Here is a 115,343-nt window from a genome sequence, read left to right as displayed (position 1 = left end):
CAGAGGGCGCTGCAGCAACAGGTGCTTTGGGGTCCTTGAGCGTGGGTGTAGGCGCGGCTTGAACCGAACTTGGTTGAGCACTTGGTGTGTCCAGCACTCCCCTGCGGTGAACCCGAATCCATTCGGCGATCGAGCCCAAGGGATTGGTCTTGACCTCTGGAACGGTGGCTTTAACCGCTGCCTCAGCATCCAGGATCCCGTAGCCATAAATAGGGTCCTTGCCTGGGGTTCCAGCATCTTTGGCCGTAGAGATGATCCGGTTGATGACTTGTTTCGCGCTCATGTCCGGGTACTTCGAGCGGATCAAAGCAGCTACACCAGAAACAATCGGGGCAGCCCCTGAGGTCCCGGCCCATTGAGCGTACTGCCCACCTGGCATACCACCGGCAAGGTCTTCGGCTGGGGCCGCAACACCAATGCTGATGCCTTGAGACGAAGAGTCAATGCTCGCAATTCGCTTCCGGTCCAAGCCCGCAACGGTTAGGACGCCGGGAATTGTTGCAGGAGCGCCTACCTGAACGTTGCCACCTTGCCGGTTGCCGGCTGCGGCAACCACCACAACATCCTTTTGCTCTGCATAAAGGAAGGCAGCATCCCAGCTCTGCGGCCATTCAGGCGAGGTGGAACCGAGCGAGATATTGATGACCTTAGCGCCATGGTCCACTGCCCAACGCACTGCGGCTGGAATCTGCTCCTGATCGCTAGGCCCACCGGGATTCGGTGACCCCAGCCAGGTAGACACCGAGAGTATTTCAGCCTCTGGAGCTACACCAATTATGCCGTCAAGGCCGTTGCCTACTGCGGGTTTGCTAGGGGTGGCCGACGGCGACGCGCTGGCACTTGCGCTGGGTGTTGGCGTTGAATGCCCTCGCCCTGCAAGCATGGTGGCCACAAGTGTTCCGTGCTCGGGTTTGGCGCCAATGGGCTTCTCCCCCTTGGAGTCGCCAGCGCCCGAGACATCAGTCCCGCCCACAACAGCACCCTTCAAATCCGGGTGTTTACCGTCTATACCGCTGTCAATCACCGCAACTTTAACGCCAGCGCCCTTGGAAGCATCCCACGCCTTGGTAATGCCGTATTCTCCGAGCCAATACTCTTTGTCCCGGATGCTGTCCGCAGCAGCGGGACCAGCAGAGATCATCGCTCCCACCAGAGTCAAGACTGCTATCGCCGAGCTCATCGCCAAAGACTTACAAGCTTTTGGTGACTCAACCGCAGCGGACCTGACGGCGGAAATCACGGACGCGCTCCAGCTGCAACACTCAAAGCAATGCCATCCAATATGTCGTGCTCACTGGTAACAGCGCTACTCAGGGTGCCATTACTGACCTCACGCAAGCGCTCAAGAATGGTCCGCCAAACGAGTGCTCCAGCACCAATCACATCAATACGGCCCGGGTGCATGTAGCCAAGCTGGGCACGAGCATCACGAGTCATTCCCAGCAGCTCGGTGCAGGCGGCAATGGCGTCATCGAAGCTCACGTCTTGGCCATGAATGGCGACCGAATCATAGGACTTCAATCCCAGAACGTGAGCTGTAATGGTGGTGATCGAACCGGCTACACCCACCACCGTGGCAGCCGATTCCAAGGGTACTACGGAGGCAGCCAGGTCGATGGCCGCATTGATGTCATGCTGAGCGGCCATAATCTCAGCCTCGGTGGGCGGGTCACTCTTGAGGTGCCGTTCGGTGATGCGCACGCAACCGATGTCTACCGAGCGTGCGGCGATCACGCCGTCGGAATTTCCTACAACAAACTCGGTGCTGCCACCGCCCAAATCCACTACCAGCACTGGCTTGGCGCCCAGGGCTGGCAGCACACTTGCCGCTCCAGCGAAGGACAGTGCTGCCTCTTCATCCCCGGAAATGACCTCGGGTTCAACTCCCAGCAGATCCTTAATTCCATCCACAAAAACTTTGCGGTTCCGAGCGTCTCGGCTGGCAGACGTTGCCACAAAACGTGTTCCCACAGCACTATGCTCGCGGATCAAGTCTGCATAGTCCTTCGCTGCAGCAAAGGTACGCTCCAGAGCTTCAGGCGCAAGCTCTCCCGTGGCATCCACGCCTTGGCCTAGACGCACCACTTTCATTTCACGCACCACATCGCTGAGCGCACCGGCATCGCTTCGGTCCGCAATCAGCAAGCGGATGGAGTTGGTGCCGCAGTCAATCGCAGCCACACGCTCACTTACCTTCACTGCGCTGGAACGCACAGGCGCTTCACGGCCCACCAAATCCGGACGGCCTTGAGGACCGTGACGGCTCAAGTCCTTTGAAGGTGCTTGCCCCTCAGTGTCCCAAGCCCCCTCGCAATAACAACGATCACGCGTCCACCACGGCTCGATCGCAGCGAGCGCACGGTCACCTAAAACGTTCACACCAGGACCAGCAGCCAAGGAATGGCCAACCAAAACGTGCAAGCACTTGACCCGTTCAGGCATACCGCCTGCGGAAATCCCATCGATCTCCGGTACAGCACCAATCCCACTACGCTCACCGATGAGCTCGCGCGCAGATAAGTATGCGTTATGGGCCGAGCGATGAGCGGCTGCAAGCTCGGGATCGCCAAGCAGCTCAGCGTTGAGCTCATTCATCATGCCGTTGGCCTCAAGACGAGAGACAGCCGAGGTGATCACCGGGTGGGTGAGGTAGAAAGTTGTGGGGAAAGGAGTTCCGTTACCCAAGCGCGGAGCCGTGGCCGCAACCAAGGGATTGCCACACACACAGCGCGCAGGAATCTCAACAACGTCACGTACCGGCCGGCCCAATTGACGGCTCAAAACGTCAAGATCGCGGGGTGTAGGTGTACGCTCTTGGACTTGTTCAGCGCCCATTGAATCGCTCACGACTTCTCTTCCTTCCCATTTACCTCCGGAAGGGAGGTCACAGCGGCGGGAACCGCGTCTAGTCTGTTGCCGAACGCTTAATGGACTGCCATAACTGCTCGGTCCAGGGCAGGTCCGTGGGTGTAGGCGTAGTGGAGGTTGTTGTGGGTGTTGTCTCGGTGGAACCGGGATCGGCTCCAAACACCCAGTAACTGGTCTCACCCGGCATCACCATGTTAATCCGGTCACGGGCCTGCTGCCGAACGAAGGCAGGGTCCTCCCACCGGGAAACTTGAGAATTGAGATCGTTCTGTTGCGCTTTTTTAGCTGCAATGTCCGCTTCGAGCGCTGAAATCTGGCTGCGTTGTTCCCACCAGATTTTGACCGTGGGTGCCAACAGCACGGTGATTGCAATCATCACCACAGCCAAGGCAAGGAGCCGTCCAGAGAACGCGCGTGCTGGAACCGGCGTAGCCGCCTCGGTGGACTTGTTGCCACCCTTGGAACTGCTGGTACCTGACTTGCTGCCGCTGGTCTTGTCAGCGCCAGCCTTGGGAGCGCCAGCCTTGTTGGTACCAATGGGCTTGCTCGTGCCGGTGAAATTTCCGGCGCTGTCAGAATGACTGCTGCCCTCTGAATGGCCGGAGTGTTTGGTGGCACTCACCCCAGCGATTCGTGTGCTTTTTGTTGCCCCTACAGGTGAAGAGGACGGGCGATCACCGAAGTTACCCTGAATGATCTGAGCTTCGGTTTCGCGCTTGGCGGTATCCAAATCGGCTTTTGTCGAATGACCAGAAGTTCCGGAAAAAGTTGGCTTACGCCCGGCCGAATGGCTTGCCGGGCCGGTACCAAGCACCGAGGCGCGTGGAACCTTAGGACGGCGGGTTGCCAATGCGTTCTCCTTAGGTCAAGCAGTGAATCTGAGCGCCAGTCTGCTGCGGCGGTTAAAAGCCAGCGGCGGCCATGGTCTGTTCCACCATAGCCACCGCTGGAGAAAAACTCTTGCTACTAGCCCTTGAAACGCGGGAAGGCGCTGCGACCGGCGTAGCGTGCGGCATCGTCGAGCTCTTCTTCGATGCGCAGGAGCTGGTTGTACTTGGCAACGCGTTCGGAGCGGGCCGGAGCGCCGGTCTTGATCTGGCCTGCGTTGGTGGCCACCGCAATGTCAGCGATGGTGGTGTCCTCGGTCTCGCCGGAGCGGTGGGAGGTGATGGTGGTGTAGCCAGCGCGCTGAGCGAGGGATACAGCATCCAAAGTCTCGGTCAAAGAACCGATCTGATTGACCTTAACCAAGAGGGAGTTAGCGGTCTTGGAATCCACGCCCTGCTGCAGACGCTCCGGGTTGGTAACAAAGAGATCATCGCCAACCAGCTGGACTTTGTCACCAATAGCATCGGTGAGTGTCTTCCAGCCGTCCCAGTCGTTCTCGTCCAACGGGTCTTCGATGGACACCAAGGGGTAGTCAGCAACGAGCTCAGCGTAGTAAGCGCTCATGTCTGCAGCCGTCAAAGCCTTGCCTTCGAACTGGTAGGCACCGTCCTTGAAGAACTCAGAGGAAGCAACGTCCAGAGCTAAACCGATGTCCTTGCCCGGGGTGTAGCCCGCGCGGGTGATGGCTTCCTGGATGAGGTCAAGGGCTGCACGGTTGGACGGCAGGTTCGGTGCGAAACCACCCTCGTCGCCAAGACCGGTAGCCAAGCCCTTTTCCTTGAGCACCGACTTCAAGGAGTGGTAAACCTCAACGCCCCAGCGCAAGCCTTCGGAGAAGGTCTCTGCGCCCAGGGGAACAACCATAAATTCCTGGATGTCTACGTCAGAATCAGCGTGTGAACCACCATTGAGGATATTCATCAGCGGAACCGGCAAAACGTGTGCGTTCGGGCCACCGAGGTACTTGTACAACGGCAGGTCAGCGGAAGCTGCTGCAGCGTTAGCAACGGCGAGTGAGACGCCCAAGATGGCGTTTGCGCCGAGCTTACCCTTGTTCGGGGTGCCATCGAGGTCGATCATGGCCTGATCGATGCTGCGCTGGTCGGTAGCGTCGAAACCTTCGAGCGCCGGGCCGATCTTCTCGAGAACGGCTTCTACTGCTTTCTGGACTCCCTTGCCCAGGTAACGGCCCTTGTCTTCGTCGCGGAGCTCCACGGCTTCGTGCTCGCCGGTGGATGCACCGGAGGGTACTGCTGCGCGGCCCATTGAGCCGTCCGAAAGCAGGACCTCAACTTCTACGGTGGGGTTGCCGCGGGAATCAAGGATCTCGCGGGCGTGAATGGCATCGATAAGCGCCATGAAGGTGCTCCTGTTCTGAGCGTACTGACGGAAATTGTGCGACGGCATTGTCCATCCACCAGCCTAGCGCTTAGACCGACGATGCGTGAGTGTATGTCCAGATGTATCTAGTTGTGGACAGCTCTAAAGCAGCAAGTGTTGACGCACCAGAACATAGCGATATATCGTTGGTATATCGACGCGACAACAGAAAGCCGGGTCAACTACTAAGAATCGAGCACACCATGCGTAAGCATCACCACAAAAAACATCACGAGTTTCACGAAATGGCACACGCCATGCACCACCACGACGGCGAACACGGCCATCGCGACGAAGCTGGCTTCCCGGAAAGCGAAGAACGCCCCAATCACGGCCGCGGCGGGCGCTTTGGCGGGCCCGGCTTCGGCGGCAAAGGTTTTGGCGGTCCAGGACCCTTCGGCGGACAAGGTTTTGCCGGACCTGGTTTTGCCGGACCTGGTTTTGGAGGTCCCGGCCCCTTCGGCGGCCGCTCCCCCTTCGGCCCCGGCGGACGAGTCCGCAAGGGAAACGTCCGCAACGCCATTTTGTCCCTCTTGAGCCAGTCCCCCGAGAACGGCTACGGGCTCATCAAATCCATCGCCGCCCACACGGACGGCGCTTGGCGGCCCAGCCCAGGATCCGTATACCCGGCATTGTCAGCGCTTCAGGCCGAAGGACTCATCGAGTCAGTTGGTGAAGGACGTCGCACGGAATTTGCGCTCACCGAGGACGGCAAAGCTCACACCGTTGAACACGCTTCAGAGCTTGCAGCCGTTTGGGAAGAAGTTAACCAAGAGGCCGGCGTGGGCCAAGACCTCAAACTGAGCATCGGAAAATTGATGGGCGCAGTGCACCAAATCGGCATCGATGGCACCGAGGAGAAACTCCAAGCCACCATCGAGGCACTCGACGAGGCTCGCCGAACTATCTACAAGTTGCTCGCTGACTAAGGAGCAAACTAAGAATCGGTAACGGGTTTTTGAAGAGCACCCAGCTTGCTCCGAGCTGAAGTCCGGAGGGCACGTTCTGCGTCAAAGCCAGTAGAGCTTGCTTGAGCCACAAGAGCAAAAAGGTACTCCCCTAGCTCAGCTTCGCTTTTAAACTGAGGAGCGGCTAACGGAACGGTGCTTAACTCGACGGTGTCGAACTCAATATCGTTCCGCTGGGCGCGGTCAAGTATTTTGGCTGCCAGTGCCAGAGCCGGCAATTGCGCCGGGATTCCTGCAAAGGGATCCCGACGCTCTGGCGTCTCGGCGTTTTTCACGCCGTCGTAGCTTTTCACCACTTGATCAAGACTCGTGGGGAACGTGCACTGCAGCGTTCCATCGGCCCGGAATACGTGTGGATTGCGTCGAACCATTTTCTGGTTGATCACCTCGGCCACATCCGAGAAGTCAAAGCTTCCACGCTCTTGGGCTAACCGTGCGTGAAGTACAACTTGGAGGAGGACGTCCCCGAGTTCACCGCGCAACTCATCATCCACCATCCCACCGGGCCCGGCTTCAATAGTTTCCACCACTTCGTAGGCTTCCTCGAGCAGATACTCCACAAGAGACTCGTGGCTCTGCCCTCGCATCCACGGGCAATGCTCGCGGAGGGCTGCAATGGTGTTGATGAGCCGCTCAATAGCGGGAACGTCCTCACTCATCAGCTATTACGCCAGGTTGTTGTAGGCCTCGTTGATGTATTCCACGAGTGCTTCCTTCTCTTCGAGAGGCAAGAAAGCTGCCTCGGCTGCGTTGAGCGTGAGCTCCAGCAGATCGTCAAGATCGTAGTCGAAGGTTTCCACCAACAGCTCAAACTCGTCCGTAAGTGTTACACCGGACATCAAACGGTTGTCAGTGTTGATGGTGACGTTGAAGCCAGTTTGGTACAGCATGTCGATGGGGTGGCTGGCAATGTCCCCGCCGAACTGAGCAACAGCTCCGGTCTGAAGGTTTGATGACGGGCAGATCTCCAGCGCGATGCCGCGGTCGCGGACCCAGCTCGCAAGACGACCAAGCGTCACCATTCCAACAGTTGCATCCTCGTCAAAGTCATTGACGTCGGCTGCGTCTTCTGCAACGTCCTCTTCTACCTCAGCCTCGACGACTACCTCGTCGTCGAACTCCACTGTAATGTCCTCAGCGATACGCACGCCGTGTCCCAAGCGCAGCGCGCGTCCGTCTACCAGCGCGGACTGGATACTTTCCAGCCCAGCTGCCTCGCCGGCATGCACCGTGGCAGGGAAGTTGTTTTCCGCCAAGTAGGTGAAGGCTTCCTTAAAGCGAGACGGCAAAAAGCCGTCTTCGGCACCAGCAATGTCAAAACCAACAGCGCCATGGTCGCGGTGGCGAACAGCCAACTCGGCGATCTCCTGGCCGCGGTCTGCATGGCGCATTGCTGTGATCAGCTGGCCAACTTGGATGTCGCGGCCAGTAGCCTCAACGGCTTCCATTCCGGCTTCGAGCCCTTCTTGGACTGCCTCAACAACTTCGTCCAAGGTAAGGCCCTTGGTGAGGTGCTGCTCAGGCGCCCAACGCACTTCGCCGTACACCACGCCGTCGTCCGCTAAATCTTCAACGAATTCGCGAGCGACGCGAGCCAAGCCCTCACGGGTCTGCATCACGGCAATGGTGTGGTCAAAAGTTTCCAGATAGCGCACCAAGGAACCGGAGTCTGCTGCCTCACGGAACCACTCGCCCAAAGCCACCGGATCGGTGGAAGGCAGGGTGTGTCCCACTTCAGCGGCCAGCTCGATGATGGTTGCAGGCCTCAGGCCGCCATCCAAGTGGTCGTGGAGGGAAACTTTGGGAAGGGACTTCAGATCGAAGTCAAGGGCAGGGGCGGCGTCAACAATAGGCTCAGTCACGCATCCCACTCTAGAGTCGCGGCGAGAACAACGCTACTTTCCGTGCTGCAGCTTTTCGGCGGCTGGCTCCGTTGTAGCGTCTACCACCGTTTCATGTGTGTGGGATCCGGGGGTACCAGCTGTCCGTGCAGCACGCTCAGCGTCTTTTTTATCCCGCCAGCGGTGGAGCAACGTTATGGCGTGGTCCACTACAAATCCCAAAATGATCGCGAAGACGATCGCTATGGCCACTCCCAAGAGCGGGTGATTGTGGACCCAGCGCCCAGCCAGCATTCCGATTCCGGCCGAGTACGCCACCCATGTCACCGAAGCCAAAATATCCAAAATCACAAAACGACGGCGCGGGTAGGCTGTGGTGCCAGCTATCCAGTTGACTGCCACGCGTCCCACTGGAATGTAACGGGCGGTGAAAATAAGCATGGCCCCGCGCTTGTCTAGCTCATAGCGGGCCCAGCCGAGGGCCTTTTGAATGCGTGGACGGCGCATCCAGGCAAAACGTTCGACACCAATTTTGCGGCCCAGCAAGTAGGCCATGTTGTCACCGGCAATGGCGCCCAGAGCCCCGGCTAGCATCACCAATAGCATGTTTGGTTCGCCACTCCCCACTGAAAGGGCACCGAGTGCAACGATGAGGGTTTCGCTCGGGAGAATGGGGAGGAATCCGTCAATAAAACAGAAGAACATCAGGACTGGATAAATCCACCACTGCCCGGCGGCGTGGAGGATTGCCTCATTGAATATTTCCACGCCGGGATGCTCCTGAAATGTGTTTAAGTTAACGGCTTTAGTGTCCCACGGCTTGAGCGTCGTTCGCTACGCTTTCAGCCGATGGGAGCACACTTCAAACACTAGTGACTTGGCCTGAGGAATCGCATCAACCCACAGAGCTATCTTGGGCCTGTTTGATCCTCATACCAGGGGCTGACACTATCCCTCTTTGAGCGGTCCACGGATCTTGCCGATCACCCGGTCAATGACAAGCCCCAGGACCACCGCTCCGATGATCGCCACCACCACACCAAGCAGGTGATTGCTGGCAAACCACTGGCCAAAAAACATTCCCAGAGCCACCGAATAGGTGGACCAAACCACCGCCGAAATCACGGTCAGTAGGACAAAGCGCTGGCGCTTGAACCCGGTAGCACCCGCCACCAAGTTCACAACCACTCTGCCGATCGGGATAAAGCGCGCCACCAGAATCAAGGAAGCGGGACGCCTGTTGAGCTCCCGTTGGGCCCAATGAAAACCGTTTTGAAGCCGGTGAGTGCGCATCCACCGCCACCGAGTGGTGCCAATGCTTTGCCCCAGTTGGTACGCAATATTGTCACCGGCAAAGGCACCGATGCCCGCCACCACCATCAACAACCACGGTGACGGGTACCCGGCGGAGGCAGCCACCGATGCCAGGCCAACCACAACGGATTCGCTAGGGACCGGAGGGAAAAACCCGTCGATCAGGCAGCACAATAAAACCAGCCACAACACCCATGGCTGCCCTGCGGCAGCCAGAATGAAGTCATTGATGGCTTGCATGGAGCTTTAGGCGATGCGGTCGATAATCAGTTGCTGGGCTGGACGTGCACCGTCAGCCGCAATAACAACGGCATCAGCCAGGGCCTCTTTGGCCCGCGCAAACTTTTCCGGTGTATCCGTCAGCAACGTCATCAGCGGCTCTCCAGCACGCACTGTTGCACCTGGCTTGGCGTGCATTCGGACACCGGCACCGGCCTGAACAATGTCTTCCTTGCGGGCCCTTCCTGCACCCAAGCGCCAAGCAGCAACGCCAACTGCCATTGCATCAAGTTCCACCAGCACACCGTCCGCTGGAGCGTAAACAACTTCAGACTCTTTCGCCACCGGCAGCTTGGCACGAGGATCCCCGCCTTGGGCTTCGATCATCCTGTTCCACACGTCCATGGCGCGTCCATCCTTGAGTGCCGCGCCCGGGTCAGCGTTGTGGACCCCAGCCGCCTGGAGCATCTCCTCGGCGAGGCGAACCGTTAGTTCTACTACGTCTTCCGGACCGCCACCGGCCAAGACTTCTACTGACTCTTCCACTTCAATGGCGTTGCCTGCAGTCAAGCCCAAGGGAGTGTTCATGTTGGTCAACAGGGCAACGGTATTTACACCGGCGTCCTTACCCAGCGCCACCATGGTTTCGGCGAGTTCGCGGGCACGGGCTTCATCCTTCATAAAGGCGCCGCTACCAACCTTGACGTCCAACACCAGCGAACCGGTGCCTTCGGCGATCTTTTTGCTCATAATCGAGGAGGCGATCAGCGGGATGGCTTCCACGGTTCCGGTGACGTCACGCAGGGCGTAAAGTTTCTTGTCCGCTGGAGCCAGCCCGGCGCCAGCTGCACAAATGACTGCTCCAACGTCTTGCAGCTGAGCGAGCATCTCTTCATTGCTCAGTGCAGCGCGCCACCCCGGGATGGATTCGAGCTTGTCCAAGGTTCCGCCAGTGTGCCCTAGGCCGCGACCGGAGAGCTGGGGGACTGCCACACCAAAAACGGCCACCAAGGGAGCTAGCGGCAGAGTGATCTTGTCACCAACACCACCGGTGGAGTGCTTGTCCGAAGTGGCTTTGACCCCACCGTCGGGGCGGCGCAGGCTCGAGAAGTCCATCCGCTCCCCCGAAGCGATCATCGCTGCAGTCCAACGGGAAATCTCAGCACGGTCCATTCCGTTGAGCAAAATAGCCATGTTCAACGCGGACATTTGTTCGTCAGCGATCACTCCACGCGTGTACGCGTCGATGGTCCAGTCGATTTGTTCGGGGCTCAGGGTTCCGCGATCGCGTTTGATCCGGATGATGTCCACTGCGTCGAACTGCTCGCTCATTGCTACTCCTGAAATGGTGTTAGACAAGATTTTCTGGGCCAAAGGCGTCTGGCAGCACTTGGTCCATGGTTTTAATTCCTTGCGTGGTCATCAAATGCATTCCGGGTGCACGGAATTCGTAGAGCAATTGACGGCAGCGACCGCACGGCATCAGCACATTGCCGGCTGCGTCCACACAATAGAACGCGGAGATCAGTCCTCCGCCGCCCAAATGCAATTGGCCAACAAGCGCACATTCGGCACACAGAGTGAGGCCATAGCTGGCATTTTCCACATTGCACCCGGTGATGATTCGGCCATCATCGGTTAACGCAGCGGCACCCACTTTGAACTTCGAATAGGGCGCATAGGCATGTTCCATTGCAGCCTGGGCAGCGCTTTTCAGCGCGTCCCAGTCCACCGGGTCACTGCTAGCCACAATTACGTGGTTGGCACTCAAGGCGTCCGACGCCGGAAGTTGAGTGCCGCCGTCGTGCTGGCTCACGCTACTCAACCTTTGACGTACGGTATGCCGCTAGCGGCCGGTGGCCGCGAACGGCCCACCAGTCCAGCAACCGCAAGGACCGTGACTAGGTAGGGCAGCATGGCCATAAATTGGCTGGGCACCGGGGTACCGATGATGGTCACGATGGACTGTAGGTTGTCAGCGAAGCCGAAGAGCAACGCCGCGAAGAACGCACCGATCGGGTTCCAACGGCCAAAGATCAGTGCTGCCAAGGCAATAAAGCCACGGCCACCAGAGATCTCCTTGGTGAAGGAGTCAATCGAAACGAGTGTGAAGTAGGCGCCACCAATACCGGCGATCGCACCGCCGAGGGTGACGTTCCAGAAACGGGTGACGTTGACCTTGATACCCATGGTGTCGGCTGCTTGCGGGTGCTCACCCACGGCACGCACGCGCAATCCCCACTTGGTTTTGAACAGGCCGATCCACACTGCAATCACGGCGATGTACATCAAGTAACCGATCACCGACTGTTTGAACAGGATAGGACCGATCAACGGGATGCTGGACAAGACGGGAATGTCAATGATGGGCAAGCGACCGGGGTGGTTGAAAAGGTCTGGGTTGGCCTGCATCACAGTGGAGAACAGGAAGCCGGTGATGCCGGAGACCAGCACGTTCAGAACCACACCCACAATGATCTGGTTGACCACATATTTGATGCTGAATAGTGCCAAAACCATGGATACAAGGGCGCCGGCTGCGGCAGCTGCAATCAAACCCATAAAAGGGTTTTTGGTCACCGAACCAACAATTGCTGCGGTGAAGGCACCACCCAGAAGCTGACCTTCGATGGCAATGTTGACTACACCAACACGTTCACACAGCACACCCGAAAGGGAGCCGAAAACCAGCGGCACGGCCAAGGTCACCGAACCGGCCAGCAGGCCCGCCAAGGAAATTTGGTGCTGCTCGGCACCGGCAACCATTGCCACCAACGCGGAAAACACAAAGAGGACACTGAATACTGCAATGGCCCAGAAGGGTGTCTCGCGGTGTTGACGCTTCAGTAGTACCGACCATACGGCCAACACCACCATCAAAAGGGCCATAGTCAGGAGGCCAGGTTTGCCGGGAACACTCAGTGGAGCCAACTGAATAAAGTCAGAATCGGCAGCGATGCCAAAAACCGCTGACTCACTGGGGCCAAAGATGCCAAAGAAAACCAGAGCAATCAGTGCAAGGGCGCTGAGGATCACCGGTGTTTTCCAGGCCACGGGTTTGAGGTTCACAGCCGCGCGCTTACCGTGCTCGGGCTTCTGGGTGGGCGCTACGGTTGTGGCGCTCATGCTGCACCTCCGGTGCTGGCGGTTGCGGTAGTTGCGGACTTTTTGGCCTTTTTAGGGGCTTTGGGTTTGCGTGGGTTCAGGCCAAATACGGCGCGGACCAGCGGCGGGGCGGCGATGAACAGCACAATGAGTGACTGGACCACCAAAACAATGTCAATAGGTGTTCCCGTTTGGATCTGCATTTGAACAGCTCCGGCACGGAAGGCACCAAATAGGAGACCGGCGAAGAACGTTCCCCACGGGGTAGAGCGTCCCAGCAAAGCAACGGTGATGGCATCAAAACCGTAGCTAGCTGCAACACCGTCCGTGAGCACTTTCTCAGTACCAGCAACCTGGGCCACACCGGCCATACCGGAGAGCGCACCGGCAATGGCCATCACCAGCACCGTGGCGCCGGGGACCTTGATACCTGCAGTTTGGGCCGCTTTGGGGTTTGCCCCAATGGCCCGGAACTCAAAGCCAATGGTGGAGCGGTTCAGCAGCCACCACACAAAAACGGTAGCGGCCACAGCCAGCACAAATCCCAAGTGCAACCGGAATTGGCTGCCCAAGATCTGCGGGTACAGGGCAGAAGAATCCAGGATCGGAGAAATCGGGTTGGTCTCCCCCGGACGTTGGAACGCCGGGGTGGTTAGCAGCCAGCGCAAGAAGAACAGCGCCACGTAGTTGAACATAATCGTCAGGATCACTTCGTGGGCACCAGTGCGGGCCTTGAGGAAACCGACCAGTCCGCCCCACAGGGCACCGGCGATGACACCGGCTACAAGAACCAAGAGCAAGTGCAATCCCACGGGCAAGTGAAGAGCGAAGCCAACCCAAGCGGCAACTATGCCGGACATAATGATCTGTCCTTGGCCACCAATGTTGAACAGGCCGGCACGGAACGCCAAGGCCACACCCAAACCAGCGGTGATCAGCGGAGTGGCGATGGTGAGGGTTTCCATCAGCGGGCCAAATTGGCCTGCGAAGCCTGCACCACGGGGGTTAAAGACAGAGCCCTGGAACAGCGCAACATAGGACTGCGTTGCGGCTTTCCACACAGCGGAGAGGAAGTCTCCTGGGCGGGCGAAGAGGTACGTTGCTGTCTGTGTCACGGTTTTGTCCGTGCTCGCGATCAACAGACCACCGAGGACCAGTGCCAAGAAAACAGCGAGGACGGAAACCATTCCTCCGCCGGTGAAGATTTTTCTCAGCACCGAGTCGGGACCACCAGGAAGATCACCGGATTGGGCGCTTACCGGAATGATCGAGGGCTCCATTTTGCCGCCAGCGGTGTCCAGAGAGGCTGCGGCCGCTGTCTCGCTAGCTGCAGTGTCAGTTACTGCACTGTCAGTTACTGCAGCTTGGGGCTCATGCGGTTGCGCGGCTTGTGGCTGCGAATCCTTAGACATGTGCGCCTCCTTCAACATCTGTGGCTGACTTTTCCGCTTCCTCGGCCGTAAGACCAGCCATCATCAGGCCCAGCACGTCGCGGCCGGTGCCAGCGGGAACAATGCCTACTAGCTTGCCCTTGTACAAAACTGCAATCCGGTCTGCCAGCTCAACTACTTCATCAAGCTCGGTGGAGACGATCATGACCGGAGTTCCTACGTCGCGTTCAGCCACAATACGACGGTGCAAAAATTCGATCGACCCTACGTCCACACCGCGTGTGGGTTGTGAGGCAATGAACAATCGCAGCGGGCGGGAAAGCTCACGCGCCATCACTACTTTTTGCTGGTTTCCACCGGAAAGCGTTCCGGCTGCAGCACCAGCTGAGGGGGTGCGAATATCAAATTCATCGATCTTAGCCTTGGCGTTTTCCAACACCTTTGCCGGGCTCATACCAATACCTTTAGCGAAAGGTTCACGGTCATAGAGGTCCAGAACCAGGTTTTCGGCCACCGAGAACGGACCCACTAGCCCATCCACTTTGCGGTCTTCCGGGACAAAGCCCACACCTGCGCGCAATACTTCTTTGACCGGACGGCCCAACAGTTCTTTACCGTCTAAGGTGACGGAGCCGGTGGCGCGCTCTTGAATTCCCAAGATCGCTTCGGTCAGTTCAGTCTGACCGTTACCTTGAACACCCGCGACGGCGAGAATCTCGCCTTGGGCAATATCAAAGCTCACCCCGTCAACAACGCGCTGCCCGTTAGGTGCAACGACCACTAGGTCCTTGACCTTAAACGTGGTTTCTTTAGGCTGAGCAGGCGCCTTGTCTAAGGTCAGGTTCACGGCACGGCCCACCATCAGCGAAGCGAGTTCAGTGGTGGAGGCTGAAGGGTCCGCCGTGCCAACCACCTTGCCGCGGCGGATCACTGTTATAACGTCTGAGACGGCTTTGACCTCGCGCAGCTTGTGGGAGATAAAGACGATCGAGGTGCCGTTTGCCTTCAGCTGGCGCATGATGTCCAGAAGCTCATCGGTTTCTTGAGGGGTGAGCACTGCGGTGGGCTCATCCAAGATCAGGACCTTGGCGTTGCGGACTAGTGCCTTGATGATTTCTACGCGCTGCTGTACACCCACGGGGAGGTCTTCAACCAAGGCATCGGGGTCCACGTCGAAGCCGTAGCGGTCTGAGATCTCAGTGATCTTTTTCCGGGTGGCATCTAGGTTGAGGAATCCACCCGCGCGCGTCGCTTCGGCACCGAGTGCAACGTTCTCTGCCACGGTGAATACGGGCACCAACATAAAGTGCTGGTGGACCATACCAATTCCTGCGGCCATGGCGTCGCCGGGGCCGCGGAAGGTCACCGGTTCGTCGTCAACAAGGATTTGTCCCTCGCTGGGCTCATACAGTCCGTAAAGGACATTCATAAGGGTGGATTTACCGGCACCATTTTCGCCAAGGAGGCAATGAATTTGTCCGGACTCAACCACCACGTCAATGTGATCGTTGGCCACCAAGGAGCCAAATCGCTTGGTAATGCCTTTGAGCTCAAGTTTCAAAACTCTGACCAATCTGCTTGCGCCCGAGGATTCTCCCGGGCCGAGATGTTCGGTTCCTGCACCAGCCTAGTGTCAAGATCTTCACCGTGGCACGTATGCCGCTGGATTCTCGCCTCTGACCGTCTCAAACAACAAAAGCGCCGCCGCCCGGCCAGTGAAGACCGGCCGGGCGGCGGCGTTTCTGCGAACTAACTTTACTGCTTGGGGCTTGCTGCAGACTCAACCTTCAGCGTGCCGTCAACAATGTCCTTCTTGATCTGGTCCAGCTCAGACTTGAGGTCTGCCGGAACAGAGGACTCGAAGTCGTGGAACGGAGCCAACTGGACACCATCGTTAGCCAGGGTGCCAACGTACGGGTCAGCAGTGAACTTACCGTCCTTGTCGTCCTTAACCACTGTTTCAACAGCCTGGCCCATCTGCTTCATCACGGAGGTGAGCATCAGGTCCTTGTAGTCAGGAGCAGTCAAGTAGCCGTCAGAGTCAACCCATACGAGCTTGACGTCCTTGCCAGCAGCCTTGGCTTCCTTCAACGCAGCGCCTGCACCCTTACCAACCGGGCCAGCCACAGGCATGATGATGTCGGCCTTCTGGTCAAGGAGGGTCTGGGTGATCTGCTTACCCTTGTCCTGCTTTTCGAAGTCACCGGTGAAGGAACCGTCCTGCTTGGCCTTGTCCCAGCCAACAACCTTGACGTCCTTGCTCTTCTTCTCGTTGTAGTACTTCACGCCGTCAGCGAAGCCATCCATAAAGATGGTGACAGTGGGGATCTTCATTCCACCGAAGGTGCCAACAACACCGGTCTTGGTAGCTGCAGCTGCGCTGTAACCAGCCAAGAATGCTGCCTGTGCTGTGTCGTAAATGATCGGCTTTACGTTAGCGATCGGCTTGTCGTAAGTGAAGTCGATGATCGCGAAGTGCTTGTCCGGGTTGGCAGTTGCCTGAGCCTTGGTGGCGTCACCAAGAAGGAAGCCAACAGTGACCGTCAAGTTGCAGCCGGCGGAAACCATGGCGCGCAGGTTGGGCTCGTAGTCGTTGTTGGACTTGGACTCAACTTGGTTGACCTTAATTCCCAGATCCTTCTCAGCCTTCTTCAAGCCCTCGTAGGAAGACTGGTTGAATGACTGGTCGTCAAATCCACCGGAGTCAGAGACGATGCAACCCGTGAAGTTGCTTGCACCAGCGGAGCTGCTGCTGCCAGCTTCCGGGGCAGCGCCACAGCCGCTGAGCATCAGGGCGGCAGCACCAACGGTGGCTACCGAGGCCATGGAACGGCGCATAAGCGTCGAGCGCAAAGAGTTCTTCAATGTTCCTCCAGGAAAAAGGGATAGCTACGACTTAGGGAGCCAATGAGTGTCCGTTTCCGATGCCCTGCATTGAAACTCTGTTATCACTGAACAAATCGCAACCGCGCGCCACAACGCGCATGATGTAAGGCAACTTTAGTGGCATGGAACACGTTCTGATAACACCTCGCGAGTGAATTCTGAAGATCGTTGAGAAGTTGTTACTTAAACCGTGATGGCCCCAGCAGATGCCGGGGCCATCACTACGCTTTCGCGTGGGAGAACTGCTGAGCTAGTCGCTGATCTTGACCAGCATCTTGCCGGTGTTGGCACCGTTGAGCAGATCCATAAAGGCCTGGGGTGCATTCTCTAGTCCGTCCACGATTGTCTCGTCATAGTGGATGGTGCCGTCAGCCAGCCAGGGCCCCATGCGGCCCGCGAATTCGGCGGCGTGCTCGCGCTGGTCCCCCACCAAGAAGCCTTCGAGGCGTAGGCGCTTGCCGATGGCGAGTGCCAAGTTCCGCGGGGCCTTGGGCGGTTCGGTGGAGTTGTACTGCTCAATAGCACCGCACATAGCGACGCGTCCGCGCAGGTTCATCACGGAGATGGCTGCTTCGAGGTGAGAGCCACCAACGTTGTCGAAGTAAACATCAACACCGCCGTCGCCGGCAGCTTCTTGCAAGAGTTCCGCTACCGGTCCGTCGTGGTAGTTGAACGCAGCGTCGAAGCCGAGTTCCAGCAGCTTGGCTACCTTTTCAGCCGAGCCAGCGCTACCAATAACGCGTGAAGCACCCATGGCTTTGGCAATCTGGCCAACCATGGAACCCACTGCACCGGCGGCGCCGGAGACGAATACGGCGTCGCCCTTTTTGAAGCCAGCCACCTTAAGAAGTCCTGAGTAAGCGGTCAGACCGGTCATACCCAGTGCGCCAAGGAACGCCGAGGCGGGTGCCAAGTCAGTGCGCGCCAGAGTGGTTTCCGCTGCGCTAACCACACCGTATTCACGCCAGCCCTGCGAATGTACGACGACGTCGCCCACCTTGCGTTCAGCGCTACGGGAGGCAATAACCTCACCTATTGCACCGCCGTCGAGCGCTTTGTCCAGCTCGAAAGGTGCAGAGTAGGACTTGACGTCATTCATCCGGCCGCGCATGTAGGGGTCAACGGAGATGAACTGGTTACGGACCAAGATCTGGCCGTCTTCGAGGGCCGGGAGGGCAGCCTCTGCAAGGCGGAAGTTCTCGGGGACGGGCTCGCCGTGCGGGCGTGAGGCCAGCTGGATTTCGCGACCTGTGGTGGGAAGTTCTTGGGTGGTGGTGCTCAAGCTACCGCCTCCATGAGTTCAAGATTGACAGTGATATTGCCACGGGTGGCGTTGGAGTACGGGCAGATCTGGTGCGCGCGCTCTACCAGATCGCGGGCTACCTCGTCCTCTAGCGCCGGCAGGGAAACCTGCATGTCAACAGCCAGGCCGTAGCCTTCGCGGTCTTCCAAAGTGCCGAGGTGCACCTTCGCGTTGATCTGGGAACCGCTGACGTCCAGGCGCATTTTGCGGCCGACCAAACGCAATGCCGAGTGGAAGCAGGCTGCGTAGCCTGCAGCGAAGAGCTGCTCAGGGTTGGTGCCAGCACCATTGCCACCGAGTTCCACGGGGGTTGCAAGTGTCACCTCAAGTTTGCCGTCAGAGGTGCGGGACGTGCCGTTGCGGCCGTCGCCCGAAGCGAGTGCTTGCGCGGTATAGAGAGTTTTCATAATGATTCCTTTGTTCCTTAGAGATTGCGGATTCAGGTTTGGGGGCGCTATTGGCTAGTGCCAAGCATTGTTAGGACGCAGTAGCCGAGAGCGAGGCTTGTAGCGAGGTATTGAGTTTGACGAGGGTGGAGTGCAATTGCTGCACTTCGGCTTCACTGAGCCCGGCAGCGGCAAAAAGGCTCGCGGGCACTGAGCAGGCTTGAGTGCTCAGCGCACGGCCAGCGTCAGTCAAGTGGATCTGAACGCGGCGCTCGTCCTCAGCGTCACGGATTCTCTCCACGCGTCCGGCAGCTTCGAGACGCTTGAGCAGCGGTGAAAGTGTTCCGGAATCTAGTCCCAACTCGTCGCCAATTTCTCGGACTGTCAACGGGGACTTTTCCCAGAGCACCATCATCACCAAGTACTGCGGGTAACTCAGATCAAGTTTTTCCAACATTGGGCGGTAAACAGCAGTAGATGCTTTGGAGGCCGAGTAGAGCTCAAAGCACAATTGCGAGCGCAATCGCGGTGCGGCAACTGTAGGCGCGGCAGAGTTTGTTGCCGCGTTTTCAATTGCAGGATCCACCGTGGCGCTTGATTCACCATTGCTTGGTGAGTTCGTTGAGGACATGAAATAAACATAGTGCACAATTGAATTGTGCACAACCAATGAGTGCAAAGTCCTCCCCGAAGCTGATGCCGTCAAGGAAGGCCTAGCCCTAGATTCGCTCTAGTTTTCGGCTAGTTTCGGCTAGTTTTCGCGGGCGGAGCGCAACGCGGCGGCAGCGAGGACCTTGATGCCACAAGCCAATGCTCGCTCATCCACAATGTAGTCACCACGGTGAAGATCGTATTCTTCACCGTCCGGTGTCCTGGTGCCCAGACGCATCATGGATCCTGGCAGTTCGGCCAAGAACCATGCGAAGTCCTCCCCGCCCATGGACTGGGGGGTCAATACAACTGCGTTATCGCCTAGCTCTGCACGGGCCGCAGCTTCTATCAACGCAGTTTCATGTTCAGAGTTGACCACCGGAGGTACCCCGCGGGTGTGCTCCAAATGAACGTCCACACCGTACGGGGCGGCCACCTGCTGGACAACCTCATCCAGCAACTCGCCGGCATCATGCCATGCGTCGCGGTCTAGGCAGCGCATGGTGCCAGCCATGTAGCCAGTTCCGGGGATGGCATTGGGTGCTGAACCCGCTGAAATCTGACCCCACACCACTGAGACGCCGCTGCGGACGTCCACCCGGCGTGAAAGTACAGCCGGAACGTTCACGGCGATCTCCGCCAAGGCGAAGACCAAATCTTCGGTCAAGTGCGGGCGGGACGTGTGGCCACCGCGGCCGGTCAGGGAAATTTTGATGGTGTCCGAGGCTGAGGTGATTGAGCCAATGCGGGTTCCAATTTGGCCCACGTTAATCCGCGGATCACAGTGCAGCGCCATAATGCGCGGAACGCCGTCAAGAACGCCCTGTTCAATGCAGCTCAGCGCACCGCCCGGCATGGTTTCCTCAGCGGGCTGGAAAATAATCCGCACGGTGGCGCCCAAGGGTTCGTTCTGGTGCATCGCGTTCAGAACCAGAGCCACCCCCAACATGGTGGTGGTGTGAACGTCGTGACCACAGGCGTGCGTTACCCCATGATTTTTGGAGGCAAACTCCAAGCCAGTCTCTTCGATAATCGGCAAGGCATCAATATCCCCGCGCAAGCCGGTGGCAATGGGCCCAGCACCCACATCGACTACAACACCTGTACCTTCCAGGCGCTTCGGCTTCAACCCGGCAGCCTCAAGACGCTCCACCAATTTGTCGGTGGTGCGGTACTCCTTGAAGGAGAGCTCGGGGTTGGCGTGCAGGTCTCGCCGGAACTCAATAAGTTCAGGCAAGAGCGGCTCAAGCCATGGCCCAGTCAAAGGGGTGGAGTCGTGTACAGCAGAGTAATTGAGCACCTGATTACTCTAGCCATGACGGAGGAATATTCGTTATAGCTGACGTTGGATGACGGAAAGTCGTCCGAATAACGCGCTTACAAAACGTCCGTGTCGCCGCTGGCCTTGAGCGAATCAACAGCACTCTTGACTTGCTGGGCGTGCTCTTTGGTAGTCACCAGTAGCGCGTCCGGGGTGTCAACAATAACCACGTCCTTGATGCCAATCAGTGCAATCACACGCTTGGTGTCAGAGACCACCACACCGCTGGCATCTTCGGTGAACACACGAGCGCCTTCGCCCAGAACAGTTACGTCGTCCACTTCGCGCGCGCTGTTGAGACGACCAATGGCGGCGAAGTCTCCAACATCATCCCAACCAAAGGTTCCGGGTACAACTGCAACGTCGCCCGCGGCAGCTGCCGGTTCGGCAACCGCATAGTCGATCGCAATTTTGGGCAGTGTGGGCCAGACACGCTTTTTGACGGCGTCGCGCTCCGGGGTGTCCCAGGCCGCGGCAATTTCCTGCAGCCCTGCATAGAGCTCTGGCTGGTTAGCTTCTAGGTGTTTGAGCATCAGGGCAACAGGGGCAACAAACATTCCCGCGTTCCACACGTAGTCGCCCTGCTTGAGGTACTGACGGGCAACGTCTTCGCTCGGCTTTTCCACAAACTCAACTACCGCTTGAGCGCTTGGCGCGCCTTCGACGTCGAGCGATTCACCGGCGCGAATGTAACCAAAGCCGGTGGAAGGGTGAGTGGGTTTAATCCCGATGGTTACGATCTTGCCAGCAGCTGCAGTGAAGATAGCCTCACGAACCGCAGCTTGAAAAGTCGCCACCGGGCTAATGACTTGATCGGCTGCAAAAGATCCCATGATGGTTTCGGGATCGCGGCGGTGCAGGATCGCTGCTGCCAAGCCAATGGCTGCGGCTGAATCTTTGGGTTCACTCTCTAGAACCAAGTTGGAGTCCTGGAGCTCCGGCAACTGCGCACAAACAGCCTTGCGGTGCGCCTCTCCGGTCACTACCAACACTTTTTTGCCAGCGAGTGGTTCAAGGCGATCGTAAGTGGCGCGGATGAGAGTGCTGCCTGATCCAGTCAGGTCATGCAAAAACTTCGGTGCGGCTGCACGTGATAGCGGCCACAAGCGCGTGCCAACACCGCCGGCTGGGATTACCGCAAAAAAGCGGTCTAGGGCCGAAGGCATAGGGGAAGACTGGTCTGTACTCATCGGCATTACTGTAACTGACCTATTAGCCAAATCGCTGTCAAAATGAGGCTAAATATGGTCACAAGTTCACGTCCGTTCCGCCAGAGGCCGCGCCTAGTGATGGGTAACACTCAAACTTCTTGTGCTCTTCGTCTCACTCATGGTCACCAAGGACCGCTTAAATTGAATAAGCTGTGAGCGAAGCCTAGATTTAGGTTGAGCTACGAGTGCTCTCGCAGCAGGCGTTCCCCCGCGTGGATCCCATGCCAGCGCCGCTGTGTCGCAGGGAGGTTTATTCAGTGCCGACGAAACCAGCTGGCACCTTGTACCGCGGCCGTGAGGGCATGTGGTCTTGGGTAGGACACCGTATTACCGGTGTAGTGATCTTTTTCTTTTTGTTGGTTCACGTGTTGGACACCTCACTTGTTCGGGTGTCACCAGAGACGTACACCGCCGTTATTGGTACGTACCAGAACCCCTTGATGGCCATCGGTGAAACCGGTCTAGTGGCAGCAATCGTTTTCCACGCCTTCAACGGTTTGCGCATCATCGCCGTTGACTTCTGGAAGAAGGGCCCCAAGTACCAGCGTCAAATGCTGTGGGCTGTTCTCATCCTGTGGGTAGTAGTCCTTGCGGCCTTTGCTATCCGCCACCTCTCCATCGCGTTCGGAGGACACTAAGCCATGAGCACCACAAACATTCAGGCACCACGCTCTGCCAGCACCGCTGGTGGACGCATCGCACCCCAGTACCGCCGAGGTGTAGGTTCCAAGGGAAACTTCGAGATGTTCGCATGGCTGTTTATGCGGCTCTCCGGCGTACTCCTAGTGGTTCTCATTTTTGGCCACCTCTTTGTCAACCTCATGGTGGGCGAAGGCATTCACGCCATCAACTTCGGTTTTGTGGCCGGCAAGTGGGCTGACCCGTTCTGGCAGTTCTGGGACTTGGCCATGCTCTGGCTCGCCATGCTTCACGGCACTAACGGTGTGCGCACCATCATCAATGACTACGCCGAGAAGGATGCAACACGCATCTGGCTCAAGACCATCGTGTTTGCTGCAGCAGCAATCATCATCATTCTGGGCACGCTGGTGATCTTCACCTTTGATCCCTGCCCCGTACTCAATGGTCAGTTGATGCAAGGCGCACCGGACTTCTGCCCAGCCCCGTAGCAACGGCAGCAAGCCAACCATGATTTTTTGTGAAAGTTGAGAGAAAGAGCATCTGGTATGCAGGTCCATAAGTACGACGTCGTCATCGTCGGCGCCGGTGGCGCTGGAATGCGCGCCGCGATCGAATCCGGCCAGCGCGCGCGCACAGCGGTACTGACCAAGCTCTACCCCACCCGCTCGCACACTGGTGCAGCTCAGGGTGGTATGTGTGCAGCATTGGCCAACGTCGAAGAAGACAACTGGGAATGGCACACCTTTGACACCGTCAAAGGTGGCGACTACCTAGTAGATCAGGACGCAGCCGAAGTCATGGCTAAAGAAGCCATCGACGCCGTGCTGGACCTGGAAAAAATGGGTTTGCCGTTCAACCGCACGCCCGAAGGCCGTATTGACCAGCGCCGCTTCGGTGGTCACACTCGTGACCACGGCAAGGCGCCAGTTCGCCGCGCATGCTACGCAGCAGACCGTACGGGCCACATGATTTTGCAGACCTTGTACCAAAACTGCGTCAAGCACAACGTTGAGTTCTACAACGAGTACTACGTTCTGGACCTGCTCACCGTTGACGAGGATGCTGTTCGCGAGGACGGAACGCCGTACAAGCAGAAGCGCGTTGCCGGTGTGGTCTCTTATGATCTCGCGTCCGGTGAACTGCACGTGTTCCAGGCCAAGTCGGTAGTGTTCGCTTCCGGTGGCGCTGGCAAGGTCTTTAAGACCACCTCCAACGCACACACTCTCACCGGTGACGGTATGGGTATCGCGTTCCGTCGAGGTATTCCGCTGGAGGATATGGAGTTCTTCCAGTTCCACCCGACAGGTCTTGCAGGTTTGGGTATTCTGCTTTCTGAGGCCGCACGTGGCGAAGGCGCAATTTTGCGTAACTCCGAAGGTGAGCGCTTTATGGAGCGTTACGCCCCCACTATCAAGGACTTGGCGCCACGTGACATCGTGGCCCGGTCGATGGCTAACGAAGTTCGTGAAGGCCGCGGCTGTGGTCCTAACAAGGATTACGTCCTCTTGGACCTCACCCACTTGGAGCCGGCTCACATCGATGCCAAGCTCCCGGACATCACCGAGTTTGCGCGCACTTACCTGGGCGTAGAGCCGTACACGGAGCCGGTTCCGGTATTCCCGACGGCTCACTACGCCATGGGTGGTATCCCCACAAACATTTCTGCCGAAGTTCTTCAGGACAACAACACTGTTATCCCGGGCCTTTATGCAGCCGGTGAAGTGGCCTGTGTTTCCGTTCACGGTTCCAACCGTTTGGGCACCAACTCTCTGCTGGACATCAACGTTTTTGGTAAGCGCGCCGGTATTGCCGCCGCCGAATACGCAAAGACCGCTGAGTACGTTGAGTTGCCGGAGGACCCTGAGAAGTACACGATTGACTTGTTGGATCACGTTCGCACCTCAGATGGAGGCGAGCGGGTTGCTGCAATCCGTAAGGATTTGCAGGAGACCATGGATGCCAACATGCAGGTGTTCCGCACGGCAGACACTTTGAACCAGGTCCTCAAGGACATCGAATCCTTCGAAGAGCGCTACCAGCGCATTTCGGTCCAAGACAAGGGCAAGCGCTTTAACTTGGACCTGCTGGAAGCCGTAGAGCTGGGCTTCTTGCTTGAACTGGCCAAAGTGATGACAGTTGCCGCGCTTCACCGCGAAGAGTCCCGTGGTGGCCACTTCCGCGAAGACTTCCCGGAGCGCAACGACGAAAAGTTCATGAAGCACTCCATGGCTTACAAAGACTCGGCAGTCACCACCGAATCCTCCGCCGAGTCCGTTGCTGGTATCCGTTTGGACACCAAGCCGGTTATCTTTACCCGTTACGAGCCGATGGAGCGTAAGTACTAATGACTACTGAACTTGCAGAGCCAGCTTCCAAAATTGAGCTGCCGGCTGGTGTTGGGGGCGGCGGAGAAATCCCCACCTTCAACATCACCTTGCGTGTTCGCCGCTACAACCCTGAGGTCTCGGAAGAGTCGCATTGGGACGACTATGAGCTGACCATGTACGGCACCGACCGTGTGCTGGATGCCTTGCACAAGGTCAAGTGGGAAATTGATGGTTCTGTTTCCTTCCGCCGCTCGTGCGCCCACGGTGTGTGTGGTTCTGACGCCATGCGCATCAATGGCCGGAACCGCCTTGCGTGCAAAACCCTTCTGAAAGACTTGGATACCTCCAAGCCCATCACCGTTGAGCCCATCAAAGGCCTGCCGGTGGAGAAGGACTTGATTGTGGACATGGAACCGTTCTTCCAGTCCTTCCGCGAAGTGATGCCGTTCTTGATCAACAAGGGTCACGAGCCAACCAAGGAACGTCTTCAGTCTGCTGAAGACCGTGAGCGCTTTGATGACACCACCAAGTGCATTCTCTGCGCTGCGTGCACGTCATCTTGCCCGGTCTTCTGGACCGACGGACAGTACTTTGGCCCGGCAGCGATTGTGAACGCCCACCGCTTCATCTTCGATTCCCGTGATGACGCAGGCGACATGCGTTTGGAAATCCTCAATGACAAAGAAGGTGTGTGGCGTTGCCGCACCACCTTCAACTGTTCAGAGGCGTGCCCTCGCGGCATCCAGATCACCCAGGCAATTTCTGAGGTCAAGCAGGCAATTCTGAGCCGCAAGATCTAGGTTTTTGTTCTAACGCTTTACCCGATGGGTAGCGGAGTGTGCTGAGAAATCTTCGGCCGATCCGCTACCCATCTGCTTGTCCGCTTCAATTCTTTTTGCAGAGTTCATACGCCCCACGAGGAAACTCCCCATGATTAAGTCCCAAAAGGTCACCTTCGAAGGTTCCTCGGGCCAGCAGCTCGCCGGAATTATTGATTCGCCGGAGGGACATGTACGCGGTTGGGGCGTTTTCTCCCACGGCTTTACGCTAGGCAAGGACAGCCCCGCAGCCGCCCGCATCTGCAAGGAACTCGCGGCGCAAGGTGTGGGAATGCTCCGCTTCGACAACATTGGTTTGGGAGGCTCTTCCGGCGACTGGTCTGAAGGATCCTTTACCCACAAAGTCGCTGACACCGTAAAAGCCGCAGAGTACATGGCTAGCCTCGGCAAGGCGGTGTCCTTGCTGGTGGGCCACTCCTTTGGTGGCGCTGCAGTCCTTGCCGCCGCGCGGCAAATACCAGGGCTCGACGCCGTAGCAACAGTTGGTGCCCCGTTCTCACCCAAACACGTGGAGCACGTTTTTGACTCGGCTTTAGACGCCATCCTGCGCGATGGTAGCGCCGAGGTTGATCTGGGCGGGAAGCGGGTTGAAATCCGCAGGCATTTCGTTGAAGACCTCGCCAACGCGGACCTCACTGACTGCATCCGCAGCTTGCACAAACCACTATTGGTGATGCACTCCCCCACTGACAACACCGTGGGCATTGAGAACGCGAGCACCATTTTCAGGACGGCACGCCACCCGCGGAACTTCATTTCCCTCGAAGGCAGCGATCACTTGCTGACCGGTAAGGGACAAGCAGCGCGGGCCGCGCGGATCATCTCCGCTTGGGCCGAACAGTACTTGGATGCTGCTCCGCAGCCCTAGCTTCTCCAAAGGCCTAGTTTCTCCATAGGCCGAACTTCTTTGTGGCCCTACCATCGACGCTGAGTGCTACTTCGGTAGGTGCTACTTCGCTAGGTGCTACTTCTTGCGCTTCCCTAGCGTGCCGAAAAACTCAGTCCACGTCCACCGGTCGCGATGCTCCGGCTGTGGCAGAGCCGCTGGGCGTTGCGTAATACGGGACTCCCGGGCCGCAGGAGCGCCACTGAGAGCCTTTTGATGCTCCAAGTGATGGTTGAGCCGCAACGCCTGAACGGGCCGCGAGCCGGCTACTGCCGAGATTTTCTCGCTCAATTCTCGTTGCGCTTGGGCGTCATTGTTGCGGATAGCCGCCCACGAGGCAGACAGCAAGTACACCTGGGAGACCAGATTGAACCAGATCATCAACCCAATAACAATCGCAAACGAGGCAAGAAGCGGGTTTTTGCCTGCTTGGGCCAACAATTGAGTGCTGAAAATTTGCAGGATGGTAGTCCCTACCGCTGCAATAGCTGTTCCTTCTAGGAACGCACGGCGGTCCAGCGGTAGTGAGCCTGCCAGACGGAACATAATTGCCGCCGTCGCCCAGGCCAGCAAAAGAGGCACGGCAATGCGCACTAGCCATGTGATGGGTTGAGCGATGGCTGGATCCAAGTGTAGGAAACCCATTACCCAACCGGCGGCGGTCCCAAAGACCAGTGAGACACCTGCACTCAACACCAAAACCACACCCAAGAGCACGAGTGTTCCGGCGTCCTTGAGTTTCATCACCACGGGATTGAGTTGGAGGGGCCGGAGCATATTCACGCCGCGCAGCCCGTCACGCAAACTGGCGATCCAGCCCAGAGACGTAAAGAGTGTGATGACTGCGGCAATCACAGCTGTCCATCCCAGCCCGGAGGGGTTCATCAAGTCTTGGGGATTCACCAAGCCATCCGAACCGTCCACCTTGAGCAAACCGGGGGCGCTAGAGGCCACTGACTTGACCACAGAGTTCAGCAGTTCCGGCTGCTGGGCCAACACCAGTCCCGCAATGGAGAACCCTGTGGTCAACAAGCCGGTGATGGAAAAGAACATGTTGTAGCCAATACCGGCTGACAACAGCGGCCCGTGCTGAAGGTTGTAGTGCTGCCATACGCGCATAGGCCGAAAGGCGTTGAGCTTGGCCATCAGCCATTGGACAAAGGCCAGAACTCGCTGAATCAGCCCACCACCGTTGCGGCGGGTCTCTCCCCACACAACGCGCTTGCGGCTGACAAGAAGTTTGAGCTCAGAGCGCTCGGTAGGTAGTGGCGGGTCCTGACCCATTTCAGCCCGGCGTCGTGCCTGACGTCGAACTGCTGCTTCGCTAGCTATCCTCGGTGCTGGTCTCGTTGTCGGTGCCAAAGTTCATTTCTTCCCGTAGCTGCCAGATTCCATTGCTGTCATGCTCGTAGACGCCCATGCTAGTCACTGGGAACTCTGCATGGTAATTCTCTAAGGCATTCTCTGCATCATCGAGACTAGCTTCTGCAACGTCATGCGCCACAGTCACATGGGGGTGATAGGGAAAAACGAGGTCACGGGCAAGAGGCCCGCTTTGCAGCTTCGAGTGCAATTGAACGCATTCCTCAAACCCGTCTACCACCCTGATGTAAACCACCGGAGAGAGCGGACGGAAAGAGCCTGTTCCGTGAATACTCAGCCGGAAAGGCTGAGTATTCTTTGCCACTTTGCGCGCGTGGCTGAGAGTCGTCTCCCAATCCCGCGCTGGGGTGGTGGTCACCAAGGTGATGTGTGCTGGAACAATCGAAGCCATGGGGTCCCCAAAGGAAGCACGCCAGAGTTGCAGCTCACGGGCAATACGTTCCGGGAATCCCAGAATGATTCCCACACAAATGCCGTCGGGGACAATCTCGGCCACCGCTTGAGGTGAGAGGTCACCAGGAGGTGTTTCCTCTCCCCCGCTTTGGGCACCAAGCGGGAGGCTAACCCCGGAACTGTGCGTCCCGGCGTCGGCCTCCTTCCGCTTGATGATGTTGCTCATGGCCTAAGCGTTACCCAACTGCACAGGCAGGTTAATACGTGCCGGCTTGAGGAATCCCATCCGGTCATAAACGCGGTCCAGCGTGGCAGATGCAACCTCACGGGCTTTGTAAGCCCCCTGGGCCAGCAAACGATCCAGCTCGGCAGGATCGGCCATTAACTCAGCTGTGCGATTACGTAGTGGAGTGATGAATTCAACCAGCTGCTCGGCCAAGTCCACCTTGAGGTGGCCGTACATTTTGTCAGCGTATTCGGCTTCCAGCTCGCTGATGGTTTTGCCCGAAATGGCCGAATAGATGGTGAGCAAGTTGGAGACGCCAGGCTTGTTTTCCTGGTCAAAACGAATCTCTGTTCCAGCATCCGTTACCGCCGACTTGATGCGCTTGGCGGTAATTTTGGGATCGTCAAGCAGTTGAATTACTCCGTTGGGCGATTCACCGGTCTTAGACATCTTGGCGCTGGGATTTTGAAGATCGTAAACCTTGGCGGAAGCTTTCAAAATGGCGGCCTCGGGGACCGTAAATGTCTCTCCAAAGCGGGTGTTGAAACGCTGAGCCAAGGTGCGAGTGAGCTCCAAGTGTTGACGCTGATCCTCACCGACGGGAACCAAGTCCGCCTGATACAACAAAATGTCAGCTGCCATCAACGTGGGGTAGGCAAACAACCCCAGAGTAGCGGCGTCAGCGCCTTGCTTGGCGCTCTTGTCCTTGAACTGGGTCATCCGTGAAGCTTCGCCAAACCCGGTGATGCAGTTCAGCGCCCATGCCAGTTCTGCATGCTCTGGTACATGAGACTGAACAAAAAACATACTCTGTTCCGGGTCAATACCAGCCGCAATGTACTGCGCTGCCACGGTGCGGGTTCGCTTGGCCAGCTCAGCCGGATCAAAATCAACGGTGACCGCGTGAAGATCCGGGATAAAAATGACCGCCTCGTAATCGGCCTGCATATCTACCCAGTTCTTCACCGCGCCCAAGTAGTTGCCTAGGTGAAGTGAGTCAGCCGTGGGCTTTGCACCGGAGAGGATGCGCTTGCGAGTTCCGTTTGCTTCGGGCGTAGAAATAGTACTCATCAGAAGAAAAAACCTTTGGGGCTAGAGCTGGTAGTCCACTACCAGCGGTGCGTGGTCAGAAAAACGGGTGTCCCACGACGGCTCCCGGTCCACAACCGCGGTGATGGCAGCAGCCGCGAACTCAGGAGTGGCCATGTGGTAGTCGATGCGCCAGCCTGCGTCATTGTCGAAGGCTTGACCGCGCTGAGACCACCAAGTGTAGGGGCCGGGGACATTGCCCGCCAGGCCCCTGTGAACATCCTTCCAACCAATTTCCTCACCAAAAAAGCGGTCAAAATACGCCCGCTCTTCCGGCAAGAAACCGGCACGTTTTACGTTGCCCTTCCAGTTCTTGATATCAAGTTCGGTGTGACCAACGTTGAGGTCTCCAGTAACCACGGCATGGTCAGACTGGGCGGCAAGTTGCGGCAGACGAGTAGTCATCACATCCATAAAACGGAACTTGTCATCTTGTTTGGGTGTACCCACTTCACCGGAGTGCACGTAGGCGCTCACCACCGTGAGTGACTTGCCATTGGGGAGCTGAAAGTCAGCCTCCACCCAACGGCCGGACGTGGCAAAGTAGTCTTCGCCAATACCAATACGAGTGTCTGTGGGCTTCATCCGGGAGGCGATAGCAACACCGGCACGGCCCTTTGCAGCGGCCTCAGCATGGAGAATGTGCCAGCCTTCGCCGATCAGCTCGTGAACAATGGCGTCAGGTGCCCGCACTTCTTGAAGGGTCAGAATGTCTACGTCACGGCCCGCCAACCATTCGGCCATACCTTTGCGGTAGGCGGCGCGAATGCCGTTGACGTTTACGGTTGCGATCCGTAGGAAGTCCTTTTGCTGAGCCAAGTCCACGCTTTCCACTTTAGTCGATCACTTCCCCGGTCACCGGCTCCTGACCTGCGCCTGATTCTTTGATCATGTCCCGGGCGTTGCTCGAGGTGATTTCAATAGTTTCCAAGGCCCGGCGAACAGTGTCTTGGTTAGCCGCGGCACCCTTGGCCATTTCCCCTTGGACCACTCGCAACTGAACCTGAACAATCTTGAAGGAGTGGTCAAGTTTAAGGTCCCGCACTTCGTCGCCCGCGGAGCGCTCAGCAACTAGGCGAGTGCCGCCGTCGTTCGCTGGGGCGCGGCCGGTGGCCGAGTTAAAGGCATTCCTGGCTTCGCCGATCTTGGCCGAAGCTCGCTGCGTTGCCTTACGGATACTCCAGACCACAAAAGCGGCGAGCGCCAACCAGCCAAAAGCGATCACAGCAACAACCCAACCGACGACGTCGTTCTGGTTGGCTGCGAAGATCACGGCCACTAAGAAGGCCAAGACCACAACGCTCATACCTAGCCCGCCAATGCGGAACGAGGCGGCGCGCGCGGCACCAAAACGGCCGGTACTTGAAGCTGAAGAATCGTTGCCTAGAGATTGCATATATCCATTGTCCCTTATGGCAATGGGCGTATGGGCACTCTTCACCGGGGGCGAAACTCAGCTAGCTCAAGAATAATTTTCGCAGGCGGCCAGTGGTCAGGACTAGGCCGAGCACAATCATGGCCACGTAGTAGAAAATGTGCAGCCAAGTCCCCGGTGTGAACATGCCCACGCTTAGCTCGCGCAACAACTCCACTCCATGCCACAGCGGCATGATCTGGATGAACCACTGAATCGCCGGCGGGTAGACACTCAGCGGATAAAACGTGGCCGAAAATAAGAACATTGGCATCATCACAAAGTTGATCCAGTCCATTTGCTGAAAGGTCTTCATAAAGGAGGTGATGCCCATGCCGAAACTTGCGAACCCGAAGGCAATCAGCACCGACGCCGGGACCATCAGCAGCCCCCACCACGAAGTGATCAGGCCCATGGCACCCATTACTGCGGTGAACCCGGTGGCGTACATAAATCCGCGCAGCAAGGCCAGGAAAATCTCGCCGAGTGCCACATCCAGCGGGCCTAGCGAGGTGTAGAGCATGCCTTGGTAGAGCTTGGCGAAGTTCATCTTGAAAAAGACGTTCCATGTGGAGTCGTACACCGCACCATTCATGGCCGAGGTCGCCAGCAGTGCCGGGGCAATAAACGCCGCGTAGCTCATCGGTTGCCCGTCCGGACCGGTTACCGTACCAACCAGCGCGCCCAGGCCCACACCCATCGAAAGCAAGTACAGGACCGGTTCAAAAAACCCGCTCAGCATCACCATCCAGTTGGTGCTTTTGGTGGCGAGGAGCCCGCGCGCAATAACGGTGTGGGCTTTACCCGAATAGAGAGCCGCGAACGGCCGGTTGCCAGGGACAAGTGCGACGGCGTCAGGCAGGGTTTCGCTGGCCGGTCCAGTGCCGAATGAGGTGCTCATTTGCCCATCCTGCGGTTGAAGAAGCGGCGTGTGAGGAACCAGCCGAGGGCGGCAGTGGCGAACATGTAGACCACGTGGATTACGCTCAACCAGCCCGGTTCGTTATAGCCGTAGCTCAGGACCCGCCCCAGTTCTGTGGCGTGCCACAACGGTGAGATCCAACCGATCCACTGCAAAAACCACGGCAAGGTGGTTAGTGGGAAGAAGGTGCCCGAGAACAAAAACAAGGGCGTGACAATAAAGCGCTGGACAATGGCGAACTGGCCCTTGTCCTGTTCGAGGGTGCTCACGTAGGCCATCAGGGGCAGGCCAAAGGAGAGCGAACACAAGGTGGCGGTGAAAATACTGACCCAGCCCCACGGCCCCGGAGCGGCGCCAAAGAGCACCACAATTAAGAAGTAGATGGCCGTTGGGCCCAAAATGCGCAGCGTGACAGCGATGATGTGCCCTTGTGCGATCTGCTCCGGAGTCAGCGGCGAGGCGTGCGGTCCGTAGAAATACCTACGCCATTTGAAGCCGCCCATCACAGGGAACATGTACTCCCCCGTGGCGGACATCAGCGCCGTTGAGGCCACCAATGCCGGCGCTAGGAACGTCAGGTAATCCACCCCGCCGAAGTCGCCGCGGCCGTTGGAATTGATCAGAGAGGCCATACCAACGCCCATGGCAAAGAGGTAAGCCAACGGGGAGCCCACACTGTAGGCGAGGATGGACCAGAAGTACCGGCCCATCACCTTTAACGCGTGTTCGGCGTAAAACCATGAGCCAAACTTGATGGCCTTCTCCGCTGATTCCGCCGGGGTCAGCGGGACCGGGAGGGAGGTGTTGTTAGTCAACGAGGCTCCTTCCGGTGAGCCGGAGGAAAACGTCCTCAAGGCTCGAACGGCGGATGAGCGAGGTGACGGGGCGCAATCCGCGAGCTGTGACCTGCTCAAGTGCGGTCTCGCCGTCGTTCGCGTAAATCAAAACCCGGTCCGGTAGCGTTTCCGTACGCTCGCCAATGCCAGCCAGCTCCGTGGCCACCGTGGCATTGCGATCGGAACCGAAGCGCAGCTCGAGGACCTCGCGAGTGGAGTAGTCCTTGATGAGCTGAGCGGGCGAACCCTCGGCCATAATCTGGCCCTTGTCCACCACAATGAGCCGGTCGCAAAGCTGCTCGGCCTCGTCCATGTAATGCGTGGTCAAAATGAGCGTGGTGCCAGCTTCCTTGAGCCGGAAAAGTCGGTCCCAGAGAATGTGGCGAGCCTGCGGATCCAAGCCGGTGGTGGGCTCATCCAACAAGAGAATCCGGGGGTTGTTGACCAGCGAGCGCGCAATAGTCAGGCGGCGCTTCATCCCGCCCGAAAGGTCATCCACGCGAGCATTGGCTTTGTCCGTTAGCTGGGCAAACTCGAGAAGCTCGTCCGCTTTGGGGCGTAGATAGCTCATGGGCAAACCAAAATAGCGGCCATAAACGATCAAGTTGTCCCGGACTTTGAGCTCCTCGTCCAGGTTGTCCTGCTGCGGGACCACACCGAGGTGCGCCCGCACCTGCGGGCCGTGCTGTTCCGGATCCAGACCCATGATGGTCAGCGTTCCGGAGGTGCGCTGCGAAACCCCACCGATCATCCGCATGGTGGTGGATTTTCCGGCACCATTGGGGCCCAAGAGGCCAAAAGACTCCCCCGCCGGGACGTCAAAAGAGATGCCATCCACGGCCGCGAAGTCGCCGTACTTTTTCACAAGGTTGTGGGCGGAGATCACAAAATTGTGGTGCGACGGCTCACGCAGTTTTGCTTCACGCTCTGATTCAGGGGTGGGGCGAGTGGTTTTGTTTTGCACCCTTAGCAGACTAGTTCAGTGATGGGATACGTGAAAGAGGTATTGCACAACGCAGAGTGGGATTTGGGTTGGTTTCAGACAAGTTCCCCCCAAAACACTTTCGTCGGAGACACAAGGGGCGCGGAAGCTCCTGTGGATCTTCCGCGCCCCTTGTGAGATGGCAAACCGTCTTGGTCAGTACGGGCTCTAAGCTCGCACGCTTCGTTCGGCCGCCTCAACTACGTTCATCATCAGCAGAGCAACCGTCATGGGTCCCACACCACCGGGGTTCGGTGAGAGGAAACCTGCAACGTTTGCCACGTCCGGGTGCACGTCGCCGTAGACCTTGGACTTGCCCGTTTCCGGATTGTCCTCGCGAGTGACACCAACATCGAGCACAGCAGCTCCGGGCTTAACGTCCTCGGCTTTGACAATGTGCTTTACGCCGGCGGCTGCAACAATCACGTCCGCTTGGCGCAAGAACTGCCCCAGGTCCTCAGTCCCAGTGTGGGTCAGCGTCACCGTGGCGTTGATTTCACGGCGGGTCAGCAACAACGGGATGGAACGTCCAATGGTCACACCGCGACCCACCACCACAACGTGCTTGCCTTTGAGGTCATAGTCGTTGCGCAAGAGCAGCTCAATGACACCGCGGGGTGTGCACGGAAGCGGTGTATCGATGGGACCGTTGATGTTCAGCACCAAGCGTCCAAGGTTGGTGGGGTGCAACCCATCAGCATCCTTGGCCGGATCAATACGTTCCAGAATGGCGTCAGTGTTCAAGTGCTTTGGAAGCGGCAACTGGACAATGTAACCGTGGCACGTGGGGTCAGAGTTGAGCTCATCTAGCAAAGCCTCAACGTCTTCTTGGGTGGCGTCAGCAGGCAGTTCGCGTTGAATCGAGTTCATCCCAATCGCCTCGGACTGCTTGTGCTTCATCCCCACGTACAACTGGGACGCCGGGTCGGCACCAACCAGCACAGTGGCGATGCCCGGCGTGATGCCCTGGGCTTTGAGCGCGCTGACACGTTCTGTCAGTTCTGTCTTGATGGCCGCGGCGGTGGCCCGGCCATCAAGGACGCGTGCGGTATTTGTTGTCACTGTAGTGACTCCTTCAATGTGGCTAATTCACTGTTGCTGGTTCACTCTGGCTAGCGGAGCTGAACGGTTACCACTGCTCGTGCTGCGGGTACAGCGGGAAGTCAGCAGCGAGCTTGTCTACGCGAGCCTGAAGCGCCTGGACATCGGCACCCTTGCCTGCCTTGAGAGCCGCAGCAATAATCTCGGCAACCTCAGTGAATTCCTTGGCACCGAAACCGCGAGTAGCCAGAGCCGGCGTACCAATACGCAGACCCGAGGTGACCATCGGCGGGCGAGGATCAAAGGGAACAGCGTTGCGGTTCACGGTGATGCCCACAGAGTGCAGGAGGTCCTCAGCTTGCTGGCCATCAAGCTGCGAGTTACGCAGGTCAACCAGAACCAAGTGAACGTCAGTGCCGCCGGTCAGAACCGAAACGCCAGCATCGGCAAGATCGGACTGGTTCAGGCGGTCTGCAATGATCTTGGCGCCCTCGAGGACACGCTCCTGACGCTCCTTGAATTCTTCGCCGGCTGCAATCTTGAACGCAACAGCCTTGGCCGCGATCACGTGCATGAGCGGGCCACCCTGCTGGCCGGGGAAAACGTTGGAGTTGATCTTCTTGCCGAACTGCTCCTTGGCAAGAATCACACCCGAACGAGGACCAGAAAGCGTCTTGTGAACGGTGGAGGTCACAATGTCAGAGTGCGGGACGGGGCTCGGGTGCAGACCTGCAGCAACCAGACCAGCGAAGTGCGCCATGTCCGTCCAGAGCAGTGCGCCAACTTCATCGGCGATGGACCGGAATGCCTCAAAGTCCAAGTGACGGGGGTAAGCGGACCAACCGGCAATGATGACCTGCGGCTTCTCAGCAATGGCCTGCTCGCGGAGTTTGTCCATGTCCACGCGGAAGGAATCTTCTTCCACCTGGTACGCGGCAACCTGGTACAGCTTCCCGGAGAAGTTCAGCTTCATGCCGTGGGTCAAGTGACCACCGTGAGCCAAGGACAGGCCCAAGAGCTTGTCGCCCGGGTTGATCATGGCGGAGAGCGCTGCAGCGTTGGCCTGGGCACCGGAGTGCGGCTGAACGTTGGCGTACTCGGCTCCAAAAAGGGACTTTACGCGGTCGATTGCGAGCTGCTCTGCAACGTCAACGTACTCGCAGCCACCGTAGTAGCGCTTGCCCGGGTAGCCCTCAGCGTACTTGTTGGTCAGGACCGAGCCCTGAGCTTCCATCACGGCGCGCGGTGCAAAGTTCTCCGAGGCGATCATTTCCAAGGTGCCACGCTGGCGACCAAGTTCTTGTTGGAGGACTGCGGCGATCTCGGGATCCAGTTCAGCGAGCGGCTGGTTGCTCACAAAGGCGGACGTGGGGGCACTGGCGGAATTTGTAGTCACAAAGAACTCCTGGCTAGGCGAAAAGGTACTGCTATAGGTCAGGCTACCGGCTGTTCACCAGCGTTAACCACGCCAAGTCGGCATAGTTACGCGCAGCAAATGCAACGGAATACATGACCCTCGGCCCAGGCGGACGATCCGTGGTCTTCAACGTTGCCGCTCCCTGGTGGTGACCCACCCAACGCCAGTCGCGACAAAGCAAGTCTACTGTACGGCGGTATTCTGGGGCAGTGAGTTTGCAGACAACCCTTTCGCCGAATACGGCCTCCGAGTCCTTTACCCTGAGCTTGTCCTGCCCGGATCAGCCCGGCATTGTGCATGCTGTCTCTGGAGCACTGCTCCAAGCCGGCTGCAATATTACGGACTCTCAGCAATACGGTAGCCCCACCACTGGAACCTTTTTTATGCGTGTGGAGGTAACGACGGCGGCTGGTGAAGCGGCGTTGCGCGCTGAACTAACGCCCGTGGCTGAGTCTTTCCAGATGCACTGGGGCTTGCACGTTGCCGGGGCGAAGGTGCCAACAGTGATCTTGGCGTCTAAAGCAGCACACTGCCTCAACGATCTGCTCTTTTTGCACCGCTCTGGAACTTTGCCCATCGACGTGGTGGCCATTGTTTCCAACCACCAAGACTTGGCACCGTTGGCCGACTTCTACGGGATCCCTTTCCACCATGTTCCGGTGACCGCTGAGACTAAGCCTGCCGCCGAAGACCGTTTGCGCGAGATCATCGCCCAGACCGGCGCGGAGCTCACTGTATTGGCCCGCTACATGCAGGTACTTTCGGACAGTTTGTGCCGGGACCTCGAGGGCCGGGCCATCAACATTCACCACTCATTCTTGCCCTCGTTTAAGGGCGCCAAGCCGTACCACCAGGCGCATGCTCGGGGCGTGAAGCTCATTGGGGCAACAGCACACTACGTCACAGCGAATTTGGATGAGGGTCCCATCATCGAGCAAGAAGTGATCCGTGTGGATCACTCCCGCACCGCCGAGCAGTTTGTTCAGCTGGGCCGTGACGTTGAAGGCCGCACCTTGGCGACTGCCGTGCAGTGGCATGCCGAACACCGTGTGTTGCTCGACGGCAACCGGACTGTGGTCTTTAACTAAAGTCTCGGCGTCGTACGTTCTTTTTCTGTTGCTCAAGCGAGCTCCTGCGTCCGTGTGAAGCCTTCCAGCCCAGTTGCTCGGAGAATTTCTGAAACGTGGGGCCAAAGTTCCGCGTGTTCTAGGGGGTTTGGCGAATCTCGGTGGGCAGGACGGCGAGCAACTGGGCTGGAAGGATGCTGCGCACGTTCAGTCACAACGGCCAGCTACTTGGGTAGGGTGAAGGCATGTCTCCGATCTACGATTTTGCCGGGCACTCCCCCGAAGTTCACGCTTCCGCTTTTGTTGCACCCACCGCCTCGATCATTGGTCAGGCGCGCCTCGCGGAAAACGCGAGCGCCTTTTATGGCGTGTCAGTCCGGGCCGATACCGCCCCCATTTCCGTAGGCGAGGGCACCAATCTCCAAGACAACGTAGTGCTCCACGCGGACCCCGGATACCCCTGCACTGTGGGTAACCGGGTATCCGTAGGCCACAGCGCGGTAGTTCATGGCTGCACGGTTGAGGACGATTGCCTGATTGGAATGAGCGCCACGATTATGAACGGCACAGTCATCGGCGCCGGCTCGCTGATCGCTGCGGGGGCCGTGGTTCTGGAGGGAACAATTGTTCCGCCACGATCCCTGGTGGCCGGCGTCCCGGCAAAGGTTCGCCGCCAACTCAGTGATGAAGAGTTCGACGGCGTACAACAGAATGCGGCACACTATCTGGAGCTTGCCGCAGGTCACAAACTAGTTCACGGCTAGTCGTCGCGTTGCGTTAACTTCTTGACTGCAATTGACAATTGAGGCAAGCTTCATTGCATGCCAGCCACTCCGCGCTCAACGACGAGCAGAACCAAGAACCCCGGCTCGCAGTCGGCGCTTCGCAAACAGAACCAACAGCGCATCATCCAAACGCTCACTTCCGGGCCCGCAACCCAAGCTGAGCTGGCCCGCCAAACCGGACTCTCCACGGCGACTGTTTCCAACATTGTGAAGGTGATGCAGGCCGGTGGCCTCGTTGCCACCGAGCCAGTCACTTCATCCGGCCGCCGGGCCCTGAACGTGCGCTTGAATTCCAACGGTGCCGTAGCCATGGGGATCGATTTTGGCCGCCGGCACATTCGCGTAGTACTGGCATCCTTGGGATATCACGTTGTGGCTGAAGAAGCAGTGGCACTCCCCCTAGGACACAGTGCCGACTTAGGCATCGAAGCAGCAGTGAAACTGCTGGACAAGCTTCTTGAGAAAACCGGCACCCAGCGCGAAAACGTGGTTGGAGTAGGTGTTGGCATTCCAGGTCCGATTGATCGGCGCACCGGGACCGTTGCCCAAGGCGCCATCTTGCCCGAATGGGTAGGGATCAACATCCTTCAGCACCTTGAAGAGACCCTCAAATTCCCCGTCATTGTTGATAATGACGCGAACCTGGGTGCACTCTCCGAGGTCACATGGGGCCCCCACACCGGGGTAGAAAACCTGATGTTTATCAAGATCGGTTCCGGTATTGGTGCCGGGCTGATTTTGAACGGATTCCCTTACTACGGCAACGTAGGAATCACTGGCGAAATTGGCCATGCCACCATCAATGAGCACGGAATTATTTGCCGCTGCGGCAATCGCGGTTGCCTTGAAACCATTGCCTCCACCACCATCATGATTGAGCTCTTGGGACGCGGGCACCATGGCCAAATTAGCCCTGAGGACATTGTGACAAAGGCTCTAGAACGCGACTCCGCAACATTGCGGGTGATCGATGATGCTGGCCTTGCCGTGGGGCGAGCTCTGGGCAATGTAGCCAACCTGATCAACCCCGAAGTGATTGTGGTGGGCGGTCCCTTGGCAGGCCTAGGCGACCTGCTTCTTGAACCAATTCGCCGCGGTTTGATCAGGCACGCAGTCCCGGTAGTGGGTGATTCGACCCGGGTCACCATGTCCTCGCTCGGTGAGCGGGCTGAGGCTTTGGGTGCTGCCGCTTTGGTGTTTCAAACCGCAGAAATCGCGCGGCCGTAACAGCGTTCTGGGCAAGCTTTCGGTCACACTTTTGACACGAAAAATCCCCGTACGACGGCGCCACAAAACATTCCGTGTCCATACCGTTACGTTCGTCTTGCGTTAAAGACTTGACGGCAAGGCATGTGAGCTAGTTTACTTTTTGAGCAGACAGCCTTGTGTTTCACTGACGATAAATCGGCAGTAGCCAGGGCGACAACGAAGTCACCCCGGAGGCGAAGACACCTATGAGTCCACGCGAGCACGAACCAGTCATCCTTCAGATGCGCTCCATCACCAAGGAGTTCCCGGGGGTAAAGGCTCTTGCCGATGTTTCACTGACCGTACGCGCAGGCGAGATTCACGCAATCTGTGGCGAAAACGGCGCCGGCAAATCAACCCTGATGAAAGTCCTCTCCGGCGTATACCCCTACGGTTCCTACGACGGCGACATCGTCTTCCAGAGCGAAGTTCAGCAGTTCCGCGACATTCGCGCCAGCGAACACGCTGGCATTGTGATCATCCACCAAGAACTCGCCCTGATCCCGGAACTCTCCATCATGGAGAACATCTTCCTCGGCAACGAACCCACCAAGTTCGGCATCATCGACTGGGTCGAGGCCCGGCGCCGCTCTTTGGACCTTTTGGCACGTGTTGGTTTGCGCGATGATCCTGACACCCCCATCAAGGAAATTGGCGTGGGCAAGCAGCAATTGGTTGAGATTGCCAAGGCCCTGAACAAGTCAGTTAAGTTGCTAATTCTTGACGAACCCACGGCTGCACTGAACGAATCTGACTCGCAGCACCTGCTTGACCTGATCTTGGGTTTGAAGGGTCGCGGCATCACCTCAATCATCATTTCCCACAAGCTCAACGAAATTGAGCAGATCGCCGATTCCATCACCATCATTCGTGACGGAAAGTCCATCGAGACGCTCGATGTGAAGGCAGACGGCGTTGACGAGGATCGCATCATCAAGGGCATGGTGGGCCGCACGCTCGAGTCTCGCTTCCCAGACCACACTCCCAAAATTGGTGAGGTGTTCTTTGAAGTGAAGAACTGGAACGTCCGCCACCCTCAAATCGCCGACCGGATGGTCTGCAAAGATGAAAGCTTCTTTGTCCGCCGGGGAGAGATTGTTGGTTTCGCCGGGCTGATGGGCGCAGGACGAACCGAACTTGCACGTTCGGTATTTGGCCGCTCATACGGTCACTTCGTCTCTGGACAGATTTACAAAAACGGCAAAGAACTGACGCTCAAAAACGTTCGCCAGGCCATCAATGCCGGTTTGGGTTATGTCACCGAAGACCGCAAAACCCTAGGATTGAACCTTCTCGATGACATCAAAACCACCACTGTGTCAGCGAATCTGAAGAAGATCACCCACGGCGTTGTGGTGAACGCTGATGAAGAGTTCACCGTTGCCGAGGACTACCGCAAGTCATTGCGCACCAAAACTCCTTCCGTTGAAGAAGGCGTTGCCAAACTCTCCGGTGGCAACCAGCAAAAAGTGGTTTTGGCCAAGTGGATGTTCACGGATCCTGAACTGCTGATCCTGGACGAGCCCACCCGCGGTATTGATGTTGGCGCCAAGTATGAGATCTACGGCATCATCCAGGCCCTCGCAGACCAAGGCAAAGGCGTGATTGTCATTTCCTCGGAACTGCCTGAACTACTGGGCCTCTCAGACCGGATTTACACGATCTTTGAAGGTGCCATTACCGGTGTGCTGAACAAAGACGAAGCAAGCCAAGAATCGCTCATGAAACTTATGACCTCCGCAACCCGAAAAGCCGCCTAATTCCTCTGGAACACTCCAGAACCTTCCAGAATCAAGGACAAAAAATGAACGCCCTCAAGAAGCTCTTTGGTGGTAATACCCGCCAATTCGGCATGATCTTCGCCCTCGTGGCTTTGATCGTTTTCTTCCAGATCTTCACCGACCAGCGCACGCTGACCTCGGGCAACGTCATCAACCTCTTAAACGGCAACTCCTATGTGCTGATCCTGGCCATTGGAATGGTGTTGGTTATTATTGCCGGGCACATTGACCTCTCCGTGGGTTCAGTAGCCGCCTTTGTTGGTGTGGCTGTGGCACTCGCCATGCGTGACTGGGGACTACCCGCCTGGGCCGGCATCATTTTCGGTCTTTTGCTAGGCGCCTTGATCGGTGCATGGCAAGGGTTCTGGACCGCCTACGTGGGCATCCCTGCGTTTATTGTCACGCTAGCCGGTATGTTGCTTTTCCGCGGTTTCAACCAATTCGTGGGTAAGTCCAACACCATCCCTGTGGACCAAAACTTCCAGTACATTGGCTCAGGCTACTTGCCTGAAATCGGCCCGGACACCGGGTACAACAACTTGACCCTGCTCATCGGTTTGGCCGGCGTTGCCTTTGTCATTGTCAGCGAATTGCGCCGTCGTCGCACGGCATTGGCACTGGGCGCTGAGGTCCCGGAGACGTGGGTAATGGTCACCAAACTGGTGCTCATCTCCGCCGCGGTCCTCTACGCCACCTACTTGTTCGCTACCGGCCGCCCCGGCACCTCCTTCCCGATCCCTGGCTTGATCTTGGCAATCCTGGTGGTCATCTACGGCTTTATCTCCTCCAAAACCGTTGTGGGCCGTCACATCTACGCCGTGGGTGGTAACCGCCATGCAGCCGAGCTTTCCGGTGTTCAGTCCAAGAAGGTCAACTTCTTGGTCATGATGAACATGTCCATCTTGGCTGGCCTGGCCGGCATGATCTTCGTGGCACGTTCCACCGCTTCGGGCCCGTTCGACGGCGTGGGCTGGGAATTGGACGCCATCGCAGCCGTGTTTATTGGTGGCGCAGCAGTGACCGGCGGTGTTGGAACTGTTATCGGCTCGATCATCGGTGGTTTGGTCATGGCAGTCCTCAACAACGGCCTCCAGCTCATGGGTGTTGGTGCTGACATGACCCAAATCATCAAGGGTCTGGTGCTCCTCGCAGCCGTTGCCTTCGACGTCTACAACAAGATGCAGGGCAAAAAGTCCCTGATCGGCATGATGATGAACGCTTTCAACCGTTCAAATCCTTCAACTGAGCCTACGGTCCCCGCGGCCGAGGCCAGCAGTACCAAAGAGACCATCTCCAAAGAAGCCTAAGAGCTACTCAACCCCGGGACTCGCTCCCACCCAACAAGAAAGTGATCCACCATGCGAATGATTGGAAAAGCAGGAAAGGCAGCGGCAATCGCCGCTATTGCAGCACTGGCGCTGACGGCCTGCGGTCGCGCCGAAACCGGCACCACCAACGGTTCCAGCAGCGCTGCTGCTGGCTTCGACAAAAACGCCTCGATCGGCGTCGCACTTCCACAGAAGACCAGTGAAAACTGGGTTCTGGCCGAGAAGCTGTTCAACGATGGTCTGACCAGCGCTGGCTTCAAAGCTGATGTTCAGTTCGCCAACGGTGGCGTATCTGAGCAGCAGAACCAGATCAGCGCCATGATCACCAAGGGCGCCAAGGTCATCATTGTTGGTGCTATTGACGGCGCTCAGCTGGGCACCCAGCTCAAGCAGGCTAAGGACGCCGGAGCAACCATCATTGCTTACGACCGTTTGCTCTTGAACACCGCTGACGTTGATTACTACGTGGCATACGACAACTTCAAGGTTGGTGAACTCCAGGGCCAGGCGCTTTTGGACGGGCTCAAGGCTAAGAAGGCATCCGGCCCGTACAACGTCGAGCTCTTCGCTGGCTCTCCCGATGACGCTAACGCCAAGGTCTTCTTTGACGGCGCCATGAAGGTTCTCCAGCCGAAGATCGACGACGGCACTTTGAAGGTGGCTTCAGGCCAGAAGACCTTCGAGCAGGCTGTAACCCAGGGCTGGAAGGCAGAGAACGCTCAGAAGCGTATGGACACCTTGATTTCCGGCACCTACGGTTCCGCTTCCTTGGACGGCGTACTGTCCCCGAACGACACCTTGGCACGCGCCGTCTTGACCTCTGTCAAGGCTGCCGGCAAGCCCTTGCCGGTTGTCACCGGTCAGGACTCCGAGGTTGAGTCCGTCAAGTCCATCATGGCTGGCGAGCAGTACTCCACCATCAACAAGGACACCAACAAGCTCGTTGAGCACGCCATCACCATGGTGAAGGACTTGCAGGCTGGCAAGACCCCTGAGATCAACGACGACAAGTCCTACAACAACAAGGTCAAGACCGTTCCGGCATTCCTCTTGGAGCCGGTCATCGTGACCAAGGAAAACGTCAAGACTGCTTACACCAACGATCCGGTTCTTGGCCCGATCACCAAGTAAGTAAGACGTTTCACAAGCAATAACTAGCAGTAACAGCACCCCGGTTCTTCGGAACCGGGGTGCTGTTTTTTCTTGGCCCGCCGCATTTGTCTCCGCTCTTTCACAGCTCTCTCATAGCTTCTCCCGGCCTACCCCACAGCACCGAGGACGAACCTAAGTTAGCGGCCGGCTCCAAAGCCCGGCCATGATCTGAGGAGAACTGTGAGCGTCCTTGCCCGAAGTGTAGGCAATGCCTTCCGAAATAAGATCCGGACGGCGGCCGTCGTCGCCGTTTTAGCCGTAGCGATTGGTTTGGCTTTGTCCATGCTGGTAGCCAACCAGGCGGTGGGCAGCAAGGTGGCTGACCTCAACGCCTCAGTTGGCACAGTCCTAACAGTTAATCCCGCCGGTGGGCAAGGATTTGAAGGCGGTGGCGAGCCGCTGACAGCCGCTCAGCTGAAAACCGCAGCGTCGGTTGAGAACGTAACCTCCGTCGTCGGAACCCAGTCCCTGCGTTTGCGAAACGCTACAGAGGCAGCTGCACAGACGTCAGCTCAGGGAACCAACCAGGGCGGCCCGGCTGGCCCGGGTGGGGACACCAGCACCCAATTGACCACGTCACTGACGGCTGCCGTTGATGCTGGCACCTTAGGCAACCGCAACAACAGCTCTTCCGGGAATTCGTCTACGAATTCCTCCAGCAGCACTCCGGCCCGGACGTTTAGCCTTCCCATCACCGCAACGGGTGTGGGCGCCGAAGTTGATAGCACTGGCAAAGCCCTAACCATCACCTCGGGCACCGGTCTAGGCGACTACTCAGTGGCATCTACCAAAGCAATTCTGGGTACCACTCTGGCTGAGAAGAACAACCTGAAGGTTGGCTCCACCTTTACCATTGGCACCAAAAAATACACGGTCGCTGGATTGTTCGACGCCGGAACCACCTTTGGTAACAACGCCCTGTACCTCACCCTTCCAGAAGCCCAAACGCTTAACAGCGCTACCGGCGAACTGTCATCGATGATCGTTACGGTCAACAGCATGGCAAACGTTGACTCAGCCAAGACTGCCCTTCAGTCGGCATTGGGTACCGATAAGGCCGATGTAACCCAGGGGCAACGGAACTTGGAAACAGCCGTTTCTTCCCTTGATTCGGTCAAAAATATCTCGCTGATTGCGTTTATTGCGTCCTTGGCCACGGCCGGCCTGATTGTTCTGCTGATTATGGTGATGCTGGTGCGCGAACGCCGCAAGGAGATTGGTGTGCTCAAGGCTATTGGTGCACCGAACCGCACCATCGGCATTCAGTTTGTGCTCGAATCCTTGGTCCTGGTGGCTATGGGATCAGTGCTGGGCGCGGTGATCGCGGCCTTGGCTAGTGGGCCGATTGCTTCGGCGTTGATTAGCTCCAACACTGCCACTTCAACCCAGACTGGTCCCGGCGGCCGTGGCGGGTTCGGTGGTGGCGCGGGCGGCCCCTTCGGTGGCGCCAACCAGTTGTTGACCTCGGTAACTGCGAGCGCTTCCCCCGGCGTCATTGCCGCCGGCATTTTGGCTGTGTTCGCTGTGGCAGTGATCGGTGCCCTTGTCCCTGCTCTGCTCACCGCACGTGTGCGCCCCATTGAAGTTCTGCGAGGAGAATAATCATGATTGAAGTCAAAGACCTGGTCCGTTCCTTCAAATCCGGGGACCACACCATCAAGCCTGTCAACGGCGTAAGTTTCAGCCTTGAACGCGGCCAGCTTGCCTCAATTGTGGGCAAAAGCGGTAGCGGCAAGTCAACCCTATTGTCCCTCCTCGGTGCGCTGGATAAGCCCACCTCAGGTGACGTGGTGGTGGACTCGGTTTCGCTCGCGAACATGCCAGATTCCAAACTCACGCAATACCGACGCCGGGACATTGGCTTTGTGTTCCAACAGTTCAACTTGGTACCGAACCTCAGCGCCCTGGACAACGTGATGCTGCCGATGGAGTTCGCCGGTGTCCCTAAAGCTACCCGCCGTGCCCGCGCTGCCGAGCTGTTGGAACGGGTCCAGTTGGATCCTGAAAAGCACGTCCGTAAAGCGAACCGGCTTTCTGGTGGCGAGCAGCAGCGTGTGGCAATTGCCCGGGCGCTGGCCAACGAACCGAAGCTCATTTTGGCCGATGAGCCCACCGGAAACTTGGATGAGCAGACCGGTGAGCACATCATTGAGTTGCTCCAGCAGTTGTGCCGGGAGAACAACACCACCATCTTGGTGGTCACTCACGACCGTGCCTTGGCTGCGAAAACGGAACGCCGTTTCCGTTTGCACCAGGGCCGTTTGACCGAGGAAGCCGGCGCTAAAACTTTGGCTGGCGTCAGAACCGAATAGCGTCAATAACTGTAACTCGGGCTGCTAGCAGTGCTGGGATGGCGCCAGCAATGGCGCCAACCAGCACTGCTGCAGCGAGCATCACGCCCACCATTGTGGCCACCGGAAAAACTACTCGCCGTTGACATCTCTTCCCAACTCCATCCGTTTTCTCCCCACAAACACGCTCCGTGCAGGACGTTGAAGTCAGCATGTACCTAGTATCAAAATATTCGGTATGCAGTTGAGCTGACGTGATGGGACACATCTTTGGCACCGGCTCGCCTAATGCGAAGATGTTCTTTATGACCGCCTACATTCAAAAACCATGGCTCTCCTCCGAACACGATCAGGACCCACGTACCGCCACGGGGCGGCCCCTGAAGTGGGGTGTTGTTGCCACCGGCGGCATCGCGCACTCCGTCACCAGCGATCTTGCTCTCTTAGCCGATGCTGTCTTGTACGCGGTGAGCTCGCGCAGCCAAGCCAGCGCAGATGCTTTTGCCACAGAGCTCGGTTTCCAGCGTGCTTACGGGGGCAACGCGGAGAGCACCGGTTTTGAACAAATGTTTGCGGACCCTGACGTGGACGTGGTGTACATCGCCACTCCGCATGCCCAGCACTTCCGGATTGCCCAAGCGGCCATCAAAGCTGGCAAACACGTGTTGGTGGAAAAAGCCATCACCATCAACGCAGACGAGGCCCAAGAGCTCATCACGCTAGCTCAAGAGCACAAGGTGTTCCTGATGGAAGCAATGTGGAGCCGGTTTTTGCCGTCCATCCAGCGCGCATTCGAGATTGTCCAATCCGGGGAACTCGGCGAGATCAAATGGATCTCGGCGGACTTGGGATTCCCGGCCCCGTATGATCCCGAGGCTCGCTTGTGGGCAAGGCGCGACGGCGGAGGCGCACTTTTGGATGTCAGCGTCTACCCACTCTTGTGGCCGCTGGGAATTCTGGGATTTCCGCAAGCTGTCAGCGCCGTTGGAACCCTCACTGATCAGGGCGTGGATGCTCAGAATGCGTTGACTCTTGAGTACTCCTCCGGCGCCATGGCCCAACTGACCTCGAGCTTGTTGGCTTATGGCCCGCGCTCAGCAACTGTTGCCGGCTCACTGGGTTCGATGCAAACACACGGTTCGGTGAACAACCCTCACGAGCTGACCGTGACCATTGGACGCGACGGCACTCGGGTTGAGAAATTCTCCCCCGTAGGCATCGGCTACAGCTACGAACTTCGCGAAGTCACTCGATGCATCCAACAAGGGCTCACCGAGTCCCCCGTGATGCCACTGGAAGATTCCCTCAACGTGATGCGCTTGTTCGACGGCGCCAGAGCCCAACTCGGCATCACCTACCCCAACGACACTCACTAGCGGCCGAGTCTCTTTTCTAGGGGCGGGGCGCCGAATTTTCACGCAATCCACTCTTTAATGCCGGCGATGGCCGTGCAAATGCGCAAAGAATGACTCAACTAAAAACAGCCCGTCTGCAGCACCCTGAGAAGAGTGCCGCAGACGGGCTGTTTTTGTCCGGTTGCCTTACCGGATTTATTGCTTACTTCAGCGTGGCGATGACCTCGTTGAACGTCGCTGAAGGACGCATTACAGCTTCAGTCTTAGCGTCGTCCGGACGGTAGTAGCCGCCCAAATCGACTGGGGAACCCTGAACTGCCAGCAGCTCGGAAACGATTGCCTCCTCCTTGGAGGTCAGAGACTCGGCCACGGCTGCGAAGGCTGCGGCAAGTTCGGCGTCCTCGGTCTGCTTGGCCAGTTCTTGGGCCCAGTACATGGCCAAGTAGAAGTGGCTGCCACGGTTGTCGATTTCACCAACGCTGCGGCGCGGGGACTTGTTCTCCATCAGGAACGTACCCGTGGCACGATCCAAGGTGTCTGCCAAGATCTGCGCACGTGCGTTGCCTGTGCTGGTGGCGAGGTGTTCGAAGCTGACTGCAAGGGCCAAGAACTCACCCAGGCTGTCCCAGCGAAGGTGGTTTTCCTTGATGAGCTGCTGGATGTGCTTGGGAGCGGAACCACCGGCACCCGTCTCAAACAAGCCACCGCCGGCGATTAGCGGAACTATGGAGAGCATCTTGGCGCTGGTACCCAATTCCATGATGGGGAACAGGTCCGTGAGGTAATCGCGGAGCACGTTACCGGTCACGGAGATGGTGTCTTCACCGTTACGGATGCGCTTGAGCGTAAATGCGGTGGCGTCCTCAGGGGACATGATCTCGATCTGCAGGCCTTCGGTGTCGAAGTCCTTCAGGTATTCCTTGACCTTCTTGATCAGCTGCGAGTCGTGCGCACGAGTCTCGTCCAGCCAGAACACGGCCGGGGTCTGCGATGCACGGGCGCGGGTGACGGCGAGCTTGACCCAGTCGCGGATCGGCACGTCTTTGGCCTGGCAAGCACGCCAAATGTCACCGGGGGCAACTTCGTGTTCGATCAGGACCGTGCCGGAGGAGTCGACGACCTGCATGGTGCCAGCTTCTTCAACTTCGAAGGTCTTGTCATGGCTACCGTATTCTTCGGCAGCCTGGGCCATAAGGCCGACGTTGGGAACCGTGCCCATAGTGGTGGGGTCGAAGGCACCATTGGCGCGGCAGTCGTCGATAACAACCTGGTAGACACCGGCGTAGCTGCTGTCCGGGATCACTGCCAGAGTGTCGTGTTCCTTGCCGTCCGGGCCCCACATGTGGCCGGAGGTTCGGATCATGGCGGGCATAGAGGCGTCAACGATCACGTCACTGGGGACGTGCAGGTTGGTGATGCCCTTGTCCGAATCAACCATGGCCAAAGCGGGGCCTTCTTCGAGGCCCTTCGTGATAGCAGCCTTGATGCCTTCGCGAACCTCGACCGGCAGCTCGTCCAGTCCGTTGAAGATGGAGGCGAGTCCGTTGTTGGCACTGAGGCCTGCAGCTGCGATTTGTTTGCCGTAGGTCTCAAAGAGCTCAGAGAAGTACGCCTTAACAACGTGGCCGAAGATGATCGGGTCGGAGACCTTCATCATGGTTGCCTTGAGGTGAGCGGAGAACAGCACACCTTCTTCCTTGGCACGGGCTACTTGGGCAGCTAGGAATTCGTCCAGAGCAGCGGCGCGCAGGACAGTTCCGTCAACGACTTCGCCAGTCAGTACCGGGAATGAGGGCTTGAGAACCTTGGTGGTGCCGTCTTCGCGGACAATCTGGATTTTGAGTGTGTCATCGGCCGGGATAACAACTGACTTCTCATTGGAGCGGAAGTCATTGCCGTCCATGGTGGCGACGTTAGTCTTGGAATCTGCGCTCCAAGAACCCATCGTGTGCGGGTTCTGGCGGGCGTAGTTCTTAACGGACAGCGGTGCCCGTCTGTCCGAGTTACCTTCACGCAGGACCGGGTTGACGGCCGAGCCTTTGATCTTGTCGTAGCGCGAGCGGATGTCAGTCTCTTCATCAGAGGAGGGGTTGTCCGGGTAGTCCGGCAATGCGTAGCCCTGGCTCTGGAGTTCGGCGATGGCCGCCTTCAGCTGCGGAACGGAGGCGCTAATGTTGGGGAGCTTGATGATGTTAGCTTCTGGGTTCTTCGCCAAGTGGCCGAGTTCGGCCAGTGCGTCACCGATGCGCTGTTCTTCCGTCAGGTAGTCGCCAAATACGGCGATGATGCGGCCAGCCAGCGAAATGTCGCGGGTTTCCACTTCAACGCCCGCAGTTGAAGCGAACGCTTCCACAATCGGCAGGAACGAGTATGTCGCCACCATCGGCGCTTCGTCAGTGTGGGTATAGATAATCTTTGCCATTGGCTGGGCATCTCCCTGAAAGTCTGCAGATTTCAACATGTCTAACTTACCCGAGTAGGTGCCGTAATTGCTCATCCCGCCGCGCTCCCCTCCGCCGAATGGGTAGATAACGTCGTTATTAATCACCTCAAAACGACGTTATCTACCCATTCGGCAGTGAAGCGTACGTGGGAGCAGTGGCAGGGGTGCGGCGAGCCGGGCTGTGGAGTGAGTTTCGCCGTCGGTGTTGCAAATTTTGACAACTCTATTTACAAGCTTGTCAAAGCACGGTAATTTTCAGTTATCGCTTGCGGCCGAACCACCCCAGCGCGGCCGCCCACCCAGAAAAGGTAGACAAACGATGAATCGAAGCAAACCCCTAGCCATCAGCCTTCTAGGACTTTCCGCGGCCGCCCTGTTTGCTGTTACCTCAGCCGGAGCAGCCACAGCATCACCCACAACACCGAACAACGGAGCCAGCCAGGTATCCAGTCACCAGACTGGTGCCACCGATGCCGCTGCCTATTGGACCGGGGATCGCATGAAGTCAGCTATGTCCGGCGACGTCATCGCAGCAAAGGCTCTTCAACGCGACAATCGTAGTGCAGCCGAGGACGTGGTCAAGGGAGCTCCCACCTCGGTACCGGGCACCGTTGTTCCCGGCGCGATCCCAGGTACCCTTCTGGACAAATCTGCGGACACAACAGCTTCAGCCACTGCCAAAAAGCCCGTTCTGCAAGCCGCCAGTGAAACCCCAGTCAAAACGATTGGGAAGGTATTTTTCACTCTCGCGGGCTCTAACTATGTTTGCTCCGGAAACTCCGTGTCGTCGTCGAACCGTAGCGTTGTTTCTACCGCAGGTCACTGCGTGAATGAAGGCCCCGGCGCCTTTGCTACCAACTGGGTTTTTGTTCCGGCCTATAACAACGGATCCGCCCCGTACGGCAAGTGGACGGCAAAAGCGCTCTACACACCTAGCCAGTGGAGCGGCTCTGGCAACATGCAGTACGACACCGGATTTGCCGTGATGAACACCCTTAAGGGGATGCGGACGGAATCTTGGAAGGTTTAGTCCATGAATGTCGCCTATACCCCTGAACAACGTCGCCATGCCCTGCGAACGTATAGCCGTATCCGTTCCGTATCCAAGACCGTCCGGTTGCTCGGCTACCCAGGTCGGTGGACCTTACATTCGTGGATCAAAGCCGGGAAATCTGGTGCTCGTAAGCCCCGGAAACAGGCCAAAGTACTGCGTAGCTATGCGGTGGAGTTCAAACTATCGGCAGTGCGCATGCTCAGCGAGGGCCGGCCGGTCAAGGACATCGCGGACACTCTTGGCATGGTCACTGGTGCGGTCGTTTATAGTTGGGCGCAAACCTACCGTGAGCGTGGCGAATGGGGTCTGATGAGCAAGAAGGAACGCAGAACTCAACGTGAGTTTCCGACGCAGGCTTCCCTAGAAGCGTCGTTGCCAGATGATGCCGGGCAGTTGAAAGCTCTGGCCGCCAAATTGATGGTGGAGAAGGCGGTGATGCAGCATGAGCTGGACTTGATAAAAAAAGACGTGAGCGTGACGCCCGGTCGACTGAGCAACCTGATAAAGGCTGAGATCGCCGACGCGCTGCGCAACAAACTCCCACTCCGCATGATCCTGAATGTTCTGAAGCTGAGTGCTTCAAGTTTCTACTACCAGAGGCACGTCGCAGCCCGGCCTGACAAGCATGCCGCCTTACGTGAGGCGATCCACGCACACGCTACAGAATCGCACTACACCTACGGTTATCGAAGGATCTGGTGGGCACTGCGTCACGATGGCGTCAAGGTCAGCGAGAAAGTGGTGCGCACGATCATCCGCGAGGACAAGATCCCGGTGCGTTACGCGAGGCGTAAACGGCGGTACTCCAGCTATCAAGGGGAAACATCCGCGGCACCGCCGAACTTGGTCAAGCGTAACTTTCACGCACCGTTACCCAGTCAGCTCTGGCTCACTGACATCACCGAGTTCTCGAGCGGTTCCGGGAAGGTATACCTCTCCGCGATCATCGATTGCTTTGACGGGCTCGTTGTTGGCTACAAAACGGGCCGCCATCCAACGCTGGAGATCGCTGACGAATCGTTGCAGCAAGCCTTCGCTGAGCACTACCAGTCACACGACGGCAATCTGATCATCCATTCGGACCGGGGCACGCACTACCGAAGCTCAAGCTGGATCACAGCGACCCGCGATGCAAAGGCACGACGATCAATGTCTAAGAAAGGATGCTCACCAGATAACTCGGCCTGCGAGGGATTCTTCGGCCGGATGAAAAACGAAATGTACTACCACCGGACCTGGAACCGAGCGGACGAACTCGAACGAGCCATCAACGACTACATAGACTTCTACAACAACCAGCGCATCAAGACCAGCCTAGGCGGCATCAGCATCAATAAACACCGGAAACGCCTAGCAGCCAGTGAACCCCGAACTGTCTAAAAAACAGTCCGCATCCCCTAACGGCAAAAAATTGGCTGACGTTGTTGGCTCTTCAGGGATCCAGTTCAACCAGGCTCGCGGTTTGACCTACAAGTCCTTTGGCTACCCTGCCGCGTCCCCGTTCAACGGCGAAACTCTCAAATCCTGTACCGGAACGGCCACTAACGACACCATCAACCCACAGTTCAACTCTCAGGGAATCCCGTGCAACATGACCGGCGGGTCCTCAGGCGGACCGTGGTTCATTGGAACTAGCTCAACCGGGTACCAGAACTCAATCAACAGCTACGGCTATGGCACTAACTCGACCAAGATGTTTGGCCCGTACTGGGGATCTGTCATTCAGTCCACCTACTCAAGCGCCTCGGCAGCTGCCTAAGCACTGAGTTTTACTGCAGCCACCTTCGCTGCAGTCCCCTCAACCGCAGCTCTCGCGTTGACGGGGTACACGTCGAGTGGGTAGATAACGTCGCTTTGAGTTGGTTCAAAGGGACGTTATCTACCCATTCGGCGTTAAGTGGTGCGGACGCTCCGGTTGAGCACAGCTTCCCGAGTGGTTTCCAGTGCTTCAAGCGTTGACGGATAGCTCAGCCTCGCCACACTGACAAAAAGGCAGTCCACCACTGATAGTTGGGCGATGCGAGAAACCATGGCACCGGCTCTGAAGGAGGTCTCCCGGACAATCGTGAACATGCTGAGCTCGGCTGCTTGAACGATTGGCGATGACGGCACATTACTCACAGCAACGGTTACGGCCCCTGCCGCCTTTGCGCGCCGAATAAATTCCAGCGTCTCCCGGGTCCGCCCACTATGCGAAAAAGCAATCGCCACATCCCCTTCCCCCATCAGGGACGCTCCCATCAGGGCATCATGCAGGTCGCGGAACGAGGTAGCTTGGCGGCGGATCCGGAAAAGTTTGTACCGCAGATCGTCCGCGACGATCGCCCCCGCACCCACCCCGTAGATCAGGATGTGTTGCGCGGTATGGATTTTCTCCGCCACGGCACCCAACACCGCAAGGTCAAGACCGTTCAAGGTCTCCTGAATGCCCATCGTTTCCGTATAGCGAACCTTGGCCACCACATCGGCAAGAGAATCCTCTGGCCGGATGTCTTCACCAAACTTCTTTCCAACCGGCTCTGTGGTGTACTCACGGCCAATTTCGGTAGCTAGGGCAAGCCGCAGCTGGACGTATCCGCTGAATCCAATAGCACGGCAAAATCTGACCACTGACGGTTCAGAAGTGTTGCACAGGGTAGCCAGTTCGGAAATGGTCAGCCCAACAACGTGGTCCGGATCGGCAATGATCGCCTCGGCAACGCGCTTGGCTGCAGGTGCCAGCGTGGGCAAAAGAGAATGAATAGTGGACTGGATACTCACACACGACTCCGCTTGATGAAGGGTAGGCCCTTGCTCACGAGCTCCGAAAGTCTAGGGTTCACGGATTCTATGGCCTTACAGGTTCCGCTGCATCACGCGCAGCGAAGATATTGGCTGTGAATTTTAGCGTCTGAACCTTTGGCGCGGCCTCCGGCGTCAGTAGGAGTTCACAGCGAAGTGTCCCCGCAGAACCCGTGAGTAGCCACTCATGCCTGGCGGCTGTCACGCTTCGCCCGCGATCTACAGCTCCCCAATCGAGCGTTCCCACCATGGCCAGCGCAGACTGAAGTTGGTCCCGCCGGCTGACTATTGCCTCATCAAGTTCCACATTTGCAGCGAAGATTGAGCGGGCCAGCGGATCGTCCCACTCGCGAATAAGACGTTCGACGACGGCGCGCGCCGCCAGTGTTTCCGGCCACGGACCGCTGCTTGGCAGTGCAGGCTGCACGGCGCTGGGAAACGCGGCAATTTCGCGAGAAGAAGCCATGGCCGCCGCGCTGGCAGAGTTATCGCTCTGCCCGTCGAGTTCCGCGCCGAGCACTTCACGCACCAGTACACCCACGTTGGCGTAGGTGGCATTTTCAAAGCCCACAACGGCGTATCCGCTAGCCGGATGCCACGTCATATGCGAGCTAAAACCTGGATACCCACCTGAATGTCCAACGATTAATCCCCGCTCAGGATCATTCAAGATCCGCAGCCCAAGTCCATATCCGCCGGCACTGCTGCCAGCCATCGCCGTAGCTGGGCTTTCAGGATCAACCAGAACGTGAAGACGCTGCATTTCGCGGCGACTGGCCCTACTCAGCGGGGACGCAGGCTCTTCAGGGCCATCGTTAAACGCGTCAGCAAGCCACGTTGCCCAACGCCCAAGATCGTTGACGGTACTAAACAAACCACCGATTGCAGAGAACGCTCCAGGTCCCGTAAAGGGCTGCAGCTCCCAAGAATCGCCGCGCCGCGAGTAGCCCTTAGCGACCCCCCCGTTCGCTGGAACGCGTGAATCGAACCCGGTACTCAGGAGCCCCAACGGTTCGAGGAGCTCCTTGCGCACCACCTCGATGTACGCCGTTCCGGTGACTTTTGCAATGACAGCACCGAGCATGGCGTAGCCCAGATTTGAGTATTCGTACCCCGTCCCAGGTTTTCGAACGAGGCGAATCCCCGCAGCAAGCAATTCCTCAAAAGCAGCGTCCGGCATGGCTTCTTGCCGGTCCGCCCACGGATCGTCTGTGGGCATACCACCGGACATACTCAGAAGCATCCGCAGCGTGAGCGGCCCGTAGGGGATGTCAGCTGAGGGAGCCAGCAAACGTAAATGTGGCAGGTAGGTGACCACTTCGTCGTCGAGCTCTAAGAGCCCACGATCACGGAGGATCAAAATAGCGGCGGCCGTGAACGACTTGGTGCACGAGGCGATACGGAACGCTGTGTCTGCCTGCGGTGGGGTTCCGGCGTCGTCGATTTTTCCTTCTAAAACGGTTCGCTGGAGCCGGTTCCCGTTGAAAACACCGACGGCGAGCGCCGGTGCCATTCGGCGCCTCATACGTTTTCCAGGAAGTCTCGCAAAATGCGCTGGCCACTGCGGAGACTGGCTACTGGCACTCGTTCGTCAATGCCGTGCACGCCGTCCACGGTGCGGCCCTCCGGATCGGCGCCCAAGGGCGCGAAGCCGAAGCAAGAAATTCCCAACGGGGCAAACGCCTTGGCGTCCGTGCCGCCTCCCATGCAGTAGGGAACTACGACGGCGTCCGGGTCGTGCCGAGTGAGTGCCGTGCTCATCGAATCGAACCAGTGGGAGCCTGCGTCGGATTGGGTAGGCGGCTGGTGCGAGAGAAACTCTCGCGTAATTCCTGGCCCAAGAAGTGAGTCGATGACCGCCATGGTGGACTCTTCGGTCCCCGGTAGGCAACGAATGTCGATGTCCGCCTCAGCGGTGCCCGGGATGACATTCACTTTGTATCCGGCACGCAGCACCGTGGGCGTAGATGAGCAGCGAATAGTCACTGCCGCCACTGTTCCGGCGGCCCCCATGGTTTCGATGGCCAGTTGGACGCCTTCTTCGGTTTCTAGATCTGCGCGGTGGCCCAGCGCTGCAGTGGTCTGCTCGATGTAGGACTTAACGGCGGGTGTGAGGGTTAGTGGCCATTGGTGTTGGCCCACACGCTCGAGGGCCGAGATAAGAATTTTTACTGCATTCACGGGCACGGGGCGGGAGCCATGGCCCGAGGTGCCCTGTGCACGGACCCTGATGTGCAATGTTCCGCGTTCTGCTACAGCCACCGGATAGAGCCGGACGGGAGAACCGTCGACGGCGGTCAGCAGCGTTGCATGTCCGCCAGACTCCCCAATAGCTGCTTCGACGCCGGTAAATAGCTCAGGGTGTTCCGCTGCAAGCCAGAGAGCACCGTAGTCACCCTTGTCCTCTTCATCAGCAACAAATGCCACCACAATGTCGCGTTGTGGGCGGATTCCCTGCTGCGCCCACTCAAGCAAGGTGGCAAGAGTCATCGCCACCATGTCCTTCATATCCGAGGCTCCACGTCCGTACACATAGCCGTCAGCAATCTCGCCTGAGAAGGGATCACGGCTCCATTGCTCCGGCTCGGCTGGCACCACGTCTAGGTGAGCGTGCACTAGTAAGCCCGGCAAGGTACGGTCTCTACCTTCGACGCGGAGCACCACCGAAGTGCGCTCAGGCGAGGGGCCTAGTAGTAGCGGCGCGTAGCCTGCACTTTGCAGCAAGGAAGCAATGTATTCGGCGCATTCCTTCTCCCCTGCACTTTTGCCTTCGCCATGGTTTGTGGTGTCGAAGCGGATGAGTTGCGAACATAATTCGGCCGGGTCAAAAGCGGACTCGGGGCTAGCCATTGAGTGGGAGTCCACCGGAGGTGTTGGCAGATTATTTGTCACGGTTGGGTCTCCTTGCATGGTTTTCTGAACACCTCGGTTATAGGGTGAGCGTAAGTGAATTGCATCACGTTTTCCAAACCCGTAATTCATTTACATGCCCGTCACATCCACGACACATCTCTTGGATACTTTGAACCCGTCCCCCACATTCAGCGGGAATCGGCACTTCGGGGGACGTGGCACTACACCGATCACCACACAATGAGGGGAACGCGATGACACCCATACGAACCGCGGCTGCACCAGACCAAGCACCGCACAGCGCAAAAACACCCGGCACATCCAGACTTCGGCGAAGTATCCCGGCCGTTCTAGCAGCAGCCGTCATCGCACTGGCTCCCGCAGCGGGTACCCTCCCTGCGGCAACTGCCGCAAGTTCCGAAGCCAGCGGAACCACACTCAAACTCGCCCTCACTGGCGACATCGACTCGCTCAACCCCTTCAAAGCCATCTTGGCTAGCAGCACCAACATCCTTGCCTTGCAGTACCAGTCCTTGGTGGCCTACGGGCCAAAGAACAACGAGGACATTCCCAGCATGGCTGACAAGTGGGAGACCTCCCCGGACGGTAAGGTGTGGACATTCCACCTGCCCAAGGACCGCAAGTGGTCCGATGGTGAGCCGATTACGGCCAAAGACGGCGCATGGACATTCAAAGCCATCCAGACAAATGACGAGCTCAAGCAGGCCAACGGCTCGCTGCTGTCATCGGTACAGAGTGTAGAAGCCAAAGACGACGAGACCCTAGTTATCACTCTCAACGCCCCGCAAGCACCGAACCCCGGAACGCAGCTTCCGATCATGCCAGAACACGTTTGGTCCAAGGTTGGGGATCCCGCCAAATACACCAATGACAAGGACACGGTTGGATCCGGGCCCTTTATTGTCACCAGTTATGACAAAACGGCTGGTGTCAGCCTGAAATCCAACCCGTACTACTGGGAGGGCAAGGCCAAGATTGACGGCATCACTTACGCCCCGTACAAAAACACTGACGCTGCAGTGCAGGCACTCAAGACCGGTGAAGTTGATCTAATCAGCGGCCTCACTCCCGCCCAGTACAAGGCCCTCCAGAATCAGCCGGGGATCACCACCAACGCCGGCACTGGCCGCCGCTACCAAGCAATTGGCATCAACCCTGGAACCACAACGCCTGAAAACAAGCTGATCGGGGACGGCAACCCGGCCTTGCAGGACGTTCAACTACGCCGGGCAATTGTTATGGCGATTGATAACAAGACGCTTCTTGAGAAGGTTCTTCAGGGTCTAGGACAAGAAGCCACTGGTGAGGTTCCTCTCGCATACCCGCAGTACAACTGGGATACCAAGGACCTGCCGTTGAAGTACAACCCGAAGGCGGCCAACGAGCTGCTGGACAAGGCGGGTTACACCAAGGGTGCCGACGGGATCCGCTTGGACAAGACCGGAAAGCCACTCAAGCTCCGCCTTGCCGGCCGCAACAGCGAACCAACACACCAGCAGATGGCTGATTACGTCAAGCCGTGGTTGAAGGAAATCGGCATCGACGTCACCACAGTAATGAAGTCTTCAGCCCAGCTGAACGATGACTCAGTTGTTGGTAACTTTGACCTCTACTTCACCGGTTGGGGAATGGGCCCGGACCCGGACTTCCAGCTGTCCATCAACACTTGTGCTTCACGTCCTAATGCCGATGGCACAGGCGCAACCTCGGAAAACAACTACTGCTCGCCAGAATTCGATGCGATCTTCAAGCAACAGCACGAGGAACTCGATCAGGCCAAACGCAGCGCCTTGGTCAAGAAAGCTCAGGAACTGATCTACAACGCAGCGGTTAATAACGTGATGTACTACGCCAACACGCTCGAAGCGTACCGATCTGACAAGTTTGAACCGTTCGTCACGCAGCCTGAAGAAGGTGGCGTTATCACCGGCCAGAACGGCCCGTGGGGCTACTACAGTGCCACACCAGTGAGCAGCAAGTCCGGCACCGAGCAGTCTGATGGTGGCTTCAACCCAGCCGCTGTCATTGTGCCCGCTGTCATTGTGGTGGTGTTGGCTGCTGGCGGATTTGTTCTCTACCGCCGCCGTAACGCAACGGCAGGAGACCGCGAATAACAATGGAACCTACGCTCAGTGAACCCGTCCTCGCAGGGACCACATCTGCACCAAATTCTGCCGCAGAAGGCGGGCCAATCAAGGACATCGACGAACCTCGGCGCGGGGGCAGCTGGCCGCGTTATATCGGCGCAAAAGCCGGCGGCGCCGCCGTTTCCTTGGTGATGGTGGTTGTCCTTGGCTTCTTCGCCTTCCGTATCCTGCCCGGTGATCCTGTGCGCTCATTGGCGGACGGGCGGCAGGTGACACCGGAACAGATGGACATCTTGCGGCGGCAATACGGCCTAGACCAGCCTCTCCCGGCCCAGTTTTGGCGGTATTTGACGGACCTCTTTCAGGGCAAACTGGGCGATTCCTACACCTACAACCGGCCGGTCATGGAACTTATCCTGGATCGGATCGGCCCTACCTTGCTACTCACCGGCACCGCTGCCGCGCTGTCCGTTGTTCTGGGCCTCTGGCTCGGACAACGGGCCGCGTGGCGGCGCGGTAGCAACTTCGACAAAACTCATACCGGTTTGGCGCTGATCTTTTGGTCTGTCCCCACCTTTTGGTTGGGCCTATTGATGCTTTTGGTCTTTGCTGGAGGTTTGCGCTGGTTCCCCACCGGTGGAATGGTGACCGCTGGCGTTCAAGCCACAGGCTTCAACTACCTCTGGGATGTGGCACGCCACATGGTGCTACCGGTGTTGACCATGGTCGCCGTCGTCTACGCCCAGTACTTGATGGTCATGCGGGCATCCCTCCTTGAAGAAATGACCTCAGACTATTTGGTCACGGCGCGAGCCAAAGGCCTGCGAGAGGACGACGTACGCATTAAGCACGCTGTGCCCAATGCGCTTTTGCCCACCGTGACACTCATCTTTCTGACCCTGGGCGGTTTGGTAGGCGGGGCTGTGACGGTGGAGACCGTCTTCTCCTGGCCGGGCCTGGGTTACCTCACTTTCCAGGCGCTATCTGCCCCTGACTTCCCGCTTCTTCAGGGAACCTTTGTTGTCTTCTCTTCGATTGTGATCTTTATGAATTTCTTCGCCGACATCGTCTACCGACTCCTTGACCCGCGGCTGCGTGCATCATGAGCACACTGACCACTGGCCAACGCAACGTGGCCAACGCCCGGCGGATTCAACGGCTTCGTGAGGTCTGGGCGGAGTTTGCCTCAAACCGAGCCGGGCTCATCGGACTGATCTTATTGGGCCTCGTTATTCTTCTAGCGCTACTAGCCCCCGTGCTAGCACCCGAAGAGACCCTCGATGTCACACGCATCACCGCAGCTCAAAATGAACCACCAACATGGGCGAACCCTTTGGGCACGGACCCCTCGGGCCGGTCTATTTTGGCGATGCTGGTTTGGGGCGCCCGGATCTCTCTCTTGGTTGGTTTTGCTGCCACTGGTGTGTCCATGTTGATTGGCACAGTGGTGGGTATGGCTGCAGGCCACTTCACCGGAGTCACCCAAGGGGTGTTGATGCGAATCATCGACTTCTTCTTGGTTGTGCCAAGCCTGGTCTTGGCGATTGTGCTCTCCTCAGTGATTGGCCCCGGCGTTGCCACCATTGTGATTGCCATCGGGATCACCTCGTGGGCCGGAACAGCCCGCCTGGTACGTTCCCAAACGCTCAGCGTGGAATCCCGCGCCTACATTGAACGCAGCTGGGCCTTGGGAGCTTCGGACGCCCACATCATTGGCAAGCACGTCCTCCCGGCCGTGATGCCACTTGTCCTCGCCAACACCACCCTGACAGTAGGTTCGGCCATCATCGCCGAATCCACCCTGTCCTTCCTTGGTATGGGCGACCCCGGACAGATCTCTTGGGGGTCCATGCTCAAATCCGCGTTGGATACCGGCGCGGCAACCGGAGGCTATTGGTGGTTTGTCCTTACCCCCGGTATTGCAATCGTTGTTGTGGTGCTGTGCTTCACTTTGGTGGGGCGCGCCTTCGAGTCAGTTATTAACCCGACCCTGAGAGGCCGCTAATGCCGCGTCTTGAATTCAAGGACCTCCGGGTCACCTACTCCACTCAAGGAGAAGAAGGCCGCCGCTCGCTGACAGCGGTCGACGGCGTCAGCCTCGTCGTCGAACCCGGCTCAACGTTGGGTCTTGCTGGCGAGTCTGGCTGCGGAAAGTCCACACTGGCCATGTCAGTGCTCCGTTTGCTGCCTGCTAATGCCAAGGTTGAAGGCAGCATCTTGCTGGGTGAAGACAATGTGCCTGACCTCAGTTGGGGCCGTCTGCGCGCCGTGCGTTGGACTGAAGCAGCAATCGTTTTCCAGGGTGCCATGCACTCACTCAACCCGGTTCGCAAGGTCCGTGACCAAATCGCCGAGGCACTGCGTGTCCACGCAAAAGTGCTTCCGTACAAGGACGATGCTGCACGAAATGCACGTGTTGCCGAACTCTTGGAGCTGGTGGACCTCTCCCCGGCCAAGGGCGCTTCCTACCCTCATGAACTCTCCGGCGGGCAGAAGCAGCGCGTGATGATCGCGATGGCTTTGGCTTGCGATCCTGAGCTCATCATCGCTGATGAACCAACCACTGCATTGGACGTGATTGTTCAGGCACAAGTGCTGAACGTGCTGACTGCACTGGTGGCCTCACGCGGGCTCTCGCTCATTATGATCAGCCACGACCTCTCGGTTCTTGCTGCCACTTGTGAGCGGATTGTGGTGATGCAGCAAGGAAAAATTGTGGAGGATGGTCCTTCTGCTGACGTTATGCGTAACCCGCAGCACCCACACACCCAGGCCCTCGCCGCGGCGTTTCCATTGATCGGGGATCCTGCCTCTCGACTCCGTTTGCCCGGCTACACTGCGCCTGACGCACCCTCAGCAAACGCAGGGGAAAAGGCCGGCGCCTTTACTGCCCCCGACCCGGAAGATGTTGTGTTGGAGGCGCGAAACTTGTCCGTGACGTTCGCCGGACGCGGCGGCACGGTCAAGGCTGTGGACTCCGTGAATCTGAGCTGCGGCCGGGGTGAAATTGTTGCGCTTGTGGGTCAATCCGGGTCCGGTAAAACCACACTGGCTCGTACCATGCTTGCCTTGCAACGTCCCACCTCCGGGGACGTGTTGTTCGAAGGCAAACCGCTTTCTCACCATCGCAAAGCGCTCAAGGATTACCGGCGGAGCGTCCAGTTTGTGCTGCAAGATCCGTCGGCGGCACTAAACCCTAAGCACTCTGTCTACGAAGCCGTGGCCGAGGGGCCTCGACTGCACAAGTTGCCAGGGAACGAACGGGAAATCGTTACAGCGGCACTGCAAAAAGCCGAGTTGAACCCGCCTGAACGTTACCTAACGGCCATTCCTCAAGAACTTTCAGGAGGGCAGCGGCAGCGAGTGGTGATTGCTGGCGCTCTTGCCTTGGAACCGGAATTCCTGGTTGCCGATGAGCCGGTGGCTAGCCTGGATGCCTCCGTACGTGCCGAAATTCTTGCCCTGCTCTTGCGTTTGCGCTGTGAACTCGGCTTGGGTGCCCTGGTCATAACTCATGACCTCGGCTTGGCGTGGAACATCGCTGATCGAGTGGTGGTGATGTTTGAAGGTCAGATTGTTGAAGAAGGCAAGGTGGAAGACGTTTTGCTGAACCCTCAACACGAATACACCCGCAAATTGCTCAGCGTGGTGCCAACCAACAATGTGCTGGCCGATGACTCCAGCGTGGCCATCGGTTCGGACGCATGATGGAGCATCCGAAAACAACTGACATCTTGGCTCCGCTGCAGCTAGGTGACCGGGTGGGGCTGGTGGCAACTTCGGGGCCGCCAGTACCGGCGATGATTGAACGCTCGGTGGCACTTTTGGAATCGTGGGGGCTAGTTCCAGTACTTGGCGATCACCTTCGGGCTGCACATCCCCGCGCGTTGTATCTTGCCGGAACCGACGAGCAGCGGGCCGCTGACCTGCAGAACGCGTGGTGCGATCCAAGCCTCGCCGCAGTTTTTGTGATCCGAGGCGGCTACGGGTCAGTGCGGCTTTTGGACTTGCTCGACGTCGATCAGCTCCGTGCCGCCGAGCCGAAGCCGCTCTTTGGCTCCTCTGATATCACAGGGATTCACGAATTTTGGGGTGAAAAGTTGGGTTTGCCCTCGTGGTTTACCCCCATGCTGGCCACTGCTGCCTTGCTCGATGATGCTGTAGCAACTACAAGGCTCAAAGCGGCCGTATTTGCTCCCTTCCCTGGCCGGAGTTACACAGCGGCAACCGCCCAAACTCTCGTCAGCGGCACTGCCCACGGAATCCTTACCGGCGGAAATCTGAGCCTTCTGGTGATGACCTTGGGGGGCCGTGGGCGGGTGCTGCCGAACAATACCGGCCGAATCGCCTTACTCGAGGATGTCACCGAACCCACCTACAAGATTGATGGGATGCTGACCTCACTACTCCGGGCCGGCTGGTTCGAAGGATTGAGTGGCATCGCTTTGGGCTCATGGCAAGATTGCGGTGACCTTGAGGAAATCAAGAAGCTCTGTGTTGAACTACTCGGTCCGCTAGGCGTTCCCTTGGTGTGGGAACTGGGCTTTGGCCACGGACCTGCGGCACACAGTATTCCTCTGGGCGTTCCAGCCACCTTGCACGCGCCGGACGGAAGCCAGCCACGTTTGGTGTTGGAGTAGTGAGAGCCACTGGCCTCAGCCCGGGGCACGAGTCATTGCATACCGAGCTGAAGCGTCTGCTAAGCGCTGCTGTCCAAACCGGTGTCACGCCGTCGGCAGTTTGCGCAGTTGCTGTGGACGGTGAACGGCTGCCGGTGATCACCGTGGGCGACGCTGTGCGTTTTGGTAGCGACGGTACTGAACTTCCGGAGCAAGAGCGGATCCCGGCGAGCGCCGAAACGCTCTACGATTTGGCGTCTGTGACGAAGGTTTTCACCGCTGTCACGGCGCTGGCACTAGTGGACGACGGCGTGTGGGACCTTGATCAGACGGTTCCAGTGCCGCTGGGCAAATTTGGTGTGACATTGCGTCAGCTTCTGACCCACACCTCGGGGTTGCCTGGGACGTGGGACGGCTGGCGCGGGCCGCTGGCTACCGGAGCAGTCTTTGACCGTGAAGCGCTGCTGGCCGATCTGCTGGCTCTTGAACCGCTTCACCAGCCTGGCACCCACTTTGAATACTCGTGCGCGGGATTCAACACCATCATGGCTGCGGCCGAGCAGATCACGGGAAAACCTTGGCTTCAGCTCGTCAACGAGAAGGTGCTCTCCAAAGTGGATGCCAATGGTGGGCTGAGTTTCACACCAGATCCGCTGTGTAGCGCCGCGACTGAGTACCAGCCGGAACTCGGCCGGGGCATGATTCGTGGTGTTGTCCACGATGAAGCTGCCTGGTCTTTGGGCGGTGCGTGCGGAAACGCTGGCCTGTTCGGCACCGCTGGTGCGCTCTTGGGCTTCGCCGAATTCTTGCGCGCAGGCTTGCCTGGCATCTTGTCCCCCACACTGGCAACTGCCATGTGGACGGATCAGCTCCGGGACGTACTTGGTAAGTTTCTGCCCACCTCTGGAGCCGAATTCGGCCACGGTCTGGGGCTAAGAATTGGCCAAGCCGCGTGGATGGGATCCCCACATGCGCGCGGCCACAACGGCTTCACCGGTACCTCATTGTTGGTAGACCGCGATGCTCGAATGAGTGTTGTTTTGCTGAGCAATCGGGTGCATCCTCGGCGCGAGATTTCCGACTTCCAACCCGTTCGTTTGGCCGTCTCGGACACGGTCTACTCTCATCTCAGCTAGGAGCCACCATGCCCGTTCAGTCTGACTATAGCGACGGCGTGCCCACCATCGCGTATTGCCTCACAACAATGGATGGTGCTGTTTTATCCCAACGGGAAGCTGACCTTCCGTTCTACTCGGCAAGCACTATCAAGCTCGGCGTGATGGTGGCAGCAATCAGGGCTGTGGAACGTGGCGAGCTGGACTTGAACCAAGAAATTGCGGCGGCACACACTTTTCCCTCGGCCACCGGCACCGAAGACTTCACCTTTGAACCCGAAGAACGGGACATGGGGATGCCTTCGCCCGGAACGCTGATGCCGCTCTCTGAGGTACTTCGGCGCATGATCACTGTCTCCTCAAATGAGGCTACCAATCTGGTGGTGCAGCTGGTTGGGCTGCCCGCGGTCAACGACGCTTTGTCTGCCTGCGGGGCAGCCTCTTCGCGTATGGAGCGGATGATCGGCGACATCCCGGCACTGCGGGCTGGGTTGAGCCACCAAGTGACTGCACGTGATCTGACAGCCGTGATGCGCGCCATTGTGACAGGTGCCGTGGCTGGTCCAGAGCTGACGGAATTGATGACTCAGTGGCTGATGGCTCAAGAGTTCGGAGATCTTGGCGCGGAGCTGGATTCCGCAGGGGCCGAGGTGCGTTGGGGTAGCAAGTCCGGCTGGGTCACCGGCATTCAACACGATGTTGCTTTTGTTGCCCCACAAAACGGCTTCCTCAGCGACGGCTACGTTTTGGCAGTGTGTACCCGGGCCTACGAGGAAAAGGACGCCTTGCCCGCCATCCAAGCGCTTTCACGGATGGCTTGGGAACTGCATAGGGCAACACAGTAGCTGCCTAAATCCTAGGCGAGGGATTCTTAGCCGAGAGCCAGCCCGCTAATTCCCAGGCCGGGGGCTGTGGAACGCTGAATGTTCATACCCTGATATTCGATCCCTCCGCGCACAGGAGAGGCGGTGAGCCACAGCCCGCCGTCGAGGTCCTGCGCGGCAGAACGGCCGTCACTTGCAGAGCGGCCGTCACTTGCAGGCAACTGAGCGGCGAGTGCTACCGCTGCACCAATGCCCACATGGCTCTCCAGCATGCACCCAATAACCACATCTATGCCTTCGGCAGTGGCCCGTTCCAGAAGTCTCAATCCGTGCCGGAGCCCACCCGTTTTAGCCAACTTGATGTTCACCATGGGTGCGGCCTGGTAGCGCAGTAATTGCTCTAGGTCTTGGAGGTTCCAGAGACTTTCGTCCGCCAAAACCGGGGTCTCGACGGCGGCACTCACCTGCGCGAGGCCTGCCCAGTCCCCTGCCGGTACTGGTTGTTCTGCAAGCTCTATGTTCAAGCCTGCGTCTTCCAATGCCCGGATCACCCGGATGGCCTCCGAGGCGTTAAATGCTTGGTTTGCATCGATGCGCAACACGGTCTGGTCCCCGGCGGCCGCACGCACGGCTTGCATCGAGGCAAGGACGTCCATCCGCGCGTCGAGCTTTACCTTCAGGCAACGGAACCCGGCCGCCACATGTGCAGCTGCTTTAGTGGCGAGCTCCGCTGGCGGTGCGACGGAAAGCGTTATGTCAGTCTCGATCTTCACTTGGGGTACTTTGGCTAAGGCCTTGATACCGAATCCAGACTGAGCTTCGCCGCTAGCGATAATGCTGGCTAGATAAGTTGCCAGATCCACACCGTGCTGCTGGGCTGCTAGGTCGTGGAGGGCACAGTCCATAGCCATACGGGCAGCCGGTGGTTCCGTGCTTTGTTCCAACCGTGCCAGGGATTCGCTGAGTTCCCCGGGCAGCGCACCCCCCAACCCCGTACCAGAGTGGGCATTTGTGCCGTGCAATCCGCCATCTTGATGAAGAACTAGGGCGGCCAGCGGGCCTTCAATGCTGGCGACTGTTTGCTCAGTGGAGAGGCGTGTGACTTTACTGATCGGCGCCTCACCCCAGCCGCTGAACCCATCCGAATCGATGGCTTCGACTAGCACTGTCTCGAGCTCAGTGGCGCTGCGAACCGCGGTGGTGAAGTGTCCCACTAGCGGCACACGAACGCGGTGAACCCGCACTTCACGCAGCCTAGCCATGTGGCTCCTTTTTGCTCTCCCCTGCTCCCCTTCCGCCGAGTGGGTAGATAACGTCGTTATGAATCACTTCAAAGCGACGTTATCTACCCATTCGGCGGTGGTTGAGGGCGAGGCGGGGGTTATTAGTGGAAGAAGTGACGCGAACCGGTGAAGTACATGGTGATGCCGGCTTCCTTGGCCGCTGTCACCACTTCCTCGTCCCGCACGGAACCGCCAGGCTGAACAACCGCGCGGACACCGGCGTCGATCAGGATTTGCAGACCGTCGGCGAACGGGAAGAACGCGTCGGACGCAGCAACAGCACCACGAGCACGCTCGGGAGCACCCGCACCGCTCGCGTTGGATGCTCCACCGGCACCGTCAACGTCGGACTCAACAGCAACACCAAGCGTGTTGGCCCGTTCCACGGCCAAGCGGCAGGAATCCAGTCGGTTCACTTGGCCCATTCCAATACCCACTGCCGCACCGTTGTTGGCGAGGAGGATGGCGTTGGACTTCGCTGCACGGCATGCGGTCCACGCGAAGGCGAGATCGGCGAGGGTTGCGTCGTCGGCGGCTTCACCTGCGGCGAGGGTCCAGTTGGCGGGGTTGTCGCCGTCGGCGTCTACCTTGTCGCTCGCCTGAACCAGCATTCCGCCGGAGACCTGACGGAATTCAGTGGGGTAACGTCCGTAACCCTCAGGCAAGGCCAGGAGGCGGATGTTCTTCTTAGCGGAAAGAATTTCCACGGCTTCCGGCTCAAAGTCCGGGGCAATCACCACTTCGGTGAAAATGCCGGCAACGGTGCGGGCCATTCCGGCGGTCACAGTGCGGTTCGCGGCAATGACACCACCAAAGGCGGAGACGGGATCGCAGGCGTGCGCCTTGGCGTGGGCATCAGCAATCGGGTCCTCGGAGTCAGGGGAAGCAACCGCAACACCACAAGGGTTGGCATGCTTCACCACAGCCACTGCGGGCTCGGAGAAATCGAAGGCTGCGCGCAGGGCGGCGTCGGCGTCAACAAAGTTGTTGTAGCTCATGGCCTTGCCGTGCAGCTGATCAGCCTGTGCAATACCGGCCGGCGCCGCCTTGTCCACATACAGGGCAGCCTGCTGGTGCGGGTTTTCGCCGTAGCGCAAAACCTCGGATCGCTCCAGGGCGAGGCCGGCGTAGGCGGGCCAGTCAATCTGCCCGTCGCCGTCTTCGTCCAGGAACTGGGAAGCGGTCCACGTTGCGACGGCGGTGTCATAGCTTGCGGTGTGGGCGAAAGCACGTGCCGCGAGACGGCGTCGGGTTTTCAGATCAAAACCGCCGGCGGCAGCGGCCTCAACGACGGAATCGTAGATGGCCGGGTCGGTGACGATGGCAACCGATGCGTGGTTCTTGGCGGCGGAGCGCACCATGGCGGGGCCTCCGATGTCGATTTGCTCCACCACATCATCTTGGGCGGCGCCGGACTTGACGGTTTCAACGAAGGGATAGAGGTTGACCACCACTAGGTCAAAGGCTTCAATATCCATCTCGGCGAGGGTATCCACGTGGGACTGCAGACGACGGTCGGCCAAGATGCCACCGTGAACGCGCGGGTGCAGGGTCTTTACCCGGCCATCAAGCATTTCCGGGGAACCGGTGACTTCTTCCACTTCCTGAACCGGGATTCCGGCGGCGGCAATTTTCTTGGCTGTGGAACCGGTGGAAACAATCTTGACGCCAGCGGCGTGAAGGCCCCGTGCCAGCTCCTCCAATCCGGTCTTGTCGTACACAGAAATCAATGCGCGACGGATGGGAACACGGTCAAATTGCGTCAAGGTCACAAAAGTCTCCGGTGGGAATCGCTAGTGGGAGGGCTGGGTGCCCGGCCAGTTTATCGCGTCCACGCGTCGGCCTCCCCTCCGCGCCTTTGTATGACTCTGCGCCTTTGTATGACTCCCACCTTTGTATGACTCGTAGCTTGGTGTGACCGGACACGCGAGGCGCCGGGATAGAGTTGAGACATGGATCACTTTGCGCCCAAGGGCCCCGCGCGGATGGTTCTTGCGGCGGACATTGGCAAGAGCAAGTGCCGCCTCGAATTGCGCGAAAATCACGTGCCTGGTGCAAAAGTTTTGGGCACCGCCGAAGCCCCTGGTTTCGCCGGCCTAGCCACTGAGGGTGGCTCACGGAAGGCGTTCGAATTAATCGCCGACGCCGCCACTCACCTCCCCATCCACGGAGCAGTCAGCGTTGGTGCAGCAGTCGCCGGCGTAGCCGCAGACACCGCTGGCGGTCAGCGTTTGGCCACCGAACTTGCCGCTCACTTCCGCGGGGATGCCACTGTCCTTTCGGATGCCACCGCCGCCCAGCTCGGCGCTTTTGGTTCCAACCCCGGCACTGTGTTGATAGTAGGCACGGGCGCCGTTGCGTTCCGCTTTGATGGCGCCGGTGAGCTGCACCGGGCTGACGGTTGGGGGCCGTTTTTGGGTGATCGAGGCAGCGGCCGGTGGATTGGTCAGGCGGGCCTGAGCGCCGTCTTGGAAGCGTACGACGCCGGCCCGGCCACTACTCTCACAGCCGCCAGTACCGCTATGGTCCGGTCCCCCGAGCTACTTCCTAGCTGGTTGGGCAGCTTCGAGAACCCTTCGCGGCCGTTAGCTAGCTTCGCTCCGGCTGTTCTGGCCGCCGCTGAGAACAAGGACGTTGTGGCCGCCAAAATCATTGATCAGGCCTGCAAGTACTTGGCCGAGTCAGTCCGGCGGGCTAGCGTCACAGTCACAACTAGCGTCTCAGGCTCATCTAGCGTCTCAGGCACGATTAGCGATTCAAGGACAACTAGCAGCTCGGATGCAAGCAGTGGAACAGCAACGGTTTCGGTTTTGGGCGGCCTTGCCAGCTCGCCGTACTTTGCCCGCACCTTGGCCGCAGCATTAACCCAAAACGGCTTCGCCGTCGTCGAACCTCTTGGCACCGGGCTGGACGGCGCAGCACTGGCCGCCGGCCCTGGTCCGCTTTTGCAGGAAAGGCACCTTTACCGTGAATCAGCCCGCTGAATCCGCTGCCTACTCTGAGGATCTAGGCCCGCTCCGCGCCGAGCTAGCCAGCCTCGCCACCGAGCGCAGCAACCCGGATTTTCAGCTCCTAGACACCATGAGTACTTCCGAGTTGGTGGCGGCGATGAATGGTCAGGATGCGCTGGTTGCCGCGGCAGTGAGCAAATCCCTCGGGCAGATCGCGCAGGCTGTTGACGCAGTCACCCAAAAGCTAGCGGCTGGCGGCAGGTTGATTTACACCGGTGCTGGGACGGCCGGCCGGATTGGTGTGCTTGATGCGTCCGAATGCCCACCAACCTTTGGCACTCCTGCGGAAATGGTGGTTGGTGTGATCGCGGGAGGTAGCCGTGCCGTGCAGCATGCTGTGGAGAACGCCGAGGACAACGTTGAAGCTGGCGCAGCCGATTTGCATGCGTTGAAACTGAATAAAAACGACGCCGTGATCGGCATTTCGGCATCCGGCCGAACCCCCTATGTTTTGGGTGCCTTGGCTGCGGCCCGGGAGGTTGGTGCGTTTTCGGCAGCGATTGCGTGCAACACCGGTTCGGCAATTGGCCAGGCCGCGGACGTTGCCATTGAAGTTGAAGTGGGACCGGAGTTTGTGACGGGTTCTACGCGTTTGAAGTCCGGTACTGCCCAAAAGCTGGTGGTCAACATGATCAGCACTCTGAGTATGGTCAAGCTGGGCAAAACCTACGGGAATTTGATGGTGGATTTGCAAGCCACTAATGCCAAGTTGCGTGCCCGTTCCCAGCGCACCGTCCAACAGGCAACAGGTGTGGACGCAGATCAGGCAGCAAACGCTTTGGAGGCGGCGGACGGTTCGGTCAAGCTCGCCATATTGTTGTTGCTTACCGGTGTCACACCCGACGCCGGACGTGCAGCTTTGGGGCAAGCCAATGGTTTTCTGCGTGAGGCCATCACAAAAACCCGCTGAGCACCCCCGCAAGAACCGGGCCGCGTACTAGAGTTTTCCCAGAGTAGATCGGGAGATGTTATGAACACGTACACAACGGTTCCTAGCGGCGAGCAAATCGTTCAGGATTTGCCGTGGCGGTGGAAAGTGCAAGGCCGCATCTTTATCATCGGTGGCCTTGGTTTTATGTTCGACGCATGGGATGTCACCCTCAACGGCGTTCTGATCCCTTTGTTGTCCAAACACTGGGCGCTTGCAGCCTCGGATGTGGCGTGGGTGGGTACAGCAAATCTGATCGGAATGGCACTTGGCGCGTTTGTGTGGGGCACCATCGCTGACAGCATTGGGCGTAAAAAAGCGTTTACCGCCACTTTGCTGATCTTCTCCATTTTTACGGTGTTTGGTGCTTTTGCTCCCGACTTTGTGTGGTTTTGCATCTTCCGTTTTATCGCCGGTTTTGGTCTGGGCGGTTGCATCCCGGTGGATTACGCGCTGGTGGGTGAATTTACGCCCCGCAAACAACGCGGCCGGGTGCTGACGGCAATGGACGGTTGGTGGCCGGTGGGCGCTGCCTTGTGCGGTGTGGTTTCCGCAGCCTTGGTGGCCGCTTATGGCGACTGGCGAGTGATCATGCTGGTGATGGTAATCCCGGCCCTTTTGGTGTTCTGGATTCGGCGCGGTGTTCCCGAGTCCCCGTTGTTCCTCATTAGCAAGGGCCGGCGTGAGGAAGCTGCAGCCGTGATTGACCAGTTGGTCAAGGACACTGGCGGCACCGCTGTGGCGTACAGCTTGCCTGAACCACATGAGGCCCCCAAGCTTTCGGCCGGTAGTGTTTTGGCGCAGTTGCGCGGAATTTGGGCGTTCAACTGGAAAATCACGGCCACTTCCTGGCTACTGTTTTTTAGCATCCTGTTGGTCTACTACTTGTCCCTGACGTGGATGCCGAAGATCCTCATTGGCGCGGGTTTTGCCGAGTACAAAGCCTTTGTGACAACTGCTGGTATGGCCGGCGTGGGCCTTTTGGGTGTGGTGGTTGCAGCCCTGCTGGTGGAGCGTGTGGGCCGCAAATGGATCCTGGCGATCACTGGTCCGCTCGCAGCCGCAACCCTTGTGGTGGTGGCCTTTGTGGTGGATATTCCGGCTGCCGCTGTGGGTTGGCTGCTCGCCTACGGTTTTGTGGTTCAGGTGGCTATCCCGGTGTTGTACGCCTACGTTTCTGAGCTTTACCCCACGGAGTTGCGCGGCTCCGGCTTTGGCTGGGCTTCAACGTTTTCACGCATTGGCGCCGGGTTTGGGCCACTGATTTTTGGTGCGTACTTCTGGCCCACTTTTGGCCTGGCAACCAGCTTCGCCCTAGCCGGCGCACTAGTGGTTATTGCCGTGGTGTGGATGGCATTCTTCGCCCCCGAGACAAAACAGCAGCACCTTCGGTAACGTCACAAAACAACCTCAATACAAGCAAGAACTGTACGACGCCGAAACTCGCCGGAGTTAGTCTTTGCGGCCTAAGGTACGGGCCAGGACAACGCCTTCACGGGTGGAGACGTCCGGCAAGTACGCGCGGGCAAGCGCCATACCGATGGTTGGGAGTGCTGCAAGGTCCGGGAACGCCATGTAGAGCGTGGAGTATTCGGGGTGGAATTTTGCCTTGAAGCGGAACAAGGAACCGAAGCCGTATGCAGGTTCTAGGGTGCGTGAGAGCCAGGCTTGGAAGGCAGCAATGTCGGTGCTGGGTGCCTGGTCTGCTTCGGGTGCAACGTCTGCCGGTTTGGTGGCAAGCGGCGCCCCGGACAGACTCAAGAACCGGACTCCGTCGCGTTGGAATTGCAAGGCCGCGGAGGCGATCAGGAATTCCATCACACCGTTCTCCGATTCGGGGGCACGGCGCATAAAGTCCAGAGTCCAACCCACTACTTGGCCGTGTTCATAAACAGGCATCCACGAAGTAACAGCCTCAATGTGGCCATCCTCAGCCACAGCGAGCATCAAACGAACCTCAGGATCATTAAGCTCCTCAATCCCGCCCAGCGTGAAACCCATTTCTGGGAGTTTATTTTCAGCAAGCCAAGCTTCTGAGATGGCTTCGATTTCAGAGGTGGCAGCAAGAGGTAGCTCGTGCCAAGACGTCCAAACAGTAGTCCTGCCGTCTCTGATGGCTTTGTTCAAGGAGGTCCGGACGCTTTGCCATGCTTTGCCTTTGAGGGAGAAACCGGTCAGGTTGATGATGGTTTCTTCACCAACGGGCAAGTGCCGCCAACCGAGCTTGCCAAAGACTGGCAGTAAGGAATTGTGGAACGAATAAAACACGGGTGAGAAATTTTGAGCGTCGCAATACAGCAAAAATTCCTGCACTGTTGATTCCACGCGGACCGGGGAACAAACCGGTTCCCCTAGGACCAGGGCATGCCCATTAACCACCCGGTACGCGAGCGCTCCCTCGCCGTCGTGAGTGAACCACGGGGTGTTTCCCTCCCACGTGGCCATATGTCCTAGCGAGCCACCGCCATGGCGGCGTAAGAGCTCACGGAACCGGGCGCCGTCGTGCGTAGAAACGGTGCGCGACGATCGCGAAAGCAACCACAAGCTCGCCACCACAAAAATCGTCCAAAAGACTGGCCCGGCCCACTGGTAGGCCCAACTGACCGGGCTGTGCCGTGGCAGGACGAGGGGGACCAAACCGCTGAGGAAGTGCGGTGGGATAAAACGGTGCGGGACGTCTAGGAGAACCCTTGCGGCAGTAACGTGGGGTGCCAAGGATTTAAGTACCAGCAAAGCACTGAGTGTGTACGCGATGGAAAGCGTCAAAAACGCTCCGCCAATAATCACCCAGAAGTGTTGGAGTGCTTGACGCGGGGCCCGGATGCCAAAGTCTTTGCGCTTGATCCACAGCATCACCAACGATCCCACCGGCACTAGGGCGGCGCTGATGATCCAGATGTTCAGTTCTTGGCCGTTGAACGGGCGGTGAATGCCCGTGCCGGATTGAGTCATCAGCCGGGTGACGCCGAAGGAACCTGGCCATGCAAAGAGGATTGCGGCGTTAGCGCAGACAGCCAGCCACCAGCCGAATCGCCTGCCGCGGTACAGCCCCCACGCGGCGAGCGCTAGCAGGACTACTGGGACAAAGGCCAGTGCCATCATTCCGGGACCGTGGGAGCCCAAGCGAGCCAATTGGTGGATGCAGGCACGGCTTATGGGGCTGGCACCGTGGCACGCTGCTGCAACAGAGGTGGAGGTTCCGGCGTCGTTCATCACCAGGTAGGAGCCGAAGGCGAAGGGCGTCAGGTCAGTGCTGCCAAGGAAAGCAACCAAGGGTCCAATTGCGGTGACCAATACGACGGCGGCTACCAGAGTTCGCGTCTCGCGGTGGGAACTCGAAGCGAACGTCAGCGCGTACTTGGCGTGTTTGCTGGCGCCGTTGCGCCGGTGCCAAATGATTCCGAGGCCAATACCTACTAGTACAGCTAGGAGCCGGTAAAAGTCCTCCGGGTCTCCCGAGTAAAGGACAAAAATCAGCACAAAGGACACCAGAACTACTCTGGTTCGCCGGCGCCACAACAGGCCCATGCTCCCTGACGCTGTGGCAAGGGCGCCGAAGATCCCGGTCACGGGGTCCAGTGTGACGTTCCCCGAGGCAGAAGTGGACCACCATTCCCAGGTGAGGGTGCCAACCCACTGCATCAGCACACCCAGAACACCGCCAGCTAAACCTGTGGCCAAGAACGCGATGGTGGCTTTTTTGGTGCCCAACACGCGTTCCGCCACGCCGAGCAGGAGGACCGCTCCACCCGCTGAGACGAGTGTTGCGGTGGCGTCTTGTGGGATGAGTAGAGCCGTAAAGGGGGTCCACCAACGTCCTGCGAGGAAGGTGTTGTCAACGCCTTGGCCCCATAGCTGAGCGGGATTAGCTGAGCCAAAGAGTGTGCCGCTAAACGCTGCAGCTGCGAGGAGAATTGCGGCTAGGGCGAAGGAGAAGGGGATGCGTTGGAGGAAGCTTCTGATCCGGTCTTGGCTAGTGCGAACCTGCCCACTCATGGGGCCGCTAACCCCCAGCGTGGGTACAAAGTCTTAAAGGCGTCTGGCATTCCACCGGCTACGGCTCCCTTGACGTGGCCCACTCCAGCAAGGGGAAAGAAGGCAGCTTTGATGCCCACGTGCAGGGCCGTGGCCAACAGATGTTTTGCTGCAGCCACGTAGGCCGGATCGTTGCTGCCGGCCGTGTAAACACCTGACAGATCTTTGTAGGTTCCGTGGGCCAGCATAATGTTTTTTGGCTTCACTGCATCGTACGCTTTTTGATTGCCGCCAAAAAGAGCGGCCAGGTTGTCTGCTGGCTTTTCTGAGCCCGGGAACTCTTCTCCGGAGATGGAGATGTAATTTCCAAAGTCTTGCGGGTACTTGGCAGCGTAGTAACTGGCACACACCCCGCCGTTTGAAAAGCCGGCAACTGTCCAGTCCTTTCGGTCCTTAAGGATGGGCAGGTTGGCCCGCGCCCACGGGAGCACGTCATCAATCACATACGTTTCTACGTTGCCCCGGGCAGAATTGATGCAGAGGGTGTCGGTGTAGGGGTCACCGATCTGATCTACTACCAAAATGACTGGCGCTAACCCATGATTTTTTGCTGCCATGGCGTCCGCCACTCGAGCAACAGGGTCCGGGCTGGGACCACCAGGCTGGCCCATCATCATGATCATAAATGGCAGCAAGGGCGGGTGCTTCACCAATGCTGCTGGCGGAAGGTAAAGACCTGTCCAGCGGGCTTTGAACTTTGAATGCGTTGCTGGGATAGGCAGAGGAGTTTTGCCTCTCAAGCCCACTTTCGGCATGTCAGCCGGGGCCTTCCACTCTTTGTATAGGGTCTCGTTATTGCCTTTTTGCCAACGAGACCGCAGCGGAATCTTGACTATTCCGGCTGTGTTGATGTTCAGTAGCGAGCCGAGGGTGGGGTTCAGCCCGTAGGCTGCGTTGACTTGAAAAACGGCGGTGGTCAGAAAGATCAGCACGGAGAACCCGGCAACGATGCTCCGCCACCAACGGCCGCCACGCAGGTTCACCATAGCTAGGCCAATACCGGCGAAAGCTGCAGTAGCCCAGAACCAGACCTCAAAAATGAGCGGACCGCCAAAGGTGTTATCCACAAAAACGCAGTACCACAGCACTGCCAAACCAATTGCGGTGCCCACTGCCAAACTAGCGGCTGCCAGAACAAACCAGCGCGCCCGGCGTCGTTTAAGCAGTAAGTAGACCAGAAGAAGTGAGCTCAATAGGGTCCAGGCAAGAAGGAAACGGGGACCCGTGACTGCCATGTTCAAAACTTGTTGCCAAAAACCCATGCCCATTCCTCTACGTGCTGCACCGCAAGTAGCGCTGCGTTCTCAAGCAGGCCGGGATAGCAAAAGTTGTATCAAAGTGGCGTGCAGTTCTTTATAGCCAAGGAGTCTGGGAGTAAGCCGGGAAGAGACTGACAGTCAGCAGCTGGGAAGTCGGCGGATCCGCATCATCAGGACGGTTAGTTTTGATGGGCTCCGCGGGCCAGCTCGCCAAGGGTGCGGACTAGTAGCCGGCGCTCAACAAGTTTGATCCGTTCGTGGAGCTCTTCTTCGCTCTCACCCTCAGAAATAGCCAGGGCTTCCTGGGCGATGATGGGCCCGGTGTCCACCCCAGCATCCGCCCAGTGAACGGTGCAGCCGGTGACTTTTACGCCGTAAGCAAGGGCGTCCCGTACTCCGTGCGCACCTGGGAAGGCGGGCAAAAGTGCGGGGTGAGTATTGAGGTATTTCCCGTCAAAGGCGTTGATGAAGTCCGCCGAGACAATGCGCATAAACCCGGAAGAGACAACCACATCCGGGTTGTAAGCGGACACGGCTTCGGTGAGTGCGGCGTCCCAGCTTGCCCGGTCCGGGAAGGACTTGAAGTCCACCACAAAAGTAGGGATTCCGGCTGCGGCTGAGCGCTGGATGCCCAAGGTTCCAGGGCGGTCGGCACCCACTGCGGCAATCTCAACGTCCAGCTCACCGCTTGCCACAGCATCGATGACGGACTGAAGGTTGGAGCCGGTTCCGGAGACAAGGACCACAATGCGCATGCACCTACCTTATGCACAGCTACCGTAGGCTTGAAATTATGAATCCCCGCCCCGTGTCCCCCACTGCCAAGGATGTGCAGTTGGGACGCACTCAGCAGTATTTCCGCTTCTTCTTGATTTGTGTGCTCGGCACGTTTTTTGTGTTCCAGCTCAGCGTTGACTATGTGGCACTGTCTGCTCTGTTGGCACTGATCGGCGTTGTCCTGGGAGTTGTGGTGATTGTCCGTACCGTGCGGGCAAAGCAGTCTAAGTTTCTGATCTTTGGTGCAGTTTCAGGCATTGTGGTGTGCGGCATTTCTCTGCTGCTTGCCCTATTTTGTGTCTTCGCCTTTGATCAGGTCAAAACACTTCAAGAGTGCTCTAAGTCCGCCCTGACTTTGCACGCAGCGCAGCAGTGCACCACGGACTTTGAAACCAGCATTATTGGTGTGAAGCGCTAAACGTTTCTTTGAAGCTGCGTAGTTGCCCGCGTTCTAGCCAGGGGCCGGCCGCGTAACCAATAACCACACCGATGCCAACTTCAATTGCTAGGTAGATAGCCAGCTGAACCGGGTCAGGGCCAATCTCAGTAAGGCGCCCAAGACCTGCTGAACCGCCGGCCATCCAAGCCATCACAAGACCCAAAATTCCTGCCACGGCACCGATTGCCAGGCCTAGAACCAAGGTGGAGGCGGCGGCTGTGAACCAGCGCGTTTTGATTTTGATGGAGAGCCATTCGTCAAAGTGGTTCTCTCCGTCGCGCAAAAACCACCAACCGGCCAAAGCCCCAGCCAAGACGGGTACCACCAGTGCCACCGCTCCAAAGGCGAGGTTGCCGGATGGAATGGCTGCCAGAACTGGGATCGCGGGGACTGGGCCCATGGCGGTTCCAAGGGCGCTGGCTGTTGAGCCAACACCAATGCTAAATCCGGCGCCGGAAAGCCACGCGAGTGAGAAGACTGCCATGTTGGGCAAGTAGCCCATCTGGGCGAGGGTTAGTACTGCCGCTCCCCAGGGGTCCACTTTGAGGGCTTCGAATACCGTAACAACGTCCGCCCAGTGAATCAGCAGGTCCACGCTGAGGAGTACCGCGGCGAGCGCAAAAGCGGTCAGGATCGCCACAAACCCGGCGCGAACCACTGACCACAAGTAGGATCCGGCCCAGCGTGAGTGTTGGCTGGTACGGGAAATCCAGTCAACAGCTTCCACGCCGATCAGCCGGCTCCACGAGCCAGATTCAAGCCGTGCGCCAATCGCCAAGCCCAGGCCCACAGGTATGAGTGGAATCAGCGTGGCGTAGAGCAAATTGACCCTTACGTCCCCGGTTTGGCAGACAAAAGCTGTGGCCAGACCAAACGCAGCATAGATGCCCCCTGCGCCGAGGAGTGCTTGCCAGAGCTGATCGGTGTAGGAGGCTCTGGCTAGTCTGCGGCCAGCGCGCCATGACAAAAAGAAGGGGATGAGCGTCAGGCCAAGGGGAACCAAGGAGAGTGTGGAACCAACGTTTTGTGAGCTGGCTTCTGAGAGGAAAACCCGCAGGCTTAAGGGAACACCATGAATGATGAGCCAGGCTTGGCCGCCAAGACGGGCCAAAACGTCCACACCGGAACCACTAAAACCACCGGAGAACCAAACGGCCAACAGCGGCACTAGGACCAATGCTGCTGAGATGACCGCGGCTTGCCCCGATTCGAGCGCGCCCTGAAGCCATAACGGCATGGGTAGTCCACGGTTTCCGGTTTGGTCGGCTTTGAGTTTCATCGTGTTCCATGTTGCCACGAGCCAGCCTCAGATCCCGGCTAAACCTAGCCGGAAGCGTCTAGAAGAGCTGGTAATTTGCGCCACCTAGGACAAATCCGTGGCCGGTCCGTAAGTGTGCGCACGTGATCTGATTCTGCGCCCGTTCACACACAATGTCCCCGAACCTGCCCACTTGACCGGGGTTCAGTGTCCTTCCGTTAAAGGCTGGATTGCCCTTGGCTGCGTCCGTTTCCATGGGCGAGAGCCCGTATCCACACAAGCCATATTGCGCGCCGGATGTAGCACTGACCACCGCGTACCCACCGAAGTATTGTGTGCTACCCGTGCATTGCCCTTTGATGTCCTGAGGTGCCGGCGGGACGTTGTTGAGGAAATAACAAGCCGCAGCATCAACGTCCACGGAGCACTGCATATCATTGCTGGCTGAGCGGAATACCACCGGCATCCCGTTCATCACGGGCCGAGTATTCAGGTCCATCAGCATCGCTTCGGCTCGGTTTAGGGACGACACGCGGGCAGCGTTGTTGGTAGCGGTGGTACTAGGACTTTGTTGAGCTGCCGCCGGTGCCGGGGCCGTGGCCGTGGCACTTACTGTGGGAGTCGGCGTCGTACTGGCTTCTGAAGAAATCCCAGCCTGCGAAGTTGGCGCCGCCGCGGCGTCCGCCCGGAGTGTGACGCTGCAACCGCTAGCCCCCAGCACTGTCAGCACGCAGGCAGTGAATATTCCTGCCACTGCATGCATTCGGTGTGAGGGTTTGCGGGGGCTCATAAGCATAAAGTCCACCAGTAAATGTGCGAGTTGTCGTTGGGCAGAACTCCCCATCGGCGCGGATGGCTCTCCCGTCTGCTGTTAACCAAAGCTTTCCTTGGCTGTCACGCCCTTTCTGCCGGGGGGTCAGACGCGGCCCGCACCTTGGAATGGTGAGGATCGCAATTGTTGCCGAATCTTTTTTGCCGTTGATGAATGGTGTGACCCATTCGATCCTGCGGGTGTTGGAGCATCTGCGGGAGCGGGGGGACGAGGTGCTGGTGATTGCGCCCTCGTCCGCCGAGGCTGATGCGCCTGATGTGGTGGAGGGTGCGTTTGTGCATCGGCTCCCTGCAGTGCCGCTAGCCGGGTACACAAATGTGCGGGTTGCGATGGGCGGTGTAGCTCGGGTCAAGCGAATCCTTGCCGACTACTCCCCCGACGTTATTCACCTCGCTTCACCGTTTGTGTTGGGTTGGCGGGCGGCGCAGGCAGCGCAACAGTTGGGAATCCCCACGGTGGCGATTTACCAGACCGAGGTGCCCAGTTACGCGGCCCGGTATGGTTTCCCGTTTTTAGAAAATTGGGCGTGGCAGCGCGTGGAGAACATCCATTTGAGCGCCGCTCGAACGTTGGCACCGTCCACGTTTGCTGCGAATCAGTTACGGGGCCGCGGGATTTTGCGGGTGGAGATGTGGCGCCGCGGGGTGGACACTGTCCGTTTTAACCCGCAAAAGCGCTGCGAGGCGTGGCGGGCTTCGGTAGCGCCCAACGGTGAGCGGATCATCGGCTATGTTGGCCGGCTCGCGGTGGAAAAGCAGGTTCAGGATTTGAGTGTTTTGGCTGATGTGCCGGGCACTCGTTTGGTGATTGTGGGTGACGGCCCCCAACGCGCAGCCCTTGAACAAGCGTTGCCGAATGCCGTGTTTATGGGTTTCCAAGGTGGCGAATCCTTGGCGCGAACTGTGGCTTCCTTTGATCTTTTTGTTCATCCGGGCGAGCTGGAGACGTTCTGCCAGACCATCCAAGAAGCCATGGCCTCCGGGGTTCCTGTGGTGGCCACCGGCCGCGGCGGGCCGCTGGATTTGGTGGAGAACTCACGCACCGGTTGGTTGTATCAGCCTGGGGATTTGGCTCAGTTGCGTGCCCGGGTGGCGGATTTAACGGGCGACGACGCCAAGCGCCGTGCGTTCGCATCGGCGGCTCACGCATCGGTTCAGGGACGGACGTGGGCAGCGCTTTCAGCCGAACTCGTGCGGCATTACCACGAGGTGATTGCCGAACATCTTAACGCCCGGACCGCCTCTCCGTCCGCGCAGCGATCAACACAAACTTATAAGGAGTCAGCATGAAGATTTCCGTTATTGGCTGCGGCTATTTGGGAGCTGTTCACGCCGCAACATTAGCTTCGATGGGTCACACCGTGGTTGGTATTGATACGGATGCTGCCAAGGTGGATCACTTGTCGCGTGGTTTTGCACCGTTCTACGAGCCGGGTCTTGAAGAGCTACTCAAGGATGGCCGCCAGGCTGGAACGCTGACGTTCTCCACTGACATGGCGGCTGCTGCTCAGTGCCAAGTCCACTTTTTGTGTGTGGGGACCCCGCAATCAAAGACTTCAGATACTGCCGACCTGAGCTATCTGGTCTCAGCCACCGAGGCACTGTTGCCGAATCTGGGGCCTGGGGCTGTTGTTATTGGTAAGTCCACGGTGCCGGTGGGGACTGTGAATATGATCGCCGCGCTGCTGAATGGATGGGCCGATGTTTCGGTGGGTTGGAACCCGGAGTTTTTGCGGCAGGGTACTGCGGTGAAGGATTCGTTGGTGCCGGACAGGTTGGTTTACGGGGCTGAAGGAGATTCAGCCGCCCGAGTGACTGAGGTTTTGGACGCCGTATATAGCCCCTTGTTGGCAGCGGGTGTGCCACGGATTGTGTGCAACTTTGCTACGGCTGAGTTGATCAAGTCTGCTGCTAACGCGTTTTTGGCCACCAAGGTTTCTTTTATCAACGCGATGGCGCAGTTGTGTGATGCTTCCGGTGCTGACGTCACTCAAATGAGCGCCGCTATGGGGTTGGATCCGCGCATTGGTTCACGGTATTTGCAGGCCGGACTGGGCTTTGGTGGCGGGTGTTTGCCCAAGGACATCCGCAGCTTTCAGTCTCAGGCCCGGGCGCTGAGTGTGCCCAGTGTGGATGAGTGGATGGCGTTGGTGGACGGGATCAATAAGGATCAGCGGTCCCGTTCGGTGCTGTTGGCACAGTCGCTGGTGGGTGGGGTGTTAGCAGGGCGCCGGGTGACGGTTCTGGGCGCTGCGTTCAAGCCCGATACTGATGACATTCGTGATTCGCCGGCCTTGGATTTGGCATTACAGCTCGCCGAGTCTGGCGCTCAGGTGACGGTGACGGATCCCAAAGCGATCAACAACGCCTGGATGAGATACCCACAGTTGCAGTTTGAGAACTCGGTTGAAGCAGCGTTGGAAGGTGCCGAGTTGGTGGTGTTGGCCACCGAGTGGGCGCAGTACCGGGAGCTGTCCCCGCTGGTTGCGGCTTCGCTAGTGTCCAGGCAGCTTTTGTTGGACACCCGTAACGCGCTCGACGCCGATGCTTGGCGGCGTGCCGGTTGGACAGTTCGGTGCCTGGGAATTGGGGCTACTGTTCCTGCTGAGCCGGGTGTTTCTTCCGATTTGGGCCTTCCCGCCCAGTTGCTCTCGGATTCTTCGGTGGGGCTCCCCGGAAACTAGGGGTTTTCGCCCTGCTCAGTGGGCTGGAGTGCCAGCAACTGGGCTGGAAGGTCGCTCCGAAGTGGATTTAAGTGCCCCTCGGAAGTCCTGCGAGCTTTTCGACGACGGCGAGTCCAGCTGGTGTACCTGGCCACTGGCGGCGTAGCGCGTCCGGGCCGGCTGAGCGGATGACGGAGCGGAGCACCAAGGCCAGGATGATGACGTCGTCCGCGTAGCCGATTACGGGTAGGAAGTCTGGCACCAGGTCTATGGGGAAGAGTAGGTACCCCAGTAGTAGGACGAGTTTGATGCGGACGCCACGGGAGACTGTTTGGTCTGCCACGAGGCGGCGGAGGACTCTGAGCACGTCGGGCAGCAGCCGCAGTGCGTCTCGCATGCTCACAGTCTCGGGGTGGCGGCGCGCGTACATCCAGAGAGCTAGCAGTAGCACTGCATAGATGACCACGAGCCCTGCAATGATGCCTAGGGCAATTTTCCACCAATCCATGGTTTCCATGATGGTCTATGGGGACAACAAAAAGCAGGACCGGTCAATGACCGGTCCTGCTAATTTAGTGAAACTAAGCGGTGAGGCTTAGAGACCCTGGATGTTTACAGCCTGAGGACCCTTCGGGCCCTGCTCTACCTCGAAGGAAACCTTCTGGTTTTCTTCCAAGGAGCGGTAGCCGGAGGAAGCGATCGCGGAGTAGTGTGCGAAAACGTCCTGTGAGCCGTCCTCAGGAGCGATGAAGCCGAAGCCTTTTTCTGCGTTGAACCATTTTACGGTACCTGTAGCCATGATATTTCTGTCCTTACTGAAGGGGGTGGAGGTGATCCCGACTTTCGGGCCTCCGGTGTGGGGTGTTCTCAACCGCTACTTCAGAAAGACACGGTCTTGCAACCGCGGGTCATACTGAATTACCAAATGCGCAACACAACAACAGTCTTCAGTCTACAAGGGGTTTGCCGAGAAAGCCAACCCCTTTTGAGAAGTTTCTTTATTTAAGGTTCCGTTCACCTGAGGTTTAGCTTTTTGGAAGCGCATTTGGCCAGCTGGCAGTAGGGCGAAATTGGCATTGGTCCAGAGTAATACGTTGATAATTATCCGGAAATGCCGCTGGTAAACGCATCCAACCATTAGTCCGACGACGCCAACACGACCTAACTCCGCTAGTGCTAGCAACCCTCGCCGTGGGGATTCTGGATGCAGTTATCCGCATAGTTCTTGGTGATGGAACGCCAGACCTGGATGGTTTGAGGAGCACTTGTGGCAGAACCTCGGCCGGTGATGGGTAGCGGTGGGCCACCGTTCACCGAGTACGTACCGGTGAAGGACGTTGTGACGCTGACGGGATAATTGCCCGTTGCCGTATAGACGTGGCTGGTCCGGGTTTTGGTTCCCCACTCGTCTTCCGGCAACGGTCCGCCGGAGACTGGCGTGGGACCAAGCGTGGAGCCATCGCCGTAGTTATAGGTGTACTCAACGGGTGTCACTGTGACGTGAATCTTCTGGCCGAGAAGCACGATGTCGAATCCTTGCTCAGCAGCTTCCGCATAGATATTTGTTTCTGCCCCTCTCAAGGTGTGGGGCGCAGGTTGAAGCGTCGCCGTCCCAGCCTTAATCGGAAGCGATTTGATTTCTTTCTCCATACGCTCCGCAATCAATGGCAGGAGGTCCTGAGCACGGGCATCATATAGGCAAGTGGGTTTGCCGTTAGCAGACCAATCCGTCCATTCCGGATCGTCAATTGCCTTTGGCGCAGTCTTCCAAATCACAGGAACGCCGGGCTTGTCATCGGCTGACCGTGGAGGGCAGTCTTTCTGCGCCGCAAGGCATTTGGGGTCAAGCTTGTCTTCTTCGACACGACATGGCATATCGGCCATGTACTGATTTGGATCTGGAGGTCGCAATCCAGGTGTCAGAGAAACGTATTCTCCGGTGCCTGGCACTACGACTATTAGCCCGATGGTGGCCGTATCATGTGCCAAACCACCGCTGACGGGAGGTGGCACCGAGGGATCGCCTGTGCTGTGCGCAGGCGCCGCTAGGAAAGCACCGGCGAGAACCAAGGCAGTTACCCACAGCGATTTGCAGCGCTTACGCATTTCGGCTTCCTAAGCCAGTCCACGGAGATCGGTCATCTGCCATGCCCCATTTAAAAACGTGACGGTCGCGCCGAGGCCTGTATTAGTTCGCCCCTCGGCCGCCCTTTCCGCACTGCCATCAGCAAGGTAGTACTGACCGGGCTCTTGGATTGCTTGAAGAGTGACGTTCTGCTGAGGGGTCAACGCACCAATCGCCTCCACGCGTTTCGTGGAAATCTGCCCACCAGCTTTCCACCGCCCCTGCCCGAAAAAGTAGTCCAAACCATCAATCTGCAGTTTGCAAAGTTGGCATGTAGACGCAGACAGTTTTGTTAGGCGTGTAGTGTCGCCCGTTTCATTGGCGTAGCTGAGCAGCGCGAACCAGTACTTCACGAACGCCTCGGCACCTTCTTTGGTGTTCGTCTTTCCCACGGCTGGCAGAACGGGCAACGGCACGTTCTGCGCTTTGCCCTTCGCGGTGGCCGGCTTATACACGGCAGTAGCGGTAGGTGCCGCGGTCGGCGTCGTACTGGCAGTGGTAGCCGAACTAGACGAAGAAGCCGAGGAGCCCGAACTAGACGGCGACGGTGCCGGGCTATTGCAGCCAGCCAGGCCCATCATCAGTACAACAGCAGCGGCCCCGAGTGCCGTGCGCTTACTGGTCAGTCCCTTGGTGAACGGTGCGAATGTGGTCATAAGAGGAGTCCCCCGGTCGTCGGCTCTGGCCTAGCTTCACTCAGCCTAATCAATTTGGAAAATCGATGTAGAAGTTATCCACAGGCTTCTTCGGTTGTAGCACGCCCTCGCTTGGGGCGAAAGTCACATGGCCTCCAAATGCCCCTCACTCATCTATGGCGAGGTCCATCATTTTCCATTTCGCGTCCACCAAAGCCAGATCAAAAATGAAGCCATAGAACCAAGGGGTTGTCTTCCCGCGCAGTTCACCACCCATTCATGCGCGCCTCACAAGCAGTCCAACCGGCCTCACTAGCGTCGAGAAGCATGGATAACATTTCTCGCAGATCCCTCCTGACCGTCGGCCTCGGTGCCGGACTCGTGGCCGCCCTTCCCGGCGCAGCAGTCGCCAATTCAGCTGCCACCTCAATCGCGGACGACGCCGGTCTTCGCGCCGATCCGTTCCTTTTGGGCATCGCCTCCGGTGAGCCTTGGCCGGACGGTTTTGTGATCTGGACACGCCTTGCCCTGGACCCACTAGCCGAGGATGGACTAGGCGGAATGCCCTCGCGCAACGTCGCCGTCGCCTGGGAAGTTGCCGAGGATTCGTCCATGCGCAGGGTTGTTGCCCGCGGTGTGGAGTTAGCCCGGATTGAAAACGCTCACTCGGTGCACGTGGTTTTGCGCGGTCTAAAGCCGGGGCGCGAGTACTTCTACCGTTTCCGCACCGGCCGGCACATCAGCGCAGTGGGCCGCACCCTCACCAGCCCTGCCCCACACGAAACCCCCGCAGCGTTGGCCATGGCTTTCGCCAGCTGCGCACAGTACGAGCACGGCTATTTCACTGCCTACTCGCGGCTGGCCCAAGATCATCCCGATCTTGTCCTGCACCTTGGCGACTATCTATACGAGTACAAAAAGGACAGCTACGTGATCCCCGGCGGCAATCCTCGCGATCACGCAGGCCCGGAGACCACCGACCTGGCCAGTTACCGTCAGCGGCACGCCCAATACAAGGCCGACGCCGATCTGCAAGAGGCCCACTCGATTGCACCATGGTTGGTGGTTTGGGATGACCACGAGGTGGACAACAACTGGGCCGACGAGATCCCGGAAAATGCGGACCCTAGCCAGTTGAATGACACCACCGCTCACTTCCGTCAACGACGAACTGCAGCCTTCCGTGCGTACTACGAGAACATGCCCTTGCGCGCCTCCTCAGTTCCGTCCGGCGTGGACATGCAGATCTACCGCACCATCCAGTGGGGTCAGCTGGCTAACTTCCACATGATGGACACCCGGCAGTACCGCGACGATCAGCTCGCCGGGGACGGCTGGCAAAAAAACGTCACCGAGCGGTTCGCCGAGAACCGCACCATTACCGGCGGCCAACAGGAAAAGTGGCTGCTGGACGGCTTCAAAAACTCCACCCAACGGTGGGACATTTTGGGCCAGCAGGTGTACTTCGCCGAGCGAGACCGTGCACAGTCCCTCACCGTGGACGACGTCTCAATGGACGGCTGGGACGGTTACGCAGCCTCCCGCCGTCGCATCACCCAAGGCTGGGTGGACGCGAACGTTCGCAACGCCGTCGTCCTCACCGGTGATGTTCACCGCAACTGGGCTAACGACGTCAAGGTGGATTACAAGGACCCGTCCGCCCCTGTGGTCGGCTCCGAACTGGTATGCACGGCCATCTCCTCTACCGGTGATGGAAACGGTGCAACCACTGATCCGGTGATGGCGTGGAACCCGCACCTGAAGTTCTACAACGACAATCGCGGCTACGTAAACACCAAGATCACTAAGGACGCGATGACCGCAGACTTCCGCACCTTGGACTACGTCAGGACGCCGGGCGCCCCGGTCAGCACCAAAGCCTCCTTCGTGATCCAGGACGGTGTGCCGGGGCTGTCCGCTTAAGCCCAGCGGCGCCTGCCTTTCGCAGGCTGAATGCACGACGACGGCGGGCGGCTAGCGCACACTGGCCGCCCGCCGTCGTGGTTGGGTAACGGCAGAGACGATGGCCCTGCCACTGGACTTTCACGGCCATTCGAGAGAAAATATAACCATAATTGGTTTTTCCTAAAATTGGTTATAAATACTCGTCAGGCCTGCCGACTCCTTGGACTCAACATGCAACAGGATTTAAATACTCGGGCTTTACAAACCTTGCGCCGCGCCGGCGTTCGCATCTCCGGTGGCGGACTCGATGCGCTTGCGCTGATTCTCCCGGACTCCTCAACGCTTATTGTGCGGATGAAATCGTACCCAGTTGCGCCGACCCCGAGCGCAGTGGAGAACCTAGTGGCCAGTCATAAGTCCAAGCTTCTGATTGCCACCCCAAGACCCACAAAGTCCCTTGTACAAGCAGCTCACTCGGGTCAAGTGGACCTAGTCGGCCTCAGTCCCGAGTCGCTCATTATTGACGGGACGGAGCTGCTGCTTCCGCAAACCGGTGACACGACGCTGGACCCGGCCGCTGCGCAGGGAAAGCCGGCGTGGGGCCGGTACGCGCTGATTCGCTCGCTCCTAACTGCTACTAACCCGCTGAAGCAAAGGGAGCTGGCCGAGCTCTGCGGGACCAGCCAGCCAGCCGTCGTGAAGAATCTCAAACACTTAGGCAATTTAGTCGAGCGGACCTCGCAAGGGTGGTCATCCCTCGACCGGGAGCGGCTCCTAGATCTGTTTCTCCAGACCTATCCCGGCCCTGGAGGCGCGGTCACCTACTGGTACGGTCTCGGTTCCGTCCACGAGCAGTCACGCCGTGCCAGCGACTTTGCTGCAGAGGTTAGCGCCAACCCTCTGGCGTCTGGAGATGTGGCTGCGGACGTTTACGCACCGTGGCGTCTGCCTAGCACCGCAACTATGTACGTCAGCCAGATGGTCGATCTTGGCGAGGCTGGATTCAGTCCAGCTACGAAGTCCGAGGCCACCTTCCTCTCCGTGATTCCCGAGGATCAGAGCCTGTGGCGGACCGCGTCCCCAACGATCCACGACGGCTTTCGGCTCGCCGATCCACTACTGACGTTGTGGGAGCTAGCGCAAGCCACAGCGCCTGACAGTCCCGATGCGGTTGAACACCTGCAGCGGGCAATCCTGGCCGGGGCCACACAATGAAAACCGTCAGCATTATCTCCTTGTCTCATGCTTCAGATCTGGGCTACCGCGCCTTGGCCGATGTCGCCGCAGCCGGCATCGACACAGACACCACCGGCAACCATTACATCCGCCAGGATGAACTTAACGGAGAGATCATCGTCGACGTTCTGATACCGCAAGAATTGTTGGGCAAAGTAGAAACTAACGTCATCAATGGCCGCGGATTTGACGCAATCCCGGGACTTTCCTTCGCCCTCTCCCAAAGCCCTCTCCTCGTGAATGCCAAGGTTCTCTTCCATGACGGCAGCGACCTGAGCTTTACAGTTCCAGTGCCCGACGTCCAAGCCGCCCTTATCTTGAAGGCCATCGCCAGGCCGGCAAGACTCGCTGCCCTGATCCAGCATCACATCCCAAACCCTGCCTAGAACACGACGACGGCGGGCGGCTAGCGCACGCTGGCCGCCCGCCGTCGTGGTTGGGTCGGGAGGATATAACCAATCTCGGTATTTTCGAGAAATGGTTATCAATTCACTTGCAGCCCACCAGTTAGTAGTGCGTTCCCAAATGCACGAGGTCGCCTCGCAGTTCTAACTTTCCAGTATCCAACGCGTGCTGCAGGCCTTCGTTCAAGCGTGCCGTAATGCCCACAGTTCTGCGCTTGCCGCCGAAGGTCTGGATCGTTTCCCGATGCAGCTCGTCCACGGAAAGCCCGCCCGTTGCGCCCACAATGTCCACCATCGCGTTGCGAAGTTCCACAACACTAATGTGTTCAGGTTTCCGCACAGTCTCGGCACCATTTGCTCGGAACGCGCTCCAAGCCGCCCGATCCACTGATGCTTCCCACACGAACCCATCGATATCAACGCTGTGAGTTGACGGTTGGATCAGACGAATCACGGACTTGGCCCGGGCATCGTTGACCTTGTTGAGACCGAATGCAGCACACACGAGCTTGGCCAAGCGGTCGCGGTGAATTGGTCCCTCGGCTGCAACAACTGCCCCAATGGCATCTCGGACAGCTGCGACGGAACGCCTGGTCTGAAGAGAATCCAGGACGTCAGTCGTACCGAAGGTCTGTACCGTCCACGGTACGTACCTGTCGCCGTCGAACGCTTTCGTGACCGCTGGTCCGGCTGGGGCCGCGGGAACTGCAGGAGTCGTGGGAACTGCAGGAGTCGTGGGATAGACAGGAACCGCAGGGACAGCTGTGAACGCATGCTTGATCTGGTCGAACGATTGGCTACGAACGCCCATGCTCTCGCGGAGAACCTCCCGCGCCGGAGCCTCTGAAGCGCTCCGAATCTGGGGCACCCTTGCCATCTGCGACTCAGCTGTGACTGGGCCATCAGCCAACTGTTGAGTGGCAGCTTCGTGTAGGGCCAGCTCGAGCCGGTCAAGAACCGCTTCGCTATCCGCCAACCATGACGGCAACCAGATCCTCTCTACCGCAGGCCACCGCATCATCCGAGTCAGGACATCTCGAGGAAGCCCGTCGCGATCCCCCGCGGTTCTGCGAGCTGCCCAGGCAGGTCCGTCCAACAGAATCGCCATCAGCTGACGTTTAGGATCGTCGGCCAAAGCGATGCTCAAATCAACCTTGAACTCAGAGAGCCCGATATCCGATGACACACTGAACCCACGGTCACGGAGGGCATCTGCGATCTCTTCCCTATGGAGGTCAATACTCGGAACACGGAGACCGTCATACGGCAGCGCTGACGTCCCTTTCTCGGCAAGGTCCAGGTAAGAGCGCAGGTGTTTGATACCTAACGAGCTGGTGTCTTCCGAGCGCAAATCGGCTGGACTAAAACTTGAGAACACAATCACCTGGCGGCGGGCGCGAGTTACAGCCACGTTGAGCCTGCGCTCGCCCCCGGCACGGTTTAAGGGGCCGAAGTTCAGCGGCAAATATCCTTTGTCGTTCTTGCTGAATCCCGTTGAGAACAAAATGACATCCCGCTCGTCGCCTTGGACATTCTCCAGGTTCTTGACGAAAAGTCCCTCGGAGTTCTCATCCAATGCCGCCACGATACGGGGGTCCTCTGTGTCCCGTAGCAGCCCTTCGATCAAGGCGCGCTGTTGCAAGTTGAAAGTCACCACGCCTACTGACGGGGTGAGCGCAGGCTCAGCATCAAACCGTCGGCGAATCTCGGCAACCACGGCGGCCGCTTCTACGGGGTTAGTCCTGAGAACCTTCGAGGGGCCGGAGCGGTGGAACTGCCCGTCCACCCTAATGAAGTTCACTCCATGTCCATGAATGCCAGCATTGGATTCCCCATGGGACGGCGCCGGGAAAGAGGAAAGCTTGCTTTCGTAATACTGTTGGTTACTGAAAGCGATCAACGATTCGTCTTGGCTGCGGTAGTGCCAGGACAGCCACTGCCTCGGAACCCGCGCTTCCACACTCTCGGAGAGGATGGATTCCATGTCTTCAACGACTGCAATTTCAGAGTCCCCGTCACTCCCTGAATCAGAGGAAACCTCTGCGAAGGACGTTGGTGGCATTTGCTTGCTGTCACCAACCACCACCACGGACGCCCCGCGGCCCATGGCACCAACAGCGTCGGCCACACGGATTTGCGAGGCCTCGTCAAAGACCACGATGTCGAACAACCCGGCCTTGGCCGGGAAAAAGCGAGCCACCGAGTCCGGGCTAACCAGGGTGCATGGCATGATCCCCGCAATGAGATCGGCGTAGTTTTCCATCAAGGTCCGCACGGACATTCCACCTCGTTGGCGCGTCAGCTGCCGTTGCAGCTCACCCATGCGGCCGGAGCTCGTCCACGATGAGACTGTCCGGGATGCCAACACGCCAGAGGCCAGATTCGTCTTCAGCAATTCCCTCACCGTTTCGGCTCGGTTGGTGAAGCGATCGATAGTCCGGTCATGAACCACGGCGTCAAAGTCGGCCAGCCCAGTTGCCAGCTGCCTCTCGAGCAAGGACCCCTCAGCCAAACCACGCTCAAAAGCCGCGGCGCCGTCGTCGGGATCTAATTCGCCATCCAATATGGATCTCCGGACATCCAGCAGCTTGCCCGCGCTCAATGGTTCCACGTGGCGAAGCAGCTCCAACCACCTCGTGAGTGAGCCCGAGCCAACTGGCTCCAGCCGTCGAACCACAGAGGTCTCAGCCCAGCGTTTCAGGAATCCATGCTCACCCAGCCAACCCCTCATCTCGGTACCGTCCACACCCTGAGCATTCAAGAGAGCGCCCCAAGCTTGGGATAGTTCGCGCAGCCAACTGACAATATTTTCGTGGACGGCTGGCGAAGCATTAAGGAACGCCCGAAGCTCGCTTTGGAAGTCGACGCCAGAGTTTTCCGCGGCAGGCTGCACCGCTTGAGCTGCCCAACGCAACCAAGAAATTCGGTGCCGCAGCTCCGCCTGTGCATCCGATACCAGCGGGTTCCACCTGCTGTCCGTCGGCAAACCTGGCAGAGAACCACGGCTGGTGCGAAGGCGCGAAACTTCCTGCTGCACCGCAACGAGCCGCTCCAACAGCGGCACCAATTCCTTGTGCCCAATCACAGCCCCCGGGATGAGAACTGGATGAAGTTCAGACGCCACCAACAGCAAACGTTTCTTGCGTCCCCAGAAACCGGAAGCCGCTGCTTGATGAGCGCGACCTAGGACTTCGTTCAATGGCAAGTCCATGGCACCGGGCACTACTTGCTCCAGCCCTGGGTGGTGCAGGGAAGCGAAAGCGGTAACTAACTGCTCGAGCTCGCCGGCAGAAGAAGACCAGTCTCCGGAGCGAACTACGTCCAACGTCTCCACTGGGACGGTGCGGTTCTCCAACAGGGCTGCCAGCGTGTCAATTTGAGTTGGCGACGTGGCAGCGTTCAGGATCGATTCGAGCCCACTGGTCCCGGACAAAGCATTAAGGGCTGCGTTGATCCGGTTCCCCGCGGCCAGTAACTCACGTTCTTGGTCTTGGCTTCCGGCCGTGGAGACAAACTTCCATGGATGATCCGGGCCGGGCTTGGCCGCATCAGTAAACTCCGGAAGCTCTCGCAGGACCCGGCGCACCGACTCCAGTATGGGAGCCGTCAGAGATGCAGTTAGCTCGGGGCTGAGAGGAACCGTCGCATGATCTGGATCGTACGTCAGCGCCTTGGTGCGTGCCGTGTACAGCGAGAGCTGAGCACCGTTCTCCTCATGAACGTTGTGCGCATAGCGGATCAGTCCTCGACGGGCTGAAGCGAGATCCGTGGAAGCCGTTTCGAGTCTCTGGCTATCGGCCGCGAGCCTCATTTCCAGTGCGTGCTTGATCTGCGCTCGAACCACTACTGGCTTGCTGCCCTTGTCATGCAAATCGAGAGAGAAAGGCCCCATTCCTACGTCTTCGAGACGTCGCTGAACCACGTCGAGCGCAGCCCGCTTCTCAGCAACGAAAAGCACACGTTTTCCTTCAACGATGGCTCGGGTCAGCAGGTTGGTGATGGTCTGCGACTTTCCGGTACCCGGCGGGCCTTCCAGAACAAAAGTCTGACCGGCCACGGCCGAAGCAACAGCTTCCAGTTGCGATGAGTCCGCGGGTATCGGACACTGCGCTGCGAGGGCGTCTAGATCCACGTCCGGCGTGACCGGAATGCTGTCTGAAAACAGCTCAGTGGGCGTGTGGATCAGGTGATTTACCAGACGGTTGGACCCGAATTCTTTCCAATTCTCATCAAGGTCTTTCCACAAACGAAACTTGGCGAACTGCAGCATGGACAGGTCAACAGTGTTCTCGACTCGGAAAGCCAGGCCCTTGGCAGACACCGCCTCTCGGACTGCAGCAAAAGCAGCGTCCAAGTCGATCCCTGCACCGTCCTCTTCCGGAACGGCCAAGCCGGGGATACGGAGATCATGCGACTGCGCCAGCTTCTCAAGCAGGCAATAGTTCGGCGTCGATTGTCCGGTTTCGTCCAAGGTGACCCGATACAGGCCGTTCTTCCCGGCCGATGTCAGTTTCACCGGGACAAGAACGAGCGGCGACCTGAGGGCCCGGCCATCCAACTCCCACAGCAAGCTACCGATTGCCAAGTAGAGGTTGTTGGCTCCGGTTTCCTCGAGCTGCGTTTTGGCTTTGTAGGCGAGACCGCGCATTTTGGTGGAGTAGCCGTCTTCGGTAACTTCAGCGAAGACAGCCTTTTTTGAGCTGAGCAGTTCTGCCAATTCGTCTTGCGGCAAATCCCTGCCGAATCGAATACCGCGCTCTTGGTGGATGGCACTGATTTGATTTGACGGAAGCATACTGACTGACGTTCCGTTGCTGATGAGGTCTTCAAAGGCGCCCATCCATGCTGTTGGAACGGCCAACGGAAAACGCGCTGTGTCAGTAAAGTTGATGAGCCTGTTACGAAGGCTCAGGTCCAAGAGAGCGTTTTTCCACTGGACCACGCGATGCGGCACCTCCACTGCTGCTTTGGACATTCCACCGCTACGGCTGGTCTTTTGCGGGAGCGTTGGTGTGGTCTTGGATTCTGGGACGTAGTTGACCACAAGGTGGTTGCCGTCCGCTGAAACGGTGCGGGCTGGTAGCGGAAAGATTCCGTCATGGCGAGCGCGCCAGACATCCGTGACGGCAAGAATTTCATCATTGCCACTCTCCACGTACTTATTCACCGGGGAGCTACTGAGCGCAGCCCGTGAGACCGGCTGGTTACCCGTGAGGAGGGTGGTCTCTATCAGGCCGATGTAGCCCCTCTGGACAAGACTGACCAATTCCGCGGCGTCGTCAGAGGCCGCCGTGCTCAGAGCGCTTTCTTCCCTCCAGTAACCGAGGAAAGCGTGACCCTTCACCATCCAGAGAAGCGGTCTAATACCGCTGGATTCCAAGGCAGCGGCGAGCACCAAAGTGGTATCCAGGCACGTACCCAACCGTCCTTCAAGGACTTGCTCCGGCGTGCGCACCTGCTGACCTTCTAGTCCCCAGCTTGCCGGGGGCATGCTGTACCGAATGTCGTGGGAACTCATCGCTTGAGCTATGGCGAACACGATCTGATCAACGCGGTCGCCGTCTGCGATGTAACCGTCAAAGCTGGCGCTACCGGTAGTCGCACCCAGAAAATCGGCTGCTTTAGAGATGAGCTTGGTAATGCTCGGGTGGTGTGGCTGTACGTAGGACGCCAAGAATTCGTAGGACACTAACCCGCGCCCGGCCACCCACAGCTGTGCAGGCAAAAGGGTGAGGTCCGCCTCCGCTCGGCCAATTTCGGTGGCGACGGAGTCCGCGCCGACTGACTGAACGGTTACCAAGACCCGGCCGGTTTGCTTGTCCGCCAATTCGTACATAGTGGTTGCTTGGACTGGGACGTTGAGGTCGTCAAGCGTGATGGTCTGGCCGGCAGCCAAGTCTACGTACTGCTGGAAGTCGCCAGAGATTCGTCCAGACAGGGCGGTGGCTTCGATTTGCACCAGCGCGCCACGGATCTCGGCGCCGTTATTTGTGATCTTGACCTGCCGAACAAAGCGGAATCCGTTGTGTGCCATGGCGTAGCTGAGGAATTCGGCTGTGGTCACTTGAACAACAACGCTCGGCAAGGAGGCCGCCTCGGATGGCTCCTCCACGGGCTCCGGTAGTTCGTTGGGAAACACGTCGCCCGGCGGAACTTCCGCTGCCAGGTCCTCTTGCGTTTCCGCAGCGCGGTGCTGATAGCCGTTCAACACAGCGACCAGCTCAGAGTGCGCGCTCTCCAAACCAATGGTCTTCGCTAGCCGGACCGCCGTATCCAAGATTCGGAAAGTATCTGGATCATCAAAAGCCTCGTTATGCGCCCACAGGTTGCGCGCCTGACGAATCTCAGAGACGTAGCTGCGAGCGTCATGCGGAAGGTTAAATGGATAGCCGAGCGAGCCCATGGATTCGGTCATGATGCGCAGCTGCACACTGAGATCCTTGGACGAGTAATTCTTAGCCGTCCGGCCGGCTGTCTCGTCCTTGTGTTCAACGAGCCTGGTCCATTCCACGCCGGGGGCAACGGCACCGATTGTCAGTGCAATATATGGTTCAAGACCCAGGGCCAATACCTCAAGTACGCGGCCCACGTATTCGCGGTTGGACAAGCTCATTTGATACCCCCGGCTAGAGCACCACAGCGGTGCGGTAAGTCACTCAGTACACATCATGGCACCAAGTACTGACATTCACGCACGCGGGCGGTTTGAGACCCAACACCTAAGCGCTTAAGCCCAGCCGCGCCTGCCTTTCGCAGGCTGAATACACGACGACGGCGGGCGGCTAGCGCACGCTGGCCGCCGGCCGTCGTGGTTGGGTAACTCACGTTTATTGGAACATCGCGGTTATGCCGTCAAACTAGGTAGATGCAAACTTTCCTGCCGTACCCCGATTTCCGTCAGAGCGCTGCCGCTCTGGACACCGCCCGGCTTGGAAAGCAGCGTGTTGAGGCGTTGCAGATTCTCCGCGCGCTGACCATCCCCGAGTACGGTTGGGCATCTCACCCGGCGGTCCGGATGTGGATGGGGCACGTTCCCGCCCTGACCATGTACGGCTTGGCGATGGTGGACGAGTGGACTAAGCGCGGTCACCCGGATAACACTCGGGAAAACATCACCGAGTTCGCCCCACAGGCAGCTCACCCGGCCTATGTGGACAAGATTCCTATGCCGTACTGGCTTGGGGATAAAAACTTCCACCGCGGCCACCGTTCCAACTTGTTGCGCAAGGACGCCACGTTCTACGGCGAAGCTTTCACCGATGTGCAGCCGGATTTGGAGTATGTGTGGCCGGATCCTCGGATGGAGATCATTCCAGAGGAACCGGAGGAGGACTTTTTGTGGATTCTGCGCAACCCGCACCCTGAGGTCACCCCGGAAACACTGACCACCGTGGCGCTTCCGGCGGCTCGCAGCGCCCTGCGTGCACAGGCTGTTGCTGAGATCACCGAGGCTCAGCGTGATGCGAAACTTCAGGCGCTGGAAATTTCCCGCCGCCCTTTGCCAAAGGTTCGTCGTGGACCCAAGCCGAAGGAAAAGAAGCCAACGCGCAAGCGCCAGATCCAGAACGAGCAGTTCGCTACGCTTCCGGGCAAAACCACTTTGGCTGTCCCGTTCGACGACGGCGCCAAGTTCGCGCTGGGATTCGTCCACGGCCGCCCCATCACCTTGGAAGACGGCCGCTTTGGCCGGGATTTCACTGTAGAGAAAGTGTTTGAGCGCTCGGCGTTTGACCAGCCAGCACTTCTTCAAGACCCGCGTGTGTTCTTTAAGGTTCCCGCGCCGGAGCTTGGCTAGTCGCTTAGACCGAACAACAGGCCACCCCAGCATTGAATGCTGGGGTGGCCTTTTGTTGGGTGGCCTTTTGTTGCGTTGGCCGGTGAATCTGCGAGCTTAGAGCAGTGTTCCGCCGGAAGCTTCGATGCGCTGGCCGGTGATCCAGCCTGCGCCCGGCGCCAACAGGGTGGCGATGGCCCCGCCAATGTCTTCGGGCAAGCCCACGCGGCCCAGTGCTGTTTGGGAGGCGAAGAAGGCGTTGGTTCCTTCGTCGTCGCGGACTCGCCCGCCACCGAAGTCGGTGGCGATGGGCCCCGGCGCAATGGAGTTGACGGTGATTCCACGCGGGCCGAGTTCTTTGGCCAGGTAGCGGGTGTAGTTGTCCACTGCTGCCTTCACGGAGGAGTAGATACTGAAGCCCACTCCCACAAAGCGGTTCAGTCCGGTGGAGACGTTAAGGATCCGGCCGCCGTCGGAGATTAGGGGAAGGAGTTCTTGGGTGAGGAACACCGGGCCCTTGAAGTGGACGTTGACCATGGCGTCGAAGTCCTCTGTGGTGGTGTTGCCCACTGTGGTGTGGGCACCGCTGCCGGCGTTGTTGACCAGAAAGTCGAAGGTGTCCCGGCTCCAGGTGTTCTGCAAGGCGTAGCTCAGCGCGGTGGCAAAAGTTGGGAACGCGGCAAAGTCGGTGGTGTCCAGCTGAAGGGCCACTGCTTTGCGCCCAGCGGCTGTAACCTCGGCGACGACGGCGGCAGCTTCGGTTTCGTTGTTGCGGTAGGTGATAACGACGTCGGTCCCGGCTGCGGCAAGTGCCAAGGCAGCGGCGCGGCCCAGACCGCGGTTTCCGCCGGTGATCAGGGCGATGGGTTGTGTGTTCATGGCGTTGATGTCTCTTTCTTGGTCTGCGGTTGTTTCGCTCAGTCAGCCCGGCGGAACAGTGTTAACAAAACCATGAATCCATCGATAACGCAACAGTGGTAACACAATTGCGTTACCATTGATACATGCCGGAGCTAGAGAATGACCAATCACCCCGTAACCGCATCCTGGAGGCGGCCACCTCGCTCCTGCGCGAAAGCGGGCGGGATGCAGTCTCCACTAGGTCAGTGAGTGCGGCAGCGGGCGTTCAGCCGCAAACCATTTACCGCCAGTACGGAGACAAAGCCGGATTGCTTGATGCCGTGGTGGCAGAAGGATTCCGCGAGTACATCGCGTCTAAAACAGCCCGGCCACGTTCGGACGATCCGGTGGAGGACCTGCGTTCCGGCTGGGACTTGCACATTGCCTTCGGCTGCGAGAATCCCGCGCTCTACGTGTTGATGTATGGGGAGCCGGACGCCAGCCGCCCGCTGACTTCTGCCGGGCAAGCTGCTGACATTTTGCGTGAGCTAGTGGAAGCGGTGGCTCGGGCTGGGCGGCTCCGGGTTGACGTGGAAACAGCTGCAGCGATGATCCACTCTGCCGGCGTGGGCGTGGTCCTCACGCTTGTGGCACAGCAGTGTTTCGCGGTTGAAGGGCTCGCCGATGCGGTGCGGGAGGCGGTGATCGCTGCGATCACCACCGATGCTGAAAGCAAGGGCGCGCGTGGCAAAAGCGGTTCCGGGACCCATGCGCCAAACAACCGTGCTGTAAGCAACCATGCCGCAAACAACCATGCCGCAAAGCATGCCATCGCACTGAGAGCCAGCCTCGGAGACGCAGCGGACACCCTCTCCCCCGGCGAAGCGCTTCTATTGGATGAGCTCCTGCGGAAGATTGCGGCTTCCTAGTCGCGTGGGACTTCCCTGAAGATCCAGACGTCTTGCGGGAGGCGTGGTGTGTAGTAAAAACCGCCGAGTGTGGAGGCAGGGTTGGCTGGAGCTTCTGGGTGATAGTTGACCACAAGGTCGTTTTCCCTGAGGTGCTTTAGCCATTCCTGAACGTCCACCTTGTTCTGAGGGTCTTCCTCTTGCCCGCTCAAGATTCGAAAGAAGCAGTTGATCAGGCCCGCCATGGCCGACTTTTGGTGCTGCTCAGCTACTACCCAAGGCAATTTGTGCACTTTAGTTTCGATCGGATTGTCCTTAGCCGCTTCCTCAAGTGCCCGCCACACAGCGGACTCGGTCACACCGTATTCTTGCGCGATATCGTGCAACCGCCAGCCGTGTTCGCGGAGGCTCCGTAGGGTCTGCGGGTCCGGCATTTTTCCGGAATCGTCCGTGGGCTGGCTCATCAAGGCACCTTTCTAAAGTCAACTTCCCGGCTTGCGTCACGAACTTCTAGGTCCGTACACAGGATGCTACTGGGAGGGTCTGACAGTGAAAGGAAGCACCGAATCCACGGAGGGCTACGTGGAGGACAACCACGCTTTGATGGCATATGACGATTGCTTCTCCGAAAATCCCTTGGTTTTTAGATGGTTTTTTATCTCAGTTTCTGAGGACCACGATTGACTAGCGAAGTCCCGGCACTCCAACAATGCTTCTTCATTCCAGCTGATCTTCAAATGGTCCACAGCCCAGGTGGCGTCTACATTCGAAAACCCATCTTCCTGTACTGCTTTGATTAATGCTGCGCGGGAGTGAGGATGCAGGCGCAAGGTGGATTCGGCTTCCAAAACCGCCATCAGTTGACCCGAGGTCTGCGCTGCATCTTCGGCGTCGGCTAGCGCTTCAGGGCTAATGCGGCTCGGTAATTGCGTCGAGGGGTAATCGGGCATTGTGTAACCGCTGCTGGCCGCAGGTTCCGATGCACTCTCGAACAGGCCTGAAAGTTCACGGAAAGGCATGGTCAACACGCAGACCAGCAGAATTCCGAGGGTGGTCACCCTCGCCCCAACAATGTGGTCTTCGTATCCGGACAGTTCGCGGCCATCCTTGTCCGTAGTGACATTTGCAAGGAGAAAGAGCAGGTCTATCCAAACCCAAATCCCTAAGCCGCCCAGGGTCAGCAGCTTGAGCCAGCCGGTCCCGTACTTTTCTAAATAAAAGCGGTCGAAGCCTAGGAAGCCCACGGTGAGGGAGAGCAGCCAAGCGGTCTTGAATTGCTTGCCGCTATGATTTGTCCGCCGAACAAGCGAGCCTCGAGTAGGAACGTATTGCCCAATGTCCCCGGTGCGGAACGGAGCCTGCAAAACCTGGATGCTTTTGTCTTCGCTCATGGGCGTCCTTTCGATCAACGCCCAAGCTACCCGGGAACCGTCCAGCCCTCGTGTCAACCGAAGATTGCCTGTGGATAACTGACAGACGGGGGCGCGGTTGGTGGGGCGTTGCTGGTGGTTCTTCTGAGCGCCTCGTTGGGTTTGACTGCGTGCTCACCTGCAGAAAGTCCGACGCCGGATAGCACCTCGAGCGGGGCCAGCACCTCGAGCGGCACGACTGTGCCGCCGTCGGCCTCTGTGGCCGAGGCGTTTCCTAAGTACGACGCCTTGCGTACGGAACTGGTGACTGCGGTTGGACGGTAGTGCGGAGCATGGACGCCGCAGGTGCCATTGTCAGTGTGGGATCCAAGAGTGGGGCGTACCTAAGAATCAGCGTGCCCGTTGAATCTGAAAAGTGTGACTCTAGCGAGCTTCCGAAGAGCTAAGGGACTCCGAAAGCGCAAAGCCCTCGGCATCACGCCGAGGGCTTTGCGCTTTTCGCTATGTTCTAGTGAACGTTGAGAGCGAGTGTTACCTGACGGCTACAAATACCTTGTCCAACACCATGCCGGGCCGCACGGCGAGAACGCCCTTGGCAGCGGTGGCGGTGGGTACTTCAAAGGCGATATTTCCCTTAGCGCTTGCTCCCTTATAGAGCGCACTCGTGGAGTCGATCGGGGTCGGTGGCAACACTGCCTTAGTGAAACTGTCGATGCTATTGCCGGCTGCGGTGACATATTCGATGCCCACCATGGCGGGCATCTGCCCGCTAGTGTCACTCCCCAGGTACGTGGTTGTGTAATTGACCAGAAGATACTGCGAACCTGTGGCAGGTGCCTCGTTGTACTCGTTCGCGGCTGCTACAGCAGCAGTACCGTTCAACGTGACTGAGTTGATGACTACGCGCCAGTCCTTGGACTCGATTACGGAGCCAATCTTGTAGGGGTTCTCGCGAGTGCCAGCGGCCTGTGCTGCCGGAGTTTCAGTCGTTGCGGGGCCGCTGCTGGCTGCTGCCAGTGCGGCCGGTTCAACGACCTTCGTCTGCCCTTTACCGGTGGCCTGGTCAAAGGAGTCCGACACAACAGACATAAAGACAACAACTCCAACGATGGTTCCCACGATGGAGAGAATGAGCGCGGTCACCCCCATCCACTTTGATTTGCCCTTCTGGAACAGCGAAACCAGGGCCAAGATGAATGCGATCGGCAAGAGGATCCAGCCGAGAATCAGCGCGCCGGGGATGCAAGCGAAGATAAAACCGAGCACACCGGTGATGAGTGCGATCAGGCCAATAACGTTTTTGGCCTTTTTGAGCTTGGACGGACCGTTGGGCTGAACCGGCTGCTGCATTCCCTGCGGCGTGGGTGCGTGGCCCGGCGCGGCCGGGAACGGGCTGGTGTTTGGAGACTGAGTCATGGAAGTCCCTTTCTAAGGACAACTTTCCGTTGCGCGATGAGATGCACAACGGCGGTGCGAAGATGGGCGCTTGGCTTGAGTTCCAGCCGCGCGTCACGGGCAATTGAGTCCGTGCATCGGATGCTACGGGGAGGGTCTGACAACGAAAGAAGTCGAGCACGTACCAAAGAAATGAACGACTTCGACCGGCGTGGTGGTAGCCCCACGGCGACACGTAAGAGGGGGCCACCGTCACAATGAGTCGCCAATAAACTTGAAGGTTACACTTTCCCCGTTACTCGCATCGTGGCCTTTCCGGCCGCAACAACTGAATCGGGGAAAATTGAAAAAGATCGTGATCGCTGGGGCCATGGCAGTCCTTACGCTCGCAGGTTGCGCTGGCACACCACAAGCTGCCCCAACGGTAACTGAGACCGTGACCGCCATGGTGACAGAAACGGCGACGGTGACCATTACGGCTACTCCGGAAGTCGGACCAGTCGCTCTGGCTGAAGTCCCGACGCCGACCGCTGCGGCGGTAACAAAAGCAGTAATTCCAGCCGACGTTGTGGGAAAGAATGCTGAAGCCTTGCGGGAGGATCTCGAAGCACTCGGATTCACGAATATTGTGATGAATTCGGACACCGGAAAGACCCCTCTGCTGTACAGCAACTGGACCGTAACGTCTATCGACAACCCCGGGGTTGAGCAGTTGACGGACCGCGCAGTCGTGGTTCACGTGACGAAGTAAGGGCAGGCCATGGAAGCCTCTGTAATTGCAACTTGGATGTTCGTTTCCGAGTGCCCCATTCCGAACGATGTGGCCGAGCTCCTAGTCCCGGGAGAAGAACCAGTGGCCGCGTATAAGACGTTTCGCGATAGTGCCATCTTTACGACGAAACGGCTGATAGTCCGTGACGCTCAGGGGATGACAGGGAAAAAGGTAGAGGTTTATTCTCTGCCGTACTCCGCCATCAACATGTGGTCCTCCGAAAACGCCGGGACGTTTGATTTTGACGCTGAACTAGAACTCTGGACCCGTGCCGGCCACATCAAGATTCGCGTCGGCAAGAAGACAGACATCAGGCGGTTGGACATGTTGATCGCGCACGTAGTTCTGGGCGCCCACCACTGATAACCGGATACGCGATGTCTATTACCGCCCGCCCTTTTGCTGGACTGTGACGTATCGGGACACCACAAAAGTGTCCCGATACGTCGTGGACCACAGTAGTCATGCTGGCTCGATATCCCTCGATTAACCTCGCCCAAAATGAACATAACGTGAGTCTCGCCTGCAGAATACCTGAGGTGAGAGGCAGGCAACGTGCGCGAGAAGCTGGGCATCTTCAAAAGTTCCTGCAGCTGGATTTTCCAGAATGGACGCCGAGCACAGCCATCGCGTCCGCCAGCCATTCCACAAAGAGCGCTTCTACAACCACGCTTCTCGCCTAGCGAGTGCCCCCAACAACCGTGAAGTTCCGATCAGTTTGGTTGGATTCGAGCCATTAACGTAAATGTCTGAAGTAGCTGATATGAATACACCTATGACATCCACATCCGTGCCGGGGGGCAAAAATGATGAGTCCAACTTCATTGAGCACGATGCGTCTGGAGTAGGGGCCGAAGAAGCTGCGGACAATCATGCAGAGCCATTGCCCGCGGACGCGCCGGTGCTCTTGTTCTTGCACGGTGTTGGCGATGGCGATCCAGACAACAACTGGCGCCCCGTTTTCGACGCTGCGTTGACCGAAGCAGGCTACCCCAATCTGGACGAAGTGCGGGTCATCGCCCCAAAGTTCGCGCACGCTCTCGTGGGCAGCGACGATCGAGAAGCCGTCCCATGTCTAACTATTAAGGTACCGACTCGTGACGAAGCCAAGACCAATCGGCGCCGCTTTGAAAACCGCATGAGGGCAGCCGAACTTCGGTTCGGAGGCCACGAACGCGGTTCAGGCATACCGGGCTTGCCAGCAGCAATCAGTGCCTCCGTTGACCTGCCTTCTTTCAAGGCTGCGCAAAACTACCTGCACGTGCCGCATATCCGTGCGCAAGTTCTCAATCGAATCCTCAGGATGCTGCCCCGCGAAGGAAGACTTGTGATTGTTGGACACAGCCTCGGTTCCGTCATTGCGGTAGATTTGCTTCGCAGATTACCTCCACAACTGCATGTCACCGGGTTGGTGACAATTGGTAGCCCGCTTGCGACCAAACGCTTTCACGTCGACAACCTCCAAGATGTCCTCGCAGAGCCTCCCAGTAATCTAGGTTGGTGGGTTAACTTCTGGAACCCGGCTGATCCCGTTGCAGGGCGTCGTGGCGTCTCATCAGCATTCCCGTGGATGGTGGATCTGCTGATTCCAACCAAGAAAATACTCCATCAAGCACACTCCGCAACTGAGTACCTAGCGCAACCAGCAGTCGCCGATGCGGTCGGATACGCCCTATTCGGGTCCAAAGGCAAAGAAGTTGCTACCACAGCTACGGGTTTCGACATCCCCCTTGATCCGGCGGAAATCTATGCAGTGGTCGCCCTCCGCTTTGCCCACCTGGTCGCACAGTCTCTGACTGGCGACCTGGGCGAAAGATACTCAGGTGCACTTCGCACGGTTCAGGCGCTAAGCGTAGTCGCACTGCAGGAACGAATTGCCAACGAAAAGCGTCTTTTGCCAGCGGCTGTCGCGCAGCTTTCCTTTGATTTCTCCGATTTGAAGACTCCTGCGCCAATTCCTCAGCGCATCTCCGGGGTCCCCAAAGACATGGCCGTTGTCCTATTTACGGTCCTTGGAACTGAAAATGTAATCCATCCGTTCGAGATCACCGTTTCTAAGTCAGCCAAGCAACAAGCCATGGAGGAGCTTTCAGCCGAGATGGGGTTCGGCATACAGTTTGGTCGCGACGTATTCACGGCGGCTAACACGGCGAACACCGCACTTAGCGGACCCAACCTAGGGTGGATTAAGTGGGGGGCGCTGGGCGCTGGCGCCACAGCGATCGTGTTGGCAACTGGAGGGCTGGCACTGGCCGCCGCCCCTGGCTTGGCCGGCGCAGCTCTAATCACCAGCGCACTAGCTAGTTTCGGGCCCGGCGGAATGGTGGGCGGACTCCTAACCGCTGGAACGCTCATGAGTGCTGGCGGGGGCGGAGTCGCTTTCGGACTAGCGAGCAACAGCACTTCTGCGGAAACGGTTGAAGCCGTAGTCGTGCGACAGCTAGCGGCAGTCGTTCTCCGTAAACTCCAAGGGCTCAGTCAAGACGATTCCGTGTGGAATCAGCTCACGACCATGGAACTTGATGTTCGCCGCGAGTATGAACGAGCAGACGAATTTTCGGATGCGTCCTCGCCGATGTTGAAGGAAATCAAGAAAAAAATCGCGATCATCGAGCGAGCGATTAACTACCTCAAGGACAACAACCTAGAGCCCGAGGACTCGTTGACTATTCACATGGATAGGGGGCGGCAATGAGGTGCATACCGGAGAATCCGGAGTTCGGTGACGGACAGCTTGCGGAGAAGGTGGTTTGGGAAGCTCTCAAGCGCTCTCTGCCAGATGACGCAGTTCTTGCCCATTCCGTCCAGGTCCGCAATGGGCGCAGCGAACACGAGATCGATTTGCTGGTTCTTTGGCCAGGGGTTGGAATCGCCGCAATTGAGGTCAAAGGCGGCCAAGTCAGCATCGCGGACGGGCAGTGGTACCAGTCTGATAGGACCGGCAGGCACCCGATCAAGAGCCCAGTGGCACAGTCGCAAAGTTCACTCCATGCGCTCAAGACCTGGTTGGAACCCCAGCTTGGGACACGAATCAGTAGCCGTGCCGCATATCTGGTCAGCTTCCCGTACACGAACGTGCCTGCTGCCTGGACCATGTCTGGTTGTCCGCGCCAGCTCATCCTCGACCAAACAGACTCCAGATCCCCGGCTGATCTAGTCCGGCACGCTATCGAAACTGAGGGCGGCGGAGCCACGGCCCTGGCCCCAGCATTCTTGGAACGGATTGTCGCCAAGCTCGGAGGCACCTTTGAATCCACTGCTACTCCGTCAACAACCGCACAAGAAGACGAAGCCGCCCAGGACCACCTCACCGATCGCCAGTCGGTACTACTCCAAGCCACTCGTTCCCTCCCCCGCGTTCGGTTCACCGGCGGCGCGGGCAGCGGAAAGACATGGCTAGCGGTCGAGAAGGCCAAAATACTGAGTAAGCAGGGCAAACGAGTAGGACTGTTCTGCTACAACAAAGGGCTGGGCCAGTATCTGCAGGATCAAGTGTCCACATGGCGGCAAGCCAAGCCAGTATTCACGGGAGAATTTCACGAATACGTCCGCGGCCTTGGGGTCCCGGACGGCACCGGCCAGGACTATTTCGACGTCGAAATGCCTCGACTCTTGAAAGAACTGGCAGCTGGCCTCGAGCCGCACGAGCGGCTGGACGCCGTGGTTGTTGATGAAGCGCAAGACTTCGCTCCACTGTGGTGGGAAGCGTTGCTGGCCTGCACCAAGGACCCCACAGACGGCGAGGTGTACGCGTTTATGGATGACCACCAGGACGTCTACCGCAGGTGGAACGGTACGACGGCGGATCTCACCTATGGGCCCACGGCCACCTTTACGCCGATCCACATTAACGAAAACTTGCGAAATACTCGCAAGATCGCCGACACATTCAAGGGTTTTGCTGGCGAGAATTTCACGTTCCGTGGCAGCACCGGACTGCCCGTCCGACGGGTGGAATGTTCCACAGAAGATGCCCTAGATTTGGCCGCAGATTGCGTGGACGCGCTCATCGAAGAAGGTTGGGCCAACAACCAGATCGCACTGCTAACCACCAAAAACAGGCACCCCGTACATCAAGAATTCTTCGAACGCGATGCCACCGACGAGTACTGGCGGGAGTTCCACGCCGGCGAGGATGAGTTCTACGGCCACGTCCTAGGGTTCAAGGGCCTAGAACGATCCGTAGTGGTGCTCTGCGTCAACGGATTCAAAAACATGGACCGAGCAGCCGAGCAACTCTACGTGGGGCTTTCGCGGGCACGGAGCTTGTTGGTAGTAGTCGGCGATTCAGGACTCATTGAAGAGGCAGGCGGTCGCGAACTGAAGCACGCGCTCTCGCGGATGCAGCCCTGGGACCCAACGCCCGCCGAGTAGCCGTTCGAGCTACCGACGAACCCACAAACGTGACGCGGAAGATTCCCTCGCGTTGTGGCCTATGTAAATTGTCAGTGGCCTCGCATAGTCTTCAACTACTAGATTCAACACAGTTCAATCAGGGGGAAGAATTGCCAGAACTGCTCGACGCAGAATCAGGCCCAACAGCGTCACTTACGCCGTTAGTCGTCGAAGATACGTCTCATTCCGTTCCGACGTCTTACGACTACGCATTTTTGTATCGTTGGCAGCAAGAAGCCCTCAAGGCATGGCATTCCAACGCACGCCGTGGTGTTGTTGAAGCGGTAACGGGCTCGGGTAAAACGCGAGTTGGAATCGCAGCTGCGTTCGAAGCCGTCCGGCAAGGAATCAAGGTTTTGATTCTGGTACCCACTGCGGAACTCCAGCGTCAGTGGTTGGACTCGCTGCGACGTGACTTACCCCAAGCGCGACGCGGCGGGCTCGGAGACGGTCGCACGGATTCGTTCGAGAACGTGGAAATACTAGTAGCCATCGTTCATTCGGCATCAAATCGTGAAACCCTCCGCTCCCATCAAGCTGGACTAATCATTGCTGATGAGTGTCACCGATACGCAGCCCCGATGTTTACAGGCGCACTGCAAGAAGGCTATGCCTGGCGCTTAGGTTTGACGGCAACGTTTGAACGAACCGATGGCGAACACGAAACTCAACTTGCACCGTACTTTGGTGGCGTTGTCTACAAGCTCTGGTACGACCGCGCTCTCCGAGACGAAGTTATCGCCCCCTTTGATATTGCTTTGGTCGGAGTTGATCTCACTCCTAAAGAACAAACCGACTACGACGACCTCTCACAGACGATGCAGGAATCGGCCCGCAACCTGGAAACATACGCGGGAATCTCGCGTCGACCGTTTCACAAGTTCATCGTTGCGGCCGCCAAACTTGCCGCATCGGATTCTCCCAGCAGGGAAGCCGCTATCGCCCGCAAGTAGATGCGTTCCATGGCCTCTCGCCTGAATTTGTTGGCTGAAGCAAAGACGAAGTATCTTGCGCTGGCCGCCCTTCAGGAAATTGTCGATGGCTCCCACGGAACCCTGATATTTACTCAGACGAAGGACTCAGCACGTCGTGCCCAAGATCTGTTCACTTCCTTGGGTACGACGGCCTGCGCACTATATAGCGGCATGGACCGGGATGAGCGGCGCCAAGGTATGGACCAGTTCCGCAGCGGAGCCTCGCAGATCCTTGCGGCTCCACGATTGCTCGATGAAGGTATTGATGTTCCGGCGGCGGACTTCGGTGTGATCGTGGCCGCCAGCCGTAGCCAGCGTCAGATGGTCCAACGGTTAGGCCGAGTCATCCGTAAAAAGAACGACAGCCGAGTCGGCCGCTTGGCCGTTCTCTATTCAAAGGGAACAGTAGAAGATCCCGATGTCCAAGGAGAAGAATTCCTCGGGAAAGTACTGCCATTTGCTCGGAACGTGGACTTCTTCGACATCGCTACAGAGCAAGACCGTCTGATCGAGTTTCTCCGTCCGGAAACAATAGTAATCAGCCCACAGCCTGATACCTCAACTGTGAAAGCAGCCCAACCAGTCCCGGAACCGCAAGTGATCCAGGAAGTCGAGGCAATACCGGCTCCAGAATCATTTGATTTGGGAACGGACCTCTTGGTTGAAGAGCTTTCAGGAGTCGACGGGCTCACCGACGATCCGGTCAAAGACTACCTTCGCCGAATTGGTCGCGTCCCTCTGTTGTCCGCTGAGCAAGAAGTTAGACTCGCGCAAGAAATAGAAGCCGGCGTCTTTGGGGCGTATCTGCTGCAAAAGGACATTCCCCGCAGCCGAAAAGAGTCTCGAGAGCTCCGTACGATCGTTCTCCTCGGCGAACGCGCTGCAGAGGCTCTTATGGCCGCCAACTTGCGTCTAGTGGTATCCATAGCCAAGCGTTATGCCCACCGCGGCCTTGAACTTCTTGATCTTATTCAAGAGGGAAATTTAGGTCTCCACAGAGCGGTCTGCAAATTTGATTTCAAACAAGGTCACAAATTTTCTACTTATGCAACGTGGTGGATTCGTCAGTCTATAACCCGGGCTCTTGCGGACCAGGGGCGGCTGATCCGGCTTCCAGTGCATGTCGTCGAACAGCTCATGAAAGTTTTGGCTGCCCAGAGAAAATGTCTGTCTGACGGAACAACCGTCGACGTCGCGTATTTGAGTAAAGAAACTGGGATTCCAATTGACAAAGTCAACTACCTGCTGCGCCTGGACAAGCCGATTTTGTCTTTGGACTTGCTCGTCTCCAACGGACGTGGCGGTTCCGAGCCGATGCGCGAACAAATGGTCGATCCCGATGCGTTGGATGCATTCGAGGAAATTGCAAACCGTCAGATGACCGACGCGATTTATGCATTGCTAGACACCTTGACGGAACGCGAAGCCTCGGTTATTGCCATGCGGTTTGGATTCACGGACGGAGAGGGTAAGACCCTAGATGAAATCGGGAAAGTCTTCGGGGTCACCCGCGAGCGTATCCGCCAAATCGAGCGGGCAACCATGGAGCAGATCAAGGACGATGCAGTGGCCGCCCCGCTGAAAGCTTTCCGTTACGGACTGGACAGCGAGGATGTACGGAAAGCAGCCGAGGGCAGCAGCGTCGATTCTGCCCTCGATCCCCTCCGCGGCGCACGCTAGGTGGAATTATCTGAGGCTCCAATGCCTACCAATTCTTCTCAGGAGATGCCGTCAACGACCTTGCCTGACAGATCGACCATGAGGTCGCTCGGTCTCTAAGGCGACTGGTCAGGATCCAAGAACCGTCCATCAAGCCTTAAACGGTTGGTACCTCCCAGTATGGCCAGAGATACAACAGCAACTCAATTCGCAGCTAATTGCATTTCTTGCGGAGCAATTGCGGCAACCCGATCGTTGAACTCCTCGATCAGGGGTTGTATCAAGCGCCCCACTGCGAGAGAAAGCCACGGAGAAACAGCGTTGCCGACCTGGGTGTATTGCGGCACCTCGAACTTTCGTCTGGCCGAGCCCGTAGTCTCCTTCCCGAGAAACTCAAAGTCATCCGGGAAGCCCTGAAATCGTGCAAGTTCCCTCACTGTGAATATTCTGGAGCTCAAAGGATGCACGTAGTCATCAGGAAGGGTCACCACGGTCCTCGCCGGTTGAACCCAACTCAGCACCTTTTGACTATGTTTTTTCGTTGCCAGTGAGGCAGCGAATTCAGCAAATTCATCCAGTTTGGCGAAGGTTCGGAAATCGTGGGGGCCGGATCCGACCTGCAACGTAATTGGAAATTCCATGCGCCCGGTCAAAAGTTCGGTGGCCAGCGCTGTAGCCGTGTTCAGATTTAGCCCGGCCAGCCTATTAGGCAGCTGTGCATCTGCTCCTGCCTCAGCCAGCGCACGGTAAAGCGAGAAACGGGAGACAACGCGTGCAGTGTGCGTGCGAAAAGTATGGTTGTTTGGCTTCGACTGAGACCGGCTAGAGGCGACGTTGCGGGCTAACTCACCGAGGCGCTCTCGATAAACAGCATTTCTGGTCGGAAGCTTATGGGGTGACTCGAAGAGATCCGCAACAGCGTCTCCGACGGAAAAGGCACAACCGTTGGCAATGACTGGCATCGGCGCAAGGCTGGGTTTGTCAACTATGGAATCAGTAAAAGTTGACTTCCAAATATCAGCGCCAACCTGAATACCAAGCAAGTCGGCGACGTCTTGCCGTAGCGCAATCAACATTAGTCTCGGCCGATGCTGTGGAGCTCCATAGTGCATCGCATTGACCAGGACGGCCTGGACGACGTAGCCGGGGCCAGTCTGTGCAAGGGCCCGGCGCAACTGGGCGAAAGACGACTCACTTTGCGACTCGAATTTCCGGCTCATGCCAACCACGTTCTCGATTACGACGGCCTTTGGCCTCGTAGCGGCAACGAAATCTAGGTACTCCCAAGCGAGACGGTTTCGAATATCGTCGTGATTTCTTCGCCCAGCCAGCGAAAAACCTTGACAGGGCGGACCGCCTACTACGAGGTCAAGGCTGTCGCCCGCCAGTGATGACATCACTTCATCGTCAGCCAACACTTTTGCGAGCTCGCTGACAATCACTTTTCCGCGCATCTGGACGCTGAGAGGACGTCGAATGTAGTCCTCCCACTCGCTCAAGTCCGACATGTCACCTACGGAGTTATGATAGAAGGTCCGAGCAGCCATGTCCGACTTTTCTACGGCAGCAACAAGCTGCCCACCGGCATTTTCGATGCCCAGAGACAGACCGCCGCATCCGGCGAAGAGATCAACGTATTTCATATCCTGTCCATTGTCCCGCATTCGCGCGGGCACCAGAGCCGGCACGCTACAAACCGCCCAAAGTGATCAGGAAGCTACTCTTCTTCCGCCAGCAAGCGGAAGAAGGGGATGTCCTCGATAAATTTTCCGCGGAATCCCAGCGAGCTGTAAAGAGCCTGATGTTTGTCCAAATGCGTCACTGTTTGCGCGACCGCTGGGGCCGCGTCTCCCAGCCCAAGCTGAGTCAGCTCCCTTGGGCTCGCTGTCTTGACCTTATGGATGAACCAAGTCAAAAGTGGCTCGCCGTAGTTTTCTTGATCTTTTTTGAAGTGCGACAGATACTGTGATGCAAGCATCACACCGAATCCAAACTCTCTCCCTTGCAGCAGCAAGTTCATGAGCACAGGAAATTTATACTTCATAATATTTACTGCCTCGTCGACCAGCAGGAATGAGTTCAACCTTCGCAACTGCGGCTTCTCACCAACGTATGGCCACTTATTGGCGCTCAGCATGTAGTCGTAGTACATATTCAGGAACATGACGACGAGAGCATTCTTTCCATCATCATCGGTACCGAACTCGTTCAGCGGAAGAACAAGTACGCGGTTATTCATGAGGGTCGAGAATGATTGAAAGCTCTCCGGCGACTCACTGAAGATTTCAGAGCTAACAAATTTCCGAATAATGGAGGTGACCGCATCTACTCTCTGATCCTCGCTGTACCGCTCGAGAATTCGTCCCAATGTAGGAGGGGTGGCCTGATTTTCACGGTACAGATCGGTGATGGTCATAGAAAGACGATCTTTCTGGACTGGACCAATTCCGCCGTAGATTTTATCCAAAACATCAATAAACTCGTTCGCCCGCTGATTCGCAGCCATCGGCGAATATCCTTGGCGGAGCTGGAAAAAGTTGAGCGGAATGTTGTTGATATTGAGGACAGTTCCGCCAACGGCGTCCAAGAAGTCCCGCTCCTGAAAGTCTCGTTTGTAGTCCAAAATCAACATCGACAACGGCGTTTCTTGAGCCCGCTCCGCGCCTCGCCGTAGCTGCAACACCAACGCCTTCATGAGCTGGGTCTTTCCCGTGCCCAGATCCCCAACGATTCCGACGTTCATCTGGTTCAGGTCGGTGTTGCTCGGCCAAAAGTCAGCAAACGATTCGGAGGTTGCACCAAGCAGACGCCCTACTGGGAACCTGACGCCTTCCCCGACTACGCCGCCGGTGAACGGCGCGCGTTCGCGGCCCGGGTGTCCTTCAACGGGTTTCGCACGGCGGCCTCTCGCCCGCTCAAGACTGGGCACAGCGTTTGGAACCGCCGGCCAGGCAATGTCAGTCAGCGAAGGTCTGGGGTTCACTTGATTGGGTGAAGCGACGCCTGTCGCGTCCAGGCCATGGTGAGTCGCCTTGTCCACGTTTTCTCCGCCTTCGCCATTTTCGGATTTATTGGATTCTGCCTGCTGAGCTGTGACCGCCGCCGAGTTTTTTGAATCTCGGCCGTCACCGAAATCCTCGCCGCCAGGGCAACTCGCTGGGCGAGAAAGAGACTGCTCAACGATGCCGCGCCACTCGACGACCAGTTTGCTTTCGGCACTTAGCGCACTATCGAATGCCGTCGCAGCATTCGCAGACACGAGCGAGAATTCAGGCACCTGATGGTCCATGCCCACATTGCCAGACCAGACATGATACGGAGCCCCAGTAGCCGTGAACGCGTCGTGCTTGAAATACGCGATGATTGGGCGGCCGATGTTGAGTTTCATGTCACCGTTTACCAGCTTCGCTAACGATCTGGCGAGCACTTCCGGCTCGCGAGCTGTCCTAGGTTGTAACTTGACTGCAGCTTCGATCAATGCCGTGAAGCCATTCGCCCAAAGAGCGCGATCCGACTCCCGCTCGGGACTTTGAAGATCATCCCAAACTTCAGCGATGTTCTTCAGCAAGCGCTGAGTGGAATTGATCTGACCAAGTGGATCCTTTAGAGCCGCGTCTCCTTCTACGGGGAGCGAACCGTAAGCTAGTTCGGCACCCAAACCATAAAATTTGATTTCGATTGGCGCCAAAGTGACGCGTCCGTCATCGACACGGACAATCAATAGATCCGCTCTTTGAGTAAGTTCTGCGTGGTCTGCCCCATCAGCTAACGCGCGCAGGAACGAGTCGCAAGCATCGATGGGCAGAACGTAGGTACCTTCGGCCTGACAATGTTCCATTAGGGCAAATACAAGATAGAACCCCAGAGCTCCCGCAGCATGGGTACCGCCCATGGACAACATGGATGAAAGACCGACACCTCGAGAGCCGAGCGTTCCTAGCAGGCGGTCGACGGCCTCATCGTCCGTATCCTTCCCTGTGGCCCTCTCTAAGAGGGCACCGATCTGCTTGCGGAAACCGTGTGGCACGCGAGCAATCGAAACAAACGGACGTCGTTCGAGTGCTGGTATTCCGGCTGCTTTGTCCAGAAATGGAGGACGCCATTCCCATAGCATTTGTTGTCCCCCGCTGGCGTCATGGACGATTGCAGCCATGGCGCTAGGATTCATCAGCGCCTCACCTGATACGGTCCAGTCAGCCGTATCACTTACCAAATTCGCTTGAAAAAGCTTCGTGGTAATCGTCGCCGGCGTTGGTCCACCTTCGCACTCTCGCAGCGCGGCGGAGAACGGCTCCCACCCTTGATCCTCGCGGAAAGTTGGTGACGAGACGCTCTCGTTCTTCCGCCCTGACGAACGAATACCCGCCTCAAATCTTCTGAGGGGAACCGGTCCCATTACGCCAAGCCGTGAGGACCCACGATCCGCTTTCACCGATACACGAACACCGGCGTCCTGCAAAATACGAATATTGCACTTCTTCAGTGCACCCGAATCCGCAAAGTAACGCATCCAGGTCAAAGGCGTAGTGGCCGATGCGCGGACCATTCGAGACAGCCTTTCCTGAGGAGGCTCTCCACTACGGTTTATTGAGTCGAAAATCCTCGCCCCACCAATTAACGGATATTTGGCCTTCACAGTCCACGATTCGACTGCGGACAGCACCGCTTCATCAACTTCCGGAAGCCGATTAGTAGCAGCAACGGCGGCCAGATCAATTGTCAACGTTGAAATTTGTGGATTCATGTGGCGGAAACTACGAAGGGCTGCGGAAACTGCCGTGGCATTGAGGCCACTCGCGGCTGTACCAGGCACTGCAAGTTTGCCGGCCCGCTCAGGAGCCTTCAATGGCCGTGGATTTTCGGTCGATGCCTTTACGAGCACCGACCATCCCATGAACACCTGATCCTGCCCTAGATCTACGGGCACCGCAATAAGGCGGCCACCTTCGGCCTCACGCGGGCCGAATAGCGGCAAGTTCCAGCCTTCAATCGTGCCTGCCAAGCTTTGAGCCAGCAAAGAGTCCCACAATACTGATTCAACACCGGCTAGCCACGCCAGCCGAATTGGGTGGAGGGGGCTAAGCAGCACGGCCGAGCACTCCGCCGTAGATTGTGTTTCCCAAACGCTAATGCTCATTGGATAGGTCGCCCAAAAAAGGCCGGCAGGGTCAGCAATCTTGCGCGCCAACCTTATGAGTTCCGAGTAAGCACGCAAATATCGTTCCAGCCCACTGCGCTGTCCACCCCAAAGCGCCCGCCAGGACGTCTTGGACGGAAGGCTCCGTGCGTCCTCGCTGCCGGTTCCTCTCAGCTCAGTCAATTTCGGCACGTCAAGATTTGCGAAGGCGTCACGAAATTCTTTGGCTTCGGGCGACTGGCTGAGCTCTTCGGGAACCTCGTAGTCCGATACTGTATCCCAAATGCCGCGAAGATCATCCGACATGATGACGCTTCCGTGCGAGGGAGCTCCACTGGGCAATAAATCGAAATCACGGTCCTCAGGTACTACAACGTGCCCCAAAGCATCTAGCCAGGAGGCCTCTGCAAGATTCCTAACCGCGTACTCCTCGTAGATGCCGCGGACAGACGCAAGAGCTTCCTTGTCCAGGGGATCTATAGTGGCGCGCATTTTTGAAATTGCTGCCACGACCGGAGAGTGACTAGCCTTGTTGCTTACAGACGACCTGCATTCGTATTTGGACTCACCTATCTCAATTATTCCAATGTTGGTTGCCACCGTTTCAAGCACAAACAACCCAGTACGGCCGTTCAGCGACTCGAATTCGATCCCTTCGTAACTGGGCACGAGTTCGGAATCGTCCGTCCAGATGACATAAAGTACTCGGTGGGACGACGCGTCGAGCGTCACCGCAGTCGTGTTTGTCAGCGATGAGTCAGAATCCGGCGGAAGAAAACTTGCCCCCCAGTAGCGAGCCCGTCCTAGGACCCCCGACGGCTTTACTGCAAATGCCCACATGCCTGAACCGCTGGGAACGATTTGATAAACCTCCGTGGAGGCATCGGGACTGATGACGCCCTCGAGCGCATCCCCCTTCGGAACAAAGATGCCCAGTTTTGTCACCAGAGGATCGGCCTTCCAAGGGGCCTTCCGCAGCGTCCGTGCTACCGAGCCAATGGCCCACAAGACGCCGTTACTGTCTAGGGATATCGAGCCTTCCCAAGTTACTTTCGGCGTAGTAGATTTCAAATTGACCTGAGAGCTGTCGACTTCCCGGGCAGTCAATTTTCTGAGGACCGGGATACGAATCCGGAGCAGCTCAGACTTCATCACTCTCTGATCCGAATCCAGCGTTGAAAGAGCTAATCTCGGGGATCTGGATTTTGGGTCCGCAGACACCTCGAGCGGCCGACCCGTCGCGTCGGTGGGCAGCAGGGTCGTCTGCTCCTCCTTCTGCAGGGGGCTGACAAACTGATCGTAAGTCAGATGACGAAGTCCGGACATGAAACCAGGGGAGTTGGTGTCGTAGTCAACAAACGCAAGACAATAGTTATCGGTCGAAGCTAGAACCTGATCAAAGTTCATCCAGTCAACCTGCGCTAGTGGATGAGGACGCCCGCCAGCGTCTGGATGGTGCTCTAGCATTTTCACGGTAGTCGAAATCGTGGCAGAGTCGGACCAGTTCGTCTGAAAGGCTTCGACTACCTGGGAGGGTGAAAATTTTTCGGCGTCATTCTGCGGCGGACGAGGGAGTCCAAAGCAGGCATAAATATAGTCTCGAAAAAATTCGTCCAGAGACAGCGCCTCGGCCAATTTCAACTGTTCCACCAAGTGCCGCAAGCCTTTATCGACATGCCTGAACCAATAAACGTTCCAGCTCTCTGTTCCTTGATGCAAGTCGCGGTGGACGTCAATGAGAATTAGCAAACATTCATGCAGCAATTCAGCCGCTTTGCCACTGTTAAAGAAACCATCGGCGGTGACTTCAGCGGCGGAAACTACTTCGTCGATAGCCACCTCAGAAAAGGATTCTAAGCTTGCTTCGCCACGAGCGTCTTCAGGATAATTAAGCCCGACAATCTCATGAAATGACTGATTGAACGAACCCAAATCTGAGTGTCGACCCGTCACCACAGCTAATCGGTTGCCTTGCCTATACTTCAGCGCCTCGCTGGACGAAATGCCGACTTCGTTGCCATTGGGCGTAATCAGGATGGCATGATCATGAATGCCGGGACGCAGCTCATTGGCCCGGCGGACCATTGATTGGGCTATATTCTCGTGGACTCCGGCCGGAAGGTATACGGCGTTCAAGCCTTCCAACCCGGACAGACAACGTCCAAGCACTGATCCAAACATTATTTGCCTTTCAATTTCAGAATGCCGATTTGATCTGGACGCCCAAATCAGCGTCTGCGCTGCCGCGAGCCAGACCGGCACTCTCAAGGAGTGTCACGACATCCGCGAGTTCCGGATTTAGCCCGAGCTCGGACAAATCATCCATTAGAGCGCCCACATGCGTGGTACCTCGAGGTTCCTTACAGGCCAAGCTAGCCACGACTGCCACCCACTCCG

The 115,343-nt window shown here is 58.0% G+C and carries 92 protein-coding genes, 3 pseudogenes and 1 riboswitch (2 of these 96 cut by a window edge); of the genes and pseudogenes, 42 read left to right on the top strand and 53 right to left on the bottom strand.

The window, feature by feature from the left end; translation table 11 throughout:
• From ACQR35_RS07165 to eno, 5 genes and pseudogenes are all read right to left on the bottom strand, one after another.
• A protein-coding gene (locus ACQR35_RS07165) for a S8 family serine peptidase (RefSeq protein WP_430269642.1) crosses the window boundary here: on the bottom strand, positions 1–1,180 show its 5' portion. It extends 188 nt beyond the left edge of the window; 1,180 of the gene's 1,368 nt are visible here — the first part of the coding sequence; the start codon lies at positions 1,178–1,180; its stop codon lies beyond the left edge, outside the window.
• Positions 1,181–1,236: 56 nt separating this feature from the next.
• Positions 1,237–2,181, bottom strand: a complete 945-nt coding sequence (locus tag ACQR35_RS07160; RefSeq protein ID WP_430269709.1) for an exopolyphosphatase — start codon at positions 2,179–2,181, stop codon at positions 1,237–1,239.
• Positions 2,182–2,202: 21 nt separating this feature from the next.
• Positions 2,203–2,835 (bottom strand): annotated as a pseudogene (locus ACQR35_RS07155) (DUF501 domain-containing protein); the annotation flags it as partial.
• 70 nt (positions 2,836–2,905) lie between these two features.
• Positions 2,906–3,718 (bottom strand): FtsB family cell division protein, encoded by an 813-nt coding sequence (locus tag ACQR35_RS07150; protein ID WP_430269641.1) that lies wholly within the window; start codon positions 3,716–3,718, stop codon positions 2,906–2,908.
• Positions 3,719–3,834: 116 nt separating this feature from the next.
• The gene (gene eno / locus ACQR35_RS07145) at positions 3,835–5,115 is read right to left on the bottom strand and encodes a phosphopyruvate hydratase (protein WP_430266909.1); all 1,281 of its coding nucleotides are present in this window, start codon (positions 5,113–5,115) and stop codon (positions 3,835–3,837) included.
• Between the two features lie 224 nt (positions 5,116–5,339).
• Here eno and ACQR35_RS07140 point away from each other — a divergent pair, with 224 nt between their 5' ends.
• Complete coding sequence (locus ACQR35_RS07140) at positions 5,340–6,065, top strand: PadR family transcriptional regulator (protein WP_430269640.1); 726 nt, start codon at positions 5,340–5,342, stop codon at positions 6,063–6,065.
• Between the two features lie 8 nt (positions 6,066–6,073).
• Here the strand turns inward: ACQR35_RS07140 and ACQR35_RS07135 are convergent, their stop codons facing one another.
• The 15 genes from ACQR35_RS07135 to ACQR35_RS07065 all read right to left on the bottom strand — a co-directional run bounded on the left by ACQR35_RS07135 (position 6,074) and on the right by ACQR35_RS07065 (position 21,711).
• Complete coding sequence (locus tag ACQR35_RS07135; RefSeq protein ID WP_430269639.1) at positions 6,074–6,763, bottom strand: MazG nucleotide pyrophosphohydrolase domain-containing protein; 690 nt, start codon at positions 6,761–6,763, stop codon at positions 6,074–6,076.
• Between the two features lie 6 nt (positions 6,764–6,769).
• Positions 6,770–7,966, bottom strand: coding sequence for an adenosine deaminase (locus ACQR35_RS07130; protein ID WP_430269638.1), 1,197 nt, complete (start codon positions 7,964–7,966; stop codon positions 6,770–6,772).
• Between the two features lie 33 nt (positions 7,967–7,999).
• Positions 8,000–8,713, bottom strand: coding sequence for a DedA family protein (locus ACQR35_RS07125; protein ID WP_430269637.1), 714 nt, complete (start codon positions 8,711–8,713; stop codon positions 8,000–8,002).
• A 180-nt stretch (positions 8,714–8,893) separates the two neighbouring features.
• Positions 8,894–9,499 carry a DedA family protein gene (locus ACQR35_RS07120; RefSeq protein ID WP_430269636.1) on the bottom strand — a complete coding sequence of 202 codons (606 nt, stop codon included), beginning with the start codon at positions 9,497–9,499 and terminating at the stop codon, positions 8,894–8,896.
• 6 nt (positions 9,500–9,505) lie between these two features.
• Positions 9,506–10,810 (bottom strand): thymidine phosphorylase, encoded by a 1,305-nt coding sequence (locus ACQR35_RS07115; protein WP_430266903.1) that lies wholly within the window; start codon positions 10,808–10,810, stop codon positions 9,506–9,508.
• 19 nt (positions 10,811–10,829) lie between these two features.
• Positions 10,830–11,228, bottom strand: a complete 399-nt coding sequence (locus tag ACQR35_RS07110; protein WP_430267028.1) for a cytidine deaminase — start codon at positions 11,226–11,228, stop codon at positions 10,830–10,832.
• A 71-nt stretch (positions 11,229–11,299) separates the two neighbouring features.
• Positions 11,300–12,604 (bottom strand): ABC transporter permease, encoded by a 1,305-nt coding sequence (locus tag ACQR35_RS07105; protein ID WP_430266902.1) that lies wholly within the window; start codon positions 12,602–12,604, stop codon positions 11,300–11,302.
• Positions 12,601–13,995, bottom strand: coding sequence for an ABC transporter permease (locus tag ACQR35_RS07100; RefSeq protein WP_430269635.1), 1,395 nt, complete (start codon positions 13,993–13,995; stop codon positions 12,601–12,603). Before ACQR35_RS07100 ends, ACQR35_RS07105 begins: the two co-directional genes overlap by 4 nt.
• Positions 13,988–15,535, bottom strand: coding sequence for an ABC transporter ATP-binding protein (locus ACQR35_RS07095; RefSeq protein ID WP_430269634.1), 1,548 nt, complete (start codon positions 15,533–15,535; stop codon positions 13,988–13,990). The genes ACQR35_RS07100 and ACQR35_RS07095 overlap by 8 nt, the downstream gene beginning before the upstream one ends.
• 194 nt (positions 15,536–15,729) lie before the next feature.
• On the bottom strand, positions 15,730–16,839 hold the full coding sequence (locus ACQR35_RS07090) for a BMP family lipoprotein (protein WP_430269633.1): 1,110 nt from the start codon (positions 16,837–16,839) through the stop codon (positions 15,730–15,732).
• A 271-nt stretch (positions 16,840–17,110) separates the two neighbouring features.
• A complete protein-coding gene (locus ACQR35_RS07085) occupies positions 17,111–18,142 on the bottom strand; it encodes an NADP-dependent oxidoreductase (RefSeq protein ID WP_430269632.1) in 1,032 nt (343 codons plus the stop codon).
• Entirely contained in the window at positions 18,139–18,570 is a 432-nt protein-coding gene (locus ACQR35_RS07080; RefSeq protein WP_430266897.1) for an organic hydroperoxide resistance protein, read from the bottom strand. Before ACQR35_RS07080 ends, ACQR35_RS07085 begins: the two co-directional genes overlap by 4 nt.
• Positions 18,571–18,640: 70 nt before the next feature.
• Positions 18,641–19,180 carry a MarR family winged helix-turn-helix transcriptional regulator gene (locus tag ACQR35_RS07075; protein WP_430266896.1) on the bottom strand — a complete coding sequence of 180 codons (540 nt, stop codon included), beginning with the start codon at positions 19,178–19,180 and terminating at the stop codon, positions 18,641–18,643.
• 120 nt (positions 19,181–19,300) lie between these two features.
• A complete protein-coding gene (locus ACQR35_RS07070; protein ID WP_430266895.1) occupies positions 19,301–20,500 on the bottom strand; it encodes an amidohydrolase in 1,200 nt (399 codons plus the stop codon).
• Positions 20,501–20,577: 77 nt separating this feature from the next.
• Complete coding sequence (locus ACQR35_RS07065) at positions 20,578–21,711, bottom strand: mannose-1-phosphate guanylyltransferase (RefSeq protein WP_430266894.1); 1,134 nt, start codon at positions 21,709–21,711, stop codon at positions 20,578–20,580.
• Positions 21,712–21,989: 278 nt separating this feature from the next.
• Between ACQR35_RS07065 and sdhC the strand changes: the two genes are divergently transcribed.
• The 5 genes from sdhC (at position 21,990) to ACQR35_RS07040 (ending at position 26,408) form a co-directional block, all read left to right on the top strand.
• Positions 21,990–22,370: a succinate dehydrogenase, cytochrome b556 subunit gene (sdhC, locus tag ACQR35_RS07060; protein WP_430266893.1), complete on the top strand. Its 381-nt coding sequence runs from the start codon at positions 21,990–21,992 to the stop codon at positions 22,368–22,370.
• 3 nt (positions 22,371–22,373) lie between these two features.
• Positions 22,374–22,862: a succinate dehydrogenase hydrophobic membrane anchor subunit gene (locus tag ACQR35_RS07055; RefSeq protein WP_430266892.1), complete on the top strand. Its 489-nt coding sequence runs from the start codon at positions 22,374–22,376 to the stop codon at positions 22,860–22,862.
• A gap of 57 nt (positions 22,863–22,919) precedes the next feature.
• Positions 22,920–24,719, top strand: coding sequence for a succinate dehydrogenase flavoprotein subunit (gene sdhA / locus ACQR35_RS07050; RefSeq protein WP_430266891.1), 1,800 nt, complete (start codon positions 22,920–22,922; stop codon positions 24,717–24,719).
• Entirely contained in the window at positions 24,719–25,501 is a 783-nt protein-coding gene (locus tag ACQR35_RS07045; protein ID WP_430266890.1) for a succinate dehydrogenase iron-sulfur subunit, read from the top strand. Before sdhA ends, ACQR35_RS07045 begins: the two co-directional genes overlap by 1 nt.
• Positions 25,502–25,631: 130 nt before the next feature.
• Positions 25,632–26,408: an alpha/beta hydrolase family protein gene (locus ACQR35_RS07040; protein WP_430269631.1), complete on the top strand. Its 777-nt coding sequence runs from the start codon at positions 25,632–25,634 to the stop codon at positions 26,406–26,408.
• A gap of 96 nt (positions 26,409–26,504) precedes the next feature.
• On the opposite strand, the gene ACQR35_RS07035 is transcribed toward ACQR35_RS07040, so the two are convergent.
• From ACQR35_RS07035 to glyA, 10 genes are all read right to left on the bottom strand, one after another.
• The gene (locus ACQR35_RS07035) at positions 26,505–27,788 is read right to left on the bottom strand and encodes a YihY/virulence factor BrkB family protein (RefSeq protein WP_430269630.1); all 1,284 of its coding nucleotides are present in this window, start codon (positions 27,786–27,788) and stop codon (positions 26,505–26,507) included.
• Entirely contained in the window at positions 27,751–28,428 is a 678-nt protein-coding gene (locus ACQR35_RS07030; protein WP_430269629.1) for a 2'-5' RNA ligase family protein, read from the bottom strand. Before ACQR35_RS07030 ends, ACQR35_RS07035 begins: the two co-directional genes overlap by 38 nt.
• Positions 28,429–28,431: 3 nt before the next feature.
• Positions 28,432–29,499: a tryptophan--tRNA ligase gene (gene trpS / locus ACQR35_RS07025; protein WP_430266886.1), complete on the bottom strand. Its 1,068-nt coding sequence runs from the start codon at positions 29,497–29,499 to the stop codon at positions 28,432–28,434.
• Positions 29,500–29,520: 21 nt separating this feature from the next.
• On the bottom strand, positions 29,521–30,342 hold the full coding sequence (locus ACQR35_RS07020) for an exodeoxyribonuclease III (RefSeq protein ID WP_430269628.1): 822 nt from the start codon (positions 30,340–30,342) through the stop codon (positions 29,521–29,523).
• Positions 30,343–30,352: 10 nt separating this feature from the next.
• Positions 30,353–30,913, bottom strand: coding sequence for a hypothetical protein (locus ACQR35_RS07015; RefSeq protein WP_430266884.1), 561 nt, complete (start codon positions 30,911–30,913; stop codon positions 30,353–30,355).
• Positions 30,914–30,974: 61 nt separating this feature from the next.
• Positions 30,975–31,832 (bottom strand): ABC transporter permease, encoded by an 858-nt coding sequence (locus ACQR35_RS07010; RefSeq protein ID WP_430269627.1) that lies wholly within the window; start codon positions 31,830–31,832, stop codon positions 30,975–30,977.
• A complete protein-coding gene (locus ACQR35_RS07005) occupies positions 31,829–32,668 on the bottom strand; it encodes an ABC transporter permease (RefSeq protein ID WP_430266882.1) in 840 nt (279 codons plus the stop codon). The genes ACQR35_RS07010 and ACQR35_RS07005 overlap by 4 nt, the downstream gene beginning before the upstream one ends.
• A complete protein-coding gene (locus ACQR35_RS07000) occupies positions 32,661–33,602 on the bottom strand; it encodes an ABC transporter ATP-binding protein (protein ID WP_430269708.1) in 942 nt (313 codons plus the stop codon). The genes ACQR35_RS07005 and ACQR35_RS07000 overlap by 8 nt, the downstream gene beginning before the upstream one ends.
• 237 nt (positions 33,603–33,839) lie before the next feature.
• On the bottom strand, positions 33,840–34,733 hold the full coding sequence (locus ACQR35_RS06995) for a bifunctional methylenetetrahydrofolate dehydrogenase/methenyltetrahydrofolate cyclohydrolase (RefSeq protein ID WP_430269626.1): 894 nt from the start codon (positions 34,731–34,733) through the stop codon (positions 33,840–33,842).
• Positions 34,734–34,800: 67 nt separating this feature from the next.
• On the bottom strand, positions 34,801–36,108 hold the full coding sequence (glyA, locus tag ACQR35_RS06990; RefSeq protein ID WP_430266880.1) for a serine hydroxymethyltransferase: 1,308 nt from the start codon (positions 36,106–36,108) through the stop codon (positions 34,801–34,803).
• A 116-nt stretch (positions 36,109–36,224) separates the two neighbouring features.
• Positions 36,225–36,310: riboswitch (ZMP/ZTP riboswitch) on the bottom strand.
• Positions 36,311–36,338: 28 nt separating this feature from the next.
• Between glyA and purU the strand changes: the two genes are divergently transcribed.
• From purU to ACQR35_RS06945, 9 genes are all read left to right on the top strand, one after another.
• On the top strand, positions 36,339–37,217 hold the full coding sequence (gene purU / locus ACQR35_RS06985; RefSeq protein WP_430269625.1) for a formyltetrahydrofolate deformylase: 879 nt from the start codon (positions 36,339–36,341) through the stop codon (positions 37,215–37,217).
• 224 nt (positions 37,218–37,441) lie between these two features.
• Positions 37,442–37,960 (top strand): gamma carbonic anhydrase family protein, encoded by a 519-nt coding sequence (locus tag ACQR35_RS06980; RefSeq protein WP_430269624.1) that lies wholly within the window; start codon positions 37,442–37,444, stop codon positions 37,958–37,960.
• 57 nt (positions 37,961–38,017) lie between these two features.
• Positions 38,018–39,208 (top strand): ROK family transcriptional regulator, encoded by a 1,191-nt coding sequence (locus ACQR35_RS06975; protein WP_430266877.1) that lies wholly within the window; start codon positions 38,018–38,020, stop codon positions 39,206–39,208.
• A gap of 227 nt (positions 39,209–39,435) precedes the next feature.
• The gene (gene mmsA, locus ACQR35_RS06970; protein WP_430269623.1) at positions 39,436–40,989 is read left to right on the top strand and encodes a multiple monosaccharide ABC transporter ATP-binding protein; all 1,554 of its coding nucleotides are present in this window, start codon (positions 39,436–39,438) and stop codon (positions 40,987–40,989) included.
• A gap of 44 nt (positions 40,990–41,033) precedes the next feature.
• Entirely contained in the window at positions 41,034–42,317 is a 1,284-nt protein-coding gene (gene mmsB / locus ACQR35_RS06965) for a multiple monosaccharide ABC transporter permease (protein ID WP_430266875.1), read from the top strand.
• Positions 42,318–42,368: 51 nt separating this feature from the next.
• Positions 42,369–43,469 carry a substrate-binding domain-containing protein gene (locus ACQR35_RS06960; protein WP_430266874.1) on the top strand — a complete coding sequence of 367 codons (1,101 nt, stop codon included), beginning with the start codon at positions 42,369–42,371 and terminating at the stop codon, positions 43,467–43,469.
• A gap of 201 nt (positions 43,470–43,670) precedes the next feature.
• A complete protein-coding gene (locus ACQR35_RS06955) occupies positions 43,671–45,092 on the top strand; it encodes an ABC transporter permease (protein WP_430269622.1) in 1,422 nt (473 codons plus the stop codon).
• 2 nt (positions 45,093–45,094) lie between these two features.
• Positions 45,095–45,802: an ABC transporter ATP-binding protein gene (locus ACQR35_RS06950; RefSeq protein WP_430266872.1), complete on the top strand. Its 708-nt coding sequence runs from the start codon at positions 45,095–45,097 to the stop codon at positions 45,800–45,802.
• A 284-nt stretch (positions 45,803–46,086) separates the two neighbouring features.
• Positions 46,087–47,157, top strand: coding sequence for a Gfo/Idh/MocA family protein (locus ACQR35_RS06945; protein WP_430269707.1), 1,071 nt, complete (start codon positions 46,087–46,089; stop codon positions 47,155–47,157).
• Positions 47,158–47,338: 181 nt separating this feature from the next.
• Here the strand turns inward: ACQR35_RS06945 and ACQR35_RS06940 are convergent, their stop codons facing one another.
• The gene (locus ACQR35_RS06940) at positions 47,339–49,558 is read right to left on the bottom strand and encodes an NADP-dependent isocitrate dehydrogenase (protein ID WP_430269706.1); all 2,220 of its coding nucleotides are present in this window, start codon (positions 49,556–49,558) and stop codon (positions 47,339–47,341) included.
• A gap of 340 nt (positions 49,559–49,898) precedes the next feature.
• Between ACQR35_RS06940 and ACQR35_RS06935 the strand changes: the two are divergent.
• The 3 genes and pseudogenes from ACQR35_RS06935 to ACQR35_RS06925 form a co-directional block, all read left to right on the top strand.
• A pseudogene (locus tag ACQR35_RS06935) lies at positions 49,899–50,588 on the top strand (trypsin-like serine peptidase); the annotation flags it as partial.
• Positions 50,589–50,612: 24 nt separating this feature from the next.
• Positions 50,613–52,013, top strand: a complete 1,401-nt coding sequence (locus tag ACQR35_RS06930) for an IS3 family transposase (RefSeq protein ID WP_430269621.1) — start codon at positions 50,613–50,615, stop codon at positions 52,011–52,013.
• A gap of 19 nt (positions 52,014–52,032) precedes the next feature.
• Positions 52,033–52,392: pseudogene (locus ACQR35_RS06925) on the top strand (trypsin-like serine peptidase); the annotation flags it as partial.
• A gap of 134 nt (positions 52,393–52,526) precedes the next feature.
• Here ACQR35_RS06925 and ACQR35_RS06920 read toward each other — a convergent pair.
• The 3 genes from ACQR35_RS06920 to ACQR35_RS06910 form a co-directional block, all read right to left on the bottom strand.
• On the bottom strand, positions 52,527–53,393 hold the full coding sequence (locus ACQR35_RS06920) for a MurR/RpiR family transcriptional regulator (RefSeq protein WP_430266870.1): 867 nt from the start codon (positions 53,391–53,393) through the stop codon (positions 52,527–52,529).
• Between the two features lie 67 nt (positions 53,394–53,460).
• On the bottom strand, positions 53,461–54,939 hold the full coding sequence (locus ACQR35_RS06915) for a serine hydrolase domain-containing protein (RefSeq protein ID WP_430269620.1): 1,479 nt from the start codon (positions 54,937–54,939) through the stop codon (positions 53,461–53,463).
• Positions 54,936–56,306 (bottom strand): M20/M25/M40 family metallo-hydrolase, encoded by a 1,371-nt coding sequence (locus ACQR35_RS06910; RefSeq protein WP_430269619.1) that lies wholly within the window; start codon positions 56,304–56,306, stop codon positions 54,936–54,938. Before ACQR35_RS06910 ends, ACQR35_RS06915 begins: the two co-directional genes overlap by 4 nt.
• 215 nt (positions 56,307–56,521) lie before the next feature.
• Here ACQR35_RS06910 and ACQR35_RS06905 point away from each other — a divergent pair, with 215 nt between their 5' ends.
• Genes ACQR35_RS06905 through ACQR35_RS06875 form a run of 7 tightly spaced genes read left to right on the top strand, consistent with a single transcriptional unit; the run spans position 56,522 to position 64,954 of the window.
• Positions 56,522–58,402 carry an ABC transporter substrate-binding protein gene (locus tag ACQR35_RS06905; RefSeq protein ID WP_430269618.1) on the top strand — a complete coding sequence of 627 codons (1,881 nt, stop codon included), beginning with the start codon at positions 56,522–56,524 and terminating at the stop codon, positions 58,400–58,402.
• Between the two features lie 2 nt (positions 58,403–58,404).
• A complete protein-coding gene (locus ACQR35_RS06900) occupies positions 58,405–59,481 on the top strand; it encodes an ABC transporter permease (protein WP_430266866.1) in 1,077 nt (358 codons plus the stop codon).
• On the top strand, positions 59,478–60,380 hold the full coding sequence (locus ACQR35_RS06895; RefSeq protein WP_430266865.1) for an ABC transporter permease: 903 nt from the start codon (positions 59,478–59,480) through the stop codon (positions 60,378–60,380). Before ACQR35_RS06900 ends, ACQR35_RS06895 begins: the two co-directional genes overlap by 4 nt.
• Complete coding sequence (locus ACQR35_RS06890) at positions 60,380–62,083, top strand: dipeptide ABC transporter ATP-binding protein (RefSeq protein WP_430269617.1); 1,704 nt, start codon at positions 60,380–60,382, stop codon at positions 62,081–62,083. Before ACQR35_RS06895 ends, ACQR35_RS06890 begins: the two co-directional genes overlap by 1 nt.
• A complete protein-coding gene (locus ACQR35_RS06885) occupies positions 62,080–63,015 on the top strand; it encodes a S66 peptidase family protein (protein ID WP_430269616.1) in 936 nt (311 codons plus the stop codon). Before ACQR35_RS06890 ends, ACQR35_RS06885 begins: the two co-directional genes overlap by 4 nt.
• Positions 63,015–64,130, top strand: a complete 1,116-nt coding sequence (locus ACQR35_RS06880; RefSeq protein ID WP_430266862.1) for a serine hydrolase domain-containing protein — start codon at positions 63,015–63,017, stop codon at positions 64,128–64,130. The genes ACQR35_RS06885 and ACQR35_RS06880 overlap by 1 nt, the downstream gene beginning before the upstream one ends.
• Positions 64,131–64,138: 8 nt before the next feature.
• Positions 64,139–64,954, top strand: a complete 816-nt coding sequence (locus ACQR35_RS06875) for a serine hydrolase (RefSeq protein ID WP_430266861.1) — start codon at positions 64,139–64,141, stop codon at positions 64,952–64,954.
• A 26-nt stretch (positions 64,955–64,980) separates the two neighbouring features.
• Here the strand turns inward: ACQR35_RS06875 and ACQR35_RS06870 are convergent, their stop codons facing one another.
• Together ACQR35_RS06870 and purH are read right to left on the bottom strand one after the other, a co-directional pair.
• A complete protein-coding gene (locus tag ACQR35_RS06870) occupies positions 64,981–66,195 on the bottom strand; it encodes an enolase C-terminal domain-like protein (protein ID WP_430269615.1) in 1,215 nt (404 codons plus the stop codon).
• Between the two features lie 122 nt (positions 66,196–66,317).
• Complete coding sequence (purH, locus tag ACQR35_RS06865; protein ID WP_430266859.1) at positions 66,318–67,988, bottom strand: bifunctional phosphoribosylaminoimidazolecarboxamide formyltransferase/IMP cyclohydrolase; 1,671 nt, start codon at positions 67,986–67,988, stop codon at positions 66,318–66,320.
• A 180-nt stretch (positions 67,989–68,168) separates the two neighbouring features.
• On the opposite strand from purH, the gene ACQR35_RS06860 reads away from it, so the two are divergent.
• The 3 genes from ACQR35_RS06860 to ACQR35_RS06850 are packed head-to-tail and all read left to right on the top strand — an operon-like array spanning position 68,169 to position 71,550.
• On the top strand, positions 68,169–69,200 hold the full coding sequence (locus ACQR35_RS06860) for an N-acetylglucosamine kinase (protein WP_430269614.1): 1,032 nt from the start codon (positions 68,169–68,171) through the stop codon (positions 69,198–69,200).
• A complete protein-coding gene (gene murQ, locus ACQR35_RS06855) occupies positions 69,184–70,137 on the top strand; it encodes an N-acetylmuramic acid 6-phosphate etherase (protein ID WP_430266857.1) in 954 nt (317 codons plus the stop codon). Before ACQR35_RS06860 ends, murQ begins: the two co-directional genes overlap by 17 nt.
• Before the next feature lie 60 nt (positions 70,138–70,197).
• Positions 70,198–71,550, top strand: a complete 1,353-nt coding sequence (locus ACQR35_RS06850) for an MFS transporter (protein ID WP_430269613.1) — start codon at positions 70,198–70,200, stop codon at positions 71,548–71,550.
• 57 nt (positions 71,551–71,607) lie between these two features.
• Here ACQR35_RS06850 and ACQR35_RS06845 read toward each other — a convergent pair whose 3' ends face one another.
• The 3 genes from ACQR35_RS06845 to purN all read right to left on the bottom strand — a co-directional run bounded on the left by ACQR35_RS06845 (position 71,608) and on the right by purN (position 76,204).
• Positions 71,608–74,151 (bottom strand): bifunctional lysylphosphatidylglycerol flippase/synthetase MprF, encoded by a 2,544-nt coding sequence (locus tag ACQR35_RS06845; protein ID WP_430269612.1) that lies wholly within the window; start codon positions 74,149–74,151, stop codon positions 71,608–71,610.
• Positions 74,148–75,452 carry an alpha/beta hydrolase gene (locus tag ACQR35_RS06840; RefSeq protein WP_430266854.1) on the bottom strand — a complete coding sequence of 435 codons (1,305 nt, stop codon included), beginning with the start codon at positions 75,450–75,452 and terminating at the stop codon, positions 74,148–74,150. The genes ACQR35_RS06845 and ACQR35_RS06840 overlap by 4 nt, the downstream gene beginning before the upstream one ends.
• A gap of 176 nt (positions 75,453–75,628) precedes the next feature.
• On the bottom strand, positions 75,629–76,204 hold the full coding sequence (gene purN, locus ACQR35_RS06835; RefSeq protein WP_430266853.1) for a phosphoribosylglycinamide formyltransferase: 576 nt from the start codon (positions 76,202–76,204) through the stop codon (positions 75,629–75,631).
• 38 nt (positions 76,205–76,242) lie between these two features.
• Here purN and ACQR35_RS06830 point away from each other — a divergent pair, with 38 nt between their 5' ends.
• A complete protein-coding gene (locus ACQR35_RS06830; protein ID WP_430266852.1) occupies positions 76,243–76,644 on the top strand; it encodes a hypothetical protein in 402 nt (133 codons plus the stop codon).
• Here the strand turns inward: ACQR35_RS06830 and ACQR35_RS06825 are convergent.
• On the bottom strand, positions 76,625–77,944 hold the full coding sequence (locus ACQR35_RS06825) for a cell division protein PerM (RefSeq protein WP_430269611.1): 1,320 nt from the start codon (positions 77,942–77,944) through the stop codon (positions 76,625–76,627). The genes ACQR35_RS06830 and ACQR35_RS06825 overlap by 20 nt on opposite strands.
• A 58-nt stretch (positions 77,945–78,002) precedes the next feature.
• Positions 78,003–78,713, bottom strand: coding sequence for a hypothetical protein (locus tag ACQR35_RS06820; protein ID WP_430269610.1), 711 nt, complete (start codon positions 78,711–78,713; stop codon positions 78,003–78,005).
• A 152-nt stretch (positions 78,714–78,865) separates the two neighbouring features.
• On the opposite strand from ACQR35_RS06820, the gene ACQR35_RS06815 reads away from it, so the two are divergent.
• Positions 78,866–80,044 carry a glycosyltransferase family 4 protein gene (locus ACQR35_RS06815; protein ID WP_430269609.1) on the top strand — a complete coding sequence of 393 codons (1,179 nt, stop codon included), beginning with the start codon at positions 78,866–78,868 and terminating at the stop codon, positions 80,042–80,044.
• Positions 80,041–81,438, top strand: coding sequence for a UDP-glucose dehydrogenase family protein (locus tag ACQR35_RS06810; protein ID WP_430269608.1), 1,398 nt, complete (start codon positions 80,041–80,043; stop codon positions 81,436–81,438). The genes ACQR35_RS06815 and ACQR35_RS06810 overlap by 4 nt, the downstream gene beginning before the upstream one ends.
• 67 nt (positions 81,439–81,505) lie before the next feature.
• On the opposite strand, the gene ACQR35_RS06805 is transcribed toward ACQR35_RS06810, so the two are convergent.
• The 4 genes from ACQR35_RS06805 to ACQR35_RS06790 all read right to left on the bottom strand — a co-directional run bounded on the left by ACQR35_RS06805 (position 81,506) and on the right by ACQR35_RS06790 (position 84,198).
• Positions 81,506–81,925 (bottom strand): YkvA family protein, encoded by a 420-nt coding sequence (locus ACQR35_RS06805; protein WP_430269607.1) that lies wholly within the window; start codon positions 81,923–81,925, stop codon positions 81,506–81,508.
• An 87-nt stretch (positions 81,926–82,012) separates the two neighbouring features.
• The gene (gene cspE, locus ACQR35_RS06800; RefSeq protein ID WP_430266846.1) at positions 82,013–82,216 is read right to left on the bottom strand and encodes a transcription antiterminator/RNA stability regulator CspE; all 204 of its coding nucleotides are present in this window, start codon (positions 82,214–82,216) and stop codon (positions 82,013–82,015) included.
• Between the two features lie 377 nt (positions 82,217–82,593).
• Entirely contained in the window at positions 82,594–83,523 is a 930-nt protein-coding gene (locus ACQR35_RS06795; RefSeq protein WP_430269606.1) for a hypothetical protein, read from the bottom strand.
• A gap of 9 nt (positions 83,524–83,532) precedes the next feature.
• Positions 83,533–84,198: a DUF6318 family protein gene (locus tag ACQR35_RS06790; RefSeq protein ID WP_430269605.1), complete on the bottom strand. Its 666-nt coding sequence runs from the start codon at positions 84,196–84,198 to the stop codon at positions 83,533–83,535.
• A gap of 306 nt (positions 84,199–84,504) precedes the next feature.
• On the opposite strand from ACQR35_RS06790, the gene ACQR35_RS06785 reads away from it, so the two are divergent.
• The 3 genes from ACQR35_RS06785 to ACQR35_RS06775 all read left to right on the top strand — a co-directional run bounded on the left by ACQR35_RS06785 (position 84,505) and on the right by ACQR35_RS06775 (position 87,704).
• Entirely contained in the window at positions 84,505–86,100 is a 1,596-nt protein-coding gene (locus ACQR35_RS06785) for an alkaline phosphatase D family protein (RefSeq protein ID WP_430269604.1), read from the top strand.
• Between the two features lie 213 nt (positions 86,101–86,313).
• Positions 86,314–87,297: an ArsR family transcriptional regulator gene (locus tag ACQR35_RS06780; protein WP_430269603.1), complete on the top strand. Its 984-nt coding sequence runs from the start codon at positions 86,314–86,316 to the stop codon at positions 87,295–87,297.
• The gene (locus tag ACQR35_RS06775) at positions 87,294–87,704 is read left to right on the top strand and encodes a hypothetical protein (RefSeq protein ID WP_430269602.1); all 411 of its coding nucleotides are present in this window, start codon (positions 87,294–87,296) and stop codon (positions 87,702–87,704) included. The genes ACQR35_RS06780 and ACQR35_RS06775 overlap by 4 nt, the downstream gene beginning before the upstream one ends.
• Positions 87,705–87,825: 121 nt before the next feature.
• Here ACQR35_RS06775 and ACQR35_RS06770 read toward each other — a convergent pair whose 3' ends face one another.
• The gene (locus ACQR35_RS06770; protein WP_430269601.1) at positions 87,826–94,335 is read right to left on the bottom strand and encodes a DUF3320 domain-containing protein; all 6,510 of its coding nucleotides are present in this window, start codon (positions 94,333–94,335) and stop codon (positions 87,826–87,828) included.
• Between the two features lie 252 nt (positions 94,336–94,587).
• Between ACQR35_RS06770 and ACQR35_RS06765 the strand changes: the two genes are divergently transcribed.
• Positions 94,588–95,517: an MSMEG_6728 family protein gene (locus tag ACQR35_RS06765; protein ID WP_430266842.1), complete on the top strand. Its 930-nt coding sequence runs from the start codon at positions 94,588–94,590 to the stop codon at positions 95,515–95,517.
• 96 nt (positions 95,518–95,613) lie between these two features.
• Here ACQR35_RS06765 and ACQR35_RS06760 read toward each other — a convergent pair whose 3' ends face one another.
• On the bottom strand, positions 95,614–96,375 hold the full coding sequence (locus ACQR35_RS06760) for an SDR family NAD(P)-dependent oxidoreductase (RefSeq protein WP_430269600.1): 762 nt from the start codon (positions 96,373–96,375) through the stop codon (positions 95,614–95,616).
• 125 nt (positions 96,376–96,500) lie between these two features.
• Here ACQR35_RS06760 and ACQR35_RS06755 point away from each other — a divergent pair, with 125 nt between their 5' ends.
• Positions 96,501–97,265 carry a TetR/AcrR family transcriptional regulator gene (locus tag ACQR35_RS06755; RefSeq protein ID WP_430269599.1) on the top strand — a complete coding sequence of 255 codons (765 nt, stop codon included), beginning with the start codon at positions 96,501–96,503 and terminating at the stop codon, positions 97,263–97,265.
• Here ACQR35_RS06755 and ACQR35_RS06750 read toward each other — a convergent pair.
• The 3 genes from ACQR35_RS06750 to ACQR35_RS06740 all read right to left on the bottom strand — a co-directional run bounded on the left by ACQR35_RS06750 (position 97,262) and on the right by ACQR35_RS06740 (position 100,030).
• Positions 97,262–97,708 (bottom strand): hypothetical protein, encoded by a 447-nt coding sequence (locus tag ACQR35_RS06750; protein WP_430269598.1) that lies wholly within the window; start codon positions 97,706–97,708, stop codon positions 97,262–97,264. The genes ACQR35_RS06755 and ACQR35_RS06750 overlap by 4 nt on opposite strands.
• A gap of 114 nt (positions 97,709–97,822) precedes the next feature.
• Positions 97,823–98,635 carry a TM2 domain-containing protein gene (locus tag ACQR35_RS06745; RefSeq protein WP_430269597.1) on the bottom strand — a complete coding sequence of 271 codons (813 nt, stop codon included), beginning with the start codon at positions 98,633–98,635 and terminating at the stop codon, positions 97,823–97,825.
• Positions 98,636–99,145: 510 nt separating this feature from the next.
• Positions 99,146–100,030 carry a hypothetical protein gene (locus ACQR35_RS06740; protein WP_430269596.1) on the bottom strand — a complete coding sequence of 295 codons (885 nt, stop codon included), beginning with the start codon at positions 100,028–100,030 and terminating at the stop codon, positions 99,146–99,148.
• 322 nt (positions 100,031–100,352) lie between these two features.
• Between ACQR35_RS06740 and ACQR35_RS06735 the strand changes: the two genes are divergently transcribed.
• From ACQR35_RS06735 to ACQR35_RS06710, 6 genes are all read left to right on the top strand, one after another.
• Positions 100,353–100,760 (top strand): hypothetical protein, encoded by a 408-nt coding sequence (locus tag ACQR35_RS06735; RefSeq protein ID WP_430269595.1) that lies wholly within the window; start codon positions 100,353–100,355, stop codon positions 100,758–100,760.
• 9 nt (positions 100,761–100,769) lie between these two features.
• The gene (locus ACQR35_RS06730) at positions 100,770–101,144 is read left to right on the top strand and encodes a PH domain-containing protein (protein ID WP_430269594.1); all 375 of its coding nucleotides are present in this window, start codon (positions 100,770–100,772) and stop codon (positions 101,142–101,144) included.
• A gap of 412 nt (positions 101,145–101,556) precedes the next feature.
• Complete coding sequence (locus ACQR35_RS06725; protein WP_430269593.1) at positions 101,557–103,476, top strand: hypothetical protein; 1,920 nt, start codon at positions 101,557–101,559, stop codon at positions 103,474–103,476.
• On the top strand, positions 103,473–105,155 hold the full coding sequence (locus tag ACQR35_RS06720) for an NERD domain-containing protein (RefSeq protein ID WP_430269592.1): 1,683 nt from the start codon (positions 103,473–103,475) through the stop codon (positions 105,153–105,155). Before ACQR35_RS06725 ends, ACQR35_RS06720 begins: the two co-directional genes overlap by 4 nt.
• A gap of 131 nt (positions 105,156–105,286) precedes the next feature.
• Entirely contained in the window at positions 105,287–106,129 is an 843-nt protein-coding gene (locus ACQR35_RS06715; protein WP_430269591.1) for a DEAD/DEAH box helicase, read from the top strand.
• Positions 106,130–106,138: 9 nt separating this feature from the next.
• Positions 106,139–107,830 (top strand): sigma-70 family RNA polymerase sigma factor, encoded by a 1,692-nt coding sequence (locus ACQR35_RS06710; protein WP_430269590.1) that lies wholly within the window; start codon positions 106,139–106,141, stop codon positions 107,828–107,830.
• A gap of 182 nt (positions 107,831–108,012) precedes the next feature.
• On the opposite strand, the gene ACQR35_RS06705 is transcribed toward ACQR35_RS06710, so the two are convergent.
• From ACQR35_RS06705 to ACQR35_RS06695, 3 genes are all read right to left on the bottom strand, one after another.
• The gene (locus tag ACQR35_RS06705) at positions 108,013–109,452 is read right to left on the bottom strand and encodes a DNA cytosine methyltransferase (protein ID WP_430269589.1); all 1,440 of its coding nucleotides are present in this window, start codon (positions 109,450–109,452) and stop codon (positions 108,013–108,015) included.
• A gap of 74 nt (positions 109,453–109,526) precedes the next feature.
• Positions 109,527–115,031, bottom strand: coding sequence for a hypothetical protein (locus ACQR35_RS06700; protein ID WP_430269588.1), 5,505 nt, complete (start codon positions 115,029–115,031; stop codon positions 109,527–109,529).
• 112 nt (positions 115,032–115,143) lie between these two features.
• On the bottom strand, positions 115,144–115,343 hold the 3' end of the coding sequence (locus tag ACQR35_RS06695) for a hypothetical protein (RefSeq protein ID WP_430269587.1). Its footprint extends 1,222 nt past the window's final position; only the last 200 of its 1,422 coding nucleotides appear in the window; its start codon lies off the right edge, out of view; its stop codon occupies positions 115,144–115,146.

The organism is Pseudarthrobacter sp. J1738, from assembly GCF_050490315.1.
In the GTDB taxonomy this organism is placed as follows: domain Bacteria; phylum Actinomycetota; class Actinomycetes; order Actinomycetales; family Micrococcaceae; genus JBNPEO01.
This window is presented reverse-complemented; position numbering and strand designations above follow the sequence as displayed.

What these genes read in the sequence shown, in the direction of transcription:
- eno (WP_430266909.1), bottom strand. Translation starts at nt 5,115, where the DNA reads ATGGCGCTTATCGATGCCATTCACGCCCGCGAGATCCTTGATTCCCGC.
- ACQR35_RS07140 (WP_430269640.1), top strand. Translation starts at nt 5,340, where the DNA reads ATGCGTAAGCATCACCACAAAAAACATCACGAGTTTCACGAAATGGCA.
- ACQR35_RS07135 (WP_430269639.1), bottom strand. Translation starts at nt 6,763, where the DNA reads ATGAGTGAGGACGTTCCCGCTATTGAGCGGCTCATCAACACCATTGCA.
- ACQR35_RS07120 (WP_430269636.1), bottom strand. Translation starts at nt 9,499, where the DNA reads ATGCAAGCCATCAATGACTTCATTCTGGCTGCCGCAGGGCAGCCATGG.
- ACQR35_RS07115 (WP_430266903.1), bottom strand. Translation starts at nt 10,810, where the DNA reads ATGAGCGAGCAGTTCGACGCAGTGGACATCATCCGGATCAAACGCGAT.
- ACQR35_RS07105 (WP_430266902.1), bottom strand. Translation starts at nt 12,604, where the DNA reads ATGAGCGCCACAACCGTAGCGCCCACCCAGAAGCCCGAGCACGGTAAG.
- ACQR35_RS07100 (WP_430269635.1), bottom strand. Translation starts at nt 13,995, where the DNA reads ATGTCTAAGGATTCGCAGCCACAAGCCGCGCAACCGCATGAGCCCCAA.
- ACQR35_RS07080 (WP_430266897.1), bottom strand. Translation starts at nt 18,570, where the DNA reads ATGAAAACTCTCTATACCGCGCAAGCACTCGCTTCGGGCGACGGCCGC.
- ACQR35_RS07075 (WP_430266896.1), bottom strand. Translation starts at nt 19,180, where the DNA reads ATGTCCTCAACGAACTCACCAAGCAATGGTGAATCAAGCGCCACGGTG.
- ACQR35_RS07065 (WP_430266894.1), bottom strand. Translation starts at nt 21,711, where the DNA reads ATGAGTACAGACCAGTCTTCCCCTATGCCTTCGGCCCTAGACCGCTTT.
- ACQR35_RS07055 (WP_430266892.1), top strand. Translation starts at nt 22,374, where the DNA reads ATGAGCACCACAAACATTCAGGCACCACGCTCTGCCAGCACCGCTGGT.
- sdhA (WP_430266891.1), top strand. Translation starts at nt 22,920, where the DNA reads ATGCAGGTCCATAAGTACGACGTCGTCATCGTCGGCGCCGGTGGCGCT.
- ACQR35_RS07045 (WP_430266890.1), top strand. Translation starts at nt 24,719, where the DNA reads ATGACTACTGAACTTGCAGAGCCAGCTTCCAAAATTGAGCTGCCGGCT.
- ACQR35_RS07040 (WP_430269631.1), top strand. Translation starts at nt 25,632, where the DNA reads ATGATTAAGTCCCAAAAGGTCACCTTCGAAGGTTCCTCGGGCCAGCAG.
- ACQR35_RS07030 (WP_430269629.1), bottom strand. Translation starts at nt 28,428, where the DNA reads ATGAGCAACATCATCAAGCGGAAGGAGGCCGACGCCGGGACGCACAGT.
- trpS (WP_430266886.1), bottom strand. Translation starts at nt 29,499, where the DNA reads ATGAGTACTATTTCTACGCCCGAAGCAAACGGAACTCGCAAGCGCATC.
- ACQR35_RS07015 (WP_430266884.1), bottom strand. Translation starts at nt 30,913, where the DNA reads ATGCAATCTCTAGGCAACGATTCTTCAGCTTCAAGTACCGGCCGTTTT.
- ACQR35_RS07010 (WP_430269627.1), bottom strand. Translation starts at nt 31,832, where the DNA reads ATGAGCACCTCATTCGGCACTGGACCGGCCAGCGAAACCCTGCCTGAC.
- ACQR35_RS06980 (WP_430269624.1), top strand. Translation starts at nt 37,442, where the DNA reads ATGTCTCCGATCTACGATTTTGCCGGGCACTCCCCCGAAGTTCACGCT.
- ACQR35_RS06975 (WP_430266877.1), top strand. Translation starts at nt 38,018, where the DNA reads ATGCCAGCCACTCCGCGCTCAACGACGAGCAGAACCAAGAACCCCGGC.
- mmsA (WP_430269623.1), top strand. Translation starts at nt 39,436, where the DNA reads ATGAGTCCACGCGAGCACGAACCAGTCATCCTTCAGATGCGCTCCATC.
- mmsB (WP_430266875.1), top strand. Translation starts at nt 41,034, where the DNA reads ATGAACGCCCTCAAGAAGCTCTTTGGTGGTAATACCCGCCAATTCGGC.
- ACQR35_RS06960 (WP_430266874.1), top strand. Translation starts at nt 42,369, where the DNA reads ATGCGAATGATTGGAAAAGCAGGAAAGGCAGCGGCAATCGCCGCTATT.
- ACQR35_RS06950 (WP_430266872.1), top strand. Translation starts at nt 45,095, where the DNA reads ATGATTGAAGTCAAAGACCTGGTCCGTTCCTTCAAATCCGGGGACCAC.
- ACQR35_RS06945 (WP_430269707.1), top strand. Translation starts at nt 46,087, where the DNA reads ATGACCGCCTACATTCAAAAACCATGGCTCTCCTCCGAACACGATCAG.
- ACQR35_RS06940 (WP_430269706.1), bottom strand. Translation starts at nt 49,558, where the DNA reads ATGGCAAAGATTATCTATACCCACACTGACGAAGCGCCGATGGTGGCG.
- ACQR35_RS06930 (WP_430269621.1), top strand. Translation starts at nt 50,613, where the DNA reads ATGAATGTCGCCTATACCCCTGAACAACGTCGCCATGCCCTGCGAACG.
- ACQR35_RS06915 (WP_430269620.1), bottom strand. Translation starts at nt 54,939, where the DNA reads ATGAGGCGCCGAATGGCACCGGCGCTCGCCGTCGGTGTTTTCAACGGG.
- ACQR35_RS06905 (WP_430269618.1), top strand. Translation starts at nt 56,522, where the DNA reads ATGACACCCATACGAACCGCGGCTGCACCAGACCAAGCACCGCACAGC.
- ACQR35_RS06900 (WP_430266866.1), top strand. Translation starts at nt 58,405, where the DNA reads ATGGAACCTACGCTCAGTGAACCCGTCCTCGCAGGGACCACATCTGCA.
- ACQR35_RS06895 (WP_430266865.1), top strand. Translation starts at nt 59,478, where the DNA reads ATGAGCACACTGACCACTGGCCAACGCAACGTGGCCAACGCCCGGCGG.
- ACQR35_RS06890 (WP_430269617.1), top strand. Translation starts at nt 60,380, where the DNA reads ATGCCGCGTCTTGAATTCAAGGACCTCCGGGTCACCTACTCCACTCAA.
- ACQR35_RS06885 (WP_430269616.1), top strand. Translation starts at nt 62,080, where the DNA reads ATGATGGAGCATCCGAAAACAACTGACATCTTGGCTCCGCTGCAGCTA.
- ACQR35_RS06875 (WP_430266861.1), top strand. Translation starts at nt 64,139, where the DNA reads ATGCCCGTTCAGTCTGACTATAGCGACGGCGTGCCCACCATCGCGTAT.
- ACQR35_RS06870 (WP_430269615.1), bottom strand. Translation starts at nt 66,195, where the DNA reads ATGGCTAGGCTGCGTGAAGTGCGGGTTCACCGCGTTCGTGTGCCGCTA.
- ACQR35_RS06860 (WP_430269614.1), top strand. Translation starts at nt 68,169, where the DNA reads ATGGATCACTTTGCGCCCAAGGGCCCCGCGCGGATGGTTCTTGCGGCG.
- ACQR35_RS06850 (WP_430269613.1), top strand. Translation starts at nt 70,198, where the DNA reads ATGAACACGTACACAACGGTTCCTAGCGGCGAGCAAATCGTTCAGGAT.
- ACQR35_RS06845 (WP_430269612.1), bottom strand. Translation starts at nt 74,151, where the DNA reads ATGAGTGGGCAGGTTCGCACTAGCCAAGACCGGATCAGAAGCTTCCTC.
- ACQR35_RS06840 (WP_430266854.1), bottom strand. Translation starts at nt 75,452, where the DNA reads ATGGGTTTTTGGCAACAAGTTTTGAACATGGCAGTCACGGGTCCCCGT.
- purN (WP_430266853.1), bottom strand. Translation starts at nt 76,204, where the DNA reads ATGCGCATTGTGGTCCTTGTCTCCGGAACCGGCTCCAACCTTCAGTCC.
- ACQR35_RS06830 (WP_430266852.1), top strand. Translation starts at nt 76,243, where the DNA reads ATGAATCCCCGCCCCGTGTCCCCCACTGCCAAGGATGTGCAGTTGGGA.
- ACQR35_RS06825 (WP_430269611.1), bottom strand. Translation starts at nt 77,944, where the DNA reads ATGAAACTCAAAGCCGACCAAACCGGAAACCGTGGACTACCCATGCCG.
- ACQR35_RS06820 (WP_430269610.1), bottom strand. Translation starts at nt 78,713, where the DNA reads ATGAGCCCCCGCAAACCCTCACACCGAATGCATGCAGTGGCAGGAATA.
- ACQR35_RS06810 (WP_430269608.1), top strand. Translation starts at nt 80,041, where the DNA reads ATGAAGATTTCCGTTATTGGCTGCGGCTATTTGGGAGCTGTTCACGCC.
- ACQR35_RS06805 (WP_430269607.1), bottom strand. Translation starts at nt 81,925, where the DNA reads ATGGATTGGTGGAAAATTGCCCTAGGCATCATTGCAGGGCTCGTGGTC.
- cspE (WP_430266846.1), bottom strand. Translation starts at nt 82,216, where the DNA reads ATGGCTACAGGTACCGTAAAATGGTTCAACGCAGAAAAAGGCTTCGGC.
- ACQR35_RS06795 (WP_430269606.1), bottom strand. Translation starts at nt 83,523, where the DNA reads ATGCGTAAGCGCTGCAAATCGCTGTGGGTAACTGCCTTGGTTCTCGCC.
- ACQR35_RS06790 (WP_430269605.1), bottom strand. Translation starts at nt 84,198, where the DNA reads ATGACCACATTCGCACCGTTCACCAAGGGACTGACCAGTAAGCGCACG.
- ACQR35_RS06785 (WP_430269604.1), top strand. Translation starts at nt 84,505, where the DNA reads ATGGATAACATTTCTCGCAGATCCCTCCTGACCGTCGGCCTCGGTGCC.
- ACQR35_RS06780 (WP_430269603.1), top strand. Translation starts at nt 86,314, where the DNA reads ATGCAACAGGATTTAAATACTCGGGCTTTACAAACCTTGCGCCGCGCC.
- ACQR35_RS06775 (WP_430269602.1), top strand. Translation starts at nt 87,294, where the DNA reads ATGAAAACCGTCAGCATTATCTCCTTGTCTCATGCTTCAGATCTGGGC.
- ACQR35_RS06770 (WP_430269601.1), bottom strand. Translation starts at nt 94,335, where the DNA reads ATGAGCTTGTCCAACCGCGAATACGTGGGCCGCGTACTTGAGGTATTG.
- ACQR35_RS06765 (WP_430266842.1), top strand. Translation starts at nt 94,588, where the DNA reads ATGCAAACTTTCCTGCCGTACCCCGATTTCCGTCAGAGCGCTGCCGCT.
- ACQR35_RS06760 (WP_430269600.1), bottom strand. Translation starts at nt 96,375, where the DNA reads ATGAACACACAACCCATCGCCCTGATCACCGGCGGAAACCGCGGTCTG.
- ACQR35_RS06755 (WP_430269599.1), top strand. Translation starts at nt 96,501, where the DNA reads ATGCCGGAGCTAGAGAATGACCAATCACCCCGTAACCGCATCCTGGAG.
- ACQR35_RS06750 (WP_430269598.1), bottom strand. Translation starts at nt 97,708, where the DNA reads ATGAGCCAGCCCACGGACGATTCCGGAAAAATGCCGGACCCGCAGACC.
- ACQR35_RS06745 (WP_430269597.1), bottom strand. Translation starts at nt 98,635, where the DNA reads ATGAGCGAAGACAAAAGCATCCAGGTTTTGCAGGCTCCGTTCCGCACC.
- ACQR35_RS06740 (WP_430269596.1), bottom strand. Translation starts at nt 100,030, where the DNA reads ATGACTCAGTCTCCAAACACCAGCCCGTTCCCGGCCGCGCCGGGCCAC.
- ACQR35_RS06730 (WP_430269594.1), top strand. Translation starts at nt 100,770, where the DNA reads ATGGAAGCCTCTGTAATTGCAACTTGGATGTTCGTTTCCGAGTGCCCC.
- ACQR35_RS06725 (WP_430269593.1), top strand. Translation starts at nt 101,557, where the DNA reads ATGACATCCACATCCGTGCCGGGGGGCAAAAATGATGAGTCCAACTTC.
- ACQR35_RS06720 (WP_430269592.1), top strand. Translation starts at nt 103,473, where the DNA reads ATGAGGTGCATACCGGAGAATCCGGAGTTCGGTGACGGACAGCTTGCG.
- ACQR35_RS06710 (WP_430269590.1), top strand. Translation starts at nt 106,139, where the DNA reads ATGGCCTCTCGCCTGAATTTGTTGGCTGAAGCAAAGACGAAGTATCTT.
- ACQR35_RS06705 (WP_430269589.1), bottom strand. Translation starts at nt 109,452, where the DNA reads ATGAAATACGTTGATCTCTTCGCCGGATGCGGCGGTCTGTCTCTGGGC.
- ACQR35_RS06700 (WP_430269588.1), bottom strand. Translation starts at nt 115,031, where the DNA reads ATGGTCCGCCGGGCCAATGAGCTGCGTCCCGGCATTCATGATCATGCC.